Here is a 115,116-nt window from a genome sequence, read left to right as displayed (position 1 = left end):
GCACGCGGAGGTTTTTTATCCTTCAAACCGGGTTACGCAATGACCGCCCTTTTATCGATGGCCTCGCGCCAGCCTCCCAACCAATGAGAACGTTCGTCAATTTTAAGATACGGGCAACTCTCTTTAGAACGTCCTAAAATACCCGCCTGATAACCTTTGGTTAATGCTCTGGCTAAACGATCACGCTTTTGTCTTTTCATGCCGTTACTTCCCTCATGTTATTCAGTGCTGAAAACAGGTTGATTTTTATTCAACCCATAATAGAAATACGCTTTCGGGGCAGAGTTTGCAAGTAAAGAAGATTCAGGGTGTGTCAGTCCCGCTTTTCATAAAAATACACAATGAAAACAGGGCTGTTATTTTGCCTGCGTAATCAGATTATTAGTTTTCAGGGGACAGTAACGGCCTTCAGAAGGATATATCAGGCGGAATAAGAATCGTTTTAGCGATCAGCAGATTAAGCGGATGAATGTGGCGTGTTTCACAAATTTGTCATTTTAGTGACAATTCACTCTCTGCACCGGTGTACAGAGAGTGAATCTGTCATTACTTACGCAGCTCGTCAGCCACCGATTTTGATACCTGCGCCCAGCCTTCACCCAGTGTGCGTACCAGCGCCGGATAGCCGTTTTCCGCCTGTTCCAGTACCAGATTAAACGGATGGCGGATAACCGCGTCACCGTGGGTGTAAATCCAGCTGCCCGCCACAATCACTTTGCCGTCATAACGACCGTGGAAACCGGTGACCGTGACAGTCAGGGTATCCGGTTTGTTTTCCAGCGGCTGCACTGAAACCAGCCTGTCCGGCAGTGCCTGACTGAGTTCCGTCGTCATCACCTCCAGCAACTGCTGCTCCAGCGGACCTGCCCATAAGTTAGTGCTGCCGATATTGTATTCCACATCACTGGTCTGATAGACAATCCCGGCATTCCCCAGCACGTCCCCGAGCGTGATACGCTGGATCCATAACTGCGGATGACGGTCATCAGCGGCGGTACTGCGGAAGCTGGTCTGTTCACTGCTGCTGTCTGCAGCCACCACCACCGGCAACTGATAATACTGTTTGACCGGAGTGCTGCTGCACCCCGCCAGTACAAAAACGCCCAGGAATGCCAGTGCTTTTGTCAGTTTTTTCATCTTAATTCTTCGCCTTCTTAGGTTGCGGATCCGCCTGCGGCGCGGCTTCAAAGACCAGAGCATTACTCTTGTTATTCAGGGTACGTAATACCGGCTGTAATTCACGCAGAACCTGATCCAGACGCTGCATATCATCAACCAGTTTGTTGTACGCCGGTGAGCCCGGCTGGATCCCCTGCATACTGCGGTTCAGTTCACGCAGTGTGGCCTGCATGTCTTTCGGCAGCGCTTTGAACTCTTTGCTGCTGAGTAACACATTCAGCTCAGACAAGGTTTTCTGTGCTTCCGCGATGGTTTTTTCGCTGGCACGCAGTGTTTCTGTCGCCTGTTTCATCATCGGTTCAATCGGCATGCCGTTGATTTTATCCAGTGCCGCCAGCACTTTCTGTTGCAGCTGCACCAGGCCACCGCTGGTGGTCGGCAGAATGTCATAATCGGCAATCGTCATCGGCGCTTTCCAGGCCGGCTGATCCGGATAGAAATCAAGATCGACATACAATGCACCAGTCAGTAAGTTACCGGATTTCAGAGAAGCCCGCAGCCCCTGCTGTAATGCGGTTTCCAGTTCCTGTGCCAGTTTGAAGTCTTTACCCACATCTTTCTCGAAACGCTCGGGCTCGATATGAATCAGAACCGGGATACGGAAATCCTGATCAAATGTCTGTCCCAGTCCTTTGGCATAAAACGGAACCTGTGCCACGGTCCCGAGACGGATACCACGGAATTCCACCGGTGCTCCCGGAGACAGACCCCGCACGGAGTCAGAGAAGAACAGCAGGTAACTTTTATACTGGGTATACAGTGAGTTTTGTGTGCTCTTCTGATTATCAAACAGCTTAAACAGGGTTTTCGGATTGACTTCCTCACCCGGCTGCCAGCCATCCGGCACATCAAAACTGACGCCGCCGCTGAACAATGTGGAGAGCGAACCGACCTGCACACTCACGCCCTGTGAGGACATGTCAAAGGCAATGCCGCTGTCCTTCCAGAAGCGGGCATTGGTGGTGACCAGTTTGTCATAAGGCGCGTTGATAAAGAGCTCATACTGCATCTCGCGCTCGTCGAGATTAAACTCTGCCGTTTCCACAGAGCCGACACGATAACCACGGAACAGCACCGCATCCCCCGGATTCAGCTGCCCGGCCTGCTGACTGGTTAATATCACGCGGATCCCTTTGGCATCCGGAGAGGCCAGAGGCGGTGAATCGAGCAATTCAAATTCATGACGTTCGCCGCCGGTATTGGCAGGCTGCACCTGAATATACGCCCCGGACAGCAGAGTACCCAGCCCGGAAACCCCTTCACGGCCGACTGTCGGTTTCACCACCCAGAAAACGGTATCTTTGCGCAGAACGTCTTTCATCTCTGCGTTCAGGCGGGCTTTGATGATCACGCGGCTGTAGCTCTGATCCAGCATGACGCTTTCAACCACGCCGACATCCACGCTGCGGCTTTTGATTTTGGTTTTACCGGCTTCAACCCCTTCCGCGTTATAGGTGATCAGGGTGATCTCCGGTCCCTGCCCGCGAAAATGGCTGATAAGGATCCAGGCACCAATCAGTACCGTGACGATGGGAATTATCCAGACCGGTGACCAGCTTTTCAGTTTGCTGACCTTCGCTTCTGTCAAATCATCAGTTTTATCGTTCAACCTGAGGCTCCTTAGCACTCTCCGCCCGTTTTTTTTCAAGCCGATCCCACGTCAGGCGCGGGTCGAACATTTCGGCGGCAATCATTGTCAGAATGACCACCATCGCAAATAAAATCACACCAATATCCGGATAGATACTCATCAGACGCCCCATCCGCACCAGTGCCGCCAGTACGGCTATCACAAACACATCAATCATGGACCAGCGTCCGACAAACTCCACGATTTCATAAATAAAGTGCATCCGGCCGGGATCACGCCAGCCGTGGCCTTTCGCATCCAGGCACAGCCAGCCGATGGCCAGCATTTTCAGGCTCGGCACCATGATACTGGCGATAAAGATCACCATCGCCACCGGATAAGAGCCATCCCCCCACAGCAGAATCACCCCGGCCATAATGGTTGAGCCGAAATCACTGCCGAGGGATTCGGTGATCATAATCGGCAGCAGGTTTGCCGGGATATATAAAATCAGCGAGGTAAACAGCAGCGCCACGGTCAGTTGTAAACTGTTCGGCCGCCGCGCATAACCCCGGCTGCTGCAGCGCGGACACTCATGCATATCTGCCGGCAGAATCGCCTGGCAGGTACCGCACAGCCGCACCCCCTGACACAAACCGCCTTTTCCTGCCTCCAGCGCCACCGGCAGCGGCGGACGCGGTGTAATCCGCTGCCAGACCCAGTGTTTATCCAGGCACTGGAATGCCCGCACCTGCATCACACAGAACAGACAATAAGGCAGAAAACTCACGCCCAGCCCGATATCCCCGTACGCCATCAGTTTCACGAAACTGACCAGCACACCGGCGAGGAAAATTTCCGCCATACACCAGGCCCGCAGCCGGAACAGCAGGCGCGTGACCGGAATGGCCAGCGGAGGCGGCAGACGGATCCCGCTGCACAGTAAGGTAATAGCAAGCAGGCAGAAGGCAGGTACCGCCAGCACAAATCCCATAAAGAACAGTGCCAGCTCACCGTAGTTATCCCCGAACATCACTGACGGGATCTGATAAAGCGTAATTTCGCTTTCAATACCCGCCACTTTCATCGAGACAAACGGAAACATCCCGGCGAGCACAAACATCACCAGGCCGCTGAGGGCATACATCAGCGGCTGACGGCGCGGTTCACGCCAGCGGGCGGCCAGGTGGGTGTGGCAGCGCGGACACTCAGCTTTGGTTCCCCGTTCCAGCTCAGGGATTTCCACCACCAGGTCGCACTGCGGACACAACACCGTGACTGATTCATGTGAATGATGAGCACACACTGTTTCGTTATTTCTCCAAAATCACCGGCGGGATCAGTTCCCGCTCTGCATGGCTTCCAGCGTCTGCCAGCGCTCAAACGCCTCTTCCAGCGCATGCTCTTTCTCTGCCAGCAGTTTCAGCACATTATCTGTTTCATCATGCGGCTGGTTAAAGAATTCAGGCGCACTGACCTGACTTTGCAGTTGCTGAATTTCCTCGTCGAGGGATTCCAGTAATGACGGCAGCTGTTCAAGTTCCCGTTGTAATTTATAACTTAATTTTGCAGATGTATTTGCTTTTTTAATGTTATCTTTACGTTTTTCTTCCGCCGCTTCCGGTTTCGCCGCTTTCGCCGCCGGGGCTTTCAGCGACTGAACCTGTGCCCGCTGCTGCTGTGCATCAAAGTAACCGCCGACAAAACGCCCGATAGTACCATCGCCTTCAAAAATCCAGCATTCGGTCACGCAGTTATCAACAAACTGACGGTCATGGCTGACCAGCAGGACAGTGCCCTGATAGTTATCCACCAGCTCTTCCAGCAGTTCCAGTGTTTCGACATCAAGGTCGTTGGTCGGTTCATCGAGGATCAGCAGATTGCTCGGTTTCAGGAATAATCTTGCCAGCAGCAGGCGGTTGCGCTCCCCGCCGGACAGAGCCCGCACCGGTGTTCTCGCCCGTTTCGGGTGGAACAGGAATTCCTGCAGATAGCCCAGTACATGACGCGGTTTACCGTTGACCAGCACTTCCTGTTTGCCTTCCGCCAGGTTATCCATCACGGTTTTATCCGGATCCAGCGCCGCCCGGTGCTGATCGAAATAGGCCACTTCCAGCTTGGTGCCGATATGCACACTGCCCTCGTCCGGCTGTAAATCACCAAGCATCAGTTTCAGCAGCGTGGTTTTACCGCAGCCGTTCGGGCCGACGAGGGCAATTTTGTCCCCCCGGTTTACCTGGGCACTGAAATGACTGACCAGATTCTTACCGTCAATACCATAACTGATATCATCGATTTCAAAGACGATTTTGCCTGAACGGGTCGCCTCTTCCACCTGCATTTTCGCTTTGCCCATCACCTCACGGCGTTCCGCGCGTTCACTGCGCAGGGCTTTCAGCGCCCGGACACGCCCTTCATTACGGGTACGGCGGGCTTTAATGCCCTGACGGATCCAGACTTCTTCCTGTGCCAGTTTGCGGTCAAATTCCGCATTCTGCATCTCTTCGACACGCAGTGCTTCTTCCTTGGCCACCAGATAATCATCATAACTGCCCGGCCAGGAGGCTAATTTTCCGCGATCCAAATCGATAATCCGTGTCGCCATATTGCGGATAAAGGAACGGTCATGGGAAATAAAGACAATGCTGCCGCTGAAGTTTTTCAGGAAGCCTTCCAGCCACTGGATGGTTTCGATATCCAGGTGGTTAGTCGGTTCATCCAGGAACAGCACTTTCGGCCCGCAGACCAGTGCTCGGCCGAGTGCCGCTTTACGCAGCCAGCCACCGGACAGTGCGGATAATTTTTCATCTGCCGGCAATTCCAGGTGTGCGATCACATCCGCAATCCGGCTGTCGAGCAGCCATAAGTTCTGCGTGTCTAAGATCTCCTGCAATTCCGCCATTTTTGACAGATTTTTATCGCTCGGATCACTTTCCACTAATTTTGAGATCTGATGATATGCCTTGATATGCTGTGCCTGCTCCGCCACCCCTTCGGCAACAAAGTCAAACACCGTGCCTTCCACATCACGCGGCGGATCCTGCTGCAGACGGGCAACAATCAGATCCTGTTCATAGATAACCGTACCGTCATCCAGCGGCTGCTCTTTGGTCAGCACACGCATCAGGGTAGATTTTCCCGCCCCGTTGCGTCCGACCAGGCAGACACGCTCATTTTCTTCGATATGCATCTCCGCATTTTCCAGCAGCGGAGCATCACTGAATGCGAGCCAGGCGCCCGCCATATTAATCAACGACATAATTTCTGTTATTCCTCGCCTGCGTGGCGGATAAGCCAGCAGTTATGGATCTGACGGTTACGGGCAAAATCCTGTGACTGTGTTTTGGCGGTAATTTCCTGAGCAACCAGCCCCAGTGCATCCATACCGTCCTGATCTAATTTAAAACCGCGTTTGTTGTTGGAGAACATCAGCGTACCGCCGCGGCGCAGCATACGTTTCAGATGTTTCATCAGGCTGATGTGATCACGCTGGACATCAAAGGTATCTTCCATCCGTTTCGAGTTGGAGAATGTCGGCGGATCGATAAAGATCAGATCAAACTGTTCCGGAGTCTGCGCCAGCCAGCTCAGGCAATCCGCCTGGATCAGACGGTGCTGTCTGCCGCTCAGGCCGTTGCTTTGCAGATTGCGCTCCGCCCACTCCAGATAGGTGCGTGACATATCCACGGAGGTAGTGCTGCGCGCGCCGCCGAGACCGGCATGAACCGTTGCCGAGCCGGTGTAGGCAAACAGATTGAGGAAGTCTTTACCTTTGCTCATCTGTCCCAGCATTTTGCGGGCAAGACGGTGATCAAGGAACAGGCCGGTATCCAGGTAATCAGTCAGGTTAACCCATAACTGTGCGTTATACTCTTTCACTAGGAAACTGTTCTGTTTCTCCGCCAGTTTTTCATACTGCTGTTTGCCTTTCTGGCGCTGACGGGTTTTCAGGATCAGCTTATGCGCCGGTAACTCCAGCACGGCCAGTGTCGCGCTGATCACATCGAACAGGCGCTGACGCGCTTTGTTCGGATCCACGGTTTTCGGCGGTGCATATTCCTGCACCACCACATAATCCGCATAACGGTCAACCGCGACATTATACTCAGGCAGATCGGCATCATAAAGGCGATAACATTCAACGCCTTCCTGTTTCGCCCATTTTGCTAATTTCTTTTCGTTCTTACGCAGGCGGTTGGCAAAATCTGCCCCGATATCCTGCGCCGTTGCCGGTGGTGTGTCACTTAACTGATAGTTTTTCTGCACACAATCCAGCGGGCCGTTTTTCGCCTTGAATTCACGCTCTGCACGCAATTGCAGGCTGCTGAGCAGTTCCGGGGAAGCACTGAACAATGACAGGCGCCAGCCCGGGAAACGGGTTTTTACCACACGGCCAAACACACTGTGCAGGGCAATCAGCGCCGGTTCGCTTTCCAGACGCTCACCGTACGGCGGGTTGGAAATAATGGTGCCTTTCGGGCCGTCCGGCAGCGGATTTTCCAGTTTGGTGGCATCTTTCTGCTGAAAAGTAATCAGTTTATCCACCCCGGCGCGGCGGGCATTGGCGCGGGCCATATCCAGTACACGTTTATCAGTATCAGAACCGAAGAAACGGGCGGTTGCACTGATCAGACCGGCATTGGCACGTTCACGCGCTTCAGCACGGACAGATTCCCAGACTGCTTTGTCATGGCTGTCCCAGGCTTCAAAGCCCCAGTGGTGACGGTTCAGGCCCGGCGCGCAATCGGAGGCAATCATTGCCGCTTCAATCAGCAGGGTGCCGGAGCCGCACATCGGATCCACCATCGGGGTCTCTTTCTGCCAGCCGGAACGCAGAATAATTGCCGCCGCCAGGTTCTCTTTCAGCGGAGCCTGACCAGCCAGTTCGCGGTAGCCGCGGATATGCAGGGAATCCCCGCTCAGGTCGATCGCCAGCGAGGCTTTCTCTTTATTGAGATAGACATTGATGCGGATATCCGGCTGCTGTTTTGCCACATCCGGACGCGTGCCGGTTTTGCGGGTAAAGCTGTCAACGATAGCATCTTTGACTTTCAGTGCGCCGTACTGACTGTTGCGGATCTCATCGTTAGTCCCGTTGAAATGCACGGCAAATGTCTTGTCAGCGGAGAACACCGATGGCCAGTCAATGGATTGCACCGCGAGATAAAGATCCATGTCACTATAGACATTAAACTCATTCAGCGGTAATAAAATACGGGATGCCAGACGACTCCACATCAGACACGTGTACATCGTACGCGGCTGCGCCCGGAAGTGAACGCCACCCTGCGTAATACTGAGATCCTCAGCGCCCAGTGTCGCTAATTCATTTTTTAAGAGTTCTTCGAGCCCGCGGGCGGTGCTGGCAAAATACGCGTTCATCATGGTTTACCGTTGAAATAAAAAATTGGAGCGCATTATAGCGGATCCGGGCGGTAAATCATAAAATTGACGTTCACCTTTTTCCGGATAAACCGGGATGCCATTGTGGTATTACTGATAATAACGAAAAGAACGGATAACAATGACGACAACACCCATCACACTCTCCCGTTTATACACCTTTCCTGTGAAGTCAATGAAGGGTATCCGCCAGTCTCAAAGCCATGCCGGCGAAACCGGACTGAGCTTTGACCGCAATTTTATGATAACGGATGAGACCGGAAAATTTATCACCGCCCGCCGTTATCCGCAGATGGTACTGTTTACCCCGGTGCTGCTGAGTAACGGGATTTACCTGCGCAGCCCGGAAGGCAGTGGTGCCACGATCCTGTTTGAGGATTTCCGTCCCGATCACCTGCCGTGCGAAGTCTGGGGAAATCATTTCACCTCGCTGCTTGCGCCGGAAAAAATCAATCAGTGGCTGTGTCAGTTCTTTGATATCCCGGTACAGCTGCGCTGGCTCAGCCCGCAATCCACCCGCCGGGTAAAAAAATTCCCGGATACCGCCGTGTCGTTTGCCGATGGTTATCCTTATCTGGTGGTAAACGAAGCGTCTTTCCGCGAAGTGCAGCGCCGCTGCGGTGCCGGTATTAAAATTGAGCAGTTCCGCGGCAATATTATTGTCACCGGTGCGGAGCCGTTTGCGGAAGACCGCTGGAAAACCATTCAGGTCGGTGATGTGGTGTTTGATCTGAAAAAACCGTGCAGCCGTTGTATTCTCACGACCGTCAGTACGGATAAAGGCATTAAACACCCGGAAATGGAGCCGTTCCACACCCTGCAGACCTTCCGGAAAGCGGCAGAGAATGATGATGTGGATTTCGGCATGAATGCCATTGCCCGCAACAGCGGCGTGATTCAGGTCGGTGATACCGTCACCGTACTGGAAACCCGTGAGCCGCGTCAGTATCAGGAGCAAATCGTTGAGAAAGTGCAGGCCGCCCCTGCACAGCCGGAAACGGCTCTGGAACTGACATTCAACGGAAAATTGTACCCGGTGAATAATCAGCATGTCTTACTGGAGCAGCTGGAAGGCCATCAGGTCAATATTCCGTACTCCTGCCGGGCCGGTGTCTGCGGCTGCTGCAGAGTCACTCTGGTCTCCGGTGACGTCACTCCGCTGAAAGCCGGGGCAATAAAAGAGAACGGTGATATTCTGGCGTGCAGCTGTATTCCGAAAACCAATATTACGATCCGCCACGGATAACTGAAAAAAATACCCCCGGCAGATAAACCACCGGGGGTATTTCAGCTAAATGGATCACTTATTAACAATAAGGATCCATTGTGGATCATATAACATTACCCGATCCTGATAATGATCGTTTACCGGACAGCCTCAGACAGCTCTGTCCATTAATAAACGCCGTGTTACCGGGGTTCTTGGCAATAAACGATCATTCATGATCTTGATCGGATCACAAAAACACATGCTCCGATCGTGTAATTCAAGTACCGGATCAACCAGCAGACATAAACTGGCACTTTCCCCTGCTTCCGCCACAATAAAGTTGCTGCGCTGACGATTGTTACCCGCCACCACTTCAACCAGCTGCCCCTGCTCCGGTTTTGTCATTGCGCAAAACAATGAAAAATACCAGCTCTTCGGCATTTGCGGCTTTAAAAAACGCGATGCAATTAACGCATTCAATGTTAATTCAGCACACTGTTGTGCCGGAATATCTAATTTTTTAATCTGTTCTTCAAAGATAAAAAATAACGCGGCATCATCAACAGAAAACGGGCTGTGACACCGTGCATACGGTGCCAGCAGGCGTGGTGCAAAATGGGAGCGGAATACCATTCCGTTGGCAAGATCCAGCATAATACGCTCATGCGTATCATCGTAATACCACTGCCATTGATCGTCAGGTTTTATTTTCATCTGATCACATTCCCGGCTAATACCTGATTAGCGATTTATATTTTTACTACACATTAAATAAAATAATTAAAAGTGATTGTTTACTTTAACGTGCATTGCCTGCCAGTCACAATTTTTCAGGCAACATCTGAAAATATAGAAGAAACAGGGGGAAAAATAAACCCCCTGACAGGAATAATAGTGAAAATTACAGGCTATTTACAATATTTTTTATTAATTTTGGCCCGTGGTAGATAAATCCTGAATAGATTTGGATCAATGATGCACCTGCGTCCATTTTTTCCCGGGCGGCAACGAGGGAATCTATTCCGCCGACACCGATGATCGGTAATTTTCCGTTCAGCTCTTTCGATAATAAACGGATAATTTCAGTGCTCTTACTCTGCACCGGGCGGCCACTTAATCCGCCGGTTTCATTGCAGTGATTTAATCCCTGTACTAATGAGCGGTCTAATGTGGTATTGGTGGCAATCACACCATCAATATTATGGCGAATCAGACTGTCAGCGACCTGAATTAATTCTTCCGTTGTTAAATCCGGGGCAATTTTCACCGCGACAGGGACATATTTTCCGTGTTTCTGATGCAGTTCCTGCTGCTTTATTTTTATTGCTGACAGCAGGTCATCCAGCATATCGCCGTATTGCAGTGTCCGTAATCCCGGGGTATTCGGTGAGGAAATATTAACAGCGATATATCCGGCATGGGTATACACTTTATCCATACAAATCAGATAGTCGTCTTTCCCCTGCTCAACCGGCGTATCTTTATTTTTGCCGATATTAATTCCCAGAATACCACCGAAACGAGCCTGTTTAATATTTTCAACCAGGTTATCCACCCCGAGATTATTAAATCCCATCCGGTTAATTAACCCTTCTGCCTCGACAATACGAAACAGACGTGGCTTATCATTTCCCGGCTGTGGTTTCGGGGTGACCGTACCGACCTCAACAAAACCAAAACCCATGGCGTCAAACGCGTCAATACATTCACCGTCTTTATCAAGACCGGCGGCTAATCCGAGCGGGTTTTTAAAAGAGAGTCCCATGCACTGAACGGGTTTGGTAGCGACATGCTGCTGAATAAGAAAACGGAAAGGAGAGCGGGAAAGACGTTTAAGCTGGTGAAAGGTGAATTCGTGGGCACGTTCCGGATCAAGGCGGAACAGAGCCTTCCTGACTAGCGGATAATACATCTTAAATACCTTTTGCTATAGATATGTGTTTTCGGCACAACACGCCGTACCGGGCAATTTCTCTGTAACAAAATAGGTCGTGAATCATAGCTGAAACAGCGGGAGCCTATCTCAGGCGGCTATAATAGGTGAAATGCGTCCGTTCTGCACGGCTTTTTTACGCAGTATATGACGCACACTTTTTGTGCGCCATATACTGTCAGATTACCAGCGACCGGATGCCCCGCCGCCCCCGCTGCGTCCGCCGCCGCCGGATGAGGATCGGCTGCTGCCGCCGCTGTAACCACTGCCGCCGCTGCGGAATCCGCCGCCGCCGCCGCGACCACCACGACCACCTCCGCCTCCGCCCCCGGATTTAACAATGCCGAGATAGTTGCCGATGCCCATAAACAGACCTAATCCGCCCCCGCACAGCAGTGCAAAAGCCGGGCTGCCGCCGTACGACAAACCAAAAATAAACCCGAAAAGCGTGCCGACAGCACCAAAGCCGATGGCCATACGCATTTTTTTTGTTTTCACCACTTTTCCGATCAGCCAGATAGCCCCGCCCAGGCAGAGCAGAAACAGGAAAACGACGGCGATAAACATCGTGAAAGTGAGGACGATAACCAGCCAGAACGGCAAAATTTTCAGGAACAGGAACTGACTCCAGCGCGGTAATTCCTCACAGAGAAAATCTTCCCCGAAATGGATACCGTTTCCGGCCGGGTTATTAAAGCCCCCGGCGTACCAGGTCAGATAAAGAATAATGGCGATCGGGATCGCGGCTTTCAGTTTAAAACGCTTCACCATGCCATACAGGAAAGCCACCCACAGATACGCACTCGCCGCCAGTACCACACCGAGGACAATATCGATCCAGCCAACGGGCTCTGCCTGTTTGGCGATAAAAAATGCCGGCGTGGTGACCGGCGGCAGCGGTTCATTACGGACTTTGGCAATAAGGGCATCAACGGTATCATTAATACCACCGGCATAATTCCCCATTTTAAAATTCGGAATGAAATAATCATTAAGGATACGGTTTGCCGCCGCATCACTGACCGCCCCTTCCAGCCCGTACCCGACCTCAATCCGCATCGCGCGGTCATCCACCGCCACCAGCAGCAAAATACCATCATCGATACTGATACGCCCCAGCCGCCATTTGTTAAAGACTTTTTCCGCATAACTTTCAATATCACGCGTTCCGGTCGTTTTCACGGTCAGTACCGCAATCTGTGCGCCGGTCCGGGCCCGCAATGTATTCAGTTTCTGCTCAATACTGCTGCGCTCAGCATCGGTCAGTAATCCGGCGGTATCAGTCACCGCCCCCTGCATACGGGGAAATGTCTCCGTCTGAGCAAATGCCGTCACAGCAAAAAACAGTAAAAACAGGGAAAACAACCCCTGTAACCAGCGACTGCACCGGTTTATTTCATTTCTCATCACGAAATCCTTTCTTTTATACACAGGTCGTCATTGGCCTGAGTTTACCGTATCCGGTAAAAAATAACGCCCTGTTACTGTGACAATATATTGCAGTACAAAAAAACACCTCCGGAGAGGTGTTTTGTCTGTATCAGCTTCAGTGAAGTCGCTGACAGCGGGCAAAAACGAAAAGTCGCTGTAAATACCTCCCTGTACGCTCAGGCGCGTCATCCATGACGCGCATGCTTTTCGTTTCTCTGCCCGCTATCGCTCCTTTATCCGCAAAAGCAATGATCAGTTCTCATCCAGTGCTTTGGTGATTTTCTCGAACAGATCACCGGAGAGATTGTCCAGCCCTTTCAGGCGCAGCAGCGCATCACGCATTTTGCTCTGACGGCTGTCGTCATACCGTTTCAGGCGGATCAGCGGCTCAATCAGACGTGACGCGACCTGCGGGTTACGGCTGTTCAGATCACAGAGGATCTCCGCCAGGAATTCATAGCCTTTACCGGACTTATCATGGAATGCTTTCGGGTTATTCATCACAAACGCGCCGACCAGTGAGCGCACCCGGTTCGGGTTCGCCATGGTGAAAGAGCGGTGGGCGAGCAGTGATTTCACATTATCCAGTACATCCGCATCCGGACGGGTGGCCTGAAGCATAAACCACTTGTCCATCACCAGACCATCCTGATGCCATTTGTTATCGTAATCAGCCAGCAGTTTATCGCGGCACGGCAGCGCAGCTTTCACCGCCGCCGTCAGCGCCGCCAGGGAATCGGTCATATTGTCGGCCTGTGCATACTGCTGCGACACACGCTTATCTGCCTGTGCTTTGTCCTCATCCAGCGCCAGATAGCCCAGACAGACATTGCGCAGATCGCGTTTTGCAATATCCGCATGATCGATTTGGTATGCCCCGGTTTTCATGCTGACATACACCGCATATAACTCATCTGCCAGTTCACGGGCAAATGTACCGGCAATAAAGGTCATTACCGCATTGATCGCATCCGGATCCACCACCGGGAACCATTCCGCAACTTCGGTTTCTGACGGCAGGGTCAGAATCTGAGCCGCCAGCGCCGGATCGATCTGCTCATCAAGCAGCACCGCACGGAAAGCATCGGTTACCCCTTCCGGTAACTGTAAATCTTCACCAGCCTGACAGCGGCGGATGTTTTCCTTTATATGTAATGCCAGCAGAGACTGCGCGGCATCCCAGCGGGCAAATTCATTGCGGGCGTGCTGCATCAGGAATGCCAGCTGTGCATCGGTATACGGATAATCCACTTTCACCGGCGCGGAAAATTCACGGAACAGTGACGGTACCGGCTTTTCACTGACATCATCAAAGGTGAAGGTCTGCTCATCACGGGTAATATTCAGTACGGAATGAACCGGCTCCCCTTCATGGCGCAGCGGGATCACATCACCGTTGCTGCCGTACAGTTCGATATCAAACGGAATGTGCAGCGGCTGTTTGTCCTGCTGATCCGGTGTCGGCGGGGTCATCTGAGTCACATGCAGCTGATACTGTTTTTTATCCGCATCATAACTGTCACGTACCGTCACCAGCGGTGTGCCGGACTGGCTGTACCAGCGGCGGAACAGAGTGAGATCGACATTCGATGCATCTTCCATCGCCTGCACAAAATCATCACAGGTCGCGGCGCTGCCGTCATGGCGGTGAACATAAAGCTGCATCCCCGCCTGAAACTGCTCTTCGCCGAGCAGCGTGTGGATCATGCGGATCACTTCTGAGCCCTTCTCATACACGGTCAGCGTATAGAAGTTATTCATTTCAATGACTTTGTCCGGACGGATCGGGTGCGCCATCGGACCGGCATCCTCGGCAAACTGCGCCGCGCGCATCACGCGGACATTATTAATACGGTTGACCGGGCGGGAGCCGAGGTCGGAGCTGAATTCCTGGTCACGGAAAACGGTCAGCCCTTCTTTCAGGCTGAGCTGGAACCAGTCACGGCAGGTGATGCGGTTACCGGTCCAGTTATGGAAATATTCATGACCGATAACGGATTCAATCCCGAGATAATCTTTGTCTGTCGCCGTTTCATTCTTCGCCAGCACATATTTGGAGTTAAAGACGTTCAGTCCTTTATTCTCCATCGCGCCCATATTGAAGAAATCGACAGCCACAATCATATAGATGTCGAGGTCATATTCGAAACCAAAGCGCTCTTCATCCCATTTCATGGCATTTTTCAGGGAGGTCATCGCCCAGCCGGCACGATCAAGGTTGCCTTTGTCGACAAACAGTTCCAGCGCCACATCACGACCGCTGCGGGTGGTGAAAGTATCACGCAGTACATCAAAATCACCGGCCACCAGCGCAAACAGGTAACTTGGTTTCGGGAACGGATCTTCCCATTTCACCCAGTGTTTATCCCCGGATTCCCCGGCATCAATCCGGTTACCGTTGGATAAAAGATACGGATAACGGGCTTTGTCCGCCGTGATCCGGGTGGTGTAACGCGCCAGCACATCCGGACGATCAAGGTAATACGTGATATGACGGAAGCCTTCCGCCTCACACTGTGTGCAGAGTGCATCACCGGACACATACAGCCCTTCAAGTGCGGTATTTTCCGCCGGGCTGATTTCATTAATAATTTGCAGGGTGAATTGTTCAGGCACATTTTGAATGTGCAGCGAACCGGATTCTTCACGGTAATCTGACCAGACTTTGCCATCAATGGTCAGTTGCTTCAGCGTCAGCCCCTCACCGGCAAGTACCAGCTCAGAGGCGTTGTCATTCAGGCGCTTCACCTGACTGACGGCAGTCACCACTGTCGTCTGCGGGTCGAGCGCAAAATCGAGATCAATATGGGTAATGGTATAGTCAGGAGCCCGATAGTCCTGACGATACTTCGCCTGCCGCTGTTGTGTCATGATTTTCTCTTCACTGTTTTATTAAATGATTACAATTACGCTGTTCTTAGGCTCTCATAATTCAGGCGCCGTGGTAAACGAAATTTTAGCAGTTTGTGATACGCCCTGATTTCCTGACGGTGCGGTGCCGCATCAGATATGAATAAAATGTTAACAAATAATGTGATTGCACGCTGAACATCACGCACAGGGAAAATAACGTGTTACTATACGCAGACAATAGTAAGCTATAACCTGTTTAGGTTGATTGCTCCGTGAGGATGCTGAAAGCGCCATGAATTCAGAAGCAACCCCGATTATCACATCACTGCTGGATACCGATGCGTATAAGCTGCATATGCAGCAGGCAGTGTTCCATCATTACCGCTCAATTCCGGTGGTCGCGGAATTCCGCTGCCGGAGCAGCAAACTGCTGGGGCAGTACGCAGATGAACTGCGCCGCCGGGTGGCAATGATGTCAGAGCTGTCAGTCAGTGATGACGAGTACAACTATCTGGCCCGCCTGCCGTTCTTTTCGGCGGACTATCTCGCCTGGTTCCGTCAGTTCCGGTTTGACCCGTCACAGGTGGATATCCGCTGTGACAGCAGCGGTCAGCTGACTATCCGTATCCGCGGTCCGTGGGTGGACGTTATCCTGTGGGAAGTGCCGCTGCTGGCGCTGATCAGTGAACTCGTTCACCGTCATGAATCACCGCAGGTCACGCCGGAAGATGCCGTTATCCGTCTGCGTGAGCTGGTGGCGCGTTTTTATCAGGATGCAGAGCAGGCCGGAATTGACCTCAGCCGCTTTAAACTGATGGATTTCGGCACCCGCCGCCGTTTCTCTTTTGATGTTCAGAAAGCCATTGTCACAGAACTGAAACAGCATTTCCCGTATCTGGTCGGCACCAGCAATTACCTGCTGGCGGAAGAACTCGATCTGGAGCCGGTCGGCACCCAGGCACATGAATGGTTCCAGGCACATCAGCAAATCAGCGCAGAACTGGCCAACAGCCAGCGCGCCGCTCTCCAGACCTGGCTTGATGAATATCCGGATCAGCTGGGTGTCGCCTTAACAGACTGCATCACCATGGATGCTTTCCTGCGCGATTTCGATGCCCCGTTTGCCCGCGCCTACCAGGGTCTGCGCCACGATTCCGGGGATCCGGTGGAATGGGGCGAAAAAGCGATTGCTCACTATGAAAAGCTGGGTATCGACCCGATGAGCAAAACCCTGGTCTTTTCAGACAACCTGGATTTCCGCAAAGCCCTCGCGCTTTATGCCCATTTCTGTGACCGGATAAACCTGGTGTTTGGTATCGGTACCCGCCTGACCTGCAATATCCCGGATGTTGAGCCGCTCAATATTGTTATCAAGCTGGTGGAATGCAACGGCAAACCGGTCGCCAAGCTCTCTGACAGCCCCGGCAAAACCATCTGTGAAGATGATGAATTTGTCGATAAACTGCGCCGCGCATTTGATATTCCCCACGTTCAGCGCGCCTGCTGATCCCGCCTTTTATACGCCATCCCCCGGAGAACAGAAAAAGACGGTTATTTTTTCTGTTTTTCGGGCGGTTAATCCCCAATTTCTGCTTGTTTCCTGAGAGTGAGCAAGTAACATAGTGAGATTGCCCGTTTGACGGCAACTGATGACTATTCTGTTACTCACATCTCAGAGGATGGCGGGTAACGCGTGTAACAGACCTATATATAAGAAGAGAGAGTTTCCACTATGAGCATAGCGCCTGTGGTCGATGTACTGCAAGGCCGTGTACCTGTTGACAGCGAAGTCACGGTACAGGGTTGGGTCCGTACAAGGAGAGATTCAAAAGCCGGGATCTCATTCCTCGCCGTCTACGACGGTTCCTGCTTTAATCCGGTACAGGCCGTCATCGAAAGTAATTTACCTAATTATAATGATGAAGTGCTTCATTTAACGGCGGGCTGTTCTGTCGAAGTCACCGGGAAAGTGGTTGCTTCCCCAGGTCAGGGACAAAGCTTTGAAATCCATGCCTCACAGGTTCGTGTGGTTGGTATGGTTGATGATCCGGATACCTACCCGATGGCGGCAAAACGTCACTCTGTTGAGTATCTGCGTGAAGTGGCACACCTGCGTCCGCGCACTAACCTGATTGGCGCAGTTGCCCGTGTCCGTCATACCTTATCCCAGGCATTACACCGTTTCTTTGATGAGCAGGGTTTCTTCTGGGTATCCACCCCGCTGATCACCACCTCTGATACCGAAGGTGCCGGTGAAATGTTCCGCGTCTCTACGCTGGATTTCCACAACCTGCCGCGTAACGACAAAGGCGAAGTGGATTTCAGCGAAGACTTTTTCGGCCGGGAAGCCTTCCTGACCGTCTCCGGTCAGCTGAACGGTGAAGCTTATGCCTCTGCGCTGAGCAAAATCTACACCTTCGGGCCGACATTCCGTGCGGAAAACTCCAACACCAGCCGTCACCTGGCGGAATTCTGGATGGTCGAGCCGGAAGTGGCGTTTGCCAACCTGGATGATGTTGCCGGTCTGGCTGAAGCCATGCTGAAATATGTCTTCAAAGCGGTTCTGGAAGAGCGCCGTGACGATCTCGAATTCTTTGCTGAGCGTATTAATAAAGAAGCCATCGAACGTCTGGAGCGTTTTGTCACTTCCGATTTCGCACAGGTTGATTACACCGATGCGATCAACATCCTGGAAAACTGCGGAAAAACCTTTGAAAACGAGGTGTACTGGGGCGTGGATATGTCCTCTGAGCACGAGCGTTACCTGGCGGAAGAACACTTCAAAGCTCCGGTTGTCGTTAAAAACTACCCGAAAGCCATCAAAGCCTTCTATATGCGTGAAAACGAAGATGGCAAAACCGTGGCAGCGATGGACGTGCTGGCACCGGGGATCGGTGAAATTATCGGGGGTTCCCAGCGTGAAGAGCGTCTGGACAAACTCGATGCCCGCTTTGATGAACTGGGTATGAATAAAGAAGATTACTGGTGGTACCGTGATCTGCGCCGCTACGGCACTGTACCGCATGCCGGTTTCGGTCTGGGTTTTGAACGTTTGGTCTCATATGTGACGGGTGTCTCAAATATCCGTGAAACCATCCCGTTCCCGCGTACCCCGCGCAGCGCCACATTCTGATTTTCATCAAAAATATTGAATGTAAAAAGCCGGCCTTCAGGTCGGCTTTTTTTATGTCTGGTGATCTTACTGTTCAAAAAGTTCCCAATTATTTACATTTTGAAATACTTTCTTGCCATTTGTTACTGATTCTTCGTTTTTGTAGCACTTTCAGGGTAGATAAAATATTTTACCAATGGAACACTGGTCGCCGACACAGACGACACTAAACTCTCATAAATAGTTCCAAATTTTTTTCAGAACTATTTCTGGCAGTGGCAGGTGTCCGAATAACACCAATGAGGGTAATAATAATGAAACGCAATATTCTTGCAGTGGTTATCCCGGCTCTGTTAGTTGCTGGTGCAGCAAACGCAGCTGAAATCTACAACAAAGACGGCAACAAAGTAGACCTGTACGGTAAAGTTGACGTTCGTCACATGTTCGCTAAGTCTGATGACAACGGCGACAAAGAAGATGGCGACGATTCACGCGTTCGTTTCGGCATCAAAGGTGAAACTCAGATCACTGACCAGCTGACCGGTTTCGGTCGTTTCGAGAACGAAATCAAAACCAACAACGTTGAAGGCGACAACGCTAATAAAGTACGTTTAGCCTACGCTGGTTTCAAATTCGCTGAATTCGGTTCAATCGACTACGGCCGTAACTACGGTGTGGTATATGACACTGCAGCATGGACCGACGTTCTGCCACTGTTCGGTGGCGACACCATGGCTCAGACCGATATCTACATGACTGGTCGTGCAGCTAACCTGCTGACCTATCGTAACACTGATATGTTCGGTTACGTTGATGGCCTGAACTTCGCTCTGCAGTATCAGGGTGCTAACGACGAAAACTCAATTTCTGGTCGTGAAGGCGTTAAAGCCAATGGCGACGGTTACGGTTTCTCTACCGCTTATGACCTGGGCTGGGGTGTGACTCTGGGTGCTGGTTACTCTAACTCTGCACGTACTATTGCTCAGCAGAATGGTCTGGGCGGTGCTGATGGTAAACGTGCTGAAGCATGGAACGTTGGTGCTAAATACGACGCTAACAACCTGTACCTGGCCGCTCTGTACGGTGAAACCCGTAACATGACTAAGTACGGTAAAAATGATTTAACTGGTGCTGATTTCATCGCTAACAAAACTCAGAACATTGAATTAGTTGCTCAGTACCAGTTCGACTTCGGTCTGCGTCCATCCATCGCTTACCTGCAGTCTAAAGGTAAAGACCTGAACAACGGTACTAAAGGCAGCGAAGACCTGGTTAAATACATCGACCTGGGTGCTTACTACTACTTCAACAAAAACATGTCTGCAGTCATTGATTATAAAATCAACCTGCTGGACAACGACGACTTCACCCGTGGTTCACACATCAACACCGGTGACGTTGTTGGTTTAGGTCTGACCTACCAGTTCTGATTTAGCGTTTACGCTGAATATGAATACAAAACCCACGGTATACCGTGGGTTTTTTGTTATCTGTATATCCTTATTCATTCAAACTACAGGTTCGTTGGCTGTACTCAGCCAGCCGGGTCACATACTAATGTATGCTCCCCATCTGTCTTCCTTTGCCGCCTTCCTGTAACTTGAATGACGTTGGATATATAACCCGTTTTGTGATGTATTTTCATACAAACCTCAACAGGACGTCACCCACTTCACAAGATCTTCGTCTTTTTTCTGTAAACAGTTGGCAAATGATTTACAGGGAGTTAACCTGATAACCTTGTGACTGTCCTCTTATCCGCATTATCAGATACTATTGGGATCAACAACTATGTTTGAGAATATTACTGCCGCGCCTGCCGACCCGATCTTAGGTCTGGCTGACAGTTTCCGTCAGGACCCCCGTGAAAACAAAATCAATTTAGGTATTGGTGTTTACAAAGATGAAACCGGTAAAACACCGGTACTGAGCTGCGTTAAAAAAGCGGAAAAGTATCTGCTGGATAATGAAACCACGAAAAACTACCTGCCAATCACTGGGATCCCTGAGTTCGGGACAGTGACTCAGGCACTGCTGTTCGGTGATAACAGCGATATCATCACCGCCAAACGTGCCCGTACCGCACAGGCACCGGGCGGCACCGGTGCGCTGCGTATCGCGGCTGATTTTATTGCTAAACAAACCAGCGCAAAACGTGTCTGGATCAGCAACCCGACCTGGCCTAACCATAACGGTATCTTTGCCGGTGCCGGTCTGGAAATCTGCACGTACAATTACTATGATGCCGAAAATCATGCCCTGGATTTCAATGGCATGCTGGCAAGCCTGGAAGCGGCACAAGCCGGTGATGTGATCCTGCTGCACGGCTGCTGCCATAACCCGACCGGTATTGACCCGACAGCTGAACAATGGGCACAGTTATCTGTTCTGGTAAAAGAAAAAGGTCTGCTGCCGGTCTTCGACTTCGCTTATCAGGGTTTTGCGGCCGGTCTGGATGAAGATGCTCAGGGGCTGCGTATTTTTGCAAAATCCCATCCTGAGATGCTGGTTGCCAGTTCTTATTCTAAAAACTTCGGCATGTACAACGAACGTGTCGGTGCCTGTACTCTGGTTGCCGCTGATCCGGACACTGCCGATCGCGCATTCAGCCAGATCAAGATCGTGATCCGTACTAACTACTCTAACCCGCCGTCACACGGTGGTGCGGTGGTAACGACAGTATTGTCTGATCCGGAACTGAAAGAAGAGTGGATTCAGGAACTGACCACCATGCGTGAGCGTATCAAGCGTATGCGCCAGCTCTTTGTGAACACCTTGCAGGAAAAAGGCGCGAAGCAGGACTTCAGCTTTATTATCCGCCAGAACGGTATGTTCTCTTTCAGTGGCCTGACCAAAGAACAGGTTGCGCGTCTGCGTGATGACTATGCGGTATATGCTGTCAGCTCCGGTCGTATTAACGTTGCCGGTCTGACCCTGGAAAATATGGTTCCGCTGTGTGAAGCCATTGTCGCGGTGCTGTAATGTCGTTTTAGCCATAAAAAATGCCTGACGGTGTCAGGCATTTTTATTTCTGCAGGAATATTGCTTACCAGACCGGCTGCTCATCCTGTAAGAACGGATTGGTGCGGCGCTCTTCCCCGAGTGTGGACATCGGACCATGGCCCGGGATAAAACGGTACTCATCCCCCAGCGGCAGCACTTTTTCTTTAATTGAACGGATCAGATCCTGATGATTACCGCGCGGGAAATCACTGCGGCCGACGCCCCCTCTGAACAGCACATCACCCATTGAAATCAGTTTGTCCTGCTTATCCACAAAAATAACATGACCCGGTGTATGGCCGGGGCAATGCAGCACATCCAGCTCAAGATTGCCGACGGTGACCTTGTCGCCCTCTTCCAGCCACTGATCCGGGGTAAATGCACGACACGGCTCCACACCAAACATCTGGCTCTGCTGAGTCAGTCCGTCAATCCAGAATGCATCTTCCTTTTGCGGGCCGACGATCGGCACATTAAAGTGCTCTGCCACGTCAGCGGTTGCGCCGACATGGTCAAAGTGACCGTGCGTCAGAAGGATTTTTTCCAGTTTCAGGCCGCGTTGTTCAATTTCACGGATAAGACGCGGTGCTTCACCGCCGGGATCGACAATGGCAGCGGCTTTTGTTTCATCACACCAGATCAGGGTGCAGTTCTGCATAAAGCCGGTGACAGGAATAATATGATATTGCATGACACAAAACTCCGGTTAAAGCGGGTAATAACAACAGATTACCACGTTCTGACCGGTCCTGTATCCATATGAACGAAATTACTGGACGGATAATAGCCCACACCACCCGCCCGCATTTTCAGAGCAGCTTTGCGCACCTGACTTAACTGGATGCCCGGAATACGGAAATCCATTGCCTGACCACGGGTGTGATAACTTTTCTTTGCCACACCGGAGGTGGTTCTGCGCAGTTCATTGTTGGTGACCAGTGAACGGTAACCGGATACCAGCTGGATTGGTTTATTGATGTTCATCATCACCTGTAACAGATACATCTGATCAAACAGGTGCGGGTCAATCGTTTTAACTTTATTACTGCGGTGGTCGCGGAACAGCTTGTTCAGGCGGGCCAGTTCAGAGCGGTTATAACGTTTACCGTCAAAAAATTCTGCTTTTAAAAATTCACCGGTATTGAGGTTTTCAAACCGCAAAATTTTCGGCCGGGGTGTGGTCAGGGACGCAAATGCGTGATTCGGTAATAAAGCCAACCCCAGCGCCGCCGCACCAAAACCCAGCCATTTACGGCGGTTATTATCAATTATATCCATTGACGGTAATCACTCTTTATCTGATTAAATATTACATGGCCGGACAGCGATAATAGTGTTCACCGTTCAGACCCGCAGCGGATCGGTTTTGTCTATTTCTGTAAATTTTTGTCAGGTTATTTCAATATTAACGTCAATATGAAGAAAACAGCAATAAACAAAACTGACCGTCTATTTTTTACCGATTCAATCCCCCGGAGTCAAATAAAAAAACACATTTTTACGCAGAAAGTAAACTCCGCCGACATTTTCGTGAACATCCGGTGTACAGCGGGTCCGATGCCGCATCCGCTGAGCTTTTGCCGCGCACTGCAATACGGCAAATTTAATCACTTTTAGTTAATTAACGGACTGACCGGATATAATATTGTGCCGTCCATTATTTTTATCCCGGCATGGTTTTCCGGTTAATTATATTTCAACAAAAAAAGCCGTTTATTCTTAATAAATAAACGGCTTCATACGATCAGCTTTTTATCAGGAAAGGCGTGATATCCGTTAATTTATCAATACCTTTCAGGCTGCTGTCATCGTAACGGTAAATATCCGCGCGATATTGCGGGATATTCTCCGCATTTACCCAGGCAGTCTGATAATAGAGATAAACCGGAATACGGTTCGGGATAGAGACATAACGGGTACTGCCCGCTTTCAGTGCTCCATCCACACGGGTTTCGTTCCAGCCCGCATCACCAAGGAGTATCGCCGCGAGATCTTTGGCTTTGTTCACCCGCACACAGCCGGAACTGATAGCCCGCATGTTTTTATTAAACAGGCTGTGGTTCGGGGTATCGTGCAGATAAATCGCCTCTGAGTTCGGCATATTGAATTTATAACGTCCCAGTGAGTTGGACGGGCCCGGTGCCTGGGTTATCCGGTACGGGAAGTTTGACGGCGTGATAACGCTCCAGTCAATGCTGTACGGATCAACCACAGAGGCGTTGTTACTCCAGCCGTTATAGATGGTGTAACCACGACTGCTGAAGTAACTTGGATCAGCCCTGCCGCGCGGCACAACATCCTGACGGCTCATGGTCGGCGGAACCGTCCACGGCGGATTAATCACCACATTATTCAGGGCGCTGGACATAATCGGTGTTTTACGCTCAGCGCGGCCGACAATGGTTCTGGATTCCAGGATCAGATTATTATCCACATAGAAATACAGGGAAAAATCCGGAATATTAACCAGAATAGCGGTCGGCTCATTGTCCGGCGTAATACGCAGGCGCTGAATATTCACCGCCATAATGGCAGCCCGCATCTGTGGTGTCTTATTCAGCCACTCACGGGTCTGTTTGCCGATGATACCATCGGCTTCCAGGCCATGCTGCAGCTGAAACTGTTTAACCGCCGCCACCAGCGTTTTATCGTAAGCGGCACCGGCGCTCATCATGTCATTGGCAGAGATCAGATTAAAGCGGTGCAGGATCTCACGCAGTGCCCCGACGGATTCATGACTTTCCCCCGGACGTAATGTGCGGTTAATCACCATTTCCGGCCACGGCGCGGTATCCGCCAGCTCTGTCAGCATCGCTTTGCGCATCGGCTGATACATCTTATTCGCCGGTAACAGTGCGTCTGTAAATGCCGCCAGTGTGCCGTTATGTACCGCTGTATTCAGCCGTACCAGTGACAGGGCACTGACCGCCGCAAACGTGAACGGACGGGCACCGTACAGCCATTTATCGCCTTTGCTGCTCACGTTATCGAGGTAATAGAGATAACCCAGTGCCGCATCCGTTAAAATCATATCCCGTGCCAGCGGAGACAGATCCGGTTGTGCCAGAGCATTCAGCCAGGCCGAAAACTGCGGCTGGAATCCGGCAAGTGCGGCTTCCGCCAGCTGATTTTCCAGAGACAGGCGGGCTTTTTCATCGGTCCACAGCGGTTTCAGCTGATGTTCCGCATAAATGTTTGTCAGTGTATCAGTATACAGTAATGGGGTTGCCGCCGGGACTTCACGGCGGATACGGTCAGCGACATCGTTCAGGGGCAGTGCAGTCACACCGGGCACCGGCTCTGCGGGCTGCGTTTCTGTATTTTCAGGTGATTGTGAAAATGTTTTCAGATTTTCCACTTTGGCATCTGCTTCGGTCAGATGCGTTACCGGTGCTGTTGAGGCCCACGAAACAGGCGTCAGTAACAGTGTTCCTATCATGGCGGAAATGGGAACAACTTTTTTAACTCCCGTCACCATAACATCCCTCTCTTATTTTTTATTATGTCTGTTCCGGCCAATTGTTAATGCTTATGGTCAGTATAGTAAATACTTCGTTTAAATGACTTCCCTGCTGATTTTACCTGCCAGAGAATAATTGAAAATAGGATAACAAAAATATTGCAGAAAAAAGGCGTAAATACATCTTTTTAAGATGAATACACCGCATTAATTGCGAAAATACCGGTATTTCCTGTTATGAAATACATCTCATTCTCTGCGTTTTATCCGGATAAACAACCCGTTGCCGGTAATACAGACAAAAAACTCCGCTATGCCGCGGAGTTTTTATATGATTGACAGATTATCATTAATATTCGGAATTAATCACCACTTCCTCACCGAACTGACCGGCTTTCGGCAGCGGCTGATACGAGGAGTTCGAGGCGCGTAATACGCGGATACCCCGGATATTCAGTTCGCGTGCAGCCGCAATATCAGCATCCGCATCACCGTAATAAATTTTCAGTTTGTGATCACGCATCCAGCTGACTTTATTATTCTGCCCTTCCTCATCACCGGCAAAAATAACCGGGTTCATTTTATCCGCCGGAATACGCAGCCCTTCCTGTACATAGTGAGTGACCGTTTCTGTTTTGGTTTTGCTGCGCCCGGTGATGAAATAAACGGTATCACCACGTTTCAGGTGCATCTGAACCAGTTCCGCACCGGATTTCTTCGGCATACTGAATTTATCCCACTCATTATTCATTTTTTCCCAGAATTCCGGGTTTTTCAGATAACTGTAGTCGTCCGGGGAGTATTCCAGTTTACCGCGGTAAAAGCCCGGGCTTGAGAATAAGACGGTGTCGTCAATATCAAAGCCTACTGCCATCGGGGGCTGCCCTTTCAGGCTCTTTTCAATCTGCTTAACCGAAACCCAGTGAATGGCATGCTGTTCTGCCAGCTGAGCAGCGGTCACGCCGTCACTGACTTTTTCCGGCATGTACACGTTGGCATCAGCCACACTGTTGAGGCTCAGCGCGAGTGCCAGTGCACTCAGGGCAAGGGTCAGTTTACGCATTGTATATCCTTAATTTTCTGTGTCGATCACGCGGAGTGAAAATCTAACCATTCCGGTTTCATATTAACGTTATTCAGATCACACTGTGAGGAATCCCGCCGCGTTATACCGGCTGACTTCCGCCTGATTGTTCTGAATTCAGAACATTGTTTATCAATATTCGCACTACTCAGCTTTTCGCTTATGGATTAATTTTAATCCGCACAACAGCGCGTTTCTGAGAAACCTGCTGTTTAAACAAAAATCACCATCAAATTATCATAAGTGAGGGTCTTAAAATGAGTAATCCGGCAAACTTTAATGGTCAGCGTCCTGTTATTAATCCTGATGATGCACTGATGTTGTTAATCGATCATCAGAGCGGACTGTTCCAGACTGTCGGCGATATGCCGATGACGGAATTACGCGCCAGAGCCGCTGTGCTGGCAAAAATGGCAACGCTCGCCAATATTCCGGTGATCACCACCGCGTCTGTGCCGCAGGGCCCGAATGGCCCGCTGATCCCGGAGATTCACCAAAATGCACCGCATGCTCAGTATATTGCCCGTAAAGGTGAAATTAATGCCTGGGATAACCCGGAATTTGTGGCTGCGGTGAAAGCGTCCGGTAAGAAGCAGTTGATCATTGCCGGTACCATTACCAGCGTCTGTATGGCATTCCCGGCGATCAGCGCCGTGGCCGACGGCTATCAGGTATTTGCGGTGATTGATGCTTCCGGCACCTATACCAAAATGGCACAGGAAATTACGCTGGCACGCGTTGTCCAGGCGGGTGTTGTACCGATGGATACCGCCGCGGTCGCCTCTGAGCTGCAAAAAACCTGGAACCGCGCCGATGCGGCGGAATGGGCGCAGGCTTACACGCAGATTTTCCCGGCCTATCAGTTACTGATTGAGAGCTATACCAAAGCGCAGGACGTTGTGAATAACAGCGAGATTTTAGATTCACAGCGCTGATACAAAAGGGCTTGCTGCAAATAATGAATGAACCCTGATTAAAAAATTCGCTGCTTCATTATCAGCAGCGAGCCCTAATCAGTCAATGACCGTATTGTGACATAAAGCGCCAGGCAACTACGATACTAACGCCCATCCGGGCTTTAATATGCCGGACACTCCCAGCATATCAGTTTAAGGAGAGTTTTTATTATGTCATTTCACATTGGAAACAGATTTTTTTCTGCTGAAATCAGCAACAGCCAGATCAACGCAATAGCCCGCTCTGATACCCTGCCGGAGGTAAGCCTGTGGGAAAAAATTAAGGCGTTTTTCTGCTTAACGAACAAACCTGAAGCGCTGACGCTCATCCGGCAGATTTGTCATCCGCCGGACGGAACAACGTGGGATACGGTGACCGAAAAATTTGAACGACTCAAAACGCTCGCGTATGACGGATTTAAGGAAAGAATTCAGGTCGGCCGGGACGGGGAAAATCACGCCTGTATTCTGGACGAAAACGGTGATAAGATGCTGTCAGTCACCTTTGATAAGGAGACCGGGAAGTGTACCGTGAAGTGTCAGGAGTACCATAAAACTCACCATCTCACCACCACAGCAGCACACCGGACTACACAGGATTATGAAGCGATTTGGTCTGCGTGGGAAAATGCCGCACCGGCAGGAGAGGTTCCCGGCCGGGCTGCTGCGGTACAGAGGATGCGTGACTGCCTGAAAACTAACCATACATTCCTCAATCTGTGCCACCTTAAACTCACCTCCTTACCCGACTATCTGCCGCCGAGTATGACCGCATTTTCCGCGCCCCGCGGTGCATTGACATATTTGCCAGCAATGCTGCCGGCAGGGCTGCAGAGGCTGTACTGCGAGGGTAACCAGCTGACCGTTCTGCCGGCGTTGCCGGCAGGGCTGAAGGAGCTGCACTGCGAGGGTAACCAGCTGACCGTTCTGCCGGCGTTGCCGGCAGGGCTGCAGGAGCTGCGCTGCGATAGTAACCAGCTGACCAGCCTGCCGGTACTGCCCCGGGAGCTGCAATATCTGTTTGGCTCAAACAACAGGCTGACCAGCCTGCCGGCGCTGCCGGCAGAGCTGCAGCGCTTGTATGTCGTAAATAACCAGCTGACCACTCTGTCTGGTATCGCCGGCCTGGCCTGGGTTACACATATATCTGTATCCGGTAATCCTCTTTCAGCGCACACGCGCCGGTACCTGGAGACTTTAGCCCGTGATCGGGCCTATTCCGGAAGACTCCCGGCGGATGAACCAGTACCTGCGGACAGATGGTAGTCCTTCAGACAGGAAGATAATGCTGACGCCTTCAGTACCTTCCCGGACAGGCTGAAGGAGACGGAGAACTTCAGAAAAGACCCCGGTTTTAAAGCTCAGATAGCCTCCTGGCTGACGCAACTGGCTGAAGATGATGCACTGAGAGAAAAAACCTTTGCCATGGCAACCGAGGCAACATCAAGCTGTAAGGACCGGGGCACACTTGCGCTGAACCGGATGAAGAACGCGGGGCGGATCTACGATGCAGGCAAAGGAAAATACGATAACAATCTCTCTGAACTGGTATCCGCAGGGCGTGAAATATTCCGGCTGGAGAAGCTGGAACTGATTGCCTACAATAAGGTCCGTACACTGCGTGAAGTTGATGAAACAGAAGTTTATCTGAGTTACCAGAATAAACTGAAAGAACAGCTTGAACTGAGCAGTGTAACAGCAGAAATGCAGTACTTTAATCTTTCACATATTACAGAGTCAGACCTGCGGGACGCCGGAATCCGGGTGAAAATTGCCGAAAACCTCCGGTTCAGAGAGTGGATACTGCAGTGGGCACCGTTACACAGCGTGCTGAAGCGTACAAACCCGGAACACTGGGAAAAATGCTGTGAAAAGAAAAGATCAGATTATAGTGACACATTCCGGATGCTGTCTGACACGGCGCTGAAACCGAATGGACTGGCTGGTGATATCGATGCTGAGCGGGCTGCCGGAGTAAGAGCCCTGGAGAGTGCAGAGCGGGCATTCCTGAATAGACTCCGCCCTCTGGTGAACAATATGCCGGGCAACTATCCGGGGAATAAATGGTTTTTATAACCCGCTGACCTGCCTGCATATCGCTGACCCCGGTATAACTGACAACCCCCCATATAAAAACAGATGAGCGCACTGCTGCGCTCATCTGCTTCAGCGAAAAAACGGGAGAGAGAAATCAATCCTGCTCTTCTTCCCCGTCATTCTCCTCTTCCGCCACCGGCTCAGGCAGTGCCTCCGGTGCCGGTGTTGGTTCCGGCTGGCCGAAGCCGCGCAGTCCCACCACATGCACATGTTCCTGATTGTTGAAGACTTTACGCACCAGTTTATAGGTTGTGCCTTTCTCCGGACTGATATTTTCCGGGGCTGCGATAATCAGCTGCATCTGTAAGCGATCGCACAGCTCAAACAGGGTGGCGATAGATTTCGCATCCAGACGCGCGGCTTCATCCAGGAACAGCAGACGGCACGGTGAAATATCTTTGCTGCGCAGACGGCGGGATTCTTCTTCCCAGCTCTGCACCACCATCACCAGAATGGACATCCCGGTACCGATCGCCTCACCGGTGGATAACGCGCCGCTCTCGGCTTTCAGCCAGCCGTCAGAACCACGGTTGACTTCCACTTCCAGCTCAAGATAGTTACGGTAATCCAGCAGTTCCTCACCGATGGTCTGCGGCAGACGCTGCCCCATATCCACCTGCGGGTTCAGGCGCTGATAGAGTTTCGCCATCGCTTCGGAGAAGGTCAGACGCTGACTCGCAAACAGATCCTGATGCTGCTCGTGCTCTTCGGAGAGCACATCCAGCAGTATCGCGTGGCTTTCACGGATATTCACATTCAGGCGCACCCCTTTGACCTGACCAAATGCCACGGCCTGCAAGCCCTGGTTAAGCATGCGGATACGGTTCTGTTCGCGCTGAATCGTTTTGCGGATGATATTCGCCACACTTTTCGAGCTGATCGCCAGTTTCTGTTCACGGGCAGTCAGTTCATCGGTCAGACGTGCCAGCTCGATTTCCATCTGTTCGATGGCGTCGATCGGGTCATCGGTTTTGATAATATCCTGGCGGATACGTTCGCGCAGGTGGCGGTACACTTCGATAAAGAACTGTACTTTGCGTTCCGGACGCTTCGGATCTTCGGACAGACGCAGTGCATCACGCAGATGTTCGTTATCCGCCACCGCCTGACGCAGCGCCCCGAGGGCTTTATCCGACATGGAACGCAGTGTGTCCGCATCTTCATAAGCCAGTTCACGGCGGTGAAGGCGGCGCTCAACACCACTCTCTTTCACCATCCGCATCACCGCACACCAGCCCGCTTTGGCGGTCACGACCTGCCCGCGGATCTGCTGGTAATCGCGTTCCGCTTTACGCAGACGTTTTTGCAGGTTATCCATTTCCGATTCCCCGATCCCCAGCTGTTTCTCCAGCTGATTGATACGGGCGCGGTTATGGCTGACCTGGTTGTACAGTTCATCACGGCGCACACGGGCACGCTCTTCCGCATTGGCATCCGCCTGAACACCAATCTCGCTCATTTCGCGCTCAAGTTCGCGCAGCATGTCCGATTTGGTTTCATACGAGCTGCGCAGTGAGGCCAGAACCTGATTGAATTCCGCACATTTGGTCTGCTGCTGACGCAGCATCTCACGTGTACGGCTACGATCCGATTCCGCATGCTCCAGACGCTGACGCAGTTTGTCATTAAGATCGGCATTTTCTGTCAGCATGCCGGCGGATCCGCCATAATTAAAGTGCTGACGGCGCTGTGCGACTTCTTCCAGAGCAAACGTCTGCTGACGGGCCTGCTGCTGCACCTGTTTCGCGTTTTCGTAATCGCGGATCAGGGCTTCGTGCTGCTCCGGATCACTCTGGAGAACAGTAACCATCGGCTCCAGTTTGCGCAGCGCCGTGCCGTATTGCTGGATATGACGGGCAGACTCTTGTGCATCGGTCAGCGCGTCACGGATCTCATCCGCGCGATCTGCCAGGGTTTCATCAAGCAGCAGGGCAGTATTCGGGATCAGGCGGTTAAGGATGCTCAGGTTTTCTTTGATCTGCGCGTACTGCTGACGGGCAACAGCGGTCTGATCCTCAAACTGTGCCAGCTCGCGCTCCAGCTCATTACGGCGCTGATTCAGTGTGCGGATTTCCGCTTCCGGGTCAGCCTCAAAGGCCACCGAGATATTTTTACCGACAAAACGGCTGAATGCCTGATGGGCACGCTGCATTTTCTGGACATCGAAAGAGAGTGTCGCCAGGCGTTCTGCCAGCTCATCCCGTTCATGTTCCAGCACCGCCAGCTGATTTTCCCGCGCCGCGCGACCGAACAACGGCACTGACGGGAAGCGGGAGTAACGCCACTGGCGATCAGTGCTGCGCACCAGCACCGCTCGCTCCAGTTCTTCGGTGGTGAAGACGCTGTCATCAAAGGATTGCGGATCCCCTTCAATCAGATAGAGGTCTTCCGGACAATCATCGAGGGCATCCAGCATCGGACGAACGGCGCTGAGATCCGGCACCACAATCGCATGACGTGCCGGGCCGTATAAGGCGGAGAAATACGGTGCGTCATCAATCGTAATGTCGTCATAGATTTCCGACAGTAATATACCGCCGAAACGCTCTGCCAGCCCCAGCATACGGCTGTCTTCCGCACCACTCGGCTGACTGAGCCGTTCAATGTCTTTTTCCAGCTGTGCTTTTTTCAGCGCGATTTCATCACGCTCAACAGTCACTTCGCGCTCACGCTCCAGCAACTGCTGCATGTATTCCGTGACATCATTGGCGCTGGTGAACGTCTCATGAGACTGCTCACACAGTTGTGTCAGGGCCTCCTGTGCCGCCAGCCACGCCGGGGCTTTGACGGTCAGGGACTGGATCTGCTGTTTCAGCTGTTCAGTCTGCTGACGCATTTCCATACGGCGTTCGCCGCTTTCGCTGACACTGACACTCAGGCTTTCCTGCTGCGCCTCAAGGGTCATCAGCATCTCATCCAGCCCGTCCGCCTCAATCTGCTGCCCGATGCGTTTGCAGAAATCATCCAGCGATTTCTGTGCATTGTGCTGACTGTGCAGACGCTGTTCCAGTTCGGATAACTGCTGGCGCAGCGGCTGAACACGATCAGCCATCATCTGTTGTGACGGCAGATCGCGCAGCAATTCACGGGCGGTCTGGTAAGCGTCGCTGCGGCTGACTTCACCCACCACCGATTTCACCAGTTCGTACGCCTGAGAGAACTGGCTGTGTGCGGCCTGTGCCACACTCATTTTCTGCTCAAGCCCTAACAGGGATTCAGTTGCCTGCTCTTCACGGGCACGGAAGGTTTCCAGCCATTCATCCAGTGAATCAATATCCAGCTGCGGCAGCTGACACACGGCTTTGGCGCGTTCCAGCGCCTGTAACGCCTGCTGATACTGAATGGCGCGGGTCTGCTGAACGTCCAGTGCCTGCTGGTAATCAGCCAGCTGGCTTTTCAGCTCATCCACTTCCTCTTCCGCAACATGGTTGCGTTCTTCATATTCCGCCAGTTGTTCTGCGGCTTCTTCCGCCACTTCCGTCTGTTCTTCCAGGCGGAATGTCAGCTCTTCGACATCAGCCTGATAGCGGTCAATTTTTTCCTGCTGACGCATCGCTGTCTGTACCAGCGTCAGGTGATCACTGGCTGCCTGGTAATCGGTTTCCAGATCAGCCGATGACGCTGTCTGCTCTGCCAGTTCGCGGGACATTTCCACCTGACGGAACTGTTCGCTGATCAGCTGCTTACGGCTGCCGAGCAGTTCCCGGCGCACAGAGAGTGCCTGGTCGATATGCACACGACGCTCATTGGCGTGACGCATATAATCCGCAGAAACGTATGCGGTGGATTCCGTGATCAGGTGTTTGAACAGGTCGCGGTCAGACTGGGTAACGCGGATAGCTTCCAGTGTGATCCGGTTTTCACGCAGTGCCCCTTCCATGTCCTGGAAGGCTTTGCGCACCCCGCTGTTTTCCGGCAGTAAATAGTCACGCAGGGAACGGGTGATAGCGCTGGAGATACCACCGTAAAGTGACGCTTCGATCAGGCGGTAGAATTTGCTGCGGTCGCCCGCAGAACGCAGACGTTTCGGGATAACACCCAGTTCGAACAGCACCGAATGGTAATCGGTAATCGAGTTAAACTGTTTGAAATGCACACCTTCGATATCATCCAGGCGGGCTTTCAGGTCATTCAGCGGCAAAACCCGCACCTGGCGTTCACTCAGCTGTTCACTGACAATTTGTGTCGGGGAGTACTGTGTCGGTAAGCCCTGAATCATAAAGGATTTGATATCGACTTTTTTATCACGTCCGGCAATCTGCTGAAGACGCACCCCCACCAGCACGCGCTGATGGCGGGAGTTCACCACATCCAGCATGGCGTAGCACACGCCGGGACGCAGTTTACCGTGCAGACCTTTATCACGGGAACCGGATGTTGCCCCGGCTTCGGTGGTGTTACGGAAGTGCAGCAGGGTTAAATCCGGGATCATGGCGGTAATAAACGCCGCCATGGTGGTGGATTTACCGGCACCGTTACCGCCGGACAAGGTGGTGACCAGCTCATCCAGATCAAAGGTGCGCGCAAAAAAGCCGTTCCAGTTGACTAACGTGAGCGAGCGGAATTTACCACGTTCAATCATTCTTCATCCTCCGCTTCATCCGTCGCGTTGTCATGTTCAGATTCTTCATTATCATCGTCCTGATCCTCAGGGCGCGGGTGTTTTTCTTCTTCCGCAAGAGACTGAGCCTCACCGTCACGGATAAGACGCAGCTGCGCTTCGCGCGGATCATCCCCGCTGCGGACATCTGCACCAAAGCGGAAAACAGATTCGGCAATCACAAACTGGCTGTTATCCGCCGCAACAAATGTGATCATCCCCAGGCGGCGCAGGCGGTTCAGCGCACCACGGGTTTTTTCCAGTAATTTCTGTTTGTCCAGGTCAGAGCCGGTGGAGCGGTTATTCACCACTTTCAGCAATTTGGCTTCATCCGCCAGTGACAGCAGCTCTTCATAGAGTTCCGCCGTGGAGAAAATGCCCTGGTTGGCGAGACGCTCCGGGCTGAGGTACAGATAGCACAGCACCTTGCCGACCAGCATTTCCAGTTCGGATAACACCGAGCGCGGGATCAGCGTGGTGGAACGCGGGCGCAGATAGAAGAACCCTTCCGGGGCACGGACCAGTTCCACGTTATAACGGGCGTAAAAGCCTTCCAGTTCATCCTGGAAATCCATCAGAAAGGCATGATTATCCAGATCATCCACGCCGATATGGCGGCCTGAACGCAACTGGCTGTCAAGTTCCGGAAAAAGGTTGTTGGCAAGTGCCTGAGCCAGCTTTGCTGACATAAAGTGTTCAATATGTGTCGATGACATGTGCCTGCACCTTCGCTCCGTATTCATTAATTGCTGACCATTCCGCCGGGATGCCTGAGAAATCAGCATCAGCCACCCCGAGGCGGACAGCCTGATCCACGATAATCCGTGCCACATCGAACTGGCGGCTGCGCGGATATTTCGCGAGGTAATCGCGCAGAACCGCGCCCAGATCCAGCGGCTTTGCCTGTGCTTTATACACAGCCAGCGCAGTTTCCATCATAGCGGCAAGCTCTTCGTTGACCTCGCTGAATTCTTCATATTCCAGATCCGGCGGTAATTCCCCGGTCACTTCGTCATCACGCAGTGCCATCTCTTCATCACGCATATCCAGCAGGCGATCCGCATTGGCGACATTAAGCGCCCACGGCGAGTCAAAATAGTGCTGAACAGAATGGCGCAGACGCTGCGAGAAAATACGGTTTTTATCCATATCGATAGCGGTACGGATAAATTTATGGACATGGCGGTCATAACCAATCCATAAATCAATAGACTGCTGGCCCCAGCTGATAATACGGTCGAGTTTGGCCTGCAAATCAAAAATCAGTTTATCCACCAATTCGGAGCCGGTCGTTGCGCTCATGTTGGCATCCTGGATGCGCAGCAGGTTCGCCTGTAATTTGTCACCGGCGGCTTCGAGCGTATCCTGCAATTCCCGCAGTGTGAGAGACGTTTCGGATAACAACTGCTCACAGTTGGCAATGGCGGCCTGCCAGTCCTGATTCAGCAGTTTGGCGATATCGTCTTTTACCCCGTTTTGCTGCTCGTCCATAATGCGCTGCGACATATCAATACTGTCGAAAATCTCCGCCACGGAATATTTCAGCGGGGCAAACACATGACGGTGCCAGTGAAATTCATCCCCGCCCTCTTCGGCGGCATCTGCCGCGCGGCTCAGTTCACCGGCCACAATCGAGAGCTGCATGGATAAACGCAGTGAGGAAAATTCACGCTGGCGGATATAATAATCACTGATGCCGATCCCGAGCGGGGTCAGCCGGTAAATCGCATTACCCTCAAAGATATCACTGGTAAAGCGGTTAAATATTTTCTGGCGCACCATATCATTGATGGCATTATTCGCGCGGACCGCGACAGATTCCGTTGTCTGTTCAAAGCCTTTGCAGACTTCGCGGAAGGCATCCACCAGTTCCCCCTCGCTCATTTCACCGTCGATGCGCTCACTGTTAAGCACGGCGACAGACAGTAAAAAAGCCAGCCGTTCCGGCGGCAGCGCGATGGAGAAATCATTCTTTCGCGCCCATGCCACGAGTTCCGGGACTGTTTGGGTAAACTCACTCATTGTCCATCCTTCTGATCGGTTTTCGTGCCATAACGTGAATATAGCGGCCTAAGCTGATATAAGGCTCCTGACGGCAATAGCGTTGCTCCAGTGCCAGCAGCGCCGGAAAATCACGGTTTTGTAACTGGCGGCTCTGCAGATAATCATGGAAAACCCGCACGCCGGTTTTTGCCTCAATCGTCAGACGACAATCATCCAGCCACTGATAAACCTGTTCCGGCATAAGGGGATTCTGCGGCGATAACGAACGCTTGCGGCGGCGCTGAATTTCCGGGGTTGCCAGATGAAAATTGCCTAATATCGCATTGCGCATCACAAGGCCGTTCGCATTGTAGAACATTAACGACAATGCACCACCGCCCGCTATTATAGCGGTCAGTGCTTCAATTGCACCTTTTTGATCTGTGATCCACTCCAAAACGGCATGAAATAATACCAGATCAAACGCCCCCTCAGTGTGAAGTGCGATATCCTGTGCCGCACAATGAATAAAGGACATATTTTCTGCCACGCCGTCATCCTGCGCGGCCTGCTGTGCACGGGCAATCATCTCTTCTGACAGGTCGCACAATACCACCTGATGCCCCAGCGCAGCCAGGCTGCGGGAGAAGAAACCGTCACCGCCGCCCGCATCCAGAATACGCAGCGGACCCGGTTTCAGCCGGGTCAGTAAGGCGTCCAGATCCTGCCAGACCACCGCTTCGCGGATTTGCCCTTTTGTTGTGCCATAGATATTGCGGGTGAATTTCTCCGCGATATCGTCAAAATTACGATCAACCATGAAAACCTGTGTTCAGTTCCGGGGGATATTTCGGGTCAGCCTGCGGCGGTTTCCCGCGCAATCCGGCTATCTTCAATTGTATTGCCGGGCAGAGCAGTGCAATATGCAAAGTCGGTAACTATTGTGTCACAGACGTGTCTAATGTCACCCGATTTGTGCAGACTCCTGCCGTTAACCGGTGATAAATCAATCATATTTAAGGTGCGCTCATGCTGTTTGCCCTGAAAAAATACCTCGGCGGTTTTCTGATGCCGCTGCCGTTTATGCTCCTGCTGATTTTAGCCGGATTACTGCTGCTGTGGTTTTCCCGATGGCAGAAAACCGGTAAAACGCTGATCACCGTGAACTGGCTCGGGCTGATGCTGCTCAGCCTGCAACCGGTGGCGGATACGCTGTTGCTGACAACAGAAAAACCGTATGAAAAACGTTATGAGCTCATCACTCCGGCAGAGGTTCAGCAGCAGGATCTGCGCTATATTGTGGTGCTCGGCGGTGGCTTTACCTATAACCCGGAATGGTCTCCGTCCGCCAACCTGATCAGTAACAGTCTGCCGCGCGTCACAGAAGGTGTGCGCCTCGCGCTGCGTTACCCGCAGGCGACGCTGATTTTCACCGGCGGGCCGGGCGCAAACAGTATCAGCAGTGCGGAAGTTGCGGCACAAGTTGCGCAGTCACTGGGGATCCCGGCTGAACGCACACTGCCGCTGGTACTGCCGAAAGATACCGAAGAGGAAGCCGCCGAAGTGAAAAAAGTGGTGGGTGATGCGCCTTTCCTGCTGGTGACCTCCGCTAACCATATGACCCGCGCCAAAGCCTTCTTTGAGGCGCGCGGCCTGCATCCGATCCCGGCACCGGCTAACCAGCTGGCGGTGACAACCCCGCTGCACAGCTGGGAGAAAACTATTCCTTCCGCGTACTATTTATCACACAGTGAACGGGTCTGGTATGAAGGGCTGGGGCGGCTCTGGCAGTCAGTGAAAACGTCAGATAATGACGAACAGGAATAGAAGACAACAAAAACGCGGGTTCAGAAGTGACCCGCGTTTTTGTTTATAACTGATATCGCTCAGCGGGCGGCAAACAATCTGCGCACAGTTTCAAGATCTTCCGGGGTATCAACACCGGTGCCCGGTGCTTCGGATGCCTCCGCGACATGAATTTTTTCACCGTACCAGAGTACACGCAGTTGCTCGAGCATCTCGATTTTCTCCAGCGGGCTGGTTTCCCACTGAATATAGCGGCGGATAAACCCGGCGCGGTAAGCATAAATCCCGATATGACGCAGGAAATTATCACCGGCGCTGTCACGGCTGTGCATGAAACGCTCGCGATCCCACGGAATGGTGGCACGGGAGAAATAGAGCGCGTAGCCCTGTTTATCCATCACCACTTTCACCGCATTCGGGTTAAAGGCTTCTTCCGCACTGGTGATTTTTACCGCCAGGGTGGCCATACCGGCTTCGCAGGCTGCCAGATTTTCAGCAACCTGCGCAATAATACTGTCAGGGATTAACGGTTCATCGCCCTGGACATTCACGATAATCTCATCATCAGCAAACTGATAGTGATCAATCACTTCCGCCAGACGCTCGGTCCCGGACTGATGATCTTCGCGCGTCATACAGGCTTCGCCGCCCTCTGCGATCACGGCGTCAAATACCGCCTGTGTATCAGTGGCGACAATGACTCTCGCAGCACCGGAACGTTTTGCCTGCTCCATCACACGGACAATCATCGGCTTGCCGCAGATATCCGCCAGCGGTTTACCGGGCAGACGTGTGGAGGCATAACGAGCGGGAATGATAACGGTAAACATGGCGATTATCCTTCTGAGACCGGCAATTCGCGGGCTTCATTCTCTAATAAGACAGGGATATCGTCGCGGACGGGATAGGCCAGACGGCAGCCTTTGCAGATGAGTTCGAGATTTTGTTTGTCGTAGCTGAGTTTGCCGTGGCAAACAGGGCAGGCCACGATTTCGAGTAAACGGTGATCCATACGTCCCCCAATGAGATAAAAACGTTGGCTCAGAATAACATAAGCCTGGTCTCACCGTTAACTCTGTTGTTGCGATATCACAGAGATAATCGCGTTTTTACCCATATTACAGCGCGATCACATCGTTCGCTGCAATACCATAACTGCCGCGGGTCAGAGAGAATTCCACTTCCTGCCCTTCGCACAGTAATTTGTTACGGGAATTGGCGATCCCGTTACGGGTTACCCAGATATCGTCGCCGCCGTTAACCGGGGAGATGAAACCGTAACCTTCTTTCGCGTCATACCATTTAACGCGGCCAAGTTGTAATTGTTTAGACATAGTATTAACTCCTTTTATATCACCAGAAATGGTATACACCCCATTGCTGGTTATGTCTGCTCCGGCCGGGCAACACGGGTGCTCTCTTTGCGAACAGCCACCCGGTAATGAGCAAAACATTATAGTTATTATTTTTTATTCTGATTTGCAGCCGGTCAGACACCGGCTGCAAAACATACCGTTTATCCGCGGGATCCGGTCATCCGCACCACAAGATTAACAAGGTGGTGTGAAAAAATTATGACAGCGGGATCAGAATATGTGTTGACACGCGGACTGGTTGCACAGTGAGATATGAAATACATCACAGAAATACAACTTTTTGATTAAGCCACATTCAGATAAAAAGCGCAAGTCCCTTTATGCATTTTTTATCTGAGATATGACTTTATCCAGAATTAAATCGGCGGATTTTGCGGGAATGGCAGCACTGACTGGTAAATACCACCAGTCAGTTGCAGAAAAGGCAAAACATTTCACTGCATCCTTCTCTGTCATAAGGAGTGACTGGCCGGGTTTTATCAGCGCGGAAAGCTGTTCAGGGCTGTAAGACTGGTGATCCGGAAACGCAACACACTGTGCCGGCGTCACACCGAGGGCGTTCAGCGTGGCAAAAAAGCGCGGAGGGTGCCCGATACCGGCCATTGCCACACATTCACCGATTTCAGCCGCCGGTTTACGGGTGCCGCCAGACAGATTAACGGCTTCTCCCGGCACCAGCTGCATCGCGGTTTCCCCCGGTTGTGCGGTACCGCCATTGACGATCACCGCATCCACCTGTTTCAGACGTCCTGCCCGTTCCCGCATCGGCCCGGCAGGCAGCCACCAGCCGTTACCGAAACGGCGTTCGCCGTCAATCACCACGATTTCCATATCGCGCTGCAGCGCATAGTGCTGTAAACCATCATCAGTGATGATCACATCCACCGGCGAGTGCTGCAAAATAGCCTCTACCGCAGCCGCCCTGTCAGGTGCCACCGCAACCGGCACACCGGTACGGCGGGCAATCAGAACCGGCTCATCACCGGCCTGTGCCGTCGTCGTGTCTTGCGTGATAAGCAGCGGGTAATGATCCGATTTACCGCCATACCCACGGGAAACCACCCCGGGACGGTAGCCACGGGCCAGCAGTTGCTCTGTCAGCCAGATAACCACCGGTGTTTTGCCGTTACCGCCGGCGGTCAGATTACCGACCACCACCACCGGCACCGGCATACGGCGGGATTTTTTCAGCCCGCAGCGGAACAGCAGACGCCGCAGACCACTGACCGCCCCGTACAGAAACGAGAGCGGCAGAAGCAGCCAGTACAGCTTTGAGCGGCCGGACCAAATCTTATCGATCATCAGCAGCGCCGCTTAGTGACCAAACTGCATATTATAGAGCTGCGCATAGATACCAGGCTGTTTCACCAGTTCATCATGCGTACCACGCTCCTGCACTTCACCGTCCTGCACCACGAGAATTTCATCGGCTTTCTCAATGGTGGATAAGCGGTGCGCGATCACCAGACAGGTACGGTTTTTCTGTAACTCATCCAGCGCGGCCTGAATCGCGCGTTCAGATTCGGTATCCAGTGCGGACGTTGCTTCATCAAGGATCAGGATCGGTGCGTCACGCAACAGCGCACGGGCAATCGCAATACGCTGACGCTGACCACCGGACAGCAGGACACCGTTTTCACCGATTTCCGTATCCAGCCCCTTTTCCATCTTATTGATAAAGTCCATGGCATAAGCCATTTCAGCCGCTTTTTCAATCTGCTCGCGGGTGTACTTCCCTTCTGTGGCATAGGCGATATTATTCGCGACCGTATCATTGAAGAGGTGAACATTCTGCGACACCAGCGCCACCTGACTGCGCAGTGATGCCAGTGTGTAGTCGCGGATATCGTTACCGTCGATCGTAATATGTCCGCTTTCAATTTCATAGAAACGGGTGATCAGATTGGCAATAGTGGATTTGCCGGAGCCGGAGCGCCCGACCAGCGCCACCGTTTTACCAGACGGGATAGTAAACGACACATTTTTCAGCGCCGGGTTCTCTTTCCCCTGATAACGGAAAGTGACATTCTCAAACGCCACATCACCTTTGGCATCTTTCAGCACTTTGGTACCGGTGTCTTTTTCCTGCTCCATATCAAGCAGAACAAACAGTGTCTGACATGCAGCCATCCCGCGCTGGAACTGGGCGTTCACGTTGGTCAGGGATTTCAGCGGGCGCATCAGGGCAATCATGGAGGAGAAGACAACCGTAATGGAACCGGCACTCAGCGCTTCTTTAATTTCAGGGAAACTGGCGGCAAACAGCACAAATGCCAGCGCAAAGGAGGCAATGATCTGAATAATCGGGTCGGCAATAGATGATGCGGTCACCAGTTTCATGCCCTGGCGGCGCATATGGTTGCTGACTTTATCAAAGCGCTCATTCTCCACTTTCTGACCGCCGAAAATCAGCACTTCTTTATGCCCTTTCAGCATCTGTTCAGCACTGGCGCTGACCTGCCCCATGCCGCTCTGCATGTTTTTACTGATTTCGCGGAAGCGCACAGAGACTTTGCGGATAACAAAGGCCACAATCGGGGCAATAACAATCAGTATCAGCGACAGCTGCCAGCTGTTGTAAAACATCAGGCCGAACAGCGCAATAATATAAGCGCCTTCACGGACGACCGTTACCAGTGCGCCGGAAGAAGACGAAGCTACCTGTTCGGAATCATAGGTAATACGGGAGAGCAGTGTCCCGGTGGATTGCTGATCAAAGAAGGAAACCGGCATACCCATCATATGGCGGAACAGGTTACGGCGCATGGTCATAACCACTTTACCGGACACCCAGGAGAGGCAGTAACCTGAGACAAAACTGGAGATACCGCGTAACAGCATCAGCCCCAAAATAATCAGCGGCATGATACGGAGAAAATCATTGTCGGCAGTACCGAAACCTTCATCAAGCAGCGGTTTCAGCAGCGACAGCATAAATGCATCGCCGCCCGCATTGATGACTAACGCAATAGCCGCCACGATGATACCTGCTTTAAACGGTGCGATTGTCGGCCATAACCGGCGGAATGTTTGCCGGGTTGAAATATCAATATCTTTCATTATTGCGTTTACCAATACCAAAAATTAGCTGTCTATATTACCCGTTTACCGGCTGATCTCCAAACCATGCGCTGAACCAGCGGGGGAAGAGACCGGCACGGTAAGTCGCAACGGATACCTCATCAGCAAAAAAGGACACAGAAATCTGGCCGCTGTGCGCAGTATCATGCCACTGCACGCCGAGATCATGATAGCGACGGCGTACTTTATCAGAAGGCAGACGCCACGGACTATAGCGCGCAACAGAAACCAGTGCGAAAGCGGGATTTACCGCACGAATAAAAAATTCTGATGATGACGTTTTGCTGCCATGGTGCGGAACTTGCAGTACGGTGGCGGAGAGTTCATCTTTATACTTAATCAGCTGTTTCTCTGCCTGTTTTTCGATATCTCCGGTCAGCAAAACCTGATATTTCCCGTCACTGATGCGGATAACACAGGAACCGTCATTTTTGCTCAGCTGATAGTTTTCATCCGGCCATAACACCTCAAAATACAATGACTGCCATCGCCAGCGCTCCCCGCGGCGGCAGGGGGTATCGGCCTGCGGAATATTACCTTTAACCACCGCAGCAGGATAAGCGCGGCGCAAAGAGCCCAGCCCGCCGGTGTGATCACGGTGGTCATGGCTGATCATAATCCAGTCCGGAGTCAGGCGGTGATAATGCAGGTAAGGCAGCACCGTGCGCAGCCCGTCATCCCGTGACCCGAAACGGTTGCCGGTATCATACACTACCGCCTGCCGTCTTTTATCACCACCGCCGCCAGCCCGTGCCCGATATCCAGTACGGTAACCGACCATTCCGGCGGTGTTTTCCGCAAATACAGACAGCAACTGAACACCATCCCCGGCAGCAGCAGCGGGTGCTGCCGCCACATATCCAGCCGGATGATATAAACAGCCACCCACATCAGCGGGATCCACATCAGAGCGATATATCCGGTAACCATCCAGCCCTGTGCCAGAAACGGCAGCGGCCATAATGCCAGCGCCAGAGAATAATCAGCCAGCAGCAGTGCAGGCCCGATCAGTAACCCGGCAAACAGCAGCGGCACCGTCAGAAAGGAGATCACCGGTACCACCCACAGATTACTCAGAAACGACAACACATTCACACCACCGAAAAAATAGCCCTGAACCGGTAACAGCAGCAAAAATAATCCGCACTGATAAGAGAGAAACAACCGGATACTCCGCCACAAACGGGTAAAGAGTGTCAGCGGGGTAAAAACATGACGGCGGGAGAAAACACCGGTGTGATGCCAGAACAGCAATGCGGTAACCGCAGTATAAGACAGCCAGAATCCGGCGGATAAAATCGTCAGCGGATCGGTCAGCAGTAACAGTGCCGCACTGATCACAACAAACTGATACGTTGGCAGATGATAATGCCGCCAGCGCAGCAGATGCCATAACAGCAGTGCAGACAGTGCCCGGCAGGCCGGAACGGCAAACCCGGCCAGCCAGACATAAGCAATCGCGGCACAGACTGACAGCAGAGAGGGGATTAAATGCGTCATCACACGCAGCGGTAACAGCAGCAGCAATAACCGTCCGGCCCACCAGCCCCATAACGCCGCCAGCCCGATATGCAGCCCGGAAATGGCCACCACATGCGCTACGCCGGTTTCCTGCACCAGTCTGCGCTGCTCTGCGGTAATGCCGCGGCGCTCGCCAAACAACAGCGCCGCCATCAGTCCGCTGTGCGGCAGGTTATCCATTGCAGGAAGGTATGCCGCAATCATCTTCTGGCGCCGGTTGCAGTCTGACGATAATTTTTTGCTGCGCCCGGGCGTCAGAGAAAACAGAACCCGTTCTGACAGCAAATATTGCTGCCGGTTTGATTGTCCTTCATTCAGTTGTCCGTGTACCGGCCTCAATACCGGACGAAATATACGCCAGATTTCACCGGCACACGCCGGTTTAAATGAACCTTTTATTTTTATATTAATAAAAACAGTATCATCATACGACTGACTCTCTATATTAATAATCCGGCCTCTGACGGAATAATAATCAGAGGAATTAACCATAACATCATGGATCATAATATCGATATTATCGGGTGGTTCAGCGGAAAAGAGTGATAATGTATTGCCGATATGAATATTGACTGCGAGAAAAGTGCCGGCAGCAATGCGGATAAAAAAACTCAGCCGGGTACGGATAAGAAAAAGCAAACAAATACCAATAAATAACAGCAGACTTTCTGCCGGTAACAACAGCCGCGGTATCAGCAACAACGGCAGGTGACCGGCAACAACGGCAGCCGCAGCGAGCCAGAGCGGTAACGGACGGGGAAACAGATATTTCAGCACAGCCATAACAGTCATATTACTCACCGGAAGGGTAAACAGACCGGTATTATGTTATGGCGGGTATCACGTGTTATTACGATAATAGAAAAATGCGTGCCGTCACGAATTTATATTTCAACCATACAAATTATCAATTATTTTATGCGAGTCAACTCACAATTATTTGCTTAATTATAAATACCGTCTACTTTCCAATAGTATTTTATGGCGAACTGAATATGATATCTTCCGTAACCTATTATTAATAAACAAATTCGCTTGCCAACACCAGAACCTTATACAACCGAAATTAATTAATTCTGTGTTAACATTTTTATAATAATAATTGAATATTTACTGCAAAAAAAAATGACGCCGATGGCGTCATTTTTATTATCTCTGTCAATAATCAAGCATAGATATTTGCGCGGTCACGTAACTCTTTGCCCGGTTTGAAGTGAGGAACGTGTTTACCTTCCAGTTCCACCTGTTCGCCGGTTTTCGGGTTACGACCTACCCGCGGTGCACGGTAGTGCAGAGAAAAACTGCCGAATCCACGGATTTCAATACGTTCGCCGTCAGCGAGCGTATCCGCCATATGCTCAAGGATCTCTTTTACTGCTTCTTCAACAACTTTAGCCGGAAGATGAGATTGTTGGCCTGCCAGCTTCTCAATCAGTTCAGATTTGGTCATATAACCTCCTGGACTACCCTGGTTATCATAAAAGCAGACCGCTTGCGCGGCCTGCCGCTGCTTAATTACTCGCCTTTAGCTGCTTTGAAAGCTTCTGCCATTGCGTTGTTAGAGAAACCGGCTTCTTCCTGCTTGTTCACAGTCGCGATAGCGTCTTTTTCATCCGCTTCGTCTTTTGCACGTACAGACAGGTTGATTACACGGTTTTTACGATCAACACCCGTGTATTTAGCTTCAACTTCATCACCAACGCTCAGAACCAGAGTAGCATCTTCAACGCGATCGCGTGAAGCTTCTGATGCACGCAGGTAACCTTCAACGCCATCCATCAGCTCAACAGTTGCGCCTTTAGCGTCTACTGCCGTTACTTTACCGGTGACAATAGCACCTTTCTTGGTAACAGCGGTGTAGTTGTTGAACGGATCTTCAGCTAACTGCTTAACGCCCAGAGAGATACGCTCGCGCTCTGCATCAACCTGCAGAACAACAGCTGCGATTTCGTCGCCTTTTTTGTATTCACGTACTGCTTCTTCGCCTGCAACGTTCCAGGAGATGTCAGACAGGTGAACCAGACCGTCGATGCCGCCATCTAAACCAATGAAGATACCGAAGTCAGTGATTGACTTGATTTTACCTTCAACGCGGTCACCTTTGTTGTGAGTTTCCGCGAACTGCTGCCATGGGTTAGATTTGCACTGCTTCAGGCCCAGGGAGATACGACGGCGTTCTTCGTCGATGTCCAGAACCATAACTTCAACAACGTCGCCCACGTTAACAACTTTAGATGGGTGGATGTTTTTGTTGGTCCAGTCCATTTCAGAAACGTGTACCAGACCTTCAACGCCTTCTTCGATTTCAACGAAGCAGCCGTAGTCAGTCAGGTTGGTCACGCGGCCGGTCAGACGGGTGTTCTCAGGGTAACGCTTAGCGATTGCGACCCAAGGATCTTCGCCCAGCTGTTTCAGGCCCAGAGATACGCGGGTACGTTCACGGTCGAATTTCAGCACTTTAACAGTGATTTCGTCGCCGACATTCACGATTTCGCTTGGGTGTTTAACACGTTTCCACGCCATATCAGTGATATGCAGCAGACCATCAACGCCGCCCAGATCAACGAATGCACCGTAGTCAGTGAGGTTCTTAACGATACCTTTAACTTCCATGCCTTCCTGCAGGTTTTCCAGCAGCTGATCGCGCTCTGCGCTGTTTTCTGACTCGATAACTGCACGACGGGAAACAACCACGTTGTTGCGTTTCTGATCCAGCTTGATTACTTTGAACTCAAGCTCTTTGCCTTCCAGATGCGTGGTGTCACGAACAGGACGCACGTCAACCAGTGAACCCGGCAGGAACGCACGGATGCCGTTCAGTTCGACAGTGAAACCGCCTTTAACTTTACCGTTGATAACACCGGTAACAGTCTCAGCTTCTTCGTATGCTTTTTCCAGCATCAGCCATGCTTCGTGGCGTTTTGCTTTCTCGCGGGACAGAACAGTTTCACCGAAACCGTCTTCTACTGCGTCCAGAGCAACATCAACTTCGTCGCCAACCTGGATTTCCAGCTCGCCCTGAGCATTTTTGAACTGTTCTACCGGGATAGCAGATTCTGATTTCAGACCTGCGTCAACCAGAACGACGTCTTTATCGATAGCGACAACAGTACCACGGACGATAGCGCCCGGACGAGTTTCGATAGCCTGCAGGGATTCTTCAAAGAGTTGAGCAAAAGATTCAGTCATGTTTGATCTTCAAGTGTTTAAGTATTAACGTCCATTTAGCATCCGGCCGAATGGGGTTGTTTCACATACCTTGCAACATTCCTTGTCACAAAGGGGTGGCAGAAAACTGCTTCTTTGCCTTGTTCTCTGCCGGTAAAAAACTTCAACTTAACATTATAAACAAAAACGAATACAGAAACCTACTAAAAAACACGTTTTCAGTCAGATTTTCCGCAAATATTGTTTATCATTCCGCCGCTTCTGCCAGTTTTACCTTCGTATAACGGAGGGCTTCGGCAATAACGTCATCAATTGACATGGTTGTTGAGTCCAGAATCAGCGCATCACCGGCAGCCACCAGCGGGGCAACCGCACGGTTGCGGTCGCGGAAATCGCGCTCTTCTATCTCAGCAAGAAGGCGGTCAAAATTAACACTAAAGCCTTTGTCCTGCAACTGCTTCATCCGGCGGTGAGCACGTTCCTGCGCACTTGCGTCGAGAAAAATTTTCACCGGGGCATCCGGAAACACCACCGTGCCCATGTCGCGCCCGTCGGCAATCAGGCCCGGCGCCACACGGAATGCGCGCTGGCGGCGCAGCAGCGCCTCACGGACACGCGGGAATGCCGCGATTTGTGAGGCTGTCATCCCCACGTCTTCCTGACGGATAGCCCGGCTGACATCCTCACCTTCCAGAATAGTCTCAGAGCCGGTGTCTTTTGCCAGGAATTTCACATCCAGATTCGCCGCCAGCGGAACCAGTGCATCTTCCGAGGTGATATCCACATGATGATGCAGGGCCGCCAGTGCCAGAACGCGGTAAATTGCGCCGGAGTCCAGTAAATGCCATCCCATTTCGTTTGCCAGTGCGTGACAAAGGGTGCCTTTGCCCGCGCCGCTCGGGCCGTCAATGGTAATGACCGGAACATATACTGCCATGCGCGCTCTCCTGTCGCAGTCCGGCGGCCGTCACAGCGGCCGCCTGAAAAAAGATGCCCGTATTATACGCATCTGTGACAGCAGAGGAAACGCCCTGCACGCAGAACGGCGTTTTTTTATTCTGACAGCGCCGCCAGCTCACTGAAGTAGCCGGGGAAGGTTTTTGCCGTACAGCCCGGATCGAGGATCGTGACCGGGGTATCTGACAGTGCCACCAGCGAAAAACACATAGCGATACGGTGATCGTTATAGGTTTCAATGTCCGCATGCTGCAATTTTACCGGCGGGGTGACCTGAATATAATCATGCCCCTCTTCCACCTGTGCGCCGACTTTACGCAGTTCAGTGGCCATTGCGCTGAGACGATCCGTCTCTTTCACCCGCCAGTTATAAATATTGCGGATCGTGGTCGTCCCTTCGGCAAACAGGGCGGTAGTCGCAATCGTCATCGCCGCATCCGGAATGGCGTTCATGTCCATATCGATACCGTGCAGGGTATCGCGGCTGCATTCAATATACGTGTCAGCAAAAGTGACTTTCGCGCCCATTTTCTCCAGTACTGACGCAAATTGCGTGTCGCCCTGCAGACTATTGCGCCCGATGCCGGTGACCCGCACGGTACCGCCTTTAATGGCTGCCGCTGCGAGGAAATAAGAAGCGGATGAGGCATCGCCTTCCACCAGATATTCTCCCGGAGACTGATACTGCTGTTTTCCTTTGATCAGGAAACGCCGGTAATCTTCATTCACTACCGTGATACCAAACACGGACATCATTGCCAGCGTGATATCGATATACGGTTTGGAGACCAGCTCGCCGGAGATAGTAATTTCGGTGTCATTCTCCGCCGGTGGTGCAGCCATCAGCAGCGCGGTCAGGAACTGGCTGGATACGGAACCGTCCACACTGATACGCCCGCCGGTAAAGCCACCGCGGATCCGCAACGGCGGATAACCGTCATTTTCCGGGAAATCAATCTGTGCGCCCCCCTGACGCAGTGCGTCGGTCAGATGACCAATCGGACGCTCTTTCATACGCGGCTCGCCGGTCAGGGTAATGTCATTATCCCCGAGACACAGTGCCGCTGTCAGCGGGCGCATCGCCGTTCCTGCATTGCCGAGGAACAGCTCAATACCTTTAAACCCGCTGATCGGTTTGCCCTGACCTTCCACAATGCATTCGGTTTTATCGTCAGAAAGCTGATAACGGATCCCCAGTTCCCGCAGTGCGCTGAGCATATGGCGGATATCATCACTGTCGAGCAGGTTGATAAGGCGTGTTGTGCCCGCTGCCTGTGCCGCCAGCAGCAGTGCCCGGTTGGAGACACTCTTGGAGCCGGGCAGGTTAATCGTCCCGTTAATGCGGGCGATGGGTTGTAACGTCAGGGAATCCATACGAAGTTATTCTCCGGTGTGTAAACATAAAAACGAAAAACGGGGCCGGATGCTTACCCGGTCCCGGAAAAGTGTCTGCCAGAAATCAGCTGTGACGGCGTTCAAACTCCGCCATAAACTCAGCCAGTGCGCGCACGCCTTCATACGGCATTGCATTATAAATGGAGGCGCGCATTCCGCCGGCGACTTTGTGCCCTTTAAGGGAGACCAGTCCCTGTGCCTGAGCTTCGGCGAGGAATTTGCTGTCCAGTGACGGATCAGACATCTGGAACGGCACGTTCATCAGTGAGCGGTTGGCTGCCGCCACACGGTTAATATAGAAATCACTGTGATCCACCGCAGAATACAGCAGTTGTGCTTTGTCATAGTTGATCCGGGCGATTTCCTGTAAACCACCCTGTTCAATCAGCCATTTAAAGACCATACCGGCGAGATACCAGGCAAAGGTCGGCGGGGTATTGAACATGGAATCACAACCGCTCAGCACGGTATAATCGAGGATGGACGGGGTTTCTCTGCGCGCTTTGCCCAGCAGATCTTCACGGATAATCACCAGGGTCAGCCCGGCCGGGCCGATATTTTTCTGCGCACCTGCATAAATCACCCCGAAACGGCTGACATCCAGCGGTTTTGACAGGATGGCAGACGAGTAATCCGCGATCACGATTTTATCGCCGAAGTCCGGCTCTTCATGAATGGCAATACCATCAATGGTTTCATTCGGACAGTAGTGAACATAGGCCGCGTCATCACTGAGCTGCCATTCACTCATCGGCTTCACACCGATGCCGTCTTCCGATTCGGTTCTGACATTAATAACGTTCGGTGTGCAGTATTTTTTTGCTTCTTCTGCCGCACATTCCGCCCAGTATCCGCCCACCACATAGTCCGCTTTGGTTTTTTCACCCAGCAGGTTCATCGGCAGTGCGGCAAAATGTCCGCGTGCGCCGCCGTGACAGAACAGTACTTTATAGTTATCCGGCACCGCGAGGATCTGGCGCAGATTATTTTCCGCTTCCTTTGCCACCGACATAAACTCTTTGCTGCGGTGACTGATTTCCATGACTGAGGTGCCGAGCCCGCGCCAGTTGCACAGTTCCTGCTCAGCACGGCGCAGCACTTCTACCGGCAGCATAGCCGGACCGGCACTAAAGTTGTATACCTGACTCATTGACCTCACCCTATCTGTAAATTAATGCCCTGTATATCCATCATATGAATACGCCCTGTCTGTCGGTTTTATCACTCCCCACCCTTTGCTGCAACGCTTATTGCATGATGGGCGCTAAACCCTTTTTATCGCCCGGCAGAATATCTGACTGCCTCTGACCATGAGATTGGGATATTATATAATGTATTTCCGGCGATGCATGGCGGACAGCGGAAATACAGCGGAATAACCCGGCAGTAACTTTACATTCACAAAGGTAGCCGCTGACACGAAAAATCCGTATTATGTGCGCCTTTCTTCCCTCGGTATTCCTGAGTCCGCGTGCAGCGGGCCGTTACAGCAATTGTGGATCCCATGACGCAAACACATACTTTTATTCCCGGCAAAGATGCCGCCCTTGAAGATTCCATCAGCCGCTTTCAGCAGAAATTACAACAGCTGGGTTTCAATATTGAAGAAGCCTCGTGGCTCAACCCGGTACCAAACGTCTGGTCCGTGCATATCCGTGATACTGACTGCCCGCTCTGTTTTACCAACGGTAAAGGCGCCACGAAAAAAGCCGCGCTGGCCTCCGCGCTGGGCGAGTATTTTGAGCGTCTGTCCACCAACTACTTTTTTGCCGATTTCTGGCTGGGTGAAACCATTGCCAGCGGGGAGTTTGTTCACTATCCGGATGAAAAATGGTTCCCGCTGACAGAGGATGACTCGCTACCGGACGGTATTCTCGATCAGTATCTGCGCGACTATTATGATCCGGAAAATGATTTGCAGGGCAGCCAGCTGATTGATCTGCAATCCTCCAATGAGGAGCGCGGTATCTGCGCCCTGCCGTTTACCCGCCAGTCTGACGGCAAAACGGTTTATATTCCGATGAATATCGTCGCCAACCTGTATGTGTCCAACGGCATGTCCGCCGGGAACACCCGCAATGAAGCCCGCGTGCAGGGATTATCGGAAGTCTTTGAACGTTATGTGAAAAACCGCATTATTGCTGAGCGCATCAGCTTACCGGCGATCCCGGAAGCGGTGCTGGCGCGTTATCCGCAGGTTGTTGAGTCAATCCGTACCCTGGAGAGCGAAGGCTTCCCGATCTTCTGCTTTGATGCCTCGCTCGGCGGTCAGTACCCGGTCATCTGTGTGGTGCTGTTTAACCCGGCCAACGGTACCTGTTTCGCCTCTTTCGGTGCTCATCCTGATTTCGGTGTTGCTCTGGAGCGGACTGTCACTGAGCTGTTACAGGGACGCAGCCTGAAAGACCTCGATGTCTTCACCGCACCGACCTTTGATGATGAAGAAGTGGCGGATCAGACCAACCTGGAAACCCACTTTATCGATTCAAGCGGCCTGATCAGCTGGGATCTGTTTAAACAGGATGCGGATTATGATTTCGCTGACTGGCAGTTCCGCGGCACCACCGAAGAAGAATTCACCACACTGATGGCACAGTTCGCGGCATCCGGCCACGAAGTGTATATTGCCGATTATGAGCATCTCGGTGTGTATGCCTGCCGTATTCTGGTGCCGGGCATGTCAGATATCTATCCGGTGGAAGATTTGCATATGGCGAATAACGCCATGGGTATTCATCTGCGTGAAACCATTCTCGCGCTGCCGGAAAGCCGTTACAGCGCGGAAGATTATCTCTCTCTGCTGGCACAGCTGGATGAGGAAGGTCATGACGATTTTACCCGTGTCCGTGAATTGCTGGGCATTGCCGCCGGGAAAGATAACGGCTGGTCCACCCTGCGCATCGGTGAGCTGAAATCCATGCTGGCACTGGCAGGTGGTGATACTGATCAGGCGCTGGCCTGGGTGGAGTGGACACAGGACTTTAACGCCAGTGTCCTCAGTGCTGAGCGGGCAAATTATTACCGCTGCCTGCATACCCTGTTATTACTGACGCAGGAGCCGGAGCGCAACACAGAACAGTACCTGCCGGCATTTGCCCGTATGTATGGCCAGGAAACCCTGAATGCGGCACTGGATGCCCTGAACGGCAAAAACTGTTTCTTCGGATTATGCGCATCAGATAACAACTTAACGGCATTTCCTGCGCATCAGTCACTGCTGGCGGCTTATGAAAAACTGCAAAAAGCAAAAGCGCATTTTTGGCAAAAAGATAAAAATGCGATTTAATCGTCATAAACAGCCATAAACGTAAATATTAGGTTAATTTGTTCGTTTTAAGTAACACAAACCCGACAAATTAACCTTATTTTTTTACTTTAATTAAATAAAAAATAAAAAATAAAAATATTTTATAATTTTTAAAAAATTGTTTTTCTTTTATATACATAACCTTACATTGATTTTTCAACTTTTCTCAGGGTATTTGACGATTCTCTTGAACGCCTTTATGATCCACATCAAGTTTAATTTTTTCACCCTTTGCTACTATCATTGCGTGCTATAATTATTTGGAATCAAGAGACAGTTAGCATTATGAAAACTGACGCACTTTTTAATTTATTATCTCCTGCCGCTATGGCACATGTTGCAGACGATGTGGGTGTCTATAAAGCAACGAAAGCCCCTCACATCACATACTTATCTGCATTTATGGCAGGAATTTTCATCTCAGTAGGTTTTGTCTTTTATATTACCGCCACCACCGGTACCGCAGGCATAGTGCCTTTTGGTATCGCTAAACTTATCGGTGGTTTATGTTTCTCGCTCGGTCTGATGCTGGTTGTGGTTTGCGGGGCTGACTTATTCACCTCCACCGTATTAACCAGCGTGGCAAAAGCCACCGGGCGTATCACCTGGGGACAGATGTTTGCAAACTGGACCCGTGTGTATTTCGGTAACCTGATCGGCGCCCTCTTCTTTGTCGCCCTTATCTGGTTCGCCGGACAGTATATGGCAGCCAACGGGCTGTGGGGATTAAATATCCTGCAAACAGCGGATCATAAGCTTCATCACACCTTTACTGAAGCCGTCTGTCTCGGGATTCTGGCAAACTTAATGGTTTGTCTGGCGGTATGGATGAGCTACGCCGGCCGTAGTCTGACCGATAAACTGTTAGTCCTGGTCTTTCCTATCGGTATGTTTGTTGCCAGCGGATTTGAGCACAGTATCGCCAATATGTTTATGATCCCGATGGGGATTATGATTAAAAATTTTGCACCTTCTGAATTCTGGACTATGGTTGGTTCGTCGCCTGAACAGTTTCCGTCACTGACAGTTTCTGATTTCGTGATTAATAACCTGATTCCGGTCACCATCGGCAACATTATTGGTGGTGCAGTTTTAGTAGGTCTGACTTATTGGCTGATTCATTTACGCGGTGACCAGAAGCATTAATCTCTGTTTATCACGACTGAATTTCTAAGTTCCATTGTTAAAAGGTAAAGTATCATGTCAGAATTAAATGAAAAATTCGCTTCAGCATGGCAAGGCTTTAATCTGGGTGACTGGTCACAGGAAGTTAACGTCCGTGACTTTATCCAGAAAAACTACACCCCATATGAAGGCGATGAGTCTTTCTTAGCAGGCGCTACAGAGGCAACATCTGCTCTGTGGGCGAAAGTTATGGAAGGCATCAAAATCGAAAACAGTACCCACGCTCCTATCGATTTTGACACTGATCTGCCGTCTACTATCACTTCTCACGATGCCGGTTACATCAACAAAGATTTAGAAAAAGTTGTTGGTCTGCAGACTGAAAAACCGCTGAAACGTGCAATGCTGCCGTTCGGTGGTATCCGTATGATCGAAGGTTCATGCAAAGCCTACGGCCGCGAAATGAACCCTGAAGTCGAAAAAATCTTCACCGAATACCGTAAAACTCACAACCAGGGTGTGTTCGACGTTTATACTCCGGACATCATCCGCTGCCGTAAATCCGGTGTTCTGACCGGTCTGCCTGACGCATACGGCCGTGGTCGTATCATCGGTGACTACCGTCGTGTTGCACTGTACGGTATCGACTTCCTGATGAAAGACAAATTCGCCCAGTTCACTTCTCTGCAGCCTAAATTAGAAAGCGGTGAAGATCTGCGTGAAACTATCCAGCTGCGCGAAGAAATTTCAGAACAGCACCGTGCATTAGGCCAGATGAAAGAAATGGCTGCCAAATACGGTCTGGATATCTCCGGTCCTGCAACTAACGCACAGGAAGCTGCACAGTGGACTTACTTCGGCTACCTGGCTGCAGTTAAGTCTCAGAACGGTGCTGCAATGTCCTTCGGCCGTGTTTCCACATTCCTGGACGTTTACATCCAGCGTGACCTGGAACAAGGCAAAATTACCGAAGTTGAAGCTCAGGAAATCGTTGACCACCTGATCATGAAACTGCGTATGGTCCGCTTCCTGCGTACCCCTGAGTATGATGAACTGTTCTCCGGTGACCCAATCTGGGCAACAGAATCTCTGGCAGGTATGGGTACCGACGGCCGTACTCTGGTCACCAAAAACAGCTTCCGTTTCCTGAACACCCTGTACACCATGGGTCCTTCACCGGAACCAAACATGACCATCCTGTGGTCTGAAAAACTGCCTCTGAACTTCAAACGTTATGCGGCTAAAGTGTCTATCGATACCTCTTCTGTACAGTATGAGAACGATGACCTGATGCGTCCTGACTTTGATAACGATGACTACGCAATCGCATGCTGCGTGAGCCCGATGGTTGTCGGTAAACAAATGCAGTTCTTCGGTGCCCGTGCAAACATGGCTAAAACCCTGCTGTATGCAATCAACGGCGGTGTTGACGAAAAACTGAAAATCCAGGTTGGTCCGAAACACGAACCAATTCACTCAGATGTTCTGGATTACGATGTTGTTATGGATCGTCTGGATCACTTCATGGACTGGCTGGCAACTAACTATGTCACCGCGCTGAACTGCATCCACTACATGCACGACAAATACAGCTACGAAGCAGCGCTGATGGCTCTGCATGACCGTGACGTATATCGTACAATGGCATGTGGTATCGCAGGTCTGTCTGTTGCAGCTGACTCCCTGTCTGCAATCAAATACGCGAAAGTTAAACCGGTTCGTGACGAAAGCGGTCTGGCTGTTGACTTCGAAATCGAAGGCGAATATCCGCAGTTCGGTAACAACGACTCCCGTGTTGATGACATCGCATGTGATATCGTTGAACGTTTCATGAAGAAAATTCAAAAACACCACATGTACCGTAACGCGGTTCCTACACAGTCAATTCTGACCATCACATCTAACGTTGTGTATGGTAAGAAAACCGGTAACACCCCTGACGGCCGTCGCGCAGGCGCTCCGTTCGGACCAGGTGCTAACCCTATGCACGGCCGTGACCAGAAAGGTGCTGTTGCCTCTCTGACCTCCGTTGCTAAACTGCCGTTTGCTTACGCGAAAGATGGTATTTCTTACACCTTCTCTATCGTTCCAAACGCATTAGGTAAAGATGACGATGTGCGTCGTACTAACCTGGCAGGCCTGATGGATGGTTACTTCCACCACGAATCAAGCATCGAAGGTGGTCAGCACCTGAACGTGAACGTAATGAACCGTGAAATGCTGTTAGAAGCAATGGAAAATCCTGAGAAATATCCTCAGCTGACCATCCGTGTTTCTGGTTACGCCGTTCGTTTCAACTCACTGACTAAAGAACAGCAGAAAGACGTTATTACCCGTACATTCACAAAATCCATGTAATTTGTGCGGTAACCATTTGCTGTCTTATTAAAATAACTTAAACTAAAAGGCCCCTCTGTTTCGGGGCCTTTATTATAACTGGTCAGTTTTGGAGTAATCCTGTCATGTCAGTATTAGGTCGTATTCACTCATTTGAATCCTGCGGGACCGTTGACGGCCCGGGCATTCGTTTTATCGTCTTTTTCCAGGGCTGTCTGATGCGTTGCCTGTATTGTCATAACCGCGATACATGGGATCTGCATGACGGTCAGGAAGTCACTGTGGACGAGTTAATGAAAGAAGCGGTCACATACCGCCACTTTATGAATGCATCCGGCGGTGGTGTGACAGCATCCGGTGGTGAAGCGATACTGCAGGCTGAGTTCGTGCGTGACTGGTTCCGTGAGTGTAAAAAAGAAGGTATTCACACCTGCCTGGATACCAATGGTTTTGTCCGCCGTTATGACCCGGTCATTGACGAGCTGATGGAAGTAACCGATTTGGTTATGCTGGATTTAAAACAACTCGATGACAGCATCCACCAGAATTTAGTCGGTGTATCCAATCACCGTACATTACAGTTTGCCCGTTATCTCGCTGAACGGAATCAGAAAACCTGGGTGCGCTATGTTGTCGTGCCGGGCTGGTCTGATGATGAGCATTCCGCCCACCTTCTCGGTGATTTCACCAAAGATATGAAGAATATCGAGAAGATTGAACTGCTGCCTTACCACGAGTTAGGAAAGCATAAATGGACGGCAATGAATGAAGAATACAAACTTGATGGTGTTAAGCCGCCGTCAAAAGAGACCATGGAAAAAGTAAAATCCATCCTGGAAAGCTACGGTCATAAAGTGATGTATTAAGTCACCACCCTTTTGTTATTAACAGCACACTCCGGTGTGCTGTCAGATTTCTGACGATTTACCTTTTTTATCTGTTCTCCATCCTTGTTTTTAAAACACATCGTCTCCCGTAACAATATCCGGAGAGTGAGCGGTATGGTACCGTGAATACAATATCAAGTCTGAATATTGTTTACAGGTAATCTCAGCGTGGTACCAGATACAGAAAATATGGTCGGATATTATGTCTTTTTGTATCTGTTTCCGGTTGTTTTCTGGCACTTTTTTTCTGTCATTTTTTTATCCTTATCGTTTTATATCCAGGGATAATACTTATGCTGCGAATCACTCCGTCATTCCCCTCACCGGTTTCTGTCTGTACACCGGATACGCCTCATCAGCCCGCAGCTGAAACAAAAAAAGAACGTCCTTTTCTGATCACCGGTCAGGCAGAAATTCTTCACCGCAGCGGTATTGCTGAAAAGCATCTCACACCACTTCTGACTTTCGCAGAAAAAGAAAAACTGGTTATCAGTTTCCGGCCGGTTGAACGCGCCGCAACAGGTCTTATCAATGCCGGTTATCCGACCAAAAGTTTTCATATCAAAGGTAAAAGCGCTAATCTCGGGCCAATGGCGGGGTTTATTCCGGTTGAACAGCATCTTAGCAAGCTGGGTAATAAACCGGGTGATAATACCGGTAAAATCAGCCGGATGAATGAAGAGATACAGCAATGTATCAGGGGAAAATACGCTGAACCCGGCGATTTGGTTATCACCACACAACGTATCAGAGAATTGATTAAGATGAATCTGATCAGTGAATGCCAGCCACCACTCAGCCATGATGAGACAGGAAAAATCACTTATGCGTTATCCGTATTTTCGGGTAGCCGGGAACAAATCACCCGTTATATAGCCAAACCAGCCGGTGATGATTTGTACACCATTTTTCCTGCAGACAATGAAAAACCGGTACAGGTGTTATATTCTCCTGAGGTTAACAAGCCACTGACTGCAGATTATGACCTGATGATTGTTTCACACCGGATGGAAGACCACGGCATACAGGATACACTCAGAATAAAAAGTATCAGTCCGGAAGAACATATACGCCAGCGTGCCTATCTGCTTTCATCTGATACCCCAAAAAAGCCGTTCTTCCGCAGGGCCACAGTAACAGAAGGGATACAAACCCCGGTTTCATTACCCCCGAAAGAGATTTTACGCCGGGCATCTGTTCAGGATGCTATCCGCAAAGAGTTACTGGCACTGGCACATCCGGGTTATGGTAATTGTTCACAACGCATTACTGACCTGATACCGGCGATCAATTCCGCACTGAACTGCAAGCCGGGCTGTGACGTTGTTCATCACGGTATGGATGCGGCAAACCCGTATTCTGAACTGGATGATAATTTTCCCGCCACTTTCTTTTTGCCGGAACAAATAGGTGATCTTCCTCAGGTTGTAACAGCTGAAAATAAGGACGGGCTGAAACAACTTTTGCACATATTGCATCAGCATGGCTATTATATTCTGTTTAATCCGCGCTGGGATTCTCACCTGACCTCACCACGCCGCGAACATTTCGAAGCCACCCGCAATATCTTTGAAAGTAAAAAATTCAGCACACTGTGATCGGTAAAATACAGACAAAAAAATCCCGCTGGTTTTCACCTGCGGGATTTTTATCAGATCAGTGACAACGGACCGGCAATCAGCCGATATGTGTCAGACCTTTCATATACGGACGCAATACTTCCGGAATTTCGATACGACCATCAGCCTGCTGATAGTTTTCCATGATAGCCACCAGGGTACGGCCGACAGCCAGACCGGAGCCGTTCAGGGTATGAACCAGCTGTGGTTTTTTATCATCTTTACCACGGAAGCGTGCCTGCATACGACGCGCCTGGAAATCCCAGCAGTTAGAGCAGGATGAGATTTCACGGTAGGTATTCTGTGCCGGAACCCAGACTTCGAGGTCATAGGTTTTACGGGAACCGAAGCCCATGTCACCAGTGCACAGCAGCACTTTGCGGTATGGCAGGTTCAGCAGCTGTAACACTTTTTCAGCGTGACCGGTCAGTTCTTCCAGCGCTTCCATGGATTTTTCCGGATGCACAATCTGAACCAGCTCAACTTTGTCAAACTGGTGCATACGGATCAGGCCACGGGTATCACGACCATACGAACCGGCTTCGGAACGGAAGCACGGTGTATGAGCAGTCATACGCAGCGGTAGGTCGGCTTCATCCAGAATTTCGTCACGGACCAGGTTGGTGACCGGCACTTCTGCGGTCGGGATCAGCGCGTAGCTGCTGGTTTCCGCTTCTTCTTCCAGCGGTTTGGTATGGAACAGGTCACCGGCAAATTTCGGTAACTGGCCGGTGCCGTACAGCGTATCCTGATTGACCAGGTACGGTACATAAATTTCCTGATAACCGTGCTGTTCAGTGTGCAGATCCAGCATGAATTGAGCGATAGCGCGGTGCAGGCGGGCAATCTGGCCTTTCATTACAACGAAACGCGCACCGGTCAGTTTGACGGCAGCCGGGAAATCCAGGCCATCGGTCATTTCACCGAGTGAAACGTGATCGCGCACGTCGAAATCATACTGCTTAGGTGTGCCCCAGCGGCTGACTTCAGGGTTATCGCTGTCATCTTTACCAAACGGCACTTCGTCTGCCGGCAGGTTAGGAATATTCAGAGCAATGGTGCGTAACTCAGCCTGCACTTCATCCAGCGCAGATTTAGCAGCATCCAGTTTATCCCCTAACAGGTTCACTTCACGACGCACTGCTTCAATGTCTTCACCGCGGGCTTTCGCTTCACCAATGGACTTCGATCGGGAGTTGCGTTCAGCCTGCAGAGTTTCAGTTTCAACTTGTAAAACCTTGCGGCGCTCTTCAAGAGTGCGCAGCGTGTCCACATCCAGGGTAAAACCCCTGCGAGCAAGTTTTTCGGCAACCGCGTCCAGCTCATTACGCAGTAAATTTGGATCGAGCATGCTATTCCTGTGCTTGTTGTTATAACGGGAGTGTCATCTGTTTCACACCTTACCGCAACAGCGGCATTAACGGTAGCGTTTTATCGGGCTATTTTGATCCTGCTCAGCAAGCCAGGCGAGTTTCTCGCCGATTTTTCCTTCCATGCCCCGGTTTGCCGGAAAATAGTAGCGGGTATCACGCATTTCAGGCGGAAAATAGACTTCCCCGGCGGCATATGCATTCGTTTCGTCATGGGCGTAACGGTACTCTTTGCCGAGCCCCATTTCTTTCATCAGTTTGGTCGGCGCGTTGCGCAGATGTTCCGGCACATCGTAGTCCCGCCCTTCTTTTGCATCGCGCATGGCGGCTTTGAAGGCAGTGTAAACGGCATTACTTTTCGGGGCGCAGGCGAGGTAAACAATCGCCTGAGCAATCGCCCGCTCACCCTCTGCCGGTCCCACCCGGGTAAAACAGTCCCAGGCGGAAATCGCGACCTGCATGGCACGCGGGTCGGCATTACCGACATCTTCCGACGCTATCGCCAGCAGACGGCGGGCAACATAGAGCGGATCACCGCCTGCGGTGATAATCCGGGCATACCAGTAGAGTGCGGCATCCGGTGCCGAGCCGCGCACAGATTTGTGCAGCGCGGAAATCAGATCGTAGTAGCGATCGCCTTTGTTATCAAAACGGGCGCTGCGTTCCCCGCTGACTTCTTTCAGCAGTTCAGTGGTCAGAACACGTTTGCCGTCAGCGCCGGTTTCAGCCATATCCGCCATCATTTCCAGCACATTCAGCGAACGGCGGGCATCACCGGCAACCAGTTCCGCCAGCAGTTTGCGGGTTTCATCCGGCAGGACGATATTTTGTCCGCCCAGACCGCGCTCAGAATCATTCAGCGCCTGAATCAGCACTGCTTCGATATCGTCCGGTGACAGGGATTTGAGCAGATAAACACGGGCGCGGGATAACAGGGCGGAGTTGAGCTCAAACGACGGGTTTTCAGTGGTGGCACCGATAAAGGTGACCGTACCATCCTCAATATGCGGCAGAAACGCATCCTGCTGGCTTTTATTGAAGCGGTGTACCTCATCCACAAACAGAATAGTGCGGCGCCCCAGATTGCGGTTCTGACGCGCCCGCTCGATAGCTTCGCGGATCTCTTTTACCCCGGAGGTCACCGCTGACAGGCGTTCGATATCTGCATCCGCATAGTGACCGATCACTTCCGCCAGCGTGGTTTTCCCGGTGCCCGGCGGCCCCCACAGGATCATAGAGTGAAGTTGTCCGGCGCGGATAGCCCGCGGCAGCGGTTTGCCCTCTGCCAGCAGGTGAGTCTGTCCGATGTACTGTTCCAGTGTCCCCGGCCGCATTCTGGCAGCCAGCGGCTGGTAATCGTTTTGCGAAAAATCGAGAAAAAAGTTAGTCACTGACGCCTCATTGACGCTGATCGTCCAGCGTAACCCCCTTCGGCGGTGTAAAGGTGAATTTGCTCATATTCACATCAGTACTCTGCTGCCCTTTGAGCTGATAGCTGCTTTTCTGGCCATCCTGCTCAACGGCGGCAAACTGCTGAATAATACCGTCCGGAGTTACAGTGATAGTAAATAATTTCAGATTGCCGTTGCTGGTTTTCGGTTTCAGCTCAAAGCTGTCGCCGCGCTGGCTCACCATGTACTGTTGCCAGTCTGCCGGGTCATTACGGGTGATCAGCATAAACGGGGTATTTTGTGTGGCATCTTTCAGCCAGGTGGCGGTGACCTGCTCAACAAACGGGTTATAGAACCACAGTGTTTTGCCGTCAGAGACCAGCACACTTTCATCCGGCGCGCTCATCTGCCAGTTGAACAGGTTCGGGCGTTTCACCCATAAATCCCCTGTTCCTTCCTGAACCAGTGCGCCGTCAGCATCAGTGACGGTCTGTGCGAAATTCGCATGGAAGCTGTTCACTTTTCCCAGACGTGACTGAAGATCACTGCGGGTATCTGCGTGTGCGGCACTGACTGCGGCACCTGCCAGCAGGCAGGCTGTGATAAACACCTTTTTCATGTATGCATTCCTGATGATGCGTTCGGATAAATCAGACGCCCCTTTGCAGGCAGCGGCGTCATTAAAAGTTATTTGAGGACGGCGCCAGCACTTCGCGGTTGCCGTTATGGCCCGGTTCGCTGACAATGCCCTGTTCTTCCATTTCTTCCACGATCCGCGCCGCGCGGTTATAACCGATACGGAACTGACGCTGGACACCGGAAATGGACACGCGCTGTTTTTCTGTGACGAATTGTACCGCCTGATCGAACAGCGGATCCAGATCTTCCCCGCTGACAGAACTGCCGCCTTCGCCGTCCTCACCACCACGGGTGATGTTATCGATATATTCCGGACGACCACGGGCTTTCCAGTCATTCACCACATCATGCACTTCCTGGTCACGGACAAACGCGCCGTGAACACGCAACGGCGCATTGGCACCTTGTGGCAGATAGAGCATGTCCCCGTTCCCCAGCAGGGATTCCGCACCGCCCTGGTCGAGAATAGTCCGGGAGTCAATCTTACTGGAGACGGTAAAGGCAATACGGGTCGGGATGTTGGCTTTAATCAGCCCGGTGATCACATCCACAGACGGACGCTGTGTCGCCAGCACTAGGTGGATCCCCGCCGCACGGGCTTTCTGCGCCAGGCGGGCGATGTGCTCTTCCACTTTTTTACCGGCGGTCATCATCAGGTCAGCAAATTCATCCACCATGACCACGATATACGGCTCTTTTTTCAGAACCGGATGCGTCATTTCCATGCTGTCGGTCGGTTTCCAGAACGGATCCGGAATCGGTCGTCCCATGGATTCCGCCATCAGGATTTTTTCGTTATAGCCCGCGAGGTTACGCACCCCGAGTGCGGACATCAGTTTATAACGCCGTTCCATTTCCGCCACACACCAGCCGAGGGCATTGGCGGCGTCTTTCATGTCGGTCACCACCTGAGTCAGCAGGTGCGGAATACCTTCATAAACCGAGAGTTCCAGCATTTTCGGGTCGATCATGATAAAGCGGACCTCTTCCGGCTTCGCTTTATACAGGATACTGATAATCATGGCGTTGACGCCGACTGATTTCCCTGAGCCCGTTGTACCGGCCACCAGCAGATGCGGCATTTTACCCAGATCCGCCACCACCGGCTGACCGGAGATATCTTTCCCCAGCACCACCGAGAGCGGTGATGGCGTATCGCGGAATTCGTCACAGTCCAGCACTTCACGCAGATAGACGGTCTGACGTTTTTCGTTCGGCAGTTCGAGCCCCACATACGGCTTGCCCGGGATAACTTCCACCACGCGCACCGCAACCGTGGAGAGTGAACGCGCCAGGTCACGGGACAGGTTAGAAATGCGCGAGGCTTTCACGCCGGGGGCCAGATCCAGCTCAAAACGGGTGATCACCGGCCCCGGTTCATAGCCGACCACACGGGCTTTGATGCGGAAGTCATTCAGGCGCGCTTCAATCAGACGGGCGGTCTGTTCCATAGCGAATTCATCCACCGGCTCGATGGTATCCGGCGGTGAGGCCAGCAGATCCAGAGACGGCATCGGCGTGGTTGATTTCGGCAGCGGCTGATCATTACGGACCAGGAACGGATGGAACAGGCTCTCTTCCATCTGTTTTTGTAACTGAGCTTCCTGTGACGTGACCGGTGCCGCATTCTGCGGTGGTACAGCAACAGGTTCAACGCTCTGAACCGGGGTCTGCGGCGCGGAATAAACCGGTGCCGGTTCAGCCACAGGCGCGGTGACCGGTGTCGGAATAAACAGCGGCTCTGCCGGTTCCGGATCCACCAGATCCTCCACCGGAGAGAACGCTTTCAGTTCAGCCAGGTCAGATAAAATCGCGTCCGCCTGTCCGTTGTAGCGCTGTTGCTGCATCTGCATAAACTGCGCCTGAAGACGCTGAGATTCCCGCTTATCCTCATCCCCTTCTTCTGCCGCAGGGTGAATATCCGCCGCCGGCGGTACAGACGCAAAGGAGTGATGGCTGACCGGCGCCTGATAAGCAGACGGCGCAGGGATAAAGGCGGAGGATGTGCCGGTGATAATTTCCGGTTCTGTCACTGCCTCCGGCTCTGCTGCCGGAGATATGTCCGCATCATTACCGTAGCGGTCACGCTGCTGTGTCATAAATTCATCACGCAGACGCGCCTGTAATACGTCGTCTTCATCCGGCTCTGACTGTGCTGCCGGTTGTTCCGGCTGATGCTGCTGTGCAAATTCATCCTGCTCACGGCGCAGACGCTCAAGTTCCGCGTCGCGCTGAGACGGAATGCGGATACCGTAAAGCTCGCGCCGTGTCGGGAGGCGTACCGGGTTCGGGCGCGGCAATTCAGGCCCGAGTCCCTGTTTGACCTGTGCCGCACCGAACGCCGCCGCTGCACCTGCTGCCGCTGCAGAGCTCAGATGTGCGCTGCCGTTATCATCGGTATCCGGTAAATCAGGCAGATCGAACGTAAAGACCGGTTCCGTGCGGTCACTTCCCGCAAACGAATTTTCCCGTTGCGGCGCTGCCGGTTCAGGTTCAGGCTGAATATCCGGCACACTGATCGGGGCATTCAGATCAAGCGTTGTCCGGTAAGCATCCGGAACATCAAAACGGTAATGTTCAGGTTCGTCCGCCACCGGGGCAGTATGTTCCTGTACTGTCTGCGCCTGTGCGGCAATTTGCGGTACCGCAGACACCACCGCTTCAGCGGCGGTTTCCGGAGATACTGAGAGATTCTGTACCGGAGTCAGCAACGGATCGCTGTTATCCGCCGGCCCCTCATAATGTGCCTGTTGCGCCAGTTCCGCCGCATTCGGTGCGGATAACAGCACATCGTCCGCATCATCGTATTCACGGTACTGTGCGGTCTGAATCTGCGCTTCACTGTCCGGGACAACGGCGGTCAGTGCCGCTGCAGCTGCCTCTGTCTGCGGTATGCTGCTGTGCCCGGCCTGCGCATCCATTTCCTCATCGTCGTCATACCCGTCCTCATCGTCATATTCTCGTTCGTCGTAATACTGATCGTCATAACGGTCACGGGAGTGATTGGTGAGGAAAGCAATCGGCGAAAGCACGGCCGCCCCGGTTTTTTCGGCGATGGTAATCCACGACCAGCCGGTCAGCAGCATCAGGCCGATAGCCCACAAACTAAGCAGCGCGAGTGTCGCACCCAGCGCATTAAACCACGGCATCAGTGCCGAGCTGAATAAACTGCCGATCACCCCGCCCGCAGCAAAGTTCTGCATGTCATCCACATTCAGGGATGCAAGCGCGCAGGATGAGAGGATAAGTGTCAGTCCCCCGATGATACGCATCGAGAGTGAGAAAAAGTCTACGTAATCTTTATTTTCATTACTGCGGAAGGCGGACCAGCACCCCAGAATCATCAGCGGGGGAACGGTGTAAGCCAGTATGCCAAAGGCGGAAAAGAGAATATCCGCAAACCAGGCGCCGATACTGCCGGCCAGATTTTTCACCGGCTCATGCCAGTTAGTCTGGGACCAGCTCGGGTCTGACGGATTAAACGATAAAAGCGCGACCAGCAGAAAGACGGCGCACAACCCGATCACAATAAGGACGGCTTCCAGCAACCGGCGCCCGCTGCTGATTCTTCTGAATTTAATGTGTTTGTCTTCGGTATATTCCTGGCTCATGTCATTTCCTGACGCAACGTCCGGTTTTTTCCTGTCAGTAAAACGGAACAACGCTGAGGGTAGCTCAGCGTTGAAACTGTATGCATAAACAGGAGTGTACCTGATTTATCCCGTTTTGCACATGACGCAGGAAACAAATTAACGGGTCTTGATGACCAGACGGTTACTTTGTTTGACCTCTTCCATCACCACGTAAGTACGGGTGTCGTTCACGCCCGGCAGACGCAGAAGAGTTTCACCCAGCAGTTTTCGGTAAGCAGACATGTCCGGCACACGAGTTTTCAACAGGTAGTCAAAATCACCGGAAACCAGGTGACATTCCTGAATCTCTTCCAGCTTCTGCACGGCAGTGTTGAACTGTTCAAACACATCCGGTGCCCCGCGGTTAAGGGTAATTTCCACGAATACCAGCAGGGAGGCATCCAAATAGTGCGGATTCAGCAGTGCGGTGTACCCTGTGATAAAGCCCTGACGCTCTAAACGGCGCACACGTTCCAGACACGGAGTCGGGGACAGACCCACACGCTTGGAGAGTTCGACGTTGGAGATACGGCCATCTTTCTGCAATTCGTTAAGAATATTCCTGTCAATTCTGTCAAGATCTTTACCCGGACGCTTTTTGTTATCAATCATCTCGTTATCTCTCTTATTTACTATTTTCCCACACCCATAACACTTTCCTTGCCTGACAGAACAAAATCAGTATCGGAAAACATGTTTTCAGGCCAATTCTTTGCATTTCTGATTATAAAAATACGCAACCGGTGCCAGTTTACCGGAACATTCAGATTATTATCGCTCTCATCGTAAGCTGAAATTACCATGCTTCGTCATCAGGACAAACATATCACCTGTATAACAGGAGGTATTAACCTGACGGATAAAAATCTCTTACACCGATGTTTTCGCAAATGCGCAGCCGATTGTCAAAGCAAATGAACAAAAATCAGAACAACCTGTTGAAGAAAATGGCAGAAAAACGTTTCGCTGACAAACAGGACGCGCTTTTGGTGTGATATTCAAACAACTTAGGAATCTTCTGAATAATCACTTTATCGTACAATCACCTGAAAACCGACTCATTTCCGGCTCATTTCAATTTTGTGCTCTGCCGTTTTTATTCCTTTTTTTACCCCTTGGTTTCTCCTACAATCCTGTACACGCTTTTTTGCCATTCTGTTAATGAGGTGTTCATGAACGCAACCCGACACAGTAAATTAATTATTCTGGGTTCCGGCCCTGCCGGATATACCGCTGCGGTTTATGCGGCACGGGCAAATTTAAACCCGGTGCTGATTACCGGGGTGGAAGTCGGTGGTCAGTTAACCACCACCACTGACGTGGAAAACTGGCCGGGAGACCCGGAAGGTCTGACCGGGCCGGGTCTGATGGAACGTATGCAGGCACACGCTGAAAAATTTGAGACTGAAATCGTTAATGACTACATTACGAAAGTGGATTTCAGCAAACGCCCGTTTACCCTGACCGGCGAAAATACCTATACCTGTGACGCACTGATTATCGCCACCGGCGCATCGGCCCGTTATATCGGCCTGCCGTCAGAAGACGCGTTCAAAGGCCGTGGTGTGTCCGCCTGTGCCACCTGTGACGGCTTTTTCTACCGCAACCAGAAAGTCGCGGTCGTCGGCGGCGGTAATACCGCTGTGGAAGAAGCGCTGTATCTTTCCAATATCGCATCAGAAGTGCATCTGATCCACCGCCGTGACAGCTTCCGCGCTGAAAAAATCCTTATCAACCGTCTGATGGATAAAGTTCAGAACGGCAACATCATACTGCACACTGACCGCACACTGGATGAAGTACTCGGCGATCAGATGGGGGTGACCGCGGTCCGTCTGCGTGACACCCGGAGTGACGCAACCGAAGAGCTGCCGGTGATGGGCTGTTTTATCGCCATCGGCCACAGCCCGAATACCGGTATTTTTGAAGGGCATCTGGATCTGGAAAACGGCTATATCCGTGTTCAGTCCGGCACGCACGGCAATGCAACCCAGACATCCGTTCCGGGTGTGTTTGCCGCCGGAGATGTGATGGATCATATCTACCGCCAGGCGATCACCTCCGCAGGAACCGGCTGCATGGCTGCACTGGATGCCGAGCGCTACCTCGACAGCCTCGCAGACAACAAATAATCCTGCATTTTCAGGGCGCTATATCTGTAGCGCCTTTTCGTGTACCATGGCATTATCCTGCTGATTTCAGCCAAATTTTTACTTATCACCTGCATACAGAAAAAATGGATAAATCAAGACAGTCAGAACTCGTCCGCTGGCTAAAACTTCAGGCGGCACCGGCGCGGCGATGGTTGCGCCTCTCGATGTTGCTGGGTGTGCTCAGCGGTTTACTGATTATCGGCCAGGCCTGGTGCCTCGCTGTTCTCCTTCAGTCCCTCATTATGGAGCATACGCCCCGCGAACAGCTCCTCACCCCGTTCACTGTACTGGTCACACTGTTTATTGCCCGCGCGGTGGTCGCTGCGATCCGCGAACGGGTCGGGTTTATCTGCGGGCAGGTGGTGAGACGTGATATCCGCCGGACCGTACTGGATAAGCTGGAACAGCTCGGCCCGGTACGGGTGAAAGGCAAACCGGCAGGCAGCTGGGCGACGATTATTCTCGAGCAGATTGATGATATGCAGGATTACTATTCCCGCTATCTGCCGCAGATGACTCTGTCCGCCACTATTCCGCTGATGATTCTGATCACCCTGTTCCCGATCAACTGGACAGCAGCCCTGATTCTGCTGGTGACAGCGCCGCTGATACCCATCTTTATGGCACTGGTCGGCCTGGGTGCTGCTGATGCCAATCGCCGTAACTTCCAGGCATTAAGCCGTCTGAGCGGTGATTTCCTCGACCGCCTGCGCGGCCTGGAAACTATCCGTTTCTTCCACCGCGGGCGTGAGGAAGTGAAACAAATTGATGACGCCACCGAGGATTTCCGCACCCGCACCATGGAAGTACTGCGTATGGCGTTCCTCTCCTCCGCCGTACTGGAATTTTTCGCCGCGATTTCGATTGCCGTCGTCGCGGTCTATTTTGGTTTTTCCTATCTCGGTGAACTGAATTTCGGCAGCTACGGCATGGGTGTCACGCTGTTTGCCGGGTTTATTGCCCTGATCCTCGCGCCGGAGTTTTTCCAGCCGCTGCGTGACCTCGGTACGTATTACCACGCCAAAGCCCAGGCGGTAGGGGCAGCGGAATCGCTGTTTACCCTGTTATCCGCCGAAAACAATGATGATGAATTGCCCGGCACAGAACCGCTGGCAGCGGCAGAGCAAATTGCCGTCACCGCAACCGACCTGGTGATTTTTGCCCCGTCAGGGGAAAAACTGGCCGGGCCGCTGAATTTCACCCTGAATGCCGGGCAGCGTATCGCGCTTGTCGGTCAGAGCGGTGCCGGGAAAAGCTCACTGCTCAATCTGCTGCTGGGTTTTCTGCCGTATGAAGGCAGTATCCGGATCAATCAGCAGGAGCTGCGCGATATCAGCCCGGAAAGCTGGCGGGCACAGCTGAGCTGGGTGGGCCAAAACCCGCATCTGCCGGAACAGACCATTCTGGACAATATCCGCCTGAGCCGCCCGGATGCCTCTTCTGAGGAAATCACAGCGGTGATGGAAAAAGCCTATGTGACAGATTTTATTGATTCGCTGCCTGACGGGGTCAATACCGTGGTCGGCGATAATGCCGCGCGGCTTTCTGTCGGCCAGGCACAACGGATTGCCGTGGCGCGTGCCCTGCTCAATCCGTGTCATCTGTTGCTGCTGGATGAGCCGTCCGCCAGCCTGGACGCACACAGTGAGGAGCGTGTGATGCATGCTCTGAATGATGCCGCCCGTCAGCAGACAACCCTGCTGGTGACGCATCTGCTGGAAGAAACCCGTGACTACGATGAAGTCTGGGTGATGGATAAAGGCCTGATTATTGAACAGGGCAGCTATGCTGCTCTGCAACAGCAGCAGGGTGCCTTTGCACAGCTGCTGTCACACCGGACGGGGGATCTGTAATCATGCGTGTTTTACTGCCGTTTTTAGCCCTCTACCGCCGCCACTGGTTTTTACTGACGCTCGGGATCCTGCTGGCGATTGCCACCCTGCTCGCCAGTATCGGGCTGCTGACGCTGTCCGGCTGGTTCCTCGCCGGTACCGCCATTGCCGGTGTACCGGGCATTGCCTTTTTTAACTATATGCTGCCTGCCGCCGGGGTGCGGGGTGCCGCTATCTCCCGCACTGCCGGACGCTATGCTGAGCGGCTGGTCAGCCACAGCGCGACCTTCCGTGTGCTGAAACATCTGCGGGTGTTTGCCTTTGAGAAAATCCTGCCGCTGACACCGGGCGGCATTGCCCGCTTCCGTCAGGGAGAGCTGCTCAACCGCCTGGTGGGGGATGTGGAAACGCTGGATCACCTCTATCTGCGTGTGATTTCGCCGATCGCCGCCGCACTGGTAGTGATTGCGGTTCTGACCTTCGGGCTCGGTTTTCTGGATCTGACACTTGCGTATGCGCTGGGCGGGTTTATGACCTTCCTGCTGTTTGCCCTGCCGGTGGTGTTCTATTACGCCGGTAAACCCATCGGCGTGCAGCTGACCACACTGCGGGCGCAATACCGCACCCTGCTGACCAGCGCATTACAGGGACAGGCAGAACTGACTATTTTCGGTGCGCAGTCCCGTTTCCGCGCTCAGCTGGCAGAGACAGAACAGCGCTGGCTGATACAGCAACAGCGCCAGGCCGGTCTGACCGGGCTTTCCCAGGCGATTATTATTCTGGCGACCGGATTTGCCGTTGCGCTGATGCTGTGGATGGCTTCCGGGGTCAGCTGGCCGTACCGTGAGAGCGGTGCCATTATCGCCCTGTTTGTCTTCTGCGCGCTGGCGGCATTTGAGGCATTAGGCCCGGTGGCGGTGGCTTTCCAGCATCTCGGTCAGGTGATGACCTCCGCAGAGCGTGTATCGCAGATAGTGGACACCAAACCGGAAGTGACTTTCCCGGCCAGTAGCCCGGCAGCCTCCGCGCAGGTCAGCGTCAGCCTCCGTGGTGTCGGGTTTACCTATCCGGGACAACCGCTGCCGGTGCTGAAAGATATCTCCCTGACACTGCGTGCCGGTGAGCACCTTGCCCTGCTGGGGAAAACCGGCTGCGGGAAATCCACCTTATTGCAGCTGCTGACCCGGGCATGGGATGTCAGCGAAGGTGAAATCCGCCTGAATGACCAGCCGATTGCTGTTTATGATGAAAGCACCCTCCGGTCACTGATGGCAGTGGTTCCGCAACGTATTCATGTGTTCAATAACACACTGCGCGGTAATCTGCGGATCGGGAATAACGACGCAACCGATGCGCAGCTGAATGCCGTACTGGCACAGGTCGGGCTGGAAAATCTGCTGGATAACGACCAGGGACTGAATGCCTGGATCGGCGAAGGCGGTCGTCTGCTCTCCGGCGGTGAACAGCGTCGTCTCGGCATCGCCCGCGCCCTGCTGCACAATGCGCCGTTCCTGCTGCTTGACGAACCGACAGAAGGCCTCGATGCGGATACCGAGCAGCATATTCTCGCCCTGCTGCGGGATATCGGCCGTGACCGGACCATGCTTATCATCACCCACCGTTTACAGGGCCTGGAACACATGGACACGCTGTGCGTGATGGATGGCGGGCAAATAGCCGAACAAGGCTCTCACGACGCGCTGCTGGCGCGCAGAGGCCGTTATTATCAGTTTGTGAACCGTATGCCGGTCATGACCGGGGGATCCGATGCCGTTTTATCAGCTGGATGAGGAACTTCTCTTTCCGCCGGTTGAACACGCGCTGACCGACCCGGACGGACTGCTGGCGACCGGCGGGGATCTCTCCCCTGCCCGGTTGCTGCTTGCCTACCGGGAAGGTATTTTCCCGTGGTATTCCCCCGGCGAACCCATTCTGTGGTGGTCACCGGATCCGCGGGCAGTACTGTATCCGGCTGAGGTACATGTCAGCCGTTCACTGCACAAAATTCTGAAAAAACACCCTTACCGAGTGACACTGAATCATGCCTTTGCACAGGTCATCAGGGCCTGTACCGAGCGGGATGAGGGCACCTGGATAGGGGATGATATTGTGGCTGCGTATAGCCGGCTGCATCAGGCAGGACGTGCTCATTCTGTCGAAGTGTGGGATGATAACACCCTGGTCGGCGGGCTGTACGGCCTGAACACGGGATCGCTGTTCTGCGGGGAGTCCATGTTCAGCCGTGTCAGTAACGGGTCAAAAATCGCTTTTATGACATTTTTCGCCCACTTTACCGGCCACGGCGGCGCAATGTTTGATTGTCAGATACTGAATCATTACACCGAATCCCTGGGTGCGCGGGAAATTCCGCGGCGAACGTTTATCCGTCAGCTTTATCAGCTGCGCGATAATCATTTACCGCAGTCATGCTGGCAACCGCAGACATTAGCACGTCCGGTGCCGTCACAGCTGCCGCCTTTTTTATAAAATCGCTGTAAACCAACAGGAAATGGTATGTTTCAGCCCGTTTTATGTTTCAGATACGGCGCTTAAAAAATATCATTCCTTTACATAATCCCGGTTTTTCGGCATTATCTTGCGGTTTGAAAATACTGGTTATTAACATTAGAGGATTAGATGGCCAAAGAAGACAATATTGAAATGCAAGGCACTGTGTTAGATACACTGCCGAACACGATGTTCCGTGTGGAACTGGAAAACGGACACGTTGTGACTGCACATATCTCCGGTAAAATGCGTAAAAACTATATCCGCATCCTGACAGGCGACAAGGTTACAGTAGAACTGACCCCATATGACCTGAGCAAAGGCCGTATCGTCTTCCGTAGCCGCTGATCCCTGCAGGCCACGCCTCATAAAAAGACACCACAGGCAACGCACTGACGTGCGTGTCCTGTGGTGATCGTTTTCATCAGGCTACCGGGTCACCGGATTTCTCTTTCAGGGCACTGAAACGGTAAGTCAGTTCATCTTTCTTCTTATCAAGATCGATAATCACCGAACCGCCGTTCACCAGCTCACCGAACAGTAATTCGTTCGCCAGCGGTTTTTTCAGTTTATCCTGAATCACACGAGCCATCGGACGTGCGCCCATTGCCGGGTCATACCCTTTTTCTGCCAGCCATGTGCGGGCACGGGCGGACACTTCAATGGAAACACCTTTCGCATCCAGCTGCGCCTGGAGTTCAACAATAAACTTATCAACCACCTGAGCGATAATCGGCTGCGACAGCGCATTAAACCAAACAATGCCATCCAGACGGTTACGGAACTCCGGTGTGAACACCCGTTTGATTTCTGCCATCGCGTCAGTGCTGTTGTCCTGCTCGGTAAACCCGATTGCTTTGCGCTGGGTTTCACGCACACCGGCGTTGGTGGTCATCACCAGGATCACATTACGGAAATCCGCTTTGCGCCCGTTATTATCGGTCAGCGTCCCGTTATCCATCACCTGCAGTAACAGGTTAAAGACATCCGGATGCGCTTTTTCAATTTCATCCAGCAGAACCACTGAATACGGATGCTTGATAACCGCATCTGTCAGCAGCCCGCCCTGATCAAACCCGACATAGCCCGGAGGCGCACCAATCAGACGACTGACGGTGTGACGCTCCATGTACTCGGACATATCAAAACGCAGCAGTTTGATCCCCATTGCTTTGGACAGCTGCACAGTGACTTCGGTTTTCCCGACCCCGGTCGGCCCTGCCAGCAGGAAGGCACCTATCGGCTTCTGCTCATTCCCCAGACCCGCACGGCTCATTTTGATGGATTCCGTCAGGGCATCAATCGCCGGATCCTGACCGAAGACCAGCATTTTCAGGCGGCTGTCGAGGTTACGCAGCAGATCTTTATCACTGCTGGACACGGTTTTTTCCGGGATACGCGCGATCCGCGCCACAATCGCCTCAATTTCGCCGACACCGATGGTTTTCTTGCGGCGGCTCAGCGGCATCAGACGGGTTCTTGCCCCGGCTTCATCGATAACATCAATGGCTTTATCCGGCAGATGGCGGTCAGTGATGTATTTCACCGACAGATCCACGGCTGCCTGAATGGCTTTCGCGGTATAACGCACATCATGGTGTGCCTCATATTTGGCTTTCAGGCCGTTAATGATGCGCACGGTTTCATCGGCAGTCGGTTCATTGATATCAATTTTCTGGAAACGGCGGGTCAGCGCTTTATCTTTGTCAAAAATATTGCTGAATTCCTGATAGGTCGTAGAGCCTATCACCCGGATTTTCCCGTTGGATAATAACGGTTTAATCAGGTTTGCTGCATCCACCTGACCACCGGATGCCGCACCGGCACCAATGATGGTGTGGATCTCATCAATAAACAGAATGCTTTTTTCGTTTTTCTCCAGCACTTTCAGCAACGCCTTAAAGCGCTTCTCGAAATCACCGCGGTATTTGGTACCGGCCAGCAGTGAGCCGATATCCAGAGAAAAAATGGTATAGCCTTTGATCACTTCCGGTACATCATCCTGCTCGATACGCCAGGCGAGTCCTTCCGCAATCGCGGTTTTACCGACCCCGGATTCCCCGACAAACAGCGGGTTATTTTTACGGCGGCGGCACAGCACCTGAATGGTGCGCTCCAGCTCCGCCTGACGGCCGATCAACGGGTCAATCTGGCCTTTACGGGCCAGGTCATTCAGATTGGTGGTGAAATTATCCAGGCTGTCCTCGCCGCCGGTACTCTCTTCGGCGGCAGACTGTGACGGTTCATCAAAGGACGGACCGCTCTCGTTTTCATCCTCACCTTTGGTGGTGCCGTGAGAGATGAAATTCACAATATCCAGACGGCTGACATCATGCTTGCGCAACAGATAAGCCCCCTGGGACTCCTGCTCGCTGAAAATGGCCACCAGCACATTCGCACCGTTGACTTCATTGCGTCCGGATGACTGAACATGGAAGACCGCACGCTGTAACACGCGCTGGAAACTAAGTGTCGGCTGGGTTTCGCGATCATCCCCCTCCGGCAGCAGCGGTGTGGTCTGTTCAATAAAATGCTCAAGTTCCTGGCGCAGAATGGCCAGGTTAACGCGGCAGGCTTCCAGCGCCTCACGGGCTGATTTGTTACCTAATAACGCCAGCAGCAGGTGCTCTACGGTCATAAATTCATGCCGGTTGTCCCTTGCTTTGGCAAAGGCGATATTCAGACTGAGCTCTAATTCTTGATTGAGCATAGGCACCTCCATTCAGAGAAACAAAGTGTATTCTTATACCTTCTCGAGTGTACACAGCAACGGATGATCGTTGTCTTTCGCGTACGTGTTGACCAGGGTTGTTTTCATTTCAGCGATTTCAGCGGTAAATACCCCGCAGATCCCTTTTCCCTGATAATGGATGTCGAGCATAATCTGCGTCGCACGATCAACATTATAAGAAAAGAACTTTTGCAAAACTTCAACCACAAAGTCCATAGGGGTATAGTCGTCGTTGTTCAAAACCACCTTGTACATTGACGGTGGCTGTATCTTTTGCAGCGCTTTTTCCCTGAGTGTGACATCCGTTTGTGATTCAGATTGATAGTGACTCATTGCTATTCCGGTTATAGAAAACGAACGCCTGATCAGGCGTATCAATACTCAGCGTTATCTGTATCAGACTTTACAGGTCAATACAGTGTTGCTGTAAACAAAGGCTTGACGTTGCCCTCTAATTCAATAGAGTATAAATAATGTACAACGTAACCAGTATATCCATGTGCTGCTGATACTTCGTTACTGAGTATTATGGATCATATGGTGCATTGTGCAGCATTTTTCAATCGTTTGACAGATGAGGGTTGTAACAGTATGGAAACAGGTACTGTTAAGTGGTTCAACAACGCCAAGGGTTTCGGGTTTATCTGCCCGTCGGATGGTGGCGACGATATTTTTGTACACTATTCGACGATTCAGATGGACGGCTACCGCACGCTGAAGGCGGGTCAGAAAGTGAATTATGACACCATTCAGGGACCAAAAGGGCATCACGTCAGTGTGATTATTCCGGTTACTGAAGATGACGACACCACAGCGCCGTAACACGGTATTTAACAAAATTATGCGGATCGTCGCGGTAATGTCAATCGTCATTCCGCGACGTATTCGTATTTTCAGACTGTGCGCGGCTATTCCCGCGCCAGTGCATCAATAGGATCAAGTTTAGCCGCATTTCTGGCAGGCAAAAAGCCGAAGACGATCCCGATCGCCGTCGAACAGAGCACCGCGCTGATAATTGCCGCCGGGCGGAAGACAAACTCCCAGTCCGGCAGTGCCATTTTGGCGGCAAAGGCAATGGAATAAGACAGCCCGAGGCCGATAGCCCCGCCCATCAGGCACACCAGCACCGCCTCAATCAGAAACTGCTGCATGACATCCCCTGCCCGCGCACCGACTGCCATGCGGATGCCGATTTCACGGGTGCGTTCCGTCACACTGACCAGCATGATGTTCATCACCCCGATACCGCCCACCACCAGCGAAATCACCGCCACCAGGGTCAGGAAGAGCTGCATGGTGGTCGTGGTTTTATCCACGGTTTTCACAATGCTGTCGAGGTTGTAGGTGAAGGTGTCTTTTTTGCCGTGGCGCAGCGTCATCAGCCGCACCAGCTGCTCTTCCGCATTTTTGGTGTTGTAACCGTCACGGATACGCACGGAGATCATATCCAGATAGTTGCGCTGCATCAGCCGCCCGGTCAGGGTGGTGTACGGCATCCAGACCTGTAAGGTTTTCGAGTTACCGAACATGGATTTGCGATCTGCAATCACACCAACCACCGTTGCCGGCATATTGCCCACCAGCAGCATTTCCCCGACCACATTATTCTGATGCGGAAAGAGCTTGCGTTTGGTATTCATATCGATGATGACAACCTGAGAGCGGCGCGCATACATCTCCGGAGAGAATGCACGCCCTTCACCGAAACGCATGTCATACACGGTGAAAAAGTCCGGCCCGATCCCGGTGACACGGGCTGCGGAGTCAAGATTGCCTCTGCGCAGACGCGCGCCGTTCTCAATTTCGGCCGATGCCGCATAGACGTAAGGTTGCTGGCGGATCACATCCACATCACCGGGTTTCAGGGATTGCTGATCCTGTCCCGGATCACTGCCGAAGTCTTTGCCGGGATAGACAAAAATGGTGTTGGTGCCGATGGATTTGATATCCGACAGCACCAGCGCTTTGGCGGCATCCCCGATCACCAGAATGGTCACCACGGAGGCAATCCCGATAATAATACCCAGCATGGTGAGCAGTGTCCGCATCTTGTTGACCACCATGGCCCGCCACGCCATCAGCAGCGCTTCATTAAAGCGGCCGAGGAAACGGCTGAACGCGCTGCTTTTCAGCGGTGGTTTCGCGGCCAGCACCTTCGCCTGCGGATTAATGACTGATCCGCTGTCGCTGAGGATGTGCCCGTCTTTGATTTCAATGATCCGCGCCGCCTGTGCGGCAATGGACGGATCATGAGTGACGATAATCACCGTATGCCCCGCGTCACAGAGCTGGCGCAGAATCGCCATCACCTCTTTGCCCGACTGGCTGTCAAGTGCGCCGGTCGGTTCATCCGCGAGGATCACTTCCCCGCCGTTCATCAGGGCACGGGCGATACTGACACGCTGCTGCTGTCCGCCGGAGAGCTGTCCCGGCCGGTAAATCAGCCGCTCCCCCAGCCCCAGGCGCTGCAACAGCGCTGCGGCCCGTTCACGGCGCTCACGGGCACTCAGTCCGGCATAGATAGCGGGCATTTCCACATTCTGTTCCGCACTGAGGTGAGATAACAGATGGTAACGCTGAAAAATAAAGCCGAAATGCTCGCGGCGCAACGCCGCCAGTTCATCACCGCTCAGCTCTGCGGTGTTTTTCCCGGCAACAAAATAGTGCCCGTCACTCGGCGTATCCAGGCAGCCGAGGATATTCATCAGTGTGGATTTACCGGAACCGGACTGACCGATAATCGCCACCATTTCTCCGGCACGGATAGTCAGCGAGACATCATCCAGCACCGTGACACTGCTGTCTCCGGAAGGATAGCGGCGGTAAATATTCCGCAGTTCTAATAATGCGCTCATGAATTATCCTGCTGTGCCGTCATCAATACCGGTCACCACTTTCTCATGCTCTGTCAGACCTTTTGTCACCTCAGCCTCCACATCATTACGGGTGCCGAGTGTCACCTGACGGGTTTCCGGCTGACCATTCACCAGCACCTGTACTTCGTATTCGGTCGGGGAGATCTCTTTACCCAGTGCCGCCAGCGGGATTTTCAGCACGTTTTCACGGTTTTCCAGCGCGATAGTGACCTGGGCGGTCATGTCCAGTTTCAGCACATGCTGCGGGTTCGGGACTTCAAAACGGGCATAATAGAAAATAGCATCATTGATTTTCTGCGGTTTCGGCAGGATATCGGTGATCACACCGCTGAAGGATTTGTCCGGCGCGCCCAGCACGCTGAACGTGGCTTTCTGGCCGGGTTTCAGATACACCACATCTGCCTCGGAGACTTCCGCATTCACCAGCATGGTATCGAGATCTGCCAGGGAAAGGATAGTCGGCGCCTGCTGCATGGCAATCACTGTCTGGCCCTGTAAGGTTTTCAGCTCCGTCACCACACCGTCCATCGGCGCACGGATATTGGTGTACTGCAAATCATTGCGGGCGGTATCGAGTGTGGCCTGATTGCGTGCCACCTGGGCTTTGTAGGTGTCAATCGCCGCACGCTGCACATCCATATTGCGCCGCGCCTCGTCCACATCCTGTTTTGAGATAACCTGTGTTTTTGCCAGTGCCAGCCGCCGCTGATAGGTCGCCTGTGCAAAGGCATACTCCGCCTCTGCCTGCTTCAGCCGTGCTTTGATTTCACTGACCGTCTGCTCAGCCTCAATCACCACGTTCTGTGCTTTGACCGGGTCGATCACCGCCAGCAGATCCCCTTTCTTAACAAAGTCTCCCTCTTTGACATTCAGGGTCTGCAACTGTCCGTTGACCTGCGCACCGACATCCACCTTCTGCAGCGCATCCAGCTTGCCGGTGGCCATCACTTTCTTTTCGAGTGTGCCGCGCTGCACATCCGCTGTCATATAGCTGACCGGCGCGTCTTCGCGGGTGAAGAACCAGAAACCGCCGGCGATCAGAATAATCAGAATGCCGGCGGTCACTATTTTTTTCGTTGAAACTGCTTTCATTAACACCTTGTTCCTCAGTTAGCGCGCCCTCTGGCGAGCCATGCCACGCGGGAAAACATCCGGCGCAGCAACAGCGGGATAGAATCCACACCCCGGCTCGCCGCATTGTTGGCAATTGCAATCGCCAGATCCGGTTTCGACGTGCGGTGAATCGCTTTGGTTATAACCCGGCGGGCCGGCATTTTTATATTTTCCGGAATATCCGCGACCTGGTGATACAGGTGGCTGAACCCCTCGCGATATAAAAAGTGCTCCATATCCGGCGCGGGCAGACGGGTCAGTCTGTCCTGCTCGACATCATTGAGCCCCGATGAGAAATGCGCGGCAGTGGCTGCATATTTCTTACCGGCTTCGTCGCCGTCAACCAGCGTATGCCATTCTATACCCATTTTGTTGGCAAACTTTAACAAAGGTTTAAGACCGCACTGGGCAAACTCAATCACCTTGATGCCCTCGGTCTCAAAGTAATAATTGCACTGTTTTGCCAGGTCGTTCATCAGCCAGATTTCCGTCTCTCCCTCCACCAGCAGCCAGCAGCGGGCAAACAATGCGGACGGGCGGTTAAAGCGGATATGGAATGAGATACGCCGCAGTTCTTCCGGCGACAGATGATTTTCTCCCAGCCGGTAAGCGGCAACACGGGTGGATTCCCGCACCAGGCGGCAGATATCATGAATCGGTACCAGTGAGAGCAATTCGCCGGAGTTGGTGGTGGTAATGCGCTGTAAGGAAAACAGATTGAGCAGACCCCACGCCACCGACAACATGATCGGATGCAGGCGGGTTTCCGGGTCTTCAACGATAATGATCGGACGGGCATAGGGGTCGAGCTTCAGACCGCTGTTGGACTGGAGCAGCGCGGCAAACATGCCGAGGATAATCAGCCGCACATTACGCTGATTGGGGCCGGCCACCACACGGTTAATCCCTTCCAGCGCCTGCCACGCCCGCTGACGCGGTTCGATATTCAGCCGTTTGGCTTTACGCCGATCGAGCAGATACTCCCCCTGCTCGGCAAAGTAGTGGCTGAGCAGCTGTTTCATGGCCTCAAGGCCGTCCTGCAAATCATCATTGGAGAGTGTCTGCGGGTTGCTCACCAGGGCGCGGGTCAGATCCGCCATCCGGTTATTGAAGGTCTCCGTTTGTGTGCGGAGATCATATTCCTCATCCTCACAATCGGGCACATTTTTTTTCAGACCGCGCATAAAGCGGGCATCGCGCAGACGCAGCACCGGATAGAGGCGGATAATTTCGCTGATAAACTTATCGGTTTCCGCCGGCAGCAGCGGCTCACCGGCCTCATCCAGAAAGGTGCGCTGACTGGTAATGGTGTTGTCATCCGCCAGATCCGCGCTGACACGGTAGTTGATCCGCAGATACTCATCCCCGTTAGTACGCCACAGCGGCGCCAGTTCACGGAAACGGCGGGAGCGGGAGCGTCCGGGCCGGGTTTCACGGAATGTCAGGACAATCTGCAGATGGCGGACAGGCCCGGCGTCGCTGTCGGCAGCGTGATAAAAATCACTCAGGACAAATTTCGCATTCAGCGCCTGCGGTGACAGCGTCAGCGTCAGGGCATCCAGCAGGCTGGATTTCCCCCAGGCGTTTTCACCGATCAGAACCGTATTGCCGGTCAGTGGTAATGACAGCCGGTTAATGCCGCGAAAACCCAGAATTTCCACTCTTTCCAGAATCATAGTTCCCTCACTGTTTGCCGGATACCGCCTGTTTTATGACAATACTGTCACAATAATGATCACAATAAAGTATTATCACAATGTAATAAATAAAAACGGTTTTGACTTATACTAAACACAAAAACAGAGGGATACGTAGCAATTCTGGTGAGAATGCCGCTATAATCGTCTGCTTTTTAACCAGAGACTGACACGAACATAAGTAAAGGCAGTATTATTTTACGGAAACGACACACATGTATTCAGGGTTATTAATTATTCTCGCCCCGCTTATTGCGGGTTATCTCATCCCGGTCAGCAGCACGGCACTGAAAAAAATCATCGGCCGCGGTCTGAGCGCGATGGTGTATGTGATTCTGTTTCTGATGGGGATAAGCCTGGCGCTGGTGGAAAACCTCGGGACAAATCTGCTGGTGATAGTGCAGTACACGCTGACCTTTTCCGTGATGGTGCTGGGCTGTAACCTCGCCGGACTGTTTTTATACGGCAAAAAATACCCGTGGCAGGTGCCGGCTCACAAACAGCAAAAACCACCTTCCCGCCTGCATATGGTGCTGGAATCCCTGCAACTGTGTGGTGTGCTGCTGGTTGGCTTTGCCACCGGGTTATTCGGCTGGTCGTTTCTCGCCTTTGCCGGGGCCGCCAGTGAATACGCGCTGATCTTCCTGCTGTTTCTCGTCGGGATCCAGCTGCGCAACAGCGGCATGACGCTGCGCCAGATCCTGATCAACCGCCGTGGTATGCTGGTCTCGCTGATTGTGGTGGTTACCTCGCTGCTCGGCGGCGCACTCGCGGCACTGATTGCCGGGCTGCCGGTTAAAACCGGGATGGCGCTCTCCTCTGGCTTCGGCTGGTATTCGCTGTCCGGTATTCTGCTGACAGACGCTTTCGGCCCGGTGCTCGGCAGTGTCGGCTTCTTTAACGACCTGGCGCGGGAGATTGCCGCGATTATGCTGATCCCGCTGCTGATCAACCGCCACCGCGCCGCCGCACTCGGCCTCGGCGGTGCCACCACGATGGACTTTACCCTGCCGGTATTGCAGCGCAGCGGCGGTGTGGCGATTGTCCCGGCCGCGATTGTGCACGGCTTTGTCCTCAGTCTGTTTGCCCCGGTGCTGATAGCCCTGTTTACCTGAAGAGTGAAAACGTATGCCACAACAACGGATTTTAGTGCTGGGTGCCAGCGGTTATGTCGGACAGAATCTTATCCCGCAGCTGATTGCTGCCGGTCATCAGGTCACTGCCGCCGCCCGCCGGGTGGAGTGGATGCAGGCACAGGGCTGGGAAAACACCCGCTGCTGCTATGCGGATCTGTATGATAAATCCACCCTGGAAACCCTGTTTCAGGATATTGATGTGGTGTATTACCTCGTCCACAGCATGACGGATGAGGCGGACTTACTGGCACGGGAACGCCTGGCGGCGGAAAACGTGCAGGAAATGCTGAATAAATCCGCGGTGCGGGAAGTGATTTACCTGAGCGCCATGCAGCACAAAGACAGCGATTCCCCGCACCTCGCTGCCCGCAGGCTGACCGGCAAAATCCTCGCGGACAGCCGCGTACCGGTCACCGAGATCCGCGCTGCCATTATTGTCGGACCAGGCTCGGCGGCATTCGAGATCATGCGCGACATGGTGTACAACCTGCCGATCCTGACCCCGCCGCGCTGGGCGCGCTCAAAATCCTCGCCGGTGGCACTGGAAAACCTGCTGAATTACCTGACCGGTCTGCTGGCGCATCCCGCTGACGACAACCGCCGTTTTGATGCCACAGGGCCGGATTACCTCAGTTATCTGGAGATGTTCCGCCACTTTATTACCATCAGCGGCAAAAAACGGCTGATGATCCCGCTGCCGATCCCGCTGCGGTTGATTTCAGTCCACTTTCTGCGGCTGATCACCACGGTGCCGGAAGGTATTGCCAAAGAGCTGATTATGGGTCTGAAATATGATCTGCCCGGCGACGGAAAGCCGCTTCAGGCGCTGATCCCGCAGACGCTGCTCAGTTTTGATGATGCTGTGCGCAAGACCCTTAAAGATGAAGCGGATGCCGTGGATAATGAAGACTGGGGTTATGACCCGGAAGTCCGCGCCCGCTGGCGGCCGGGCTTCGGTTTTTATCCCAAACAGGCTGGTTTTACCCTGAATACGTCTGCCTCCGCCGATGCCCTGTGGCATGTTGTGCAGCAGATTGGCGGCAAAGACGGCTATTTTTACGCCAATATTCTGTGGTCAGTCCGCGCCCGTCTGGATGACCTGTGCGGTAATAAAGTCACTTACGGCCGCCCTGATCGCGATACCCTCGAACCCGGGGATAAAATCGACGGCTGGAAAGTGATCACCGTGAAACCCCGGCAGCAGCTCTCCCTGCTGTTCGGTATGAAAGCCCCCGGACTGGGACGGCTGACCTTTACCCTCCGCGACCACGGCCACCAGCGGACGCTGGATGTCCGTGCCTGGTGGCATCCCGCCGGATTCAGCGGGCTGCTCTACTGGTTCGCCATGATGCCTGCTCATTTATTCATCTTTAAAGGCATGGCGAAAACCATCGTCAAACGGGCGGCAGCATACGTCCTCCCGGCATCTGAGAAGACATAATCACGCAGTAAAAATCATTAGCTTGCTTTTTTAGTAGTTTTTTATGCAGAAATAATTGCATATTTATTCTCACGGCGTTAATATTCACTCAACGTCACTGAGTATGCAGAATTACAGCATGAGTATTCAATTAAAAAACATCAATTGCTTTTACGGACAGCATCAGGCGCTGTTTGATATCAACCTGGAATGTGGTGCAGGAGAAACCATGGTTCTGCTCGGGCCGAGCGGTGCCGGTAAGAGTTCCCTGCTGCGGGCACTGAACCTGCTTGAAATGCCGCGTTCCGGTGAACTGACCATTGCGGATCACCATTTTGATTTTACCACCGCGCCGTCTGCCAAAGCGATCCGTTCCCTGCGTCAGAACGTCGGCATGGTGTTTCAGCAGTATAACCTGTGGCCGCATCTGACCGTCATGGATAACCTGACAGAAGCGCCGGTCCGGGTGCTGGGGCTGACCAGAGAAGCCGCTCAGGCAAAAGCAGAAAAACTGCTGACACGTCTGCGTCTGACCGATTTTGCAAACCGTTTTCCGCTGCATTTATCCGGCGGCCAGCAGCAGCGTGTGGCGATTGCCCGCGCCCTGATGATGGAACCGCAGGTACTGTTATTCGATGAACCGACAGCGGCACTGGACCCGGAAATTACCTCTCAGGTCGTCGATATTATTAAAGAGCTGTCACAAACCGGGATCACCCAGGTGATCGTGACTCACGAAGTGGATATCGCCCGTAAAACCGCCAGCAAAGTGGTGTATATGGAAAACGGCCGCATCGTGGAACAGGGCAGCGCCCAATGCTTTATCACGCCGCAGACAGAGGCATTTGCCGGTTATCTGTCACACTGATTATTTTCTGCCACTGAACATTAAAAATAGGATGTTGCTATGAAAAAACTGGTTATTGCCGCATTAATCGGCGCGTTTGCTTTCTCCGCAGCGGCGGCAGAAAAAGAAAAAATCCGTTTCGCGACAGAAGCGAGTTATGCCCCGTTTGAAACCGTGAATGAGAAAAACGAAATCGTCGGGTTTGATGTGGATCTGGCTCAGGCAATGTGTGCCAAAATCGATGCGGAATGTACCTTCACCAACCAGGCGTTTGACAGCCTGATCCCGAGCCTGAAATACAAGCGTTTTGATGCGCTGATGGCCGGAATTGACGTCACACCTGAGCGTCAGAAGCAGGTTGATTTCACCAATACCTATTATGATAACTCTGCTGTTTTCGTTGCAGTTGCGGGCAAATTTGATAGCATTGACAGCCTCAAAGGGAAACAGATTGGTATCCAGAACGGTACCACGCATCAGAAATACCTGATGGAGCAGTTTAAGGACATGAAAATTGTGCCTTATGAAAGCTACCAGAACGCGGTACTGGATCTGAAAGGCGGACGTATTGACGCTGTCTTCGGTGACACAGCTGTTATCAATGAATGGCTGAAGAGCAACGACAATCTGAAAACCGTGGGTGAGCGCGTCACCGATCCGGAATATTTCGGCACCGGCCTGGCTATTGCGGTCCGCAAGGGCAACAGCGAGCTGAAAGACAAACTCAACAAGGCGCTTACTGAGGTCAAAGCGGACGGTACTTACGATACCCTCTATAAGAAATGGTTTGAGTAATAACATAAAAATTTAATGAACGATTTTCTCTCTTTAGCAAGCGCCGCCGGGGTAACCGTCGGCCTTGCTGTTTCTGCACTCCTGATTGGTCTGGTGCTGGCGATGTTGTTTACCCTCTGGGAAACCGTGCGCTGGAAACCTGTCGCCTTTGCCGGAACCTGTCTTGTTACGCTGATCCGTGGTTTACCTGAGCTGCTTGTGGTTCTGTTTGTCTATTACGGCACACAGGAAGTGATTTTCCGGCTGAGCGACGGTATCAATCTGGGTTTCTTCACCCTGACGCTTGAGATCGATAACGGCCCGTATGTGCCGATCTTCAGCGGTATCACCGCCCTGTCTCTGCTCTACGCGGCCTATGCATCACAAACCCTGCGCGGTGCGCTGAAAGCGGTACCGGACGGACAGCGCGAGGCCGGTCAGGCACTCGGTCTGAGCCGTACCACCATTTTCCTCCGCTTTGTCATGCCGCAGATGTGGCGGCATGCCCTGCCGGGACTGGGTAACCAGTGGCTGGTTCTGCTGAAAGATACCGCGCTGGTGTACCTGATTGGTATCAACGAACTGATGCTGCAAACTCAAAGCATTGCCCGCCGTACTGAAGAACCTTTCACCTGGTACAGCATTGTGGCGCTTATCTATCTCGCCATCACGCTGGTCAGTCAGTACATCCTCAAACGTATTGAATTGCGTACCACACGTTTTGAACGGAGCGGCCAATGAGCATATTTGATTATATTCTTGCCGTATTGCCGGGCCTGCCGGTCAGTCTGTCACTGACGTTTACCGCACTGATCACGGCGTTTCTGCTGTCCGTGCTGTTTACACTGGTACTCTCTCTCAAGCCGCGGGTTCTGACACCGCTGGTCAAGGGGTATATCACCCTGTTTACCGGGACGCCGCTGCTGGTCCAGTTTTTCCTGATCTATTTCGGGCCTGCACAGTTTGAAGGGCTGAAAAACTATCCGCTGCTGTGGGAACTGATGTCCTCCCCGTGGCTCTGTGCCATGGTGACACTGGCGCTCAACAGTGCGGCCTATTCGACACTGCTGTTCTACGGCGCGGTGAAAGCGATCCCGCCGGGTCAGTGGCAATCCTGCCAGGCGCTGGGAATGTCACAGAAGCAGACCATGCGGATTATTCTGCCCTATGCCTTTAAACGTGCATTGTCGTCCTATTCCAACGAAGTGGTGCTGATCTTCAAAAGTACCTCGCTGGCCACGACAATTTCACTGCTTGAAGTAATGGGCTACAGCCGCCGCCTGTTTGGTCAGGATTACGATCTGAACGTCTTTATTGCTGCGGGGATTATTTATCTGGCAGTCAACAGCCTGCTGACGCTCGCGATGCGTCTGATTGAACGCCGCGCGCTGGCATTCGAACACCGTAACTGATCCGCTCATACGAAAACGGGGCCGCAATGTGAATTGCAGCCCCGTTTTTTTATTCTCTCATTATTATTTTCTGGTCAGCAGCACCAGCACTTCATAATGTGCAGTATGCGGGAACATATCAAACAGCTGCACACGCTGCGGCTGATACTGTGTAAGATGCGCCAGGTCCTGTGCCAGGCTCTGTGCATTGCAGCTGGAATAGATAATCGTCTCCGGCGCCATGGTATTCAGGTAATCACACAGCGCTTTCCCGATCCCCCGGCGCGGCGGGTTCACCAGCACCAGTTCCGGCACAGCGGATTTGGCGAGGGCAAACTGCGCGGAATCCAGCGCCTGAAAGGTGACATTCTCCAGCCCCATTTTTTCCGCTGAACGGGTGGCACAGGCAATCGCCTCCGGGCTGATTTCAATCCCGGTCAGTTGTGTGGATTTATCCGCACAGTGCAGGCCGAATCCGCCCGCACCGCAAAACAGATCCCATAAACGGGTGATGCCCAATTCACGCACCCATTGTCCGGCGGTATGATACAACTGCGCGGCAACCGCCGGATTGGTCTGGAAAAAGCTGTGCGGACGGATATAGAGCGGAATGCCGTTAAAGGTCTCTTCCAGCACCGCATCCGGGGTAAAGATAATTTCCTGCTCCCCTTCCAGAATCGCCATCGCGACCGGCTGGATATTGGCGGAAATCACCGATAACTGCGGCAGTTGCGCCTGTAAAAACGGCAGCGCGGCCTGTAACTGCGCCACTTTTTTCTCTGAGCGCAGCACAAAGCGCAGCATCATTTTACCGCTGGCGCGGCTTTCGGTCAGCAGCAGGAATTTCAGCTCACCACGACGGCGTTCCACATTGTACGGCGTCAGTCCGGCACGGGCGATAAAGGGTTTCAGCGCGGCAAACACTGCGGCAAAATGCGGCGGATAGAGCGGGCAATCCGATAAATCGACCGGCTCGTTATCTGTCACGATCCCGAACACCGGGCGCTCCACACTGCCGCTGACGACCATCTTGGCTTTATTTCTGAACGCGGTTTCCGCGCTGCGGACCGGCGGCAGCCAATTTGTTACGGCAAACGGCGAGAGCAGTGCGCGGAGATCCTGCTCTTTATCATCAATCTGCTGAATATAGGGTTTTTCAAGCCACTGACAGGAGCGGCAGCGGCCGGCGGAATACTGAGGGCAATGCATGATGGTGTCCCGGATATCGAAAGTGGTGCGGATAATCAGTGGATCACCGGAGAAGGAACGGAATCAGTGCGGAAGTTTTCTTCATCTTCCGGTTCCGCATCATTCGGATCAAACAGCATATTGTTACTGAACAGCTCAAAAATCACTGCGCCGACCTGCTCTTCCATCAGTTGCAGGGCGAGTGAGAACTGCTCAAATGTCAGCCCGGCACTGAGCGGCAGTGAGTAGCAGACCACCAGCTTCGGCATGGCGGAATCCTGAATATCCATAAAGGTTTTGACCAGCAGCGAACTGGCGTTGATCTGACTCAGGTTGGCAATCAGCGGGACAATCGCCGTCGGGCGGACTTCCGCCAGCGCCGAAAATACCAGCATGTCGTCAAGGATATCAATTTTGGCATCAAACACACCGTCCACATTTTGCATATGCGGCAGATGCAGTGCCTGACAGGAATCACACTCAAAACAGGCGAGTTTCAGCTGATCCAGCCATGTGCGTAATATCGTGAGATCGGGAATGATCATGAACCTGAAGCCTTTTAACCGGAAAAACAAAAGTACAGCGGGGAAAACCGTCACCCGCAGACCAATAACGGATCTTAGCTGAAAAACGTGAAGGGGAATAACGTTTTATTGCTTTTTTTCATTTTTATTCTGCCGGGTCTTTTTGGCTGCCCCGCTTTTGCTGTCGATACCAACAGACGGCATGGCGCTGATGGCCCGCCAGACAATATTGATTGCCGCCGGTACCAGACATCCCAGGCCGGCAAACGCCATTACCATCAGGGCATTCTTGCTGCTCATAAAGCCCGGCAGCGAAATAAAATCATTCACCGCCAGATAGACCAGCACCAGTAATATCACACCGATAACCTCGCAGATAATTACCGGGCGCGGCATATCCCCTAATGAACGCATTTGTCGCGGCTGCTTTCTGGTCATATTATCCTCTGTGATTCTGTTTTTTATATCCGCACTGCGGGTAGTCACTGAACCATTGGTGCGGACTACCGCACAAATCGTCACAACATTCTTTTCTATCCGCTATGATACAGGCATAATTTATCCCATTAAAGCACCGCTTCCGGTGTTACTGATGAATGAAGGAGCTTTTCATGTATACCGTTATTTTTGGCCGTCCGGGTTGTCCTTATTGCGTTCGTGCGAAAGAACTCGCAGAAAAACTGAAAAATGAACGTGATGACTTCGACTATCGCTATATTGATATTCACGCGGAAGGCATCAGCAAAGAAGATTTATCTGTCACCGTCGGCAAACCGGTTGAAACCGTTCCTCAGATTTTTATCGATGAAAAGCACATCGGTGGCTGCACGGATTTCGAAGCTTACGCAAAAGCCAATCTCGGCCTGTTCAGCTAAGCTATCCGGCCGTTTCCCGCCCGGGAAACGGCTTATTTGCCCCTCTCTATCCCACTGATTTTCAACATCAAAAAATTATTTTCATTTTTTTTAATCTTTTTTCGAACTTTCTTACCGGGGCGCAGTCTGAATAAGTGCCACTGCTTTTCTTTGAATATCCCCAAGATTGAGGAAGCCCGATAGTCACCAATTTGGTTTTAACTATCGGGTTTTTTATTGCCTGCTGTTTATCCCGCCTGTTGTTATTTCAGATTTTGTCAGTTTTCTGCAATGTTACGTAATAGCACGATTAACCAAGACATTTTTACTTTACCTTGATGCACAAGACGGCTACCCTGACCCGTCATTTTATTACCGGATATATACGGTGTGTTTTTTAAGGAGTCTGCTGTGCTGGAAAATCTGAATCATTCGCTTTTTCTCCTGCTCAATGCCACGCCGGAAACGTCTCATACCATGATTACTGCCGCCACGTTTGCGGCAAAATATCTGGTTCTGCTGTTTCCGGTTGTTGCCGCTGGGTTCTGGCTGCGGGGAGCGCCTGAGAATATGGCCCGTCAGCGCCGCGCTGTCTGCAAAAGTGCCATTGCGCTGCTGATCGGTTTCGCCGCCTCCTGGGTTATCGGCATACTCTGGCCGCATGCCCGTCCGTTTGCCGAACCGTTCGGCCACAGCTTCCTTGATCACGCACCGACGGCCTCGTTCCCGAGCAACCACGGCATTATTGTGTTTACCTTCGCACTGGGCTGCCTGTTCTGGTGCAATGTCCGTGCAGGATTGCTGCTGATGATCCCGGCACTGATTGTTGCCTGGTCGCGGGTTTTTCTCGGCGTTCACTGGCCGGTGGATATGCTGGGTGCCTTTATCACGGTACTGATTTCCTGTGCACTGACAGAGCTGCTCTGGAGCCTGTTCGGTCCGGCACTGCAAAACCGGTTGCAGGCGCTCTACCGGTACTGTTTTGCCATGCCTATCCGTAAAGGCTGGGTGCAGGGGTAACCTGTACAAAAATAAATCCTGAAATACCGGCCGTATGCCGGTATTTTTTTATCTCTGTTTAATGACGGCGATTACCGGCGATTTTTTAAAGCGCACTTTTCGCTGCTGACAGCATTATTTTTGTTCATAGAATATTATTTCGGTATTTATTTAACATTTCTGTTCTGTTCTTCATCAATATCACCGGACCACTTAATTCGTGATTAAAAAAATTATTTTAATCATACCGGATACACAGTACGTCTATTATAAAAATCCTTGTTTCATACTGCCTGACTTCCTGCATATCCCTTAATCACCACAAACTCAACGAAAAAATTATTTTACGTTTAAAAACAACAAATAACATAAAAAACCACACTCATTAAATAGTTTTATTTAGTGTGATAATGTGTTTTGTCATAATGCAATATTGTGCAACGCATATACTAGTTCACATCTGAACAAATAAATTTGTTTAAATAAAAAACAGGCAAAAATAACATTATTGCAGAATATCTGACCTCCTATGCCGTTTCGGCATACCTCATTCCGCAAAAACAGATTAACAACCTTATTAAATATTGCAACACGACCGGTTTTAATGTTATTTATAGCAAATGAGATGAAGATTACAGTGTTTTTCACTAAAAACCAGTATATTTTCACTACAAAAAGACAGTCACCAATCTCAGATTCTTTTGAATATGCATTAATGCAGAGGCTTTTATTTATCCGTTGCAGATATCAGGCCGCTGCTGTTTATTATTTTTACCGGTAAGCAATTACAGGTAATTTTCCCGTTTTACTTATTTTTATCCGGTTGCGTACATAGACCCTGCTTCAGAGACACATTTTGCGCACAGCTCACCGTGCATTTTTTCGTTGTTATTGTTGCAAATTTTGGAGACATCTATGGAAACAACACAACCACAGGTCGTGGTCAGTCAGACTGATACCCGTAATGATTACCGCAAATGGCGTAAATCCGATACCGTCTGGATGCTCGGACTGTACGGTACCGCCATTGGTGCCGGTATCCTGTTTCTGCCGATTAATGCCGGTATCGGCGGGCTGCTCCCGCTGATCATTATGGCCCTTCTGGCCTTTCCGATGACCTTTTTCGCGCACCGCGGTATGTGCCGCTTTATCTTATCCGGTAAAAATCCGGGTGAAGATATTACTGAAGTGGTGGAAGAGCATTTCGGTGCCAAAGCAGGGAACCTTATCACCCTGCTCTATTTCTTTGCGATTTACCCGATCCTGCTGGTCTACAGTGTGGCTATCACCAACACCGTGGAAAGCTTTATCGTTAACCAGATGCATATGACGGCTCCGCCGCGCATTATTCTGTCACTGGTACTGATTGTCGGGATTATGTGTATTATCCGCTTCGGTGAAGCTGCGATTGTCAAAGCAATGAGCGTGCTGGTATTCCCGTTTGTGGCGGTTCTGATGGTACTGGCGCTGTACCTGATCCCGCACTGGAATACCGCGATATTTGATACACTCTCTTTCAGCAGTCACACTGCCGGTGATACCGGACGCGGTCTGATGGTGACGCTGTGGCTGGCGATTCCGGTGATGGTGTTCTCCTTTAACCACTCGCCGATTATTTCCGCATTCAGTGTCGCAAAACGTCAGGAATATGGCGACAATGCAGAGAAAAAATGCTCACGCATTCTGGCATGCGCTCACATCATGATGGTGCTGACTGTGATGTTCTTTGTGTTCAGTTGTGTGCTGAGCCTCTCCCCGCAGAATCTGCAGGAAGCAAAAGATCAGAACATCTCTATTCTGTCTTACCTGGCGAACTACTTTCATAATCCGATGATTGCCTATATCGCGCCGTTAGTCGCGTTTATTGCTATCACCAACGCATTCCTGGGTCATTACATGGGTGCCCGTGAAGGCTTTAACGGCCTGGTTAACAAAGCACTGCGCGCCAGAGGTAAAAGTATTGCACCGTCTAAACTGAATAAACTGACTGCGCTGTTTATGCTGGTAACATCCTGGATTGTTGCCACCTTAGACCCGAGCATTCTGGGGATGATTGAAACTCTGGGCGGCCCGATTATCGCTATGCTGCTGTTTATCATGCCGATGTACGCTATCCGCAAAGTCCCTGCGATGCGTAAATATGCCGGTCACCTGAGTAACCTGTTTGTGGTTGTGATTGGTCTCATTGCCATCTCAGCCGTGTTTTACAATCTGTATCAGCTGTTTTTTGGCTGATAAATACATGACTGTTGCCCTCTCCGGCGGGCAACCTGCCGGGTTTTGCTGATACCGGCGCGATACCGGCCCGCACGCCGGTATTTTTTTTATCCGGACTTAATTATCACCGGTACTGCTGTTCTTTTTCAGACCACATTTTTCACTGGTGACAGTACTATTTTTGTTCGCAGAATATTATTCTGGTATTTATTTAACATTTCTGTTTTATCTGTCATCAGTATCACTCAGATTACTTAATTCGCGATTAAAATAATTATTCTAATAATCCGGCACAGACAATATACTCATTATATAACGCCATATTTTATACTGTCTGATTTTCGTCATATACGCGGCATTATCACCGCCGAAATTGAAACGCCATTTTTTCATTTAAAACAATCAACTACAAATAAAAACCCTGCTTATAAAAGGGTTTTTATCCGGAAAAAACCGGCCTGCTTATATTCTGAAATAAGATCGTATTACGCAACGGATATATTTATTAATATATGAATAAATTAATTTTTTTAAATAAAACATAAAAAATAACGACATTATTAAACTGCTTTTAACGTCATATGTTGTTTCGGCATGCCCCATTCCGTAAACCCGGATTAACAATTTTATCAAATTTTGCAACAGAGCCTGTTTTACTGTGATTTATAGCATTTGAGACTATGATCACGGTGTTTTCCACTGAAAAACAGTATATTTTCACCATCAGAAAGAGAGTTATCAATTTCAGGTACTTTTGAATATGAATGACTGCAGAGACCTTTATTTATCCATTACAGATATCAGGTCGCTGCTGTTTATTATTTTTACCGGTAAGCAATTGCGGGTGACTTTTTAGCTTTACTTATTTTTTATCTGGTTACGTACATAGACCCTATTTCAGAGACGAATAAATGCACAGATCAGCGTGCAAAATTTTAATTGTTGTTATTGTTGTACATTTTGGAGACTTCTATGGATACAACACAACCGCAGGTTGTGGTCAGCAAGACTGACACCAGCAATGATTATCGTAAATGGCGTAAATCCGATACCGTCTGGATGCTCGGACTGTACGGTACCGCTATCGGCGCAGGCGTACTGTTTCTGCCGATTAACGCCGGTATCGGCGGGCTGATCCCGCTGATCATCATGGCCGTGCTGGCCTTCCCGATGACCTTTTTCGCACACCGCGGTATGTGCCGCTTCGTGCTGTCCGGTAAAAATCCGGGCGAAGATATTACCGAAGTGGTGGAAGAGCATTTCGGTTCCAGAGCCGGTGGTCTGATCACCCTGCTCTATTTCTTTGCGATTTACCCGATCCTGCTGGTCTACAGTGTGGCTATCACCAACACCGTAGAAAGCTTTATCGTTAACCAGATGCATATGACGGCTCCGCCGCGCATTATTCTCTCCCTGGTATTGATTATCGGGATTATGTGTATTGTCCGTTTCGGTGAAGCCGCGATTGTCAAAGCAATGAGCGTGCTGGTGTTCCCGTTTGTGGCGGTTCTGATGGTACTGGCGCTGTATCTGATCCCGCACTGGAGTACCGCGGTATTCGATACCCTCACTTTTAACAGCAATACGGCCAGTGTCACCGGTCATGGTCTGCTGATAACACTGTGGCTGGCGATTCCGGTGATGGTGTTCTCCTTTAACCATTCCCCGATTATCTCTGCCTTTGCTGTCGCCAAGCGTGAAGAGTACGGCGAAAATGCGGAGAAAAAATGCTCCCGCATTCTGGCTTACGCCCATATTATGATGGTACTGACTGTGATGTTCTTTGTGTTCAGCTGCGTGCTGAGCCTCTCCCCGCAGAATCTGCAGGAAGCAAAAGATCAGAACATCTCCATTCTGTCTTACCTGGCGAACCACTTCCAAAACCCGATGATTGCCTATATCGCACCATTCATCGCGTTTATTGCTATCACCAAATCATTCCTGGGTCACTACCTGGGTGCCCGTGAAGGCTTTAACGGTCTGGTTAACAAAGCATTACGCGCCAAGGGCAAAAGCATTGCACCGTCTAAACTGAATAAACTGACTGCCCTGTTTATGCTGGTCACCACCTGGATTGTTGCCACATTAGACCCGAGCATTCTGGGTATGATTGAAACCCTGGGCGGCCCGATCATCGCTATGCTGCTGTTTATCATGCCGATGTATGCCATCCGCAAAGTGCCTGCGATGCGCAAATATGCCGGTCACCTGAGTAATCTGTTTGTGGTTGTGATGGGTCTCATTGCCATCTCAGCGGTGTTTTACAATCTGTATCAGCTGTTTTTTGGTTAATAAATAAATGACTGTTGCCCTCTCCGGCGGGCAACAGCAACAACAATAATCAGCCGGAACTGAAAAGTAACGGCTTCGTGAATCTTCACGACACTATTAATCCACGCCTTAACATAGGGGGCGAGCAATATGGTCAGTGTATTTGACATCTTCAAAATTGGTATTGGTCCGTCGAGTTCTCACACGGTCGGTCCGATGAAAGCAGGTAAACAGTTCGCTGATGATCTTATCGCGGCCGGACTGCTGGAAAAAACCACCCGCATTCAAGTTGATGTGTACGGCTCTCTGTCTCTGACAGGGAAAGGTCACGCGACAGATATCGCTATCATTATGGGTCTTGCGGGTAACCTGCCGGATTCTGTTGATATTGACGCGATACCGGGCTTTATCAGGGATGTTGAAGAACGTGAACGCCTTTTGCTGGCAAACCAACGCCATGAAGTGGATTTCCCGCGCGATAACGGGATGAACTTCCATAAAGAAAACCTGCCGCTGCATGAAAACGGCATGTCCATCAGCGCATTCGCCGGTGATGAATTACTGTACAAGAAAACCTATTACTCCGTCGGCGGCGGCTTTATCGTTGATGAGGAACATTTTGGCCAGGCTGCGGACAGCGAAACCAAAGTGCCTTATCCGTATCAGTATGCCGCTGATCTGCAAAAGCACTGTAACGAAACCGGGCTGTCACTGTCAGCGCTGGTGATGCAGAACGAACTGGCGCTGCGCAGCAAAGAAGAACTTTCCGCGCACCTGGCAGCAGTCTGGGATGTGATGAAAGCCGGTATCGAACGTGGTGTGAACACCGAAGGTTTGCTGCCGGGGCCGCTGCGTGTGCCACGCCGTGCCGCTGCACTGCGCCGTCAGCTGGTCACCAGTGATAACACCTCCACAGACCCGATGCAGGTTGTTGACTGGATCAACATGTTTGCCCTCGCCGTTAACGAAGAAAACGCTGCCGGTGGCCGTGTTGTTACCGCACCAACCAACGGTGCCTGCGGGATCATCCCGGCAGTGCTGTCGTATTACGATAAATTCATCCGTCCGGTGAATGAGAACGCCTATACCCGCTATTTCCTGGTGTCCAGCGTGATTGGTTCACTGTACAAAATGAACGCCTCTATTTCCGGTGCGGAAGTGGGTTGTCAGGGTGAAGTCGGTGTTGCCTGTTCCATGGCGGCAGCCGGTCTGACCGAACTGCTGGGCGGCAGCCCGATGCAGGTCTTTATCGCGGCGGAAATCGCGATGGAACACAACCTCGGCCTGACCTGTGACCCGGTCGCCGGGCAGGTACAGGTACCGTGTATCGAGCGTAACGCCATTGCCGCTGTTCAGTCTGTCAACGCCGCCCGTATGGCGCTGCGCCGTGTCAGTGAACCGCGTGTTTGCCTCGATAAAGTTATCGAAACCATGTATGAAACCGGTAAAGATATGAATGCCAAATACCGCGAAACCTCACAGGGCGGCCTGGCAATCAAAGTGATCCCGTGTGACTGATTAGTTTCCGTTTCATAACTGCAAAAACCCCCGCAATGCAGATTGCGGGGGTTTTTCATATCAGGACATCAGCAGAAGTGTTTTGGGTCCGAACCCGAACAGCCCGGCCACCAGGGTGTCCGGATAATGCTGAACTGCAATATTGTACTGAAGTACCGCTTCATTAAAGGCGCGGATGCCCGGATTCAGGGCATCCTCAATATCACAGATCCCCAGCTGAATGCGGACAAACTGCGGATCCGCAATCAGTGCCGGAAATGTCTCTGTCAGCGTCATAATATGATAAAAAACACTGCTGATATCATTTGCGGCACTGACACTTTCATCCAGTGTCGCCGCCGCTGTATAGCGCGGATACGCATCCTGCCGGAAATAAAACAGCGTTGCATCCTGAATACCTGCTTTTTCCGTCATATCCACCAGCTGACCGATCTTCTCCGCCCGCTGATGCAGCATGCCGTCAATCGCCGCATAAGCTTCGGTGATCGGAGCCTGAAGGCGGTTTATCCGGAGATATACCCGCCGGATCCACACAATTCCGGCCACGGCAATGACCAGCGCGATAAACACAATTGTCCCCATATCTTTAATCCTTTATTGACCGGTGTGTAAAAATACCGGTCCTTTTTTATAAAAAAATCCGATATCAGGATGTAATATCGGATCTTATACGGATTTCAACAGGGTAATTCAGCAGACAGCATGATAAATTGCCGCCTGAAGGGGGAATAACCTTATGATGATAGCGGTATTTGCGCCATTTCCTCCCCGAAATCCATCATCTGCACCACCTTAAAGCCGAAACGCTGATAAAAGTGTTTTGCGAATTCATTTTCCGGGTCATAACTCAACCGCAACCAGGGCAGCGGCTGCTCCCGGGTGTTATTCATCGCGGTGATTTTTTCCAGCAACGCAGCAAATGCGGCTTTACCCAGCCCTTTGCCCTGAAATTTTGCATCCAGCATAAAGCGCCAGATCCAGAACATACCGTCATCATCATCAATGCCGTACATGGCAAAACCGATCATGATTTCATCGTCATAAATCACATCGGCACTGAAATTATTGACAAACTGAAGCTGTGCTAGGGAATACACATTGGAGGCCACAAAATCCTCCTGATCCTCCCGGACTTCCAGATCCACACACGCTTCCCAGTTATCTTTACTGACCGGACATAAACGAATCATCGTATCTCCTGTTGTTACCGCCCATTTTTATCTGCCTGTCTATTATTACTGCCCTGATAAAAAATAGCCGCACGAGATGGTGCATTCCGTGTTTTTCTTCCTTAATTCAGATTAAATCCCGCGGGAAAATACCTTCGCGGGTTACTGAAATGACATACAACAATGGCAGCAGTAAGAATGGAGGTGTGATTTCAGAAGCGCTGTCTGAATGTGATACCGGATTTGCCCGGTAAGCGGAGAGAAAACCTGCCGGTCAGTTCACCGGCAGGCTGTTGTGATTAACCGAAGACAGAATGCCACAGTCCGGCAAAGAAGCGGACAATATAATCCCAGATGCGACCGAAGAAGCCGGCTTCCTCAACCTGCTGCTGAACCACCAGCGGACGCTGTTCAACGATTTTATCATCAAGGATAAAGTTGATTTTCCCGACTACCTGGTTTTTCGCCAGCGGCGCTTCCAGCGTGGTGCTGTCCAGCTCAAAGGTCGCTTTCAGATCTTTGAGTTTGCCTTTCGGGATAGTGACATAAATGTCTTTTTCCGCGCCCAGCGGCACTTCTGAAATATCCCCGAACCAGACGCGCTCGGTGGTCAGCGGAGTATCGGCTTTCACCGGTGCCACAGTTTCAAAGAAACGGAAGCCCCAGGAGAGAATTTTTTCACTTTCCGCAAAACGGACACGGTCACTCGGTGCGCCCAGTACCACAGAAATCAGACGCATCGGGCCGTCTGTCGCAGAAGCCACCAGGTTATGCCCCGCGCCGCTGGTGTGACCGGTTTTTACACCGTCCACATTGAGATTAGTGCTCCACAACAGGCGGTTGCGGTTCGGCTGACGGATCTTATTGAAGGTAAATTCTTTCTCTTTATGGATAACATATTCATCCGGCACATCGGTGATCAGCGCCTGGGTCAGCAGTGCCATGTCTTTGGCGGTACTGTACTGCCCTTCGGAATCCAGCCCGTGAACCGTTTTAAAATGGGTATTTGTCAGGCCAATCTGTTTGGCGTAGCTGTTCATCTGGGAAACAAAGGTTTCCTGGCTGCCCGCCACATATTCCGCCAGCGCAATACTGGCGTCATTACCGGACTGAATAACCATCCCTTTGTTCAGATCGATTAATTTTACGCGGTCATCCGGTTTCAGGAACATCAGGGAAGAGCCTTTCAGCACCGGATTACCGGTTGCCCAGGCATTAATACCGACGGTGACGATATCATCCGGTGTCACTTTTCCGGCTTTAATCGCCTGGCCGACCACATAACTGCTCATGATTTTTGTCAGTGACGCCGGGTCAAGGCGCTCATCCGCATTCACGGATGCCAGGATTTTCCCGCTGTTGTAGTCCATCAGCACATACGCTTTTGCATCCACCTGCGGTGCAACCGGTGTTTCCTCCGCAAACGCGTGGCCGATGCTTAAAAATCCGAAAGCAAGCCCGCCGATTAAACCGGTTACCCGTGAACTGATTACTGTCTGCATTACTCTTCCCTCTTTAAACCCGGTACATCGTGACAAAAATAAGAGTGATAACTCTGTGATAATGAATACTATATTCATTTCATGAATGGTAAGCCAATGACACTTTAACGCGATTCTTCCTGTTACGGGGATTTCGTGTCAAAATTTACACTTCATGACATAAAATAACCGACAATACGCACACGTCATCGCATTTCTATCAACAGGAGTCACTATGATAACCGTCTGGGGCAGAAAAAACTCGTCTAACGTCAAGAAAGTCTTATGGTGTCTGACTGAACTGGGGCTGACTTATCAGCAGAAAGATGCGGGCGGGCCGTTCGGCGGTCTCGATACCCCGGAATACCTCGCCATGAACCCGAATAAAACCATCCCGACCTATCAGGACGGTGAATTTATTCTCTGGGAATCCAATGCCATTCTCAGCTATCTGGCGGATAAGTATGATGACGGCACACTGCTGCCGCATAATGCGGAATTCCGCGCCCGGGCGGCACAATGGATGTACTGGTCAGACGGCAGTCTGTTCCCGTATATCAAAGCGATGATGGGACTGCTGGTCAGAACCCCGGCAGAGCAGCGCGATCCGGCGCGGGTGGAAGAGCTGAAACAGGCGCTGAACCGTCTGATTGCTATGCTCAACGACGACCTTGCACAGCGTGATTATATCGCCGGTGATGCGTTCAGTATTGCTGATATGGCACTGGCACCGCTGCTCTATCCGTGGCGGGAAGTGTGTCACGACAGACCGGACTTCCCGCATATCGAGCGCTGGTTTGCACGGATTGAAACCCGCCCGGCGTACCGCGATATCGTGGCACTGCCGGTCAGTTAACACTTATTCCGTCATTGGCATCCGGCCGGGATCAGGGCACTGATACTCAAAGCCCAGTTCCCGGCAGATGCGGCTGCCGTCAATCTCTTTCCCTTCAGTGATATCTTCTTCTCTGAAGACCGGCGGCAGCAAATTAATCTGACGGGACATGTCCGGATAAAATTCAGCCCGTGACGGGTGCTGCGGTGCACACAGGTTATACAGATGGCCGCCGTGCGGACGCTGGATAAGCAGGCGGATCGCGGCAATCACATCATCCTGATGCACCAGATTGACCGGCTGATTCGCGCCTTTCACCGCCGTTTTTCCTGCCAGAAAACGCCCTGCATGGCGGGATTCCCCTACCAGCCCGGCCAGACGCAGAATATCCGCTGACACGCCCGGCAACTCATTCAGCCAGTGCTCAATCTCAACAATCGCTTTGGCTGATTCCGTCACCGGATCGACCGGCGAGTTTTCTGTCAGCTTACCGGTCTGATTACCGTAAACCGCTGTTGAACCGGTAAAAATCACCCGCGACACACCGCGCGCCGCCGCCAGATCCACCAGATTTTGCACCGCCTTCACATACAGGTAACCGCCGCCCGCCGTTCTTGATGCCGGCAACGTGATCACCAGAATATCCGTCTGCAAAAAGGCATCCAGATCATCAGCGTTACATTCCGGTTCTGGTGTCAGATTCAGCATATAACACTCAATACCGCACATTCTCGCCGCCTCTGTGCCGTCCGGCGTGGTTTTGGTGCCTTTGACACGGATACCGATATCCGCAAGATGCAGTGCCAGCGGCATTCCCAGCCAGCCCAGCCCCGCGATGGAAACTGTTTTCATCGTGCATGACCTCTCTGTGGCTTATTTTTCTTTAATTTCAGTAAATTATCTTAATTTCTGTTTTCTTTGCAAAAAAGGGGTTGCAAAGTCCGGGTGAGTTCTATAGGTTGAAAGACAAGCAATTTATAAACATCGTTATCACCATAATGACAACATTATCCGTGATAGCAACAGGCAGATAAACGACGAGAGATTATCATGACACGCATCCAGTTCAGCCATCACCACCACCATCACCCTGACTAGTCTTTCAGGCGATTGGTGCCGGAAGACGTTCAGAGCTTCCGGTGGCATGCGTGCTAAGAGAGAACCCCCGGAAGAATCTTTTTTCCGGGGGTTTTTTTATACCTAAAGAATTATAAAATTAAAGGATAATCAAAATGTTAGATAAAACGCGCTTACGGATAGCCATTCAGAAGTCAGGTCGTTTAAGTGAAGATTCCCGCGAATTGCTCGCGCGCTGCGGCATAAAAATCAACTTACAACAGCAGCGCCTGATTGCTTACGCGGAGAATATGCCGATTGATATCCTGCGGGTCCGTGATGACGATATTCCCGGCCTGGTGATGGACGGTGTGGTTGACCTCGGTATCATCGGCGAAAACGTACTGGAAGAAGAGTTATTAAGCCGTCAGGCACAGGGGCAAAACCCGCGCTACTTCACACTGCGCCGCCTGGATTTCGGTACCTGCCGCCTCTCACTCGCCGCCCCGGTGGATTTCAGCTACAACGGCGCGGAATGTCTTCAGGACAGCCGTATCGCGACTTCCTACCCGTTCCTGCTCAAACGTTATCTGGATCAGAAAGGTATCCGCTTTAAATCCTGTCTGCTTAACGGCTCGGTGGAAGTGGCACCGCGCGCCGGGCTGGCTGATGCTATCTGTGACCTGGTCTCCACCGGTGCCACACTGGAAGCCAACGGTCTGCGCGAAGTGGAAGTGATTTACCGCTCCAAAGCCTGCCTGATTCAGCGTGACGGTGACATGCCGCCTGCCAAACAGCAACTTATCGACAGAATGATGACCCGTATCCAGGGCGTGATCCAGGCGCGTGAATCCAAATACATCATGATGCACGCCCCGTCAAAACGTCTGGACGACGTGATCGCCCTGCTGCCGGGCGCAGAGCGTCCGACCCTGCTGCCGCTGGCCGGTGAGCCGGATCTGGTGGCAATGCACATGGTCAGCAGCGAAACCCTGTTCTGGGAAACCATGGAAAAACTGAAAGCCCTGGGGTGCAGCTCCATTCTGGTTCTGCCGATTGAAAAAATGATGGAGTGATGACAATGACCGCAATGACCTTTAATACTTTGATCCGCTGGGAAAATCTTGATACACAACAGCAGGCGGACGCCCTGATGCGCCCGGCGATGGCAGCATCCGGTGATATCAGCCGCGTGGTCAGTGACATCATCTGTGACGTACGTGAAAACGGTGATGACGCCCTGCGCGCGCTGAGTGCCCGCTTTGATAAAACACAGGTGACAGAACTGCAAATCAGTGCGGCGGAGATTGCCGCCGCCGCTGACCGCCTGCCGGATTCACTGAAATCCGCCATGGCAACCGCGAAAGCCAATATCACCCGCTTTCACGAAGCGCAGATCCCCGATGTGATTGATGTGGAAACCCAGCCCGGGGTCAGCTGCCAGCTGGTGACCCGTCCGGTGGACAGTGTCGGGCTGTATATCCCAGGCGGCAGCGCGCCGCTGATTTCCACTGTCCTGATGCTGGCTGTTCCGGCAAAAATCGCCGGTTGCCGCCGGATCATCCTCTGCTCACCGCCGCCGGTGGCAGATGAAATTTTATATGCCGCACAACTTTGCGGTGTGGAAACCATTTATCAGGTCGGTGGTGCCCAGGCAATTGCCGCGATGGCATTCGGTACAGAAACCATCCCCGCCACCGACAAAATTTTCGGGCCGGGCAACGCCTATGTGACCGAAGCAAAACGTCAGGTCAGCCAGACTATCGGCGGTGCAGCGATCGACATGCCTGCCGGACCTTCCGAAGTGCTGGTGATCGCTGACAGTGGTGCCAACCCGGCCTTTGTTGCTGCCGACCTGCTCTCCCAGGCCGAACACGGCCCGGATTCTCAGGTGGTTCTGGTCACCCCGGATGAGGCAATGGCACAACGTGTGGTGGCGGAAACCAATTCACAGCTGGAATTATTATCACGCAAAGAGATTGCCCGTCAGGCTCTGTCCGCCAGCCGCATTATTATTGCCCGCGATCTGGACACCTGTGTGACGATCAGCAACCAGTACGGCCCGGAGCACTTAATTATCCAGACCCGTGACCCGGATGCCCTGCTGCCCGCCATCAACAGCGCCGGTTCCGTGTTCCTCGGTGACTGGTCGCCGGAATCGGCGGGCGATTATGCCTCCGGCACCAACCACGTCCTGCCGACTTACGGTTATACCTCGACCTATTCCAGCCTCGGACTGGCGGATTTTATGAAACGGATGACCGTACAGAAACTGACCCCGGCCGGGTTATCCGGTCTGGCAGACGCGATTGAAACCCTGGCGGCGGCGGAACTGCTTACCGCGCACAAAAATGCCGTGACACTGCGGATGAATGCCCTGAAAGCGGAGGAGAACAACGGATGAACAAACCATTCAGCGCGATGGCACTGGCCCGCGAAAATGTACAGTTACTGACGCCGTATCAGTCAGCACGCCGCCTCGGCGGTAACGGGGATGTCTGGCTGAACGCCAACGAATATCCGCAGGCACCGGATTTCACCTTTACGGATCGCAATCTAAACCGCTATCCGGAATGCCAGCCTGCGGACGTGATCAACCGCTATGCGGCTTACGCCGGTGTCAGTCCGGAGCAGGTTATCGCGGGGCGCGGCGCGGATGAAAGCATTGAATTACTGATACGTGCCTTCTGCGAACCGGGAAAAGATGCGGTGCTGTTCTGCCCGCCGACGTACGGTATGTACAGCGTCAGCGCGGAAACCTTTGGTATCGCGCAGAAAGTGGTGCCGTCGCTCGATGGCTGGCAATTGGATCTCGACAGTATCGCGGCCAGCCTGGATAACGTCAAACTACTGTATGTCTGCCACCCGAATAACCCGACCGGTAATCCGATCCGTGAACAGGATTTACGTTACCTGTTTGATATCGTTGATAACCGGGCACTGATTGTGGTCGATGAAGCCTATATCGAATTCTGCCCGCAATTCAGTGTGGCAACGTGGCTGGAAACGTACCCGAACCTGGTGATCCTGCGCACGCTCTCCAAAGCCTTTGCCCTCGCCGGACTGCGCTGCGGCTTCACACTGGCCTCTGCGGATATTATTAACGTGCTGATGAAAGTGATCGCGCCGTATCCGCTGTCATCCCCGGTGGCAGCCATTGCTGCCGAAGCGCTGCTGCCGGAAGGCATTGCCATCATGCAGGCGCGCGTCAGCGAAATCTGCCGCAACCGGCAGATGCTGTGTGATGAGCTGCAAAAACTGCCGCTGACAGACACCGTTTTCCCGAGCAAAACCAACTACATTCTGGTGCGTTTCCGTGATGCGGAACGGGTTTTCCGCAGTCTGTGGGATGAGGGAATTATTTTGCGTGACCAGCGCAAACAACGCGGGCTCGAAAACTGTCTGCGCATTACTGTCGGCACCCGGGCAGAATGCCTGCGGGTGATCGCCGCTATCGCCGCGCTTGAAATGCCATAATCTGAGGACAACGGATACCATGACACAGAACATTTTATTTATTGACCGCGACGGCACCCTGATCACCGAACCCCCGGTGGATTTTCAGGTGGACAGATTAGACAAACTGGCTTTTGAGCCGGATGTGATCCCCGCGCTGCTGAAGCTGAAAGAGGCCGGATACCGCTTTGTGATGGTCACCAACCAGGACGGACTGGGTACTGACAGCTTCCCGCAGGCGGATTTCGAGGCACCGCACCAGCTGATGATGCAGATTTTCACCTCTCAGGGCATTACCTTTGATGAGGTGCTGATTTGTCCGCACAAACCGGCGGATAACTGCAACTGCCGCAAACCGAAAATCACACTGGTGGAAAAATACCTGCTGCCGGGCGTGATCGACGCGCAAAACAGCTATGTGATCGGCGATCGCGAAACCGATATTCAGCTCGCGGAAAATATGGGCATTACCGGCCTGCGTTACGGTCAGCCGGGCATTGACTGGAACAGTATCGCAGAGCAACTGACCCGCCGTGACCGCTACAGCCGTGTGGAGCGGAAAACCAAAGAGACCGATATTCTCACCGAAGTGTGGCTCGACCGCGAAGGCGGCAGTACCATCCGCACCGGGGTCGGCTTTTTCGACCACATGCTGGATCAGATTGCCACCCACGGCGGTTTCCGCCTCAATATTCAGGTCAGCGGCGACCTCGTGATTGATGATCACCACTCCGTGGAAGATACCGGGCTGGCACTGGGCGAAGCCCTGAAACTGGCACTCGGCGATAAGCGCGGCATCACCCGTTTCGGTTTTACCCTGCCGATGGATGAATGTCTTGCCCGCTGCGCCCTGGATATCTCCGGCCGTCCGCACCTGGAATACAAAGCCGATTTTAAATATCAGCGTGTCGGCGACCTGAGTACTGAGATGATTGAGCACTTCTTCCGCTCACTCTCCTACACCATGGGCTGCACGTTACACCTGAAAACCAAAGGGAAGAACGATCACCACAGAGCCGAAAGTCTGTTTAAAGTGTTCGGACGGACACTGCGCCAGGCCATCCGCGTGGAAGGTAATGTTCTGCCGAGTTCAAAAGGGGTGCTGTGATGCGCATCGTGATCACCGATACCGGCTGTGCCAATATCGCTTCCGTCCGCTACGCGGTGGAGCGTCTGGGTTATCAGCCGCTGGTCACCGCCGACCCTGACCTTATCCGGCAGGCAGATAAAGTCTTTCTGCCGGGAGTCGGGACAGCGGGGGCGGCAATGGAAAATCTGACCGCGCGCGGGCTGGTGAGCATCATCCGCTCCCTGACTCAGCCGGTGCTGGGGATTTGCCTCGGCATGCAGTTGCTCGGCACCACCAGCGAAGAAGGTAATATTGACCTGCTCGGCCTGATTGATACCCCGGTACAAAAAATGACACCGGACGGTCTGCCGGTGCCGCACATGGGCTGGAATACCGTCGGATTTACTGCCGATCTGCCGCTGTTCCGTGATATCGCGCCGCAGAGCTATTTTTACTTTGTCCACAGTTACGCCTGCCCCGTCAGTGACGCCACGGCTGCCACCACCACGTATGGTGAGGCATTCAGCAGTGTTCTCTGCCGCGATAATTTTTACGGCGTGCAGTTCCACCCGGAGCGTTCAGGCAAAACCGGCATCACACTGATTAAAAATTTTCTGGAGATGAAATCGTCATGATCATTCCCGCACTGGATTTAATTGACGGACAGGTAGTGCGCCTTCACCAGGGCGATTATGCAAAACAGCGCGATTACGGCGCGGATCCGCTCAGCCGTTTACAGGCTTATGAGCGCGAAGGGGCGCAACTGCTGCACCTCGTGGATTTAACCGGTGCCAAAGACCCGGCGAAACGCCAGATCCCGTTGCTGAAAACACTGCTGGCGGGTGTGAGTGTGCCGGTACAGATCGGCGGCGGGATCCGTACTGAAGAGGATGTTGCTGCCCTGCTTGATGCCGGTGCCGCCCGCGTGGTGGTCGGCTCCACAGCGGTCACATCCCCGGAAGAGGTAAAACGCTGGTTTGCCCGTTGGGGAGCAGAACGCATCGTGCTGGCGCTGGATGTGCGCATCGGTGCGGACGGCAAAAAACGGGTGGCGGTCAGCGGCTGGCAGGAAGAGTCAGAGCAGACCATCGAAGACGTGATCCGCGATTTCGCCTCTGCCGGACTGCGCCACGTGTTATGTACCGATATCTCAAAAGACGGTACCCTGGCGGGCTCCAATGTGGCGCTTTATCAGGAAATCTGTGCCGCGTTCCCGGAGATTGCCTTTCAGGCATCCGGCGGTATCGGCGGGCTGAGTGATATCGCCCCGCTGCCTGCCACCGGTGTGGCGGGCGTGATCGTCGGCCGGGCGCTGCTCGACGGCAAAATGACATTACCGGAGGCTATCGCATGCTGGCAAAACGCATAATTCCCTGCCTGGACGTCCGTGACGGACAGGTGGTTAAAGGGGTTCAGTTCCGTCATCACGAAATCATCGGTGACATCGTCCCCCTCGCCCGCCGTTATGCCGAAGAAGGCGCGGATGAGCTGGTATTTTACGATATCACCGCCTCCTCTGATGGTCGTGTGGTGGATAAAAGCTGGGTCGCCAAAGTCGCGGAAGTGATTGATATTCCGTTCTGTGTCGCCGGCGGGATCCGCAGTACCGAAGACGCTGCCGCGATCCTCAGTTTCGGGGCGGATAAAATCTCCGTTAACTCCCCGGCGCTGAGTGACCCTGCCCTCATCACCCGGCTGGCTGACCGCTTCGGTGTGCAGTGCATTGTCGTCGGGATCGATACCTGGCACGATGCGGAAAGCGGAAACTATCAGGTCTATCAGTTTACCGGTGATGAAAAACGCACCATTGCCACCTCCCGTAACACCCTCGACTGGGTGCAGGAAGTGCAGCAGCGCGGTGCCGGGGAGATCGTCCTCAATATGATGAACCAGGACGGCGTGCGCAACGGCTATGACCTGGAGCAGCTGAAAAAAGTGCGTGAGGTGTGTCAGGTACCGCTGATTGCCTCGGGCGGTGCCGGTCATCCGGATCACTTCCGCGATGCGTTTTTACAGGCCGGTGTGGACGGCGCGCTTGCCGCCTCCGTCTTCCACAAACAGATTATTAATATCGGCGATCTGAAACGCGGACTTGCCCGCGACGGGATCGTTGTCAGAATACAGGAGTAACACACAATGCTCACGGAACAGGAAATCGCACAACTGGACTGGCAGAAAACCGGCGGCCTGCTGCCGGTTATTGTACAGCACGCCGTCTCCGGTGATGTGCTGATGCTGGGCTACATGAACCGCGACGCACTGGACAAAACGATCAGCGAAAAACGCGTGACGTTTTATTCCCGCACCAAACAACGGCTGTGGACCAAAGGAGAATCGTCCGGGCATTTCCTTAACCTGGAAGACCTGTTTAAAGATTGCGACAACGACACGCTGCTCGCACTGGTCACCCCGATCGGCCCGACCTGCCATCAGGGTACCAACAGCTGTTTTGCCCCGGCACAAACTGCACAGGGTTTCCTGTATGAACTGGAATCTGTCATAAAATCCCGCAAAACCGCCGATCCTGACAGCTCCTACACAGCACAACTTTATGCCGCCGGGACCAAACGTATCGCCCAGAAAGTAGGCGAAGAAGGGGTGGAAACCGCACTGGCCGCCACTGTCCGCGATAAAGCGGAGCTGACCTCGGAATCCGCGGATCTGCTCTATCACCTGCTGGTGCTGCTCCAGGATGCGGATCTGGATCTGGCCGCGGTTATTGAAAAACTGCGCTCCCGTCACCGTTAATCCGAAAGCGGGGGAAATCCCTTTTTGTCCGCTGTTTTTGTTGCCGTAACCTTCTATAATAGGCAGGAGATTGGCAACAAAGACAGAGATACTGAGTGATATGAACCCGATTTTTGAGAAACTGACCGCCCGGCTGGATGAACATCATGCCCGCTACCGCGTGGTACATCATGCCTCCGCAGGGAAAACGGAAGAGGTCGCCAGAGTGCGCGGCACACACCACGGTCAGGGCGCCAAAGCACTGGTTTGTCACGTCAAGGGAAACGGTATCCGTCAGTATGTCCTGGCGATTCTGCCTTCTGATCAGCAGGCGGATTTACAGGCACTGGCAAAAAAAACCGGCGGCACCCGAGCCTCTCTCGCCAGTCCGGCAGAGACAACCGAACTCACACAGTGTGTGTTCGGTGCTATCCCCCCGTTCAGTTTCCACCCCGATCTCCGTCTTGTTGCTGACCCGATGTTATTTGAGCGTTTCAGCGAACTGGCCTTTAATGCCGGCAGCCTGGAATGCTCAATTATTCTGAACACAAAGGACTATCAGCGGATTGCCGATCCTGAAACAGTATCGTTTGTCCGCCGTGAACTCTGATTTTTGCTTGGGAAGGCGCTTATGCAGGACGAACTTTTAGACTCGCTTTATTATCTGCTGCTGCTCAGTCTGCTGCTGTATCTGTCGCGCCACCGCTGGCGCCGCTGGTTCAAAACACAGAAATCCCGCAGGCATTTTATCTCCTCTCCCGAAGAAGATGAACAGGCCCTGCGCCGGGAGCTGAGTACCCCTTATCTTAACGGCAGCCAGTTCCATAAAACTGATCACTTTTTTGCGGTCAGCGCCCTGCTGCGCGAAATGCTGATGCATTATGAGGAAAAGCGGATCCGGCTGAATGACAGTCTGTTTACCCGGGAAGACAGTTATGCGTTTACCTGTCTCGGTACTCCGCTGCCCGCACCTGAAACCGCCACGCTGGCAGAACGGATGGCACTGCGGGATGATTTTCAGTATACCGCCAGTGAACGGCTCAACCGCTACTGCATCACCTCTCCGGCCGGAAAACCGCTGAATCAGCAAATCGGCCTGTGGATTGATATGATCCAGTCCCTGCTGGATACCGAACTGGTGCTGTTGCTGGAAGAGAACAACCAGAAAGACCGGGACTGCCCGTCGCTGCAATTATCCGCAGAACAGGTTCATCACTGGCTCGATGAAATCAACGATACCATGACACAGACCGCTTCACGGGTTCTGCAGGCCCATACCCGCAGCAGTGTTGTGATGTAAAAAAAAGACCCGCACTGCACTGTGCGGGTCTTTTGATTTTTACTCTGTGACTGTCAGTGCAGCGCCAGTTTCAGCGCCTCTTCTTTCAGATCCAGCTCCTGCACCAGCCGCGTGTAAGTGTGCTCACTGATATTCTTACTCTTGCGCAGCTGTTTCAGCGCATCACGCTCCGCCTGAAGCGCTGTCAGTGACATCCGCCGCTCCATGCGGATCACATTGTGCCAGTCAAATCCGGCGGTCTGATCATCACTGTTACTGTCAAGATGACGACCGTAGATCTCCAGCAGGTGAGTCCCCACTTCTGTGCGCAGTGTCATTTCATCAATGTCTTCCAGCGGCTCAGCCATCTGCCCGCGCAGATTGTTCATTGCGGCTTCATTCAGGGTGAACCGGGCGTTCAGCTCTTCATTATCGTGCGGTAAGTCGGTATTCAGCCCTTTGGTCAGCACCGGCAGTGCAACGGCGGCAATCACCAGTGAAAACAGGATCACGCCCATGGCGAGGAAGATAGCCAGATCCCGGTGCGGGAACGGTGAACCATCATTCATCAGCACCGGCAGAGTCAGGATACCGGCAAGGGTAATCGCCCCGCGCACACCCGCCGTTGCCATAATCGCCATCAGACGCAGATGCGGCATATCAGACTGTTTACCTTTGCGGCGCTGACGGAACACCGTCAGTGTCATGGCAACCCATACCCAGGCAAAACGCAGCAGTGCCAGACCAACCGTGATAATCACCACATACAGCAGCAGCACCCACGGCGCGGAGGTACCGGCATCCGCTGCCACCTGCGGCACGGAGCGCCACATTTCGGGTAACTGCTCACCCAGCAGAATAAAGATCATGCCGTTCAGCGCGACCTGTACTGTATCCCAGACCGCTTTGCTCTGCATACGGGTGGCAGACTGCATACGGCCGACAATACGCTCATAGTGCATAGCAATACCGGCCGCCACTGCCGCCAGAATCCCTGATACGTCCATGTGCTCTGCTGCCAGATAAGAGACAAACGGGATCAGCAGACTGATCATAATCTGAATCGCCGGGTCTTCCCCGGTGCGCTGCACCAGGAACTGGTTCACTTTCCCGATAAACATGGCAATCAGCAGGCCCACCATAATCCCGCCCAGCGCCACCAGCATAAACTTCCCGGCAGCCGACGGCAGGGAGAACGTCCCGGTCAGTGCCGCGCCTACCGCAAAACTGAAGCACACCAGGCCGCTGGCATCATTAAAGAGGGATTCACCTTCCAGAATATGCGCCATACGGGACGGCAGCGGTGCATTGACCGTCATTGCCGCCACAGACACTGGGTCTGTCGGTGACAAAATCGCCGCTAATGCAAAAGCAACAGCCAGAGAAACCGCCGGGATCAGCCAGTGAATAAACAGCCCCATGCCGACAACGGTGAAAAACACCAGACCAATGGCCAGCGAGAAAATCGGTTTGATATCACTGAACAGTGCTTCTTTCGGAATACGCCAGCCATCAAGAAACAGCAGCGGCGGGATAAAAAGGAACAGGAACAGATGCGGCTCAAACTCCACATCAAAACCAAAGAGTGACAACCCCGCACCAATGGCAATCTGAATAAAAGGTAACGGGATTTTGTCTCCCAGCAGGCGGGAGATAAACACGCTGGCAATCACAGCCAGCAAAAAAACAAGGATCAGTGTAACAACGGACATAGGCGGTTTTTTTATCCTTTCAGAAATCTGATACATAACCACAATTCAGGGTTTGCAGGGTATACGATTGACAGTAAAAATAAAGCAGAGAAAGCAGAGAATGTAAAATTATTGTGTGTCAAAATCTGAATGTCTGCCGCCTGCCCGGCTTCTGCCCGCGGAAGTGTAAACCGCGTGCCAAAAACAGTCAGAAGATTTTCAGTGATGTTGAGTGTGCCCCGGCGGAATAACCGGCACGGTAAGAGAACAACGCCGCCGTTTCCGGCGGCGTCATTATTTTAACGGTTAATCATCAAGGTCTTCCGGATTTTCCGGCAGTGTGATTTTCACGCGGTTAATCCGGTGATTCTGAATTTCCAGCGGTTCAAACAGACAACCGTCAATTCTGATTTGCTCACCGACTTTCGGCAGGCGCTGTAAATGTTCCATCAGCAATCCGGCCACGGTTTCATATTCCCGTTTTTCGTCCAGTGTCAGCGGAATATAATTGATCAGATCTTCCAGCGGCATAAAACCGTTGGTGATCCAGCTGTTATCATCCGTAAACTGAATGTCATGGCGGGCATCATTCTCAACACCGCTGACCGGCAGGTTACCGGCAATGGTTTCCATTACATCCGTCAGTGTCACCACCCCTTCAACGTACCCGAATTCATCGGCTACAAACGCAAAGTGTGTCTGCGCCTGACGGAACTGCTCCAGCGCTTTCAGTAATGACAGCTGTTCAGGGAAGACCAGCGGCTGTTTAATCAGCGCATGCAGATCCAGCGTATCCTGCTGTAAACGCTGATGCAGCAGGTCGATCACATGCACCACGCCCAGCAGTTCATCATCATCCGCCGAGCCTTTGATCACCACGCGGGTGTGCGGATTTTTAATCAGCAATGCCGCGATTTCATCACTGGTGGCATCAATCCGCAGCATCTCCACATCATGACGCGAGGTCATAATACTGTTGACGTTACGCTGCGACAGCCCCAGCACACGGACAATCATCTGCCGCTCTTCCGGGTCAAAGATTTCCTGATTATCCGAAATCAGATCTGCCGTGCGGTTATCCAGTTCTGAAGATTCGCGTTTGCCGCTCAGAATACGCAGCACCGCCTCCGCCGTGCGCTGGCGCAGGGAATTTCGCCCGCGCAGAAACTTACGGCGGTTAAACATCGCCACCTGATTGAGCATTTCAATCATGATGGAGAAACCGATCGCCGCGTAGAGGTAACCTTTCGGAATGTGATAGCCGAACCCTTCCGCCACCAGACTGAAACCGATCATCAGCAGGAAGCTGAGACACAGGATAACAATGGTCGGGTGCTCATTGACAAAGCGGGTCAGCGGACGGCTGCCCCAGATCATCAGCAGCATAGCGATAATCACCGCGGTGACCATCACACCGATGTGATCCACCATCCCGACCGCCGTGATCACCGAGTCCAGCGAGAAGACGGCGTCCAGTACAATAATCTGTGCCACCACCGCCCAGAATTTCGAGGTTTTCCGCTGCTGTCCGTCGTTATGCTCACCGCCTTCCAGCCGTTCGTTCAGCTCCATCGTGGCTTTAAACAGCAGGAACAGTCCCCCGATCAGCATAATTAAGTCACGCGCACTGAATGCATGCCCGAACATCGTAAACATCGGTTTGGTCAGCGTGATAAGCCAGGAGAGGCTGAACAGCAGAATAATACGCATGATCAGCGCACACAGCAGACCGGTTATACGGGCTTTGTCACGCAGCGCAGGCGGAAGTTTATCGGCAAGAATGGCAATGAAAACGAGGTTATCAATACCAAGAACAATTTCGAGTACGATTAGTGTGGCCAGGCCGGCCCAAATCGACGGATCAGCGATCCATTCCATACGGTTAGTTTTACCTTTTATTCGCACAGCTTATGCTGCAGATGGAATAATGCGGATTGTCCGGCTAAATAGCAATAAAAAATTCCGCACTTTGCCGCTGTTCCTGTTGTGCGCAATGACGATACCGTTTGCATCAATCGCTACCACGCAGCCTTTACATGCGTTAAACTGTGACGAAATTAACAGTCAGCTAACGAAATCGTCGTTAGTCACGGGTCAATTCCTGAAGGAGTCTTCATGTCCAAACAACAAATTGGTGTTGTCGGTATGGCCGTTATGGGCCGTAACCTCGCGCTGAATATCGAAAGCCGCGGTTATTCTGTTTCTGTTTTTAACCGCTCTTCTGATAAAACCGATGAAGTGATTGCTGAAAACCCGGGAAAAAAACTGGTTCCCAGCTACAGCATTGAAGAGTTTGTTGACTCCCTGGAAAAACCCCGCCGTATCCTGCTGATGGTCAAAGCCGGTGAAGCTACCGATAAAACCATCGCGTCTCTCACCCCGCATCTCGATAAAGGTGACATTCTGATCGACGGCGGTAACACCTTCTTTCAGGACACCATCCGCCGTAACAAAGAGCTGTCCGCACAGGGCGTTAACTTTATCGGCACCGGCGTTTCCGGTGGTGAGGAAGGCGCACTGAAAGGGCCGTCCATTATGCCGGGCGGACAAAAAGAAGCTTACGAACTGGTTGCCCCGATCCTGAAACAGATCGCAGCACAAGCCGAAGGTGAACCGTGTGTAACCTATATCGGTGCTGACGGTGCCGGTCATTATGTCAAAATGGTGCACAACGGTATCGAATACGGCGATATGCAGCTGATTGCGGAAGCATACTCCGTGATGAAAAATGCCCTCGGCATCAGCAATGATGAACTGGCGTCAGTCTTCAGCGAGTGGAACAACGGCGAACTGAGCAGCTACCTGATTGATATCACAAAAGATATCTTCCGTAAGAAAGATGAAGACGGCAACTATCTGGTGGATGTTATCCTTGATGAAGCCGCCAACAAAGGTACCGGTAAATGGACCAGCCAGAGCGCGCTCGACCTCGGTGTGCCGCTGACACTGATCACCGAATCCGTATTTGCCCGTTATATCTCGTTCCTGAAAGACCAGCGCGTTGCAGCTTCCAACGTACTGAAAGGACCGAAAGCGGCTGCATTCAGCGGCGATAAAGCGGAATTTATCGAGAAAGTCCGCCGCGCCCTGTATCTGGGCAAAATTGTCTCTTATGCACAGGGCTTCTCACAGCTGCGCGTTGCCTCTGATGAGTACAACTGGGATCTGAACTACGGCGAAATCGCGAAAATTTTCCGCGCCGGTTGCATCATCCGTGCCCAGTTCCTGCAGAAAATCACTGACGCTTATGCGGAAAACCCGGCACTGGCTAACCTGCTGCTGGCCCCTTACTTCACTCAGATTGCTGATGAATATCAGCAGGCGCTGCGTGATGTGGTCTGCTACGGCGTTCAGCACGGAATCCCGACACCGACCTTCTCTGCCGCTATCGCCTATTATGACAGCTACCGCAGCGCGGTACTGCCGGCGAACCTGATCCAGGCACAGCGTGACTATTTCGGTGCACATACTTATAAACGTACTGATAAAGACGGCGTGTTCCACACCGAATGGCTGGACAATAATTAATTACTGCGGTTATCCGCATCTGCCGGAGCCGGGATAATGATCCCGGCTTTTTCTTGTTTACAGCCCGCCTGACGCTTAAACAGGCTTAATCAAATCAAATTATCCGTAGCATAATCATGAATAACATAAATCCCTGGGGTGATGTGGTTCTGCCTTCACGGCCGGCATACCGGTTTTCCGCCATGTGGCTTACCCTGCTTTTTGCCCTGATTAATATCGTGGTCTGGTTCTGGCAGCTGCACTATGCCTCACCACTGCCGGAGCAGGAGTATAACCTGCTGCTGGCGGGTGCGAATGTGTATCAGTTGTCACTGACCGGCGACTGGTGGCGGTATCTGACCAGCATGACGCTGCATGCTGACCCTGTGCATCTGGTCATCAATACTCTCGCGCTTATCGTCATCGGTATTAACTGTGAAGCCATGGCCGGTAAAATACGGATGCTGTTTATCTATCTGGTCAGCGGTATTGCCGCCTCTTTTGTCAGCGCCACATGGTTGTGGTCTCAGCGTGGCGGATTCAGTGCGTATGAAATTCCGATCACCGTCAGTGTCGGCGCTTCCGGTGCCATTATGGGGATCGCCGGTGCCGTCATGATGTACCTGATAAGGGCGCGGACAGATCCTTCGGTTTCTGTTGCTGACCGTCTGCGTTACAAAAATCTGCTGATAACCATCATTTCACTGCTCCTGCTGACATTATTAAGTTCACTGCACAATAATGATGATACCGCCACCGATAATGTGGCACACATCAGCGGCTTTATCTGCGGCGCTACGATGGGATGGCTTTACGCTGCCGCCTCCGGGATACACAAAACAGGGATGGATCGCTGGTCATGCCTGATTTCCGCCGTTTCAGCAGGGCTGATTATCCTGCTGCTGTCCGCCGGTTCCGGCAGTCATGACCGGCGTCTGATGCTTGAACGGGAAATGATCCTCGACGAGATCGGTATCATGGTTAACGCACAGGCAGAAAAACAATTAAATGATTGATTCCGGTCACATTAATCCGTGCCGTAAACCGCTATGGTGATTAAACGATTAATGACTAGAAGCAGGTGATGATATGGATTATTGGTTTGTATCGTACAAAGTGCGTGCCCGTAACGGAGACACTTTACAGGGGCATCAGATCACAGAAACCGAAGCCGGTGTGTCCCCCCGTGATGCATTAGAACAAGCTACTCAGAAAATTGCCGACGAGTCTCAGGCTGACCTGCGCTCAGTCCGTATTCTTGCCTTTAACCGTGTGTAATTAACGCCCCTCACAGCGCAAAAACCCCGTCAGG

Annotated in this window: 91 protein-coding genes, 2 pseudogenes and 1 other annotated feature; of the genes and pseudogenes, 45 read left to right on the top strand and 48 right to left on the bottom strand. The window is 52.1% G+C overall.

The window, feature by feature from the left end; all coding sequences use genetic code 11:
- Nucleotides 1–32: 32 nt before the first annotated feature.
- The 6 genes from rmf to rlmKL all read right to left on the bottom strand — a co-directional run bounded on the left by rmf (nucleotide 33) and on the right by rlmKL (nucleotide 8,131).
- Nucleotides 33–200, bottom strand: a complete 168-nt coding sequence (rmf, locus tag N7387_RS08315) for a ribosome modulation factor (RefSeq protein WP_015422581.1) — start codon at nucleotides 198–200, stop codon at nucleotides 33–35.
- Nucleotides 201–546: 346 nt separating this feature from the next.
- Nucleotides 547–1,137, bottom strand: a complete 591-nt coding sequence (pqiC, locus tag N7387_RS08310) for a membrane integrity-associated transporter subunit PqiC (RefSeq protein ID WP_279798160.1) — start codon at nucleotides 1,135–1,137, stop codon at nucleotides 547–549.
- A gap of 1 nt (nucleotide 1,138) precedes the next feature.
- Complete coding sequence (gene pqiB, locus N7387_RS08305; protein ID WP_025155192.1) at nucleotides 1,139–2,788, bottom strand: intermembrane transport protein PqiB; 1,650 nt, start codon at nucleotides 2,786–2,788, stop codon at nucleotides 1,139–1,141.
- Nucleotides 2,778–4,022 carry a membrane integrity-associated transporter subunit PqiA gene (gene pqiA / locus N7387_RS08300; RefSeq protein ID WP_279798159.1) on the bottom strand — a complete coding sequence of 415 codons (1,245 nt, stop codon included), beginning with the start codon at nucleotides 4,020–4,022 and terminating at the stop codon, nucleotides 2,778–2,780. Before pqiA ends, pqiB begins: the two co-directional genes overlap by 11 nt.
- A gap of 66 nt (nucleotides 4,023–4,088) precedes the next feature.
- Nucleotides 4,089–6,008 (bottom strand): ABC transporter ATP-binding protein, encoded by a 1,920-nt coding sequence (locus tag N7387_RS08295; RefSeq protein WP_279798158.1) that lies wholly within the window; start codon nucleotides 6,006–6,008, stop codon nucleotides 4,089–4,091.
- A gap of 8 nt (nucleotides 6,009–6,016) precedes the next feature.
- The gene (rlmKL, locus tag N7387_RS08290) at nucleotides 6,017–8,131 is read right to left on the bottom strand and encodes a bifunctional 23S rRNA (guanine(2069)-N(7))-methyltransferase RlmK/23S rRNA (guanine(2445)-N(2))-methyltransferase RlmL (RefSeq protein WP_279798164.1); all 2,115 of its coding nucleotides are present in this window, start codon (nucleotides 8,129–8,131) and stop codon (nucleotides 6,017–6,019) included.
- 142 nt (nucleotides 8,132–8,273) lie between these two features.
- Between rlmKL and N7387_RS08285 the strand changes: the two genes are divergently transcribed.
- Nucleotides 8,274–9,398: an MOSC N-terminal beta barrel domain-containing protein gene (locus N7387_RS08285; RefSeq protein ID WP_262861185.1), complete on the top strand. Its 1,125-nt coding sequence runs from the start codon at nucleotides 8,274–8,276 to the stop codon at nucleotides 9,396–9,398.
- A 132-nt stretch (nucleotides 9,399–9,530) separates the two neighbouring features.
- Here N7387_RS08285 and N7387_RS08280 read toward each other — a convergent pair whose 3' ends face one another.
- The 4 genes from N7387_RS08280 to pepN form a co-directional block, all read right to left on the bottom strand.
- On the bottom strand, nucleotides 9,531–10,076 hold the full coding sequence (locus tag N7387_RS08280) for a cell division protein ZapC (RefSeq protein WP_025155187.1): 546 nt from the start codon (nucleotides 10,074–10,076) through the stop codon (nucleotides 9,531–9,533).
- A gap of 187 nt (nucleotides 10,077–10,263) precedes the next feature.
- Nucleotides 10,264–11,274 (bottom strand): quinone-dependent dihydroorotate dehydrogenase, encoded by a 1,011-nt coding sequence (gene pyrD, locus N7387_RS08275; protein ID WP_279798157.1) that lies wholly within the window; start codon nucleotides 11,272–11,274, stop codon nucleotides 10,264–10,266.
- Nucleotides 11,275–11,478: 204 nt separating this feature from the next.
- Nucleotides 11,479–12,702, bottom strand: a complete 1,224-nt coding sequence (locus N7387_RS08270; RefSeq protein WP_279798156.1) for a TPM domain-containing protein — start codon at nucleotides 12,700–12,702, stop codon at nucleotides 11,479–11,481.
- A 276-nt stretch (nucleotides 12,703–12,978) separates the two neighbouring features.
- Nucleotides 12,979–15,597, bottom strand: coding sequence for an aminopeptidase N (gene pepN, locus N7387_RS08265; protein ID WP_279798155.1), 2,619 nt, complete (start codon nucleotides 15,595–15,597; stop codon nucleotides 12,979–12,981).
- 274 nt (nucleotides 15,598–15,871) lie between these two features.
- Between pepN and pncB the strand changes: the two genes are divergently transcribed.
- From pncB to N7387_RS08245, 4 genes are all read left to right on the top strand, one after another.
- Nucleotides 15,872–17,086 (top strand): nicotinate phosphoribosyltransferase, encoded by a 1,215-nt coding sequence (pncB, locus tag N7387_RS08260; protein WP_279798154.1) that lies wholly within the window; start codon nucleotides 15,872–15,874, stop codon nucleotides 17,084–17,086.
- A 225-nt stretch (nucleotides 17,087–17,311) separates the two neighbouring features.
- Nucleotides 17,312–18,712 carry an asparagine--tRNA ligase gene (asnS, locus tag N7387_RS08255; RefSeq protein WP_262864344.1) on the top strand — a complete coding sequence of 467 codons (1,401 nt, stop codon included), beginning with the start codon at nucleotides 17,312–17,314 and terminating at the stop codon, nucleotides 18,710–18,712.
- Between the two features lie 293 nt (nucleotides 18,713–19,005).
- Nucleotides 19,006–20,121 (top strand): porin, encoded by a 1,116-nt coding sequence (locus N7387_RS08250; RefSeq protein ID WP_279798152.1) that lies wholly within the window; start codon nucleotides 19,006–19,008, stop codon nucleotides 20,119–20,121.
- Between the two features lie 361 nt (nucleotides 20,122–20,482).
- Nucleotides 20,483–21,673, top strand: a complete 1,191-nt coding sequence (locus tag N7387_RS08245; RefSeq protein WP_274369291.1) for an amino acid aminotransferase — start codon at nucleotides 20,483–20,485, stop codon at nucleotides 21,671–21,673.
- 64 nt (nucleotides 21,674–21,737) lie between these two features.
- On the opposite strand, the gene N7387_RS08240 is transcribed toward N7387_RS08245, so the two are convergent.
- The 4 genes from N7387_RS08240 to aphA form a co-directional block, all read right to left on the bottom strand.
- Nucleotides 21,738–22,385 carry an MBL fold metallo-hydrolase gene (locus N7387_RS08240; RefSeq protein WP_262883328.1) on the bottom strand — a complete coding sequence of 216 codons (648 nt, stop codon included), beginning with the start codon at nucleotides 22,383–22,385 and terminating at the stop codon, nucleotides 21,738–21,740.
- 38 nt (nucleotides 22,386–22,423) lie between these two features.
- Complete coding sequence (locus N7387_RS08235; RefSeq protein ID WP_025155178.1) at nucleotides 22,424–22,972, bottom strand: YcbK family protein; 549 nt, start codon at nucleotides 22,970–22,972, stop codon at nucleotides 22,424–22,426.
- A 466-nt stretch (nucleotides 22,973–23,438) separates the two neighbouring features.
- Nucleotides 23,439–25,172, bottom strand: a complete 1,734-nt coding sequence (gene ldtD, locus N7387_RS08230) for a L,D-transpeptidase (RefSeq protein ID WP_279798150.1) — start codon at nucleotides 25,170–25,172, stop codon at nucleotides 23,439–23,441.
- Nucleotides 25,173–25,503: 331 nt separating this feature from the next.
- Nucleotides 25,504–26,217: an acid phosphatase AphA gene (gene aphA / locus N7387_RS08225; RefSeq protein ID WP_279798148.1), complete on the bottom strand. Its 714-nt coding sequence runs from the start codon at nucleotides 26,215–26,217 to the stop codon at nucleotides 25,504–25,506.
- Nucleotides 26,218–26,495: 278 nt separating this feature from the next.
- Between aphA and N7387_RS08220 the strand changes: the two genes are divergently transcribed.
- The gene (locus N7387_RS08220; RefSeq protein WP_143970642.1) at nucleotides 26,496–27,173 is read left to right on the top strand and encodes a hydrolase; all 678 of its coding nucleotides are present in this window, start codon (nucleotides 26,496–26,498) and stop codon (nucleotides 27,171–27,173) included.
- Nucleotides 27,174–27,365: 192 nt separating this feature from the next.
- A pseudogene (locus N7387_RS08215) lies at nucleotides 27,366–29,270 on the top strand (NEL-type E3 ubiquitin ligase domain-containing protein).
- Between the two features lie 115 nt (nucleotides 29,271–29,385).
- Here N7387_RS08215 and mukB read toward each other — a convergent pair.
- The 4 genes from mukB to cmoM are packed head-to-tail and all read right to left on the bottom strand — an operon-like array spanning nucleotide 29,386 to nucleotide 36,694.
- Nucleotides 29,386–33,873 (bottom strand): chromosome partition protein MukB, encoded by a 4,488-nt coding sequence (gene mukB, locus N7387_RS08210; RefSeq protein WP_262883747.1) that lies wholly within the window; start codon nucleotides 33,871–33,873, stop codon nucleotides 29,386–29,388.
- Nucleotides 33,870–34,607 carry a chromosome partition protein MukE gene (mukE, locus tag N7387_RS08205; protein ID WP_262862730.1) on the bottom strand — a complete coding sequence of 246 codons (738 nt, stop codon included), beginning with the start codon at nucleotides 34,605–34,607 and terminating at the stop codon, nucleotides 33,870–33,872. Before mukE ends, mukB begins: the two co-directional genes overlap by 4 nt.
- Nucleotides 34,588–35,913 (bottom strand): chromosome partition protein MukF, encoded by a 1,326-nt coding sequence (mukF, locus tag N7387_RS08200; RefSeq protein ID WP_262860081.1) that lies wholly within the window; start codon nucleotides 35,911–35,913, stop codon nucleotides 34,588–34,590. The genes mukE and mukF overlap by 20 nt, the downstream gene beginning before the upstream one ends.
- Nucleotides 35,906–36,694 (bottom strand): tRNA uridine 5-oxyacetic acid(34) methyltransferase CmoM, encoded by a 789-nt coding sequence (gene cmoM / locus N7387_RS08195; protein WP_279798145.1) that lies wholly within the window; start codon nucleotides 36,692–36,694, stop codon nucleotides 35,906–35,908. The genes mukF and cmoM overlap by 8 nt, the downstream gene beginning before the upstream one ends.
- A gap of 209 nt (nucleotides 36,695–36,903) precedes the next feature.
- Here cmoM and elyC point away from each other — a divergent pair, with 209 nt between their 5' ends.
- Nucleotides 36,904–37,701, top strand: a complete 798-nt coding sequence (gene elyC / locus N7387_RS08190) for an envelope biogenesis factor ElyC (protein WP_279798143.1) — start codon at nucleotides 36,904–36,906, stop codon at nucleotides 37,699–37,701.
- Nucleotides 37,702–37,760: 59 nt separating this feature from the next.
- On the opposite strand, the gene kdsB is transcribed toward elyC, so the two are convergent.
- The 11 genes and pseudogenes from kdsB to serC form a co-directional block, all read right to left on the bottom strand.
- Nucleotides 37,761–38,510 (bottom strand): 3-deoxy-manno-octulosonate cytidylyltransferase, encoded by a 750-nt coding sequence (gene kdsB, locus N7387_RS08185; RefSeq protein WP_279798142.1) that lies wholly within the window; start codon nucleotides 38,508–38,510, stop codon nucleotides 37,761–37,763.
- A gap of 5 nt (nucleotides 38,511–38,515) precedes the next feature.
- Nucleotides 38,516–38,692: a Trm112 family protein gene (locus tag N7387_RS08180; RefSeq protein ID WP_004235830.1), complete on the bottom strand. Its 177-nt coding sequence runs from the start codon at nucleotides 38,690–38,692 to the stop codon at nucleotides 38,516–38,518.
- Between the two features lie 106 nt (nucleotides 38,693–38,798).
- Nucleotides 38,799–39,014 carry a cold shock domain-containing protein gene (locus N7387_RS08175; protein WP_004241772.1) on the bottom strand — a complete coding sequence of 72 codons (216 nt, stop codon included), beginning with the start codon at nucleotides 39,012–39,014 and terminating at the stop codon, nucleotides 38,799–38,801.
- A gap of 360 nt (nucleotides 39,015–39,374) precedes the next feature.
- Complete coding sequence (lpxK, locus tag N7387_RS08170; RefSeq protein WP_279798140.1) at nucleotides 39,375–40,358, bottom strand: tetraacyldisaccharide 4'-kinase; 984 nt, start codon at nucleotides 40,356–40,358, stop codon at nucleotides 39,375–39,377.
- A gap of 12 nt (nucleotides 40,359–40,370) precedes the next feature.
- Nucleotides 40,371–42,119, bottom strand: a complete 1,749-nt coding sequence (gene msbA / locus N7387_RS08165; RefSeq protein WP_262860107.1) for a lipid A ABC transporter ATP-binding protein/permease MsbA — start codon at nucleotides 42,117–42,119, stop codon at nucleotides 40,371–40,373.
- Between the two features lie 34 nt (nucleotides 42,120–42,153).
- Nucleotides 42,154–44,150, bottom strand: a pseudogene (locus N7387_RS08160) (DNA internalization-related competence protein ComEC/Rec2).
- A 673-nt stretch (nucleotides 44,151–44,823) separates the two neighbouring features.
- The gene (gene ihfB / locus N7387_RS08155) at nucleotides 44,824–45,108 is read right to left on the bottom strand and encodes an integration host factor subunit beta (RefSeq protein ID WP_025155164.1); all 285 of its coding nucleotides are present in this window, start codon (nucleotides 45,106–45,108) and stop codon (nucleotides 44,824–44,826) included.
- Nucleotides 45,109–45,173: 65 nt separating this feature from the next.
- A complete protein-coding gene (gene rpsA / locus N7387_RS08150; RefSeq protein ID WP_004235822.1) occupies nucleotides 45,174–46,847 on the bottom strand; it encodes a 30S ribosomal protein S1 in 1,674 nt (557 codons plus the stop codon).
- A gap of 226 nt (nucleotides 46,848–47,073) precedes the next feature.
- Nucleotides 47,074–47,763: a (d)CMP kinase gene (gene cmk, locus N7387_RS08145; RefSeq protein WP_279798138.1), complete on the bottom strand. Its 690-nt coding sequence runs from the start codon at nucleotides 47,761–47,763 to the stop codon at nucleotides 47,074–47,076.
- A gap of 116 nt (nucleotides 47,764–47,879) precedes the next feature.
- Nucleotides 47,880–49,157 (bottom strand): 3-phosphoshikimate 1-carboxyvinyltransferase, encoded by a 1,278-nt coding sequence (gene aroA / locus N7387_RS08140; protein WP_262864350.1) that lies wholly within the window; start codon nucleotides 49,155–49,157, stop codon nucleotides 47,880–47,882.
- A gap of 85 nt (nucleotides 49,158–49,242) precedes the next feature.
- Nucleotides 49,243–50,328 carry a 3-phosphoserine/phosphohydroxythreonine transaminase gene (gene serC, locus N7387_RS08135; protein ID WP_279798137.1) on the bottom strand — a complete coding sequence of 362 codons (1,086 nt, stop codon included), beginning with the start codon at nucleotides 50,326–50,328 and terminating at the stop codon, nucleotides 49,243–49,245.
- A 354-nt stretch (nucleotides 50,329–50,682) separates the two neighbouring features.
- On the opposite strand from serC, the gene ycaO reads away from it, so the two are divergent.
- The 5 genes from ycaO (at nucleotide 50,683) to N7387_RS08110 (ending at nucleotide 58,432) form a co-directional block, all read left to right on the top strand.
- Nucleotides 50,683–52,464, top strand: a complete 1,782-nt coding sequence (gene ycaO, locus N7387_RS08130; RefSeq protein WP_262860089.1) for a 30S ribosomal protein S12 methylthiotransferase accessory factor YcaO — start codon at nucleotides 50,683–50,685, stop codon at nucleotides 52,462–52,464.
- A 306-nt stretch (nucleotides 52,465–52,770) separates the two neighbouring features.
- The gene (focA, locus tag N7387_RS08125) at nucleotides 52,771–53,631 is read left to right on the top strand and encodes a formate transporter FocA (protein ID WP_025153649.1); all 861 of its coding nucleotides are present in this window, start codon (nucleotides 52,771–52,773) and stop codon (nucleotides 53,629–53,631) included.
- A 54-nt stretch (nucleotides 53,632–53,685) separates the two neighbouring features.
- Nucleotides 53,686–55,968: a formate C-acetyltransferase gene (gene pflB / locus N7387_RS08120; RefSeq protein WP_072870941.1), complete on the top strand. Its 2,283-nt coding sequence runs from the start codon at nucleotides 53,686–53,688 to the stop codon at nucleotides 55,966–55,968.
- Nucleotides 55,969–56,072: 104 nt separating this feature from the next.
- Entirely contained in the window at nucleotides 56,073–56,813 is a 741-nt protein-coding gene (pflA, locus tag N7387_RS08115) for a pyruvate formate lyase 1-activating protein (protein WP_004235814.1), read from the top strand.
- Nucleotides 56,814–57,127: 314 nt separating this feature from the next.
- Nucleotides 57,128–58,432 (top strand): anthrax toxin-like adenylyl cyclase domain-containing protein, encoded by a 1,305-nt coding sequence (locus N7387_RS08110; RefSeq protein ID WP_279798135.1) that lies wholly within the window; start codon nucleotides 57,128–57,130, stop codon nucleotides 58,430–58,432.
- 79 nt (nucleotides 58,433–58,511) lie between these two features.
- On the opposite strand, the gene serS is transcribed toward N7387_RS08110, so the two are convergent.
- The 5 genes from serS to lrp all read right to left on the bottom strand — a co-directional run bounded on the left by serS (nucleotide 58,512) and on the right by lrp (nucleotide 66,097).
- Complete coding sequence (gene serS / locus N7387_RS08105; RefSeq protein ID WP_279798134.1) at nucleotides 58,512–59,804, bottom strand: serine--tRNA ligase; 1,293 nt, start codon at nucleotides 59,802–59,804, stop codon at nucleotides 58,512–58,514.
- Nucleotides 59,805–59,870: 66 nt separating this feature from the next.
- Nucleotides 59,871–61,214: a replication-associated recombination protein A gene (locus tag N7387_RS08100; protein WP_279798133.1), complete on the bottom strand. Its 1,344-nt coding sequence runs from the start codon at nucleotides 61,212–61,214 to the stop codon at nucleotides 59,871–59,873.
- 7 nt (nucleotides 61,215–61,221) lie between these two features.
- Nucleotides 61,222–61,833 carry an outer membrane lipoprotein chaperone LolA gene (gene lolA / locus N7387_RS08095; protein WP_025153643.1) on the bottom strand — a complete coding sequence of 204 codons (612 nt, stop codon included), beginning with the start codon at nucleotides 61,831–61,833 and terminating at the stop codon, nucleotides 61,222–61,224.
- 61 nt (nucleotides 61,834–61,894) lie between these two features.
- Nucleotides 61,895–65,464 (bottom strand): DNA translocase FtsK 4TM domain-containing protein, encoded by a 3,570-nt coding sequence (locus tag N7387_RS08090; RefSeq protein WP_279798131.1) that lies wholly within the window; start codon nucleotides 65,462–65,464, stop codon nucleotides 61,895–61,897.
- A 138-nt stretch (nucleotides 65,465–65,602) separates the two neighbouring features.
- Entirely contained in the window at nucleotides 65,603–66,097 is a 495-nt protein-coding gene (lrp, locus tag N7387_RS08085; protein ID WP_004235807.1) for a leucine-responsive transcriptional regulator Lrp, read from the bottom strand.
- 560 nt (nucleotides 66,098–66,657) lie between these two features.
- Between lrp and trxB the strand changes: the two genes are divergently transcribed.
- The 5 genes from trxB to infA all read left to right on the top strand — a co-directional run bounded on the left by trxB (nucleotide 66,658) and on the right by infA (nucleotide 72,326).
- A complete protein-coding gene (gene trxB / locus N7387_RS08080) occupies nucleotides 66,658–67,617 on the top strand; it encodes a thioredoxin-disulfide reductase (protein ID WP_262882402.1) in 960 nt (319 codons plus the stop codon).
- Between the two features lie 104 nt (nucleotides 67,618–67,721).
- The gene (gene cydD / locus N7387_RS08075) at nucleotides 67,722–69,491 is read left to right on the top strand and encodes a cysteine/glutathione ABC transporter permease/ATP-binding protein CydD (RefSeq protein ID WP_279798128.1); all 1,770 of its coding nucleotides are present in this window, start codon (nucleotides 67,722–67,724) and stop codon (nucleotides 69,489–69,491) included.
- A gap of 2 nt (nucleotides 69,492–69,493) precedes the next feature.
- Nucleotides 69,494–71,260 (top strand): cysteine/glutathione ABC transporter ATP-binding protein/permease CydC, encoded by a 1,767-nt coding sequence (cydC, locus tag N7387_RS08070; protein WP_279798127.1) that lies wholly within the window; start codon nucleotides 69,494–69,496, stop codon nucleotides 71,258–71,260.
- Complete coding sequence (gene aat, locus N7387_RS08065; RefSeq protein WP_279798126.1) at nucleotides 71,238–71,957, top strand: leucyl/phenylalanyl-tRNA--protein transferase; 720 nt, start codon at nucleotides 71,238–71,240, stop codon at nucleotides 71,955–71,957. The genes cydC and aat overlap by 23 nt, the downstream gene beginning before the upstream one ends.
- A 150-nt stretch (nucleotides 71,958–72,107) precedes the next feature.
- Nucleotides 72,108–72,326: a translation initiation factor IF-1 gene (gene infA, locus N7387_RS08060; protein WP_002211347.1), complete on the top strand. Its 219-nt coding sequence runs from the start codon at nucleotides 72,108–72,110 to the stop codon at nucleotides 72,324–72,326.
- Between the two features lie 76 nt (nucleotides 72,327–72,402).
- Here the strand turns inward: infA and clpA are convergent, their stop codons facing one another.
- Both clpA and clpS read right to left on the bottom strand, forming a co-directional pair.
- The gene (gene clpA / locus N7387_RS08055; RefSeq protein WP_262882398.1) at nucleotides 72,403–74,688 is read right to left on the bottom strand and encodes an ATP-dependent Clp protease ATP-binding subunit ClpA; all 2,286 of its coding nucleotides are present in this window, start codon (nucleotides 74,686–74,688) and stop codon (nucleotides 72,403–72,405) included.
- 33 nt (nucleotides 74,689–74,721) lie between these two features.
- The gene (clpS, locus tag N7387_RS08050; RefSeq protein WP_015422570.1) at nucleotides 74,722–75,042 is read right to left on the bottom strand and encodes an ATP-dependent Clp protease adapter ClpS; all 321 of its coding nucleotides are present in this window, start codon (nucleotides 75,040–75,042) and stop codon (nucleotides 74,722–74,724) included.
- 258 nt (nucleotides 75,043–75,300) lie between these two features.
- On the opposite strand from clpS, the gene cspD reads away from it, so the two are divergent.
- Nucleotides 75,301–75,531, top strand: coding sequence for a cold shock domain-containing protein CspD (cspD, locus tag N7387_RS08045; RefSeq protein WP_004235798.1), 231 nt, complete (start codon nucleotides 75,301–75,303; stop codon nucleotides 75,529–75,531).
- 86 nt (nucleotides 75,532–75,617) lie between these two features.
- On the opposite strand, the gene macB is transcribed toward cspD, so the two are convergent.
- From macB to N7387_RS08030, 3 genes are read right to left on the bottom strand one after another with little or no spacing between them, the layout of a single operon-like run.
- The gene (macB, locus tag N7387_RS08040; protein ID WP_279798125.1) at nucleotides 75,618–77,564 is read right to left on the bottom strand and encodes a macrolide ABC transporter ATP-binding protein/permease MacB; all 1,947 of its coding nucleotides are present in this window, start codon (nucleotides 77,562–77,564) and stop codon (nucleotides 75,618–75,620) included.
- A 3-nt stretch (nucleotides 77,565–77,567) separates the two neighbouring features.
- The gene (macA, locus tag N7387_RS08035; protein WP_025153635.1) at nucleotides 77,568–78,677 is read right to left on the bottom strand and encodes a macrolide transporter subunit MacA; all 1,110 of its coding nucleotides are present in this window, start codon (nucleotides 78,675–78,677) and stop codon (nucleotides 77,568–77,570) included.
- A 14-nt stretch (nucleotides 78,678–78,691) separates the two neighbouring features.
- Nucleotides 78,692–80,374 (bottom strand): ATP-dependent endonuclease, encoded by a 1,683-nt coding sequence (locus N7387_RS08030; protein ID WP_279798123.1) that lies wholly within the window; start codon nucleotides 80,372–80,374, stop codon nucleotides 78,692–78,694.
- Between the two features lie 236 nt (nucleotides 80,375–80,610).
- Between N7387_RS08030 and N7387_RS08025 the strand changes: the two genes are divergently transcribed.
- The 6 genes from N7387_RS08025 to artM all read left to right on the top strand — a co-directional run bounded on the left by N7387_RS08025 (nucleotide 80,611) and on the right by artM (nucleotide 85,984).
- Nucleotides 80,611–81,510: a lysine exporter LysO family protein gene (locus tag N7387_RS08025; RefSeq protein WP_262860100.1), complete on the top strand. Its 900-nt coding sequence runs from the start codon at nucleotides 80,611–80,613 to the stop codon at nucleotides 81,508–81,510.
- Between the two features lie 13 nt (nucleotides 81,511–81,523).
- A complete protein-coding gene (locus N7387_RS08020; protein WP_279798122.1) occupies nucleotides 81,524–82,972 on the top strand; it encodes a DUF2867 domain-containing protein in 1,449 nt (482 codons plus the stop codon).
- A 118-nt stretch (nucleotides 82,973–83,090) separates the two neighbouring features.
- The gene (artP, locus tag N7387_RS08015) at nucleotides 83,091–83,819 is read left to right on the top strand and encodes an arginine ABC transporter ATP-binding protein ArtP (protein ID WP_262860102.1); all 729 of its coding nucleotides are present in this window, start codon (nucleotides 83,091–83,093) and stop codon (nucleotides 83,817–83,819) included.
- A 39-nt stretch (nucleotides 83,820–83,858) separates the two neighbouring features.
- A complete protein-coding gene (artJ, locus tag N7387_RS08010; protein WP_025153630.1) occupies nucleotides 83,859–84,593 on the top strand; it encodes an arginine ABC transporter substrate-binding protein in 735 nt (244 codons plus the stop codon).
- 15 nt (nucleotides 84,594–84,608) lie between these two features.
- The gene (gene artQ / locus N7387_RS08005) at nucleotides 84,609–85,313 is read left to right on the top strand and encodes an arginine ABC transporter permease ArtQ (protein WP_025153629.1); all 705 of its coding nucleotides are present in this window, start codon (nucleotides 84,609–84,611) and stop codon (nucleotides 85,311–85,313) included.
- Between the two features lie 2 nt (nucleotides 85,314–85,315).
- Nucleotides 85,316–85,984, top strand: a complete 669-nt coding sequence (gene artM / locus N7387_RS08000; RefSeq protein ID WP_262860108.1) for an arginine ABC transporter permease ArtM — start codon at nucleotides 85,316–85,318, stop codon at nucleotides 85,982–85,984.
- 63 nt (nucleotides 85,985–86,047) lie between these two features.
- Here the strand turns inward: artM and rlmC are convergent, their stop codons facing one another.
- The 3 genes from rlmC to N7387_RS07985 all read right to left on the bottom strand — a co-directional run bounded on the left by rlmC (nucleotide 86,048) and on the right by N7387_RS07985 (nucleotide 88,113).
- On the bottom strand, nucleotides 86,048–87,172 hold the full coding sequence (rlmC, locus tag N7387_RS07995; protein ID WP_279798121.1) for a 23S rRNA (uracil(747)-C(5))-methyltransferase RlmC: 1,125 nt from the start codon (nucleotides 87,170–87,172) through the stop codon (nucleotides 86,048–86,050).
- A 35-nt stretch (nucleotides 87,173–87,207) separates the two neighbouring features.
- Nucleotides 87,208–87,696, bottom strand: a complete 489-nt coding sequence (locus N7387_RS07990) for a YbjN domain-containing protein (protein ID WP_262860104.1) — start codon at nucleotides 87,694–87,696, stop codon at nucleotides 87,208–87,210.
- Nucleotides 87,697–87,801: 105 nt separating this feature from the next.
- Nucleotides 87,802–88,113 carry a YbjC family protein gene (locus tag N7387_RS07985; protein WP_262860105.1) on the bottom strand — a complete coding sequence of 104 codons (312 nt, stop codon included), beginning with the start codon at nucleotides 88,111–88,113 and terminating at the stop codon, nucleotides 87,802–87,804.
- Nucleotides 88,114–88,286: 173 nt separating this feature from the next.
- Between N7387_RS07985 and N7387_RS07980 the strand changes: the two genes are divergently transcribed.
- The 5 genes from N7387_RS07980 to N7387_RS07960 all read left to right on the top strand — a co-directional run bounded on the left by N7387_RS07980 (nucleotide 88,287) and on the right by N7387_RS07960 (nucleotide 95,534).
- Nucleotides 88,287–88,550 (top strand): GrxA family glutaredoxin, encoded by a 264-nt coding sequence (locus N7387_RS07980; protein ID WP_004235784.1) that lies wholly within the window; start codon nucleotides 88,287–88,289, stop codon nucleotides 88,548–88,550.
- Between the two features lie 390 nt (nucleotides 88,551–88,940).
- Complete coding sequence (ybjG, locus tag N7387_RS07975) at nucleotides 88,941–89,549, top strand: undecaprenyl-diphosphate phosphatase (RefSeq protein ID WP_262882391.1); 609 nt, start codon at nucleotides 88,941–88,943, stop codon at nucleotides 89,547–89,549.
- Between the two features lie 894 nt (nucleotides 89,550–90,443).
- On the top strand, nucleotides 90,444–91,763 hold the full coding sequence (locus N7387_RS07970) for an HAAAP family serine/threonine permease (protein WP_262861667.1): 1,320 nt from the start codon (nucleotides 90,444–90,446) through the stop codon (nucleotides 91,761–91,763).
- Nucleotides 91,764–92,717: 954 nt separating this feature from the next.
- Nucleotides 92,718–94,037 (top strand): HAAAP family serine/threonine permease, encoded by a 1,320-nt coding sequence (locus tag N7387_RS07965; RefSeq protein ID WP_262861666.1) that lies wholly within the window; start codon nucleotides 92,718–92,720, stop codon nucleotides 94,035–94,037.
- 129 nt (nucleotides 94,038–94,166) lie between these two features.
- Complete coding sequence (locus N7387_RS07960) at nucleotides 94,167–95,534, top strand: L-serine ammonia-lyase (RefSeq protein ID WP_025153620.1); 1,368 nt, start codon at nucleotides 94,167–94,169, stop codon at nucleotides 95,532–95,534.
- Between the two features lie 60 nt (nucleotides 95,535–95,594).
- Here N7387_RS07960 and N7387_RS07955 read toward each other — a convergent pair whose 3' ends face one another.
- From N7387_RS07955 to N7387_RS07945, 3 genes are all read right to left on the bottom strand, one after another.
- Nucleotides 95,595–96,116 (bottom strand): LemA family protein, encoded by a 522-nt coding sequence (locus N7387_RS07955; protein WP_279798119.1) that lies wholly within the window; start codon nucleotides 96,114–96,116, stop codon nucleotides 95,595–95,597.
- A gap of 152 nt (nucleotides 96,117–96,268) precedes the next feature.
- On the bottom strand, nucleotides 96,269–96,724 hold the full coding sequence (locus N7387_RS07950) for a GNAT family N-acetyltransferase (protein WP_279798117.1): 456 nt from the start codon (nucleotides 96,722–96,724) through the stop codon (nucleotides 96,269–96,271).
- 278 nt (nucleotides 96,725–97,002) lie between these two features.
- Entirely contained in the window at nucleotides 97,003–98,205 is a 1,203-nt protein-coding gene (locus tag N7387_RS07945; RefSeq protein ID WP_072871005.1) for a serine hydrolase, read from the bottom strand.
- 214 nt (nucleotides 98,206–98,419) lie between these two features.
- Here N7387_RS07945 and N7387_RS07940 point away from each other — a divergent pair, with 214 nt between their 5' ends.
- On the top strand, nucleotides 98,420–99,040 hold the full coding sequence (locus tag N7387_RS07940; RefSeq protein ID WP_036425025.1) for a glutathione S-transferase family protein: 621 nt from the start codon (nucleotides 98,420–98,422) through the stop codon (nucleotides 99,038–99,040).
- Between the two features lie 3 nt (nucleotides 99,041–99,043).
- Here N7387_RS07940 and N7387_RS07935 read toward each other — a convergent pair whose 3' ends face one another.
- The gene (locus N7387_RS07935; protein ID WP_279798116.1) at nucleotides 99,044–99,871 is read right to left on the bottom strand and encodes an SDR family oxidoreductase; all 828 of its coding nucleotides are present in this window, start codon (nucleotides 99,869–99,871) and stop codon (nucleotides 99,044–99,046) included.
- Between the two features lie 198 nt (nucleotides 99,872–100,069).
- On the opposite strand from N7387_RS07935, the gene hisL reads away from it, so the two are divergent.
- From hisL to N7387_RS07880, 11 genes are all read left to right on the top strand, one after another.
- Entirely contained in the window at nucleotides 100,070–100,117 is a 48-nt protein-coding gene (hisL, locus tag N7387_RS07930; protein ID WP_101495319.1) for a his operon leader peptide, read from the top strand.
- Nucleotides 100,093–100,217 (top strand) — a sequence feature (His leader region). It overlaps the preceding gene by 25 nt.
- 34 nt (nucleotides 100,218–100,251) lie before the next feature.
- Nucleotides 100,252–101,151 (top strand): ATP phosphoribosyltransferase, encoded by a 900-nt coding sequence (hisG, locus tag N7387_RS07925; RefSeq protein WP_262861662.1) that lies wholly within the window; start codon nucleotides 100,252–100,254, stop codon nucleotides 101,149–101,151.
- A 14-nt stretch (nucleotides 101,152–101,165) separates the two neighbouring features.
- Nucleotides 101,166–102,479, top strand: a complete 1,314-nt coding sequence (gene hisD / locus N7387_RS07920; protein WP_279798163.1) for a histidinol dehydrogenase — start codon at nucleotides 101,166–101,168, stop codon at nucleotides 102,477–102,479.
- Nucleotides 102,476–103,552, top strand: coding sequence for a histidinol-phosphate transaminase (gene hisC / locus N7387_RS07915; protein WP_279798115.1), 1,077 nt, complete (start codon nucleotides 102,476–102,478; stop codon nucleotides 103,550–103,552). Before hisD ends, hisC begins: the two co-directional genes overlap by 4 nt.
- 19 nt (nucleotides 103,553–103,571) lie before the next feature.
- Nucleotides 103,572–104,639, top strand: coding sequence for a bifunctional histidinol-phosphatase/imidazoleglycerol-phosphate dehydratase HisB (hisB, locus tag N7387_RS07910; RefSeq protein WP_279798114.1), 1,068 nt, complete (start codon nucleotides 103,572–103,574; stop codon nucleotides 104,637–104,639).
- Nucleotides 104,639–105,235 carry an imidazole glycerol phosphate synthase subunit HisH gene (gene hisH / locus N7387_RS07905; RefSeq protein WP_262882383.1) on the top strand — a complete coding sequence of 199 codons (597 nt, stop codon included), beginning with the start codon at nucleotides 104,639–104,641 and terminating at the stop codon, nucleotides 105,233–105,235. Before hisB ends, hisH begins: the two co-directional genes overlap by 1 nt.
- Nucleotides 105,232–105,969 carry a 1-(5-phosphoribosyl)-5-[(5-phosphoribosylamino)methylideneamino]imidazole-4-carboxamide isomerase gene (gene hisA, locus N7387_RS07900; protein WP_279798113.1) on the top strand — a complete coding sequence of 246 codons (738 nt, stop codon included), beginning with the start codon at nucleotides 105,232–105,234 and terminating at the stop codon, nucleotides 105,967–105,969. Before hisH ends, hisA begins: the two co-directional genes overlap by 4 nt.
- Complete coding sequence (gene hisF / locus N7387_RS07895) at nucleotides 105,951–106,730, top strand: imidazole glycerol phosphate synthase subunit HisF (RefSeq protein ID WP_262861033.1); 780 nt, start codon at nucleotides 105,951–105,953, stop codon at nucleotides 106,728–106,730. The genes hisA and hisF overlap by 19 nt, the downstream gene beginning before the upstream one ends.
- 6 nt (nucleotides 106,731–106,736) lie before the next feature.
- Nucleotides 106,737–107,348, top strand: coding sequence for a bifunctional phosphoribosyl-AMP cyclohydrolase/phosphoribosyl-ATP diphosphatase HisIE (hisIE, locus tag N7387_RS07890; protein ID WP_279798111.1), 612 nt, complete (start codon nucleotides 106,737–106,739; stop codon nucleotides 107,346–107,348).
- A 100-nt stretch (nucleotides 107,349–107,448) separates the two neighbouring features.
- The gene (locus tag N7387_RS07885) at nucleotides 107,449–107,937 is read left to right on the top strand and encodes a YbaK/prolyl-tRNA synthetase associated domain-containing protein (RefSeq protein ID WP_274369333.1); all 489 of its coding nucleotides are present in this window, start codon (nucleotides 107,449–107,451) and stop codon (nucleotides 107,935–107,937) included.
- Nucleotides 107,938–107,958: 21 nt separating this feature from the next.
- Nucleotides 107,959–108,627: a hypothetical protein gene (locus N7387_RS07880; protein ID WP_279798110.1), complete on the top strand. Its 669-nt coding sequence runs from the start codon at nucleotides 107,959–107,961 to the stop codon at nucleotides 108,625–108,627.
- Nucleotides 108,628–108,680: 53 nt separating this feature from the next.
- On the opposite strand, the gene N7387_RS07875 is transcribed toward N7387_RS07880, so the two are convergent.
- A complete protein-coding gene (locus N7387_RS07875; protein WP_279798108.1) occupies nucleotides 108,681–110,318 on the bottom strand; it encodes a Na+/H+ antiporter in 1,638 nt (545 codons plus the stop codon).
- Nucleotides 110,319–110,603: 285 nt separating this feature from the next.
- Entirely contained in the window at nucleotides 110,604–112,175 is a 1,572-nt protein-coding gene (locus N7387_RS07870; protein ID WP_279798107.1) for a TerC family protein, read from the bottom strand.
- A 237-nt stretch (nucleotides 112,176–112,412) separates the two neighbouring features.
- Between N7387_RS07870 and gndA the strand changes: the two genes are divergently transcribed.
- The 3 genes from gndA to N7387_RS07855 all read left to right on the top strand — a co-directional run bounded on the left by gndA (nucleotide 112,413) and on the right by N7387_RS07855 (nucleotide 115,082).
- On the top strand, nucleotides 112,413–113,825 hold the full coding sequence (gndA, locus tag N7387_RS07865) for an NADP-dependent phosphogluconate dehydrogenase (RefSeq protein ID WP_279798106.1): 1,413 nt from the start codon (nucleotides 112,413–112,415) through the stop codon (nucleotides 113,823–113,825).
- A 116-nt stretch (nucleotides 113,826–113,941) separates the two neighbouring features.
- Nucleotides 113,942–114,820: a rhomboid family intramembrane serine protease gene (locus N7387_RS07860; protein WP_262882378.1), complete on the top strand. Its 879-nt coding sequence runs from the start codon at nucleotides 113,942–113,944 to the stop codon at nucleotides 114,818–114,820.
- Between the two features lie 73 nt (nucleotides 114,821–114,893).
- Nucleotides 114,894–115,082, top strand: coding sequence for a hypothetical protein (locus N7387_RS07855; protein WP_029991050.1), 189 nt, complete (start codon nucleotides 114,894–114,896; stop codon nucleotides 115,080–115,082).
- Nucleotides 115,083–115,116 lie beyond the last annotated feature (34 nt).

The organism is Morganella sp. GD04133 (assembly GCF_029835375.1).
In the GTDB taxonomy this organism is placed as follows: Bacteria; Pseudomonadota; Gammaproteobacteria; order Enterobacterales; family Enterobacteriaceae; genus Morganella; species Morganella morganii_B.
The sequence above is the reverse complement of the archived record's forward strand: the minus strand, read 5'-3'. Positions and strand labels throughout refer to the sequence as shown.

What these genes read in the sequence shown, in the direction of transcription:
- N7387_RS08280 (WP_025155187.1), bottom strand. Translation starts at nt 10,076, where the DNA reads ATGAAAATAAAACCTGACGATCAATGGCAGTGGTATTACGATGATACG.
- lpxK (WP_279798140.1), bottom strand. Translation starts at nt 40,358, where the DNA reads ATGATCGATAAGATTTGGTCCGGCCGCTCAAAGCTGTACTGGCTGCTT.
- focA (WP_025153649.1), top strand. Translation starts at nt 52,771, where the DNA reads ATGAAAACTGACGCACTTTTTAATTTATTATCTCCTGCCGCTATGGCA.
- hisIE (WP_279798111.1), top strand. Translation starts at nt 106,737, where the DNA reads ATGCTCACGGAACAGGAAATCGCACAACTGGACTGGCAGAAAACCGGC.
- cydC (WP_279798127.1), top strand. Translation starts at nt 69,494, where the DNA reads ATGCGTGTTTTACTGCCGTTTTTAGCCCTCTACCGCCGCCACTGGTTT.
- macA (WP_025153635.1), bottom strand. Translation starts at nt 78,677, where the DNA reads ATGAAAGCAGTTTCAACGAAAAAAATAGTGACCGCCGGCATTCTGATT.
- N7387_RS07870 (WP_279798107.1), bottom strand. Translation starts at nt 112,175, where the DNA reads ATGGAATGGATCGCTGATCCGTCGATTTGGGCCGGCCTGGCCACACTA.
- N7387_RS08220 (WP_143970642.1), top strand. Translation starts at nt 26,496, where the DNA reads ATGAGTAATCCGGCAAACTTTAATGGTCAGCGTCCTGTTATTAATCCT.
- lolA (WP_025153643.1), bottom strand. Translation starts at nt 61,833, where the DNA reads ATGAAAAAGGTGTTTATCACAGCCTGCCTGCTGGCAGGTGCCGCAGTC.
- N7387_RS08250 (WP_279798152.1), top strand. Translation starts at nt 19,006, where the DNA reads ATGAAACGCAATATTCTTGCAGTGGTTATCCCGGCTCTGTTAGTTGCT.
- mukF (WP_262860081.1), bottom strand. Translation starts at nt 35,913, where the DNA reads ATGAGTGAGTTTACCCAAACAGTCCCGGAACTCGTGGCATGGGCGCGA.
- N7387_RS07980 (WP_004235784.1), top strand. Translation starts at nt 88,287, where the DNA reads ATGTATACCGTTATTTTTGGCCGTCCGGGTTGTCCTTATTGCGTTCGT.
- pflB (WP_072870941.1), top strand. Translation starts at nt 53,686, where the DNA reads ATGTCAGAATTAAATGAAAAATTCGCTTCAGCATGGCAAGGCTTTAAT.
- N7387_RS08025 (WP_262860100.1), top strand. Translation starts at nt 80,611, where the DNA reads ATGTATTCAGGGTTATTAATTATTCTCGCCCCGCTTATTGCGGGTTAT.
- lrp (WP_004235807.1), bottom strand. Translation starts at nt 66,097, where the DNA reads ATGATTGATAACAAAAAGCGTCCGGGTAAAGATCTTGACAGAATTGAC.
- artP (WP_262860102.1), top strand. Translation starts at nt 83,091, where the DNA reads ATGAGTATTCAATTAAAAAACATCAATTGCTTTTACGGACAGCATCAG.
- ldtD (WP_279798150.1), bottom strand. Translation starts at nt 25,172, where the DNA reads ATGGTGACGGGAGTTAAAAAAGTTGTTCCCATTTCCGCCATGATAGGA.
- N7387_RS08175 (WP_004241772.1), bottom strand. Translation starts at nt 39,014, where the DNA reads ATGTCTAAACAATTACAACTTGGCCGCGTTAAATGGTATGACGCGAAA.
- aroA (WP_262864350.1), bottom strand. Translation starts at nt 49,157, where the DNA reads ATGGATTCCCTGACGTTACAACCCATCGCCCGCATTAACGGGACGATT.
- hisA (WP_279798113.1), top strand. Translation starts at nt 105,232, where the DNA reads ATGATCATTCCCGCACTGGATTTAATTGACGGACAGGTAGTGCGCCTT.
- N7387_RS07960 (WP_025153620.1), top strand. Translation starts at nt 94,167, where the DNA reads ATGGTCAGTGTATTTGACATCTTCAAAATTGGTATTGGTCCGTCGAGT.
- N7387_RS07885 (WP_274369333.1), top strand. Translation starts at nt 107,449, where the DNA reads ATGAACCCGATTTTTGAGAAACTGACCGCCCGGCTGGATGAACATCAT.
- pflA (WP_004235814.1), top strand. Translation starts at nt 56,073, where the DNA reads ATGTCAGTATTAGGTCGTATTCACTCATTTGAATCCTGCGGGACCGTT.
- N7387_RS07880 (WP_279798110.1), top strand. Translation starts at nt 107,959, where the DNA reads ATGCAGGACGAACTTTTAGACTCGCTTTATTATCTGCTGCTGCTCAGT.
- N7387_RS07875 (WP_279798108.1), bottom strand. Translation starts at nt 110,318, where the DNA reads ATGTCCGTTGTTACACTGATCCTTGTTTTTTTGCTGGCTGTGATTGCC.
- hisG (WP_262861662.1), top strand. Translation starts at nt 100,252, where the DNA reads ATGTTAGATAAAACGCGCTTACGGATAGCCATTCAGAAGTCAGGTCGT.
- N7387_RS07965 (WP_262861666.1), top strand. Translation starts at nt 92,718, where the DNA reads ATGGATACAACACAACCGCAGGTTGTGGTCAGCAAGACTGACACCAGC.
- artQ (WP_025153629.1), top strand. Translation starts at nt 84,609, where the DNA reads ATGAACGATTTTCTCTCTTTAGCAAGCGCCGCCGGGGTAACCGTCGGC.
- hisC (WP_279798115.1), top strand. Translation starts at nt 102,476, where the DNA reads ATGAACAAACCATTCAGCGCGATGGCACTGGCCCGCGAAAATGTACAG.
- trxB (WP_262882402.1), top strand. Translation starts at nt 66,658, where the DNA reads ATGAACGCAACCCGACACAGTAAATTAATTATTCTGGGTTCCGGCCCT.
- macB (WP_279798125.1), bottom strand. Translation starts at nt 77,564, where the DNA reads ATGAGCGCATTATTAGAACTGCGGAATATTTACCGCCGCTATCCTTCC.
- hisB (WP_279798114.1), top strand. Translation starts at nt 103,572, where the DNA reads ATGACACAGAACATTTTATTTATTGACCGCGACGGCACCCTGATCACC.
- N7387_RS08235 (WP_025155178.1), bottom strand. Translation starts at nt 22,972, where the DNA reads ATGGATATAATTGATAATAACCGCCGTAAATGGCTGGGTTTTGGTGCG.
- N7387_RS07855 (WP_029991050.1), top strand. Translation starts at nt 114,894, where the DNA reads ATGGATTATTGGTTTGTATCGTACAAAGTGCGTGCCCGTAACGGAGAC.
- cmk (WP_279798138.1), bottom strand. Translation starts at nt 47,763, where the DNA reads ATGGCAGTATATGTTCCGGTCATTACCATTGACGGCCCGAGCGGCGCG.
- ihfB (WP_025155164.1), bottom strand. Translation starts at nt 45,108, where the DNA reads ATGACCAAATCTGAACTGATTGAGAAGCTGGCAGGCCAACAATCTCAT.
- kdsB (WP_279798142.1), bottom strand. Translation starts at nt 38,510, where the DNA reads ATGTTTACCGTTATCATTCCCGCTCGTTATGCCTCCACACGTCTGCCC.
- asnS (WP_262864344.1), top strand. Translation starts at nt 17,312, where the DNA reads ATGAGCATAGCGCCTGTGGTCGATGTACTGCAAGGCCGTGTACCTGTT.
- cydD (WP_279798128.1), top strand. Translation starts at nt 67,722, where the DNA reads ATGGATAAATCAAGACAGTCAGAACTCGTCCGCTGGCTAAAACTTCAG.
- N7387_RS08030 (WP_279798123.1), bottom strand. Translation starts at nt 80,374, where the DNA reads ATGATTCTGGAAAGAGTGGAAATTCTGGGTTTTCGCGGCATTAACCGG.
- N7387_RS08240 (WP_262883328.1), bottom strand. Translation starts at nt 22,385, where the DNA reads ATGCAATATCATATTATTCCTGTCACCGGCTTTATGCAGAACTGCACC.
- N7387_RS07940 (WP_036425025.1), top strand. Translation starts at nt 98,420, where the DNA reads ATGATAACCGTCTGGGGCAGAAAAAACTCGTCTAACGTCAAGAAAGTC.
- N7387_RS07860 (WP_262882378.1), top strand. Translation starts at nt 113,942, where the DNA reads ATGAATAACATAAATCCCTGGGGTGATGTGGTTCTGCCTTCACGGCCG.
- artJ (WP_025153630.1), top strand. Translation starts at nt 83,859, where the DNA reads ATGAAAAAACTGGTTATTGCCGCATTAATCGGCGCGTTTGCTTTCTCC.
- clpS (WP_015422570.1), bottom strand. Translation starts at nt 75,042, where the DNA reads ATGAGTCACTATCAATCTGAATCACAAACGGATGTCACACTCAGGGAA.
- N7387_RS08020 (WP_279798122.1), top strand. Translation starts at nt 81,524, where the DNA reads ATGCCACAACAACGGATTTTAGTGCTGGGTGCCAGCGGTTATGTCGGA.
- N7387_RS07935 (WP_279798116.1), bottom strand. Translation starts at nt 99,871, where the DNA reads ATGAAAACAGTTTCCATCGCGGGGCTGGGCTGGCTGGGAATGCCGCTG.
- hisF (WP_262861033.1), top strand. Translation starts at nt 105,951, where the DNA reads ATGCTGGCAAAACGCATAATTCCCTGCCTGGACGTCCGTGACGGACAG.
- serS (WP_279798134.1), bottom strand. Translation starts at nt 59,804, where the DNA reads ATGCTCGATCCAAATTTACTGCGTAATGAGCTGGACGCGGTTGCCGAA.
- serC (WP_279798137.1), bottom strand. Translation starts at nt 50,328, where the DNA reads ATGAGTCAGGTATACAACTTTAGTGCCGGTCCGGCTATGCTGCCGGTA.
- rlmKL (WP_279798164.1), bottom strand. Translation starts at nt 8,131, where the DNA reads ATGAACGCGTATTTTGCCAGCACCGCCCGCGGGCTCGAAGAACTCTTA.
- rmf (WP_015422581.1), bottom strand. Translation starts at nt 200, where the DNA reads ATGAAAAGACAAAAGCGTGATCGTTTAGCCAGAGCATTAACCAAAGGT.
- N7387_RS08110 (WP_279798135.1), top strand. Translation starts at nt 57,128, where the DNA reads ATGCTGCGAATCACTCCGTCATTCCCCTCACCGGTTTCTGTCTGTACA.
- cmoM (WP_279798145.1), bottom strand. Translation starts at nt 36,694, where the DNA reads ATGGTTGATCGTAATTTTGACGATATCGCGGAGAAATTCACCCGCAAT.
- N7387_RS07970 (WP_262861667.1), top strand. Translation starts at nt 90,444, where the DNA reads ATGGAAACAACACAACCACAGGTCGTGGTCAGTCAGACTGATACCCGT.
- N7387_RS08285 (WP_262861185.1), top strand. Translation starts at nt 8,274, where the DNA reads ATGACGACAACACCCATCACACTCTCCCGTTTATACACCTTTCCTGTG.
- aat (WP_279798126.1), top strand. Translation starts at nt 71,238, where the DNA reads ATGCCGTTTTATCAGCTGGATGAGGAACTTCTCTTTCCGCCGGTTGAA.
- N7387_RS07985 (WP_262860105.1), bottom strand. Translation starts at nt 88,113, where the DNA reads ATGACCAGAAAGCAGCCGCGACAAATGCGTTCATTAGGGGATATGCCG.
- clpA (WP_262882398.1), bottom strand. Translation starts at nt 74,688, where the DNA reads ATGCTCAATCAAGAATTAGAGCTCAGTCTGAATATCGCCTTTGCCAAA.
- cspD (WP_004235798.1), top strand. Translation starts at nt 75,301, where the DNA reads ATGGAAACAGGTACTGTTAAGTGGTTCAACAACGCCAAGGGTTTCGGG.
- pyrD (WP_279798157.1), bottom strand. Translation starts at nt 11,274, where the DNA reads ATGTATTATCCGCTAGTCAGGAAGGCTCTGTTCCGCCTTGATCCGGAA.
- N7387_RS07945 (WP_072871005.1), bottom strand. Translation starts at nt 98,205, where the DNA reads ATGCAGACAGTAATCAGTTCACGGGTAACCGGTTTAATCGGCGGGCTT.
- infA (WP_002211347.1), top strand. Translation starts at nt 72,108, where the DNA reads ATGGCCAAAGAAGACAATATTGAAATGCAAGGCACTGTGTTAGATACA.
- N7387_RS08090 (WP_279798131.1), bottom strand. Translation starts at nt 65,464, where the DNA reads ATGAGCCAGGAATATACCGAAGACAAACACATTAAATTCAGAAGAATC.
- hisH (WP_262882383.1), top strand. Translation starts at nt 104,639, where the DNA reads ATGCGCATCGTGATCACCGATACCGGCTGTGCCAATATCGCTTCCGTC.
- gndA (WP_279798106.1), top strand. Translation starts at nt 112,413, where the DNA reads ATGTCCAAACAACAAATTGGTGTTGTCGGTATGGCCGTTATGGGCCGT.
- rlmC (WP_279798121.1), bottom strand. Translation starts at nt 87,172, where the DNA reads ATGCATTGCCCTCAGTATTCCGCCGGCCGCTGCCGCTCCTGTCAGTGG.
- rpsA (WP_004235822.1), bottom strand. Translation starts at nt 46,847, where the DNA reads ATGACTGAATCTTTTGCTCAACTCTTTGAAGAATCCCTGCAGGCTATC.
- N7387_RS08270 (WP_279798156.1), bottom strand. Translation starts at nt 12,702, where the DNA reads ATGAGAAATGAAATAAACCGGTGCAGTCGCTGGTTACAGGGGTTGTTT.
- pepN (WP_279798155.1), bottom strand. Translation starts at nt 15,597, where the DNA reads ATGACACAACAGCGGCAGGCGAAGTATCGTCAGGACTATCGGGCTCCT.
- hisD (WP_279798163.1), top strand. Translation starts at nt 101,166, where the DNA reads ATGACCTTTAATACTTTGATCCGCTGGGAAAATCTTGATACACAACAG.
- N7387_RS08245 (WP_274369291.1), top strand. Translation starts at nt 20,483, where the DNA reads ATGTTTGAGAATATTACTGCCGCGCCTGCCGACCCGATCTTAGGTCTG.
- elyC (WP_279798143.1), top strand. Translation starts at nt 36,904, where the DNA reads ATGCTGTTTGCCCTGAAAAAATACCTCGGCGGTTTTCTGATGCCGCTG.
- N7387_RS08180 (WP_004235830.1), bottom strand. Translation starts at nt 38,692, where the DNA reads ATGGATCACCGTTTACTCGAAATCGTGGCCTGCCCTGTTTGCCACGGC.
- pqiC (WP_279798160.1), bottom strand. Translation starts at nt 1,137, where the DNA reads ATGAAAAAACTGACAAAAGCACTGGCATTCCTGGGCGTTTTTGTACTG.
- N7387_RS07950 (WP_279798117.1), bottom strand. Translation starts at nt 96,724, where the DNA reads ATGATTCGTTTATGTCCGGTCAGTAAAGATAACTGGGAAGCGTGTGTG.
- mukB (WP_262883747.1), bottom strand. Translation starts at nt 33,873, where the DNA reads ATGATTGAACGTGGTAAATTCCGCTCGCTCACGTTAGTCAACTGGAAC.
- aphA (WP_279798148.1), bottom strand. Translation starts at nt 26,217, where the DNA reads ATGCGTAAACTGACCCTTGCCCTGAGTGCACTGGCACTCGCGCTGAGC.
- mukE (WP_262862730.1), bottom strand. Translation starts at nt 34,607, where the DNA reads ATGTCATCGACACATATTGAACACTTTATGTCAGCAAAGCTGGCTCAG.
- N7387_RS08295 (WP_279798158.1), bottom strand. Translation starts at nt 6,008, where the DNA reads ATGTCGTTGATTAATATGGCGGGCGCCTGGCTCGCATTCAGTGATGCT.
- N7387_RS07990 (WP_262860104.1), bottom strand. Translation starts at nt 87,696, where the DNA reads ATGATCATTCCCGATCTCACGATATTACGCACATGGCTGGATCAGCTG.
- ycaO (WP_262860089.1), top strand. Translation starts at nt 50,683, where the DNA reads ATGACGCAAACACATACTTTTATTCCCGGCAAAGATGCCGCCCTTGAA.
- pncB (WP_279798154.1), top strand. Translation starts at nt 15,872, where the DNA reads ATGAATTCAGAAGCAACCCCGATTATCACATCACTGCTGGATACCGAT.
- N7387_RS07955 (WP_279798119.1), bottom strand. Translation starts at nt 96,116, where the DNA reads ATGGGGACAATTGTGTTTATCGCGCTGGTCATTGCCGTGGCCGGAATT.